Consider the following 115,343-nt stretch of genomic DNA (forward strand, 5'->3'; position numbering starts at 1 on the left):
GGAATGGCAGGGGTCTTGGCGAGAATTTCCGAGACCGGATAGCGCGACTCGCGGCGCACGGCCATGAAGATGCGCGGCATGACCGGGAAGTGGAACGCCATGTGGCACTCGTCGCCGCCGGAGGCGTAGTCGCCGAAGTAGTCGACGACGTCCTCGGGCCACTGGTTGGCCTCGGCCAGCAGCACTGTGTCCGGATAGTGCGCGTCGATCTCCTTGCGGACCCGCTTGAGGAGTTCGTGCGTGGCCGGCAGGTTCTCGCAGTTCGTCCCTTCCTCGGCGTAGAGGTAGGGCACCGCGTCGAGGCGGAAGCCGTCGATGCCGAGGTCCAGCCAGAAGCGCAGGGCCGAGACGATCTCCTCCTGGACGCGCGGGTTCTCGTAGTTGAGATCCGGCTGGTGGGAGAAGAAGCGGTGCCAGAAGTACTGCTTGCGCACCGGGTCGAAGGTCCAGTTCGACGCCTCGGTGTCGACGAAGATGATCCGCGCGTCCTCGTAACTCTTGTCGTCGTCCGCCCAGACGTAGTAGTCGCCGTACGGACCGTCCGGGTCCTTGCGGGACTCCTGGAACCACTCGTGCTGATCGCTCGTGTGGTTCATGACGAAGTCGATGATCACGCGCATCCCGCGCTGGTGCGCGGCGTCGACGAACTCCACGAAGTCGGCCAGGTCCCCGAACTCGGGCAGGACCGCCGTGTAGTCGGACACGTCGTAACCACCGTCCCGCAGTGGGGACTTGAAGAACGGTGGCAGCCACAGGCAGTCCACGCCGAGCCACTGGAGGTAGTCCAGTTTCGCGGTGATGCCCTTGAGGTCGCCGACTCCGTCGCCGTTGCTGTCCTGGAAGGAACGGACGAGGACCTCGTAGAAGACGGCACGTTTGAACCAGTCGGGATCCCTGTCCTTGGCGGGGGTGTCCTCGAAGGTGTCAGGGACGGGTTCATTGACGGTCATGGTGTGGGTGACCCTCCGATCAACGGTGAGGACGGTCGCAGGACGGTGAGGATGTGCGCGGGCGCACGGCCCGGCTCGAGGCGCACATAGTTGGCCCTGCCCCAGTGATAGGTCTCACCGGTGAGCTCGTCGCGCACCGGTGCGGACTCGTGCCAGCCGAGTCCCAGTTGCGGCATGTCCAACGACACCGTCGCCTCCTGGGTGTGGTGGGGGTCGAGGTTGGCGACCACCAGAACCGTGTTCGAGCCGTGCGGGCCCGCGACCGACTTGGAGTACGCGATCACCGTGTCCTGGTCGGTGTGGTGGAAGTGCACGTCACGCAGCCGGCGCAGGGCCGGATTGCGGCGCCTGATGTCGTTGAGCCGGGTGATGAGGGGTGCGATCGAACGCCCCTCGTGCTCGGCCGACTCCCAGTCGCGCGGCCGCAGTTCGTACTTCTCCGAATGCAGATACTCCTCGCTACCGGGGCGTAGCGGGGCGTTTTCGCACAGTTCGTAGCCGCTGTAGACGCCCCAGGTCGGGGAGAGCGTGGCGGCCAGGACCGCGCGCACCTCGAACGCGGGGCGCCCGCCGTTCTGGAGGTAGGCGTGCAGGATGTCCGGCGTGTTCACGAAGAAGTTGGGACGCATGTACGCGGCCGTGTCCCTGGCCAACTCCGTGGCGTACTCGGTGAGTTCCTGCTTCGAGTTGCGCCACGTGAAGTAGGTGTACGACTGCTGGAAGCCGGCCTGCGCGAGGGTGCGCATCATCGCGGGGCGCGTGAACGCCTCGGCCAGGAAGATCACGTCGGGGTCGGTGCGGTTGATCCCCTTGATGACCCGCTCCCAGAAGACGACGGGCTTGGTGTGCGGGTTGTCGACGCGGAAGATGCGCACGCCGTGGTCCATCCAGAAGCGCAGGACGCGGGTCGTCTCCGCGATCAGGCCCGGCATGTCCTGGTCGAAGGCGATCGGGTAGATGTCCTGGTACTTCTTCGGCGGGTTCTCGGCGTACGCGATCGTGCCGTCCGGCCGGTGGTGGAACCACTCGGGGTGCTTGTCCACCCATGGGTGGTCGGGCGAGCACTGGAGCGCGAAGTCCAGCGCGATCTCCAGGCCCAGGTCCGCGGCCCGGCTCACGAACGCGTCGAAGTCGTCGAGCGTGCCGAGATCCGGGTGGATCGCGTCGTGACCGCCCTCGGGCGAGCCGATCGCCCAGGGGACACCCACGTCGTGCGGCCCGGGGGAGAGCGAGTTGTCGGGGCCCTTGCGGTATGTGGTGCCGATGGGGTGGATCGGCGGCAGATAGAGGACGTCGAAGCCCATCGCGGCGATGGCCGGCAGGCGCTTCGCGGCGGTGTGGAACGTGCCGGAGACCGGCGGTTCCCCCTCGCGCACGATCGCACCCTCCGAGCGCGGGAAGAACTCGTACCACGCGCCGTACAGCGCGCGCTCGCGCTCCACGAGGAGCGGCAGCGGGTCGGTGCTGGTGACCAGCTCGCGCAGCGGGTGGCGGGTCAGGACCTCGTCGACCTGCGGGGTGAGCGCTGCGGCCAGGCGGGCCGCGGCCGGGCGCCCGGTGTCCCGGAGCGCGGCGGCGGCGCGCAGCACCGTCTCGCGCTGCCCTTTGCGCTGCGGCACGCCTGCGGCCGCGCGCTCGTACAGCAACGCCCCCTCCTCCAGGACGAGTTCGGTGTCGATGCCTGCCGGGACCTTGATCCGCGCGTGGCGGCGCCAAGTGGTGACCGGGTCGCCCCAGGCCTCGACGAAGTAGGTCCAGCGGCCCTCCGACGTGGGCGTGACCTGCGCGCCCCAGCGGTCGGTGCCGGGGGCCAGCTCGCGCATCGGGGTCCACGGGCCCTTGTGGCCGCGCGGCGAGCGCAGCACCACGTTCGCGGCGACCGCGTCGTGGCCCTCGCGGAAGACGGTGGCGCTGACCTGGAAGGACTCGCCCGCCACCGCCTTGGCGGGCCTGCGGCCGTGGTCCACGAGGGGCTGGACGTCCAGGACGGGGATCCGTCCGAGCGTGGTGGCGGAGGAGGTGACCGGTGGGCGCCGGCGGCCCGGTGGTTTCTGCGATTTCGTGCTTCTGGCCGACTGCTTCGCCGGGTCCGTGTGCGGCTTCGGCGAGGGACTCTGTGCGGGCATGACCGCTCCTGACCGCGGGGGTTCGGTTTGCGGAAACGGGGGTGACGACGCGGGTCGCGCAGTGTGTACCGGAGGAGCCTTCCACGGTCGCAGGGCGGGCAATCCGGCGCTTTGTTAACTACTCGCGCGTAAGCACACAGACAAGTCCGGCCCCGCCGCGCACGACAGGACCGGACCATGAACTCACCTTTCCCTTAAGGATTGTTGACCTGGAGAAGATTGTTCGGCGAACCGGGCTGGGTGCCCGTGATCCGGCCCGTCGCCGCGCGCACCGTCAGCGCCCGGCTCACCTCGGCCGGCCCGGCCGAGGTGAGGTCGGACAGGTACAGTGCGGCGGCGCCGGCCGCGTGCGGCGACGCCATCGACGTACCGGAGAAGGTCGCTTTCCCCGTATCGCTCGCGTACCCCGCCGAGGTGATGTCGACGCCGGGTGCGAACAGGTCGACCCGGGTGCCCCAGTTCGAGAAGTCGGCGCGCCGGTCCGTGCGGTCGGTCGCGCCGACCGTGATGGCCTCCTTCACGCGGGCCGGCGAGTACAGGCTGGCCGGCAGGCCGTCGTTGCCGGCGGCGACCGTGTACGTGACCCCGGAGGCGATGGAGTTCCGCACCGCCGCGTCCAGCTGGGCGTTGGCGTAGCCGCCGAGGCTCAGATTCGCGACGGCCGGTCTGCGCGCGTTCTTCGTCACCCAGTCGATGCCCGCGATGACCTGGGCGGTCGTCCCGGAGCCCGCGTCGTCGAGCACGCGGACCGCGACCACGTGCGCCTTCTTCGCGACGCCGTGGCCCGCCCCGGCGACGGTTCCGGCCACATGCGTGCCGTGGCCGTCGCCGTCCTGGGCGGTGGCGTCGCCGTCGACGAAGTCCGAGCCGTACCGCGCCCGGCCGCCGAAGTCCCGGTGCGAGATCCGGATGCCGGTGTCGATGACGTACGCCGTCACGCCCGAGCCCGCGGACTCGGGCCAGGTGCAGGACGTGTCGAGCGGCAGGTCGCCCCGGTCGATGCGGTCGAGCCCCCAGGACGGCGGGTTCTTCCGCGTGTGGTCGAGCGAGACCCGTGAGTCCTGGACGACCGCGGCGACCGACGGATCGGCCGCGAGCCTTCTGGCCTGCGTCTCGCCCGCCTGTACGCCGTACCCGTTCAGCGCCGTGCTGTACGTGTGGCGTATTTTCGCCCCGTACTTCTCGGCGAGGCCCTTGCCCGTGCCGGACGGTGCCGTTCCCCCCTTGAGCGTCACGATGTAACTGCCTGCGACGGCGCCGGGCTCACCGGCGCCGAGTATCCGCCCCGGCGGGGGCGCGGCATGCGCGGGCGGTGTGACCGCAGAGTGCGCCGCCGCCGCGGTCGCGGCGATGAGCCCGCCCGACCGGCGCAGACGCCTCTTGCGCGTCAGAGTCATGTCGTGAGTTCCCCTCCTCGACTCGGCGCGCGAGGACCGGAGTTGCACGGCCGCCGGTCCTGACGGCCGGGAAGTCACGCACACCGCTTGGCAGCCTCTCGTGCGGTGTCAGGCCCTACAAGACCGCATGCGGGGGCGGAATCGGCCATATCGCCCGTGGGGGAGCGGTGGCGGTTGCGGAGAAGGTCGCGGCGGAAACCGGACTTCCTCCGGCCGGTACGCGGGCGGCGGCGCGGCGCGACGGGGAGGGCCTCGACGTACCGGGTCATCCTCATGGCGTACGACCGGCGCACCGGCCCGCTCCCCGTCAAGGACCCCCACGACGCGGCGAGATGCCCGTGAACCGGGTGCCGACGCGACCCCGTGCGCCGTGGTAGCCGGAGCCCGGTGGCCGTACCGTCGGGAGTGACAGCCGGGGGCCGCTCGACGGAGCGCGTCCTCCTCGCACGTGTGCGCGTATGCCCGCCGCGTCCCCCTACAGAGGTGAGAACGTGAAGGCCATCCGTCGATTCACCGTCCGTCCCGTCCTGCCCGAGCCCCTCGCCCCCCTCCAAGAGCTGGCCCGCAACCTGCGCTGGTCCTGGCACACCGGGACGCGTGACCTCTTCCAGGCCGTGGACCCGGCGCGCTGGGCCGCGTCCGACGGGGACCCGGTGAGACTCCTCGGCGCCGTGCCGCACGCGCGTCTCGCCGAACTCGCGACCGACGAGGGATTCCTGCGCCAGCTCGGCGAGGCCGCGGAGGACCTCAGGTCCTATGTCGAGGGCGACCGCTGGTACCAGACACAGACCCAGATCGGCGGCCTGCCCGCCGCCATCGGATACTTCTCCCCCGAGTTCGGCATCACCGCCGCCCTGCCCCAGTACTCCGGCGGCCTCGGCATCCTCGCCGGCGACCACCTCAAGGCGGCCAGCGACCTCGGGGTGCCGCTGATCGGCGTAGGACTCCTCTACCGGCACGGCTACTTCCGGCAGTCCCTGTCCAGGGACGGCTGGCAGCAGGAGCACTATCCCGTCCTCGACCCGCACGAACTGCCGCTGACCCCGCTGCGCGAACCGGACGGCACCGACTGCCGCGTCGCGCTCGCCCTGCCCGGCGGCGGCCGGCTGCTCGCCCGTGTCTGGCAGGCGCAGGTCGGCCGCGTGCCCCTGCTGCTGCTCGACTCGGACGTCGAGGAGAACGGCCCCCGCGAACGCGACGTCACCGACCGGCTCTACGGCGGCGGCAGCGAGCACCGGCTCCTCCAGGAGATGCTGCTCGGCATCGGCGGGGTGCGGGCCGTGCGCGCGTACTGCCGGCTCACCGGCCATCCCGCGCCCGAGGTGTTCCACACGAACGAGGGGCACGCCGGTTTCCTCGGGGTCGAGCGGATCCATGAGCTGGCCGGACGCGGCGTGGACTTCGACGCCGCCATCGAAGCCGTACGCGCCGGGACCGTCTTCACCACGCACACCCCCGTCCCCGCCGGCATCGACCGCTTCGACCGGGAACTCGTCGCCCGCCAGTTCGGCCCCGGCGCCGAACTCCCCGGCATCGACGCCGCGCGCATCATCGGCCTCGGCATGGAGACGTACGCGGGCGGCGACCCGAACGTCTTCAACATGGCCGTCATGGGACTGCGCCTCGCCCAGCGCGCCAACGGCGTCTCCACCCTGCACGGCAGGGTCAGCCGCGAGATGTTCTCGGGCCTGTGGCCGGGCTTCGACCCGGAGGAGGTCCCCATCACCTCCGTCACGAACGGCGTGCACGCCCCGACCTGGGTGGCCCCCGAGGTCCTGCGGCTCGGCGCGCGCCACCTCGGCGAACAGCGCACCCTGGACGCGCTGGCTGCCGGAGGATCCGACCGCTGGGACGCCGTCGCCGACATCGCCGACCGGGACATCTGGGACCTGCGGCGCGAGCTGCGCGGCCGCCTCGTGGAGGAGGTCCGCGAGCGCCTCGCCGCGTCCTGGCGCCAGCGCGGCGCGGGCGCGGCGGAACTGGGCTGGATCGACGGGGTGCTCGACCCCGACGTCCTCACCATCGGCTTTGCCCGCCGCGTCCCCTCCTACAAGCGGCTCACCCTGATGCTGCGCGACCCGGACCGGCTCAGGCGCCTCCTCCTCGACAAGGACCGGCCCGTCCAGATCGTCGTCGCGGGCAAGGCGCACCCGGCCGACGACGGCGGCAAGCGCCTGGTGCAGGAGCTGGTGCGCTTCACCGACGACCCGCGCGTGCGCCACCGCATCGTGTTCCTGCCGGACTACGGCATGGCCATGGCGCAGAAGCTCTACCCCGGCTGCGACATCTGGCTCAACAACCCGCTGCGTCCCCTGGAGGCCTGCGGGACGTCCGGTATGAAGGCCGCCCTGAACGGCTGTCTCAACCTCTCCGTCCTCGACGGCTGGTGGGACGAATGGTTCACGCCCGACTTCGGCTGGGCGATCCCCACCGCGGACGGCACCGCGACCGACGAGCAGCGGCGCGACGACCTGGAGGCCGCGGCCCTCTACGACCTCGTCGAGCGCAGGGTCGCGCCCCGCTTCTACGAGCGCGGACCCGAAGGGCTGCCCGACCGCTGGATCGGGATGGTCCGCCGCACCCTCACCCATCTGGGCCCGAAGGTCCTCGCCGGGCGCATGGTCCGCGAGTACGTCGAGAAGCTGTACGCCCCCGCGGCCCGCTCGGGCCGTGCCCTCACTCCCGAGGTGGCGCGCGAGCTGGCCCAGTGGAAGTCCCGCGTCCGCGCGTCCTGGCCCCGGGTGGCGGTCGACCACGTGGAGGCGTCCACGGCCACGGCCGAGCTCGGCGCGACGCTGCTGCTGCGCGTGCGGGTGGCGCTCGACGAGCTCGGTCCCGAAGACGTCGAGGTGCAGGCGGTGGCCGGCCGCGTCGACTCCGGCGACCGGATCACCGACGCGACGGCGGTGGCCCTGAAGCCGGCCGGCGGCCCGGACCTGGACGGCCGCTGGGCGTACGAGGGCCCGCTCTCCCTCGACCGCACGGGCCCCTACGGCTACACGGTCCGCATCCTGCCCGCCCACCGGCTGCTCGCCTCACCGGCGGAGACGGGCCTGGTGACCGTCCCGGCGGAGACGGCGGCGGAAGCGGCGGGGGTGCTCTTGCGGTGAGGGCGCGCTGAGGTCGCGCCGAAGATGCGCCGAGGGGCGACCGGATGGTCGGCGGCGTCGCGGGTCTCGGCGAAGATGGACCCATGACCGAGATCCAGACGCCCCGCCTCCTGCTCCGCCGCTGGTCCGAAGACGACCTCGTGCCCCTCTCCGAGATCCAGGCGGACCCGGACGTCATGCGCCAGGTCGGCGACGGCGGCCCGCGCGACCTGGAGCGGACTGCCGAGGACATCGAGCGCTGGGAGGAGGAGTGGGACGAGGAGGGCTTCGGCCCCTTCGCCGTCGAACTCCTCGCCTCCGGCGAACTGGCCGGCGTCGTCGGCCTCTCGGTGTCCGAGCTCGCGCCCGGCATCGAGATCAACTGGTGGCTCGGCCGCCAGTTCTGGGGCCAGGGCTACGCCTCCGAGGCCGCCCAGGCCACCTTGGAGTTCGCCCTCCAGGACCGCGGCATCGACCGGGTCGTCGCCCTGATCCGCCCGGGCGACACGGGCTCGGAGAACGTCGCCCGCAAGCTCGGCATGACGGAGGAACACGAGTTCACGCACCCGAAGCACGGCTTCGCGCTCCAGGTGCACGCGATCGACCTCACGGAGTACGAAGGCTGAGGCCCGACGCGCGAGGGGGCGGCACCCGGCGGTGCCGCCCCCCAGCCTGCTTACGCCTTACGTCACTTGACGTTGACCGCGGCCCACGCCCGGTCGACCGCCTTGTACTCCGCCGAGTCGGCGCCGTACAGGTCGGACGCCGCGCTCAGTGTGCCCTTGCGCGCGTTCGCGTAGTCCGTGTTCGTCGTGAAGTACGACGTCAGGGCCTTGAACCAGATCTTCTCGGCCTTGTCGCGGCCGATGCCCGCGGCCGGCTGGCCGTCCGCGGTCGGGGAGTCGTACGAGACCCCGTTGATGACCTTGGCGCCGCTGCCCTCCGACAGGAGGTAGAAGAAGTGGTTGGCGATGCCCGACGAGTAGTGGACGTCGACGTTGCCCGCGCCGCTCTTCCAGTTGTCCAGAGACGCGCCGTCCTTGCTCGGCTTGTCCATGTAGCGCAGCGGGGAGCCGTCGCCGTTGATGTCGATCTTCTCGCCGATGAGGTAGTCGCCGACGTCCTTGGGGTTGTTCGCGTGGAACTCGACCGCGGTGCCGAAGATGTCGGACGTGGCCTCGTTCAGGCCGCCGGACTCACCGCTGTAGATGAGGCCCGCGGTCGCCGCGGTGACGCCGTGCGACATCTCGTGGCCCGCCACGTCGATCGACGTCAGCGGCTTCTTGTCGCCCTCGCCGTCGCCGTACGTCATGCAGAAGCAGCTGTCGTCCCAGAACGCGTTGACGTACGCGTTGCCGTAGTGGACCCGCGAGTACGCGCCCTTGCCGTCGCCGTTGATGCCGCTGCGGCCGTGGACGTCCTTGTAGTAGTCCCACGTGACCTGGGCGCCGTAGGCGGCGTCGACCGCGGCCGTGGCCGCGTCGTTGGTGGTGCCGTCGCCCCACTTGTCGTCGGCGTCGGTGAACAGCGTGCCCTTGCCGGACGACCCGTGCTTGAGGTCGTACGTGCTGTGGCCGCCGCGCTCCGCGTCCGTGAGGGCGTACGAGGAACCGGACTTGGTGGAGCCGACGGTCACGCTGCCGCTGTACTGGCTCTCGCCGGCACCGGTGTGGATCGCGTCCCACTCGAAGATCTTCTTGCCGGTCGCGGCGTCCGTGACGACGTGCAGCTTGCGCGGCGTGCCGTCCTTCTGCTTGCCGGTGACGACCTTCTCGTAGGCGAGGCGCGGGGTGCCCGACGCCGCCCAGACCACCTTGCGGGCGCCCTCGGGGGCGGCTTTGAGCGAGGCGGAGGCCGTCGACACGGCGATTCTCTTCGAGGTCGCGCGGGTGACGCCCTCGGACTTGCCGGCCTTGGACTCGTGGACGACCAGGTCGCCGCCGAGGACCGGGAGTCCGTCGTAGGTGCGCTCGTAGCGGGTGTGCGTCGCGCCGTCGCGGTCCTTGACCACGTCACGCACGACGAGCTTCTCCTTGGAGCCGAGGTTCAGCTCCTTCGCCGTCTCGGCCTTCTTCGCGTCGGCGTCCTGGAGGAGGCCGGCGCGGGCGGCGCCCGAGAGCTTCATGGGCGCGGCGCCGGGCGTCGCGTCGGCCACGGGCTGCGCGGACGCGCCGGTGGTCATTCCGGCGGTCAGCAACGCTCCGGCGGCAACAGCGGTGGCGATGGCCAGAGTCGAACGCTTCTTGGTGAAGCGCGATATGTGGGGGGACACGCAAGCTCCTTGTGTGTGGGGTAAGAGAGCTGTGTGGTGCTGAAAAGCCGTGTGGTACTGGAATTGCTGGTGTTGCGTGGGGAAGCGTGCCAGTTGAGGCTTGTACATGTCAGGAGGGCAATCGGAGGTTGGCTGGAAATCGTCCGTTGAGCGATGCTCCTTGTACGTATTGCGAACGGAACATGAACGGGCGCGCCGTCCCGGGGAGTTCACTCACCCGGGGCGACGCGCCCAGACCGTGCGGGCCGAACAGCTCTCGATCGGCCTTGGGTTACCTCTGTGTGCGGTTTACGGGAAGGTGAGCTTCCAGCTGTTGATGTAGCCGGTGTCCTGTGCGGCCACGTCCTGGACCTTCAGCTTCCAGGTGCCGTTGGCCACCTCGGAGGACGCGTTGACCGTGTAGGTCGCGTTGACGTTGTCCGCCGAGTCGCTGCCGCTGGAGTTCTTCAGGCGGTACGTGGACCCGTCCGGGGCCACCAGGTCGACGACCAGGTCGCCGCGCCAGGTGTGCACGATGTCCACGGCGACCGAGAGGTTGCTCGGCGCGTTGCCCGTACGGCCGGTCACGGCGATCGACGAGGTGACCGCGGCGCCGGCGTCCGGTATCGCGACGTCGGCCGTGTTCTCGAACGACGTACCACCGCCGCCGCCACCGGAGCGCGAGCCGACGGCTATGCCGGCCCAGGCGTCCTGCACGGCCTTGTACTCGGCGCTGGTGGTGCCGTAGAGCTCACCGGCGACCGCGAGCGTGCCGGTGCGCGCGGCCGCGTAGTTCGTGGTCGAGGTGAACTTCGTGGTGAGCGCCTTGAACCAGATCAGCTCGGCCTTGGCGCGGCCTATGCCGGTGACCGGAAGACCGTCCGCCGTCGGCGAGTTGTAGCTGACGCCGTTGATGACCTTGGCGCCGCTGCCCTCGCTGAGCAGGTAGAAGAAGTGGTTGGCGGGACCCGACGAGTAGTGCACGTCGAGGTTGCCGAGCCCGGAGTACCAGTTGTCCGGGGACGTGCCGTCCCTGCTGGGCTTGTCCTGGTAGCGCAGCGGGGTGCCGTCGCCGTTGATGTCGATCTTCTCGCCGATGAGGTAGTCGCCGACGTCCTTGGTGTTGTTGGCGTAGAACTCGACCGCGGTGCCGAAGATGTCGGACGTGGCCTCGTTCAGACCGCCGGACTCACCGCTGTAGTTGAGACCGGCCGTCGCGGCGGTGACGCCGTGGGTCATCTCGTGGCCCGCCACGTCGATCGCGGTGAGGGGCTTGAGGTTGCCCTCGCCGTCGCCGTACGTCATGCAGAAGCAGCTGTCGTCCCAGAACGCGTTGACGTACGCGTTGCCGTAGTGCACCCGCGAGTACGCGGCGACACCGTCGCCGTTGATGCCGGTGCGGCCCTGCACGTTCTTGTAGTAGTCCCAGGTCTCCGCCGCGCCGTAGTGCGCGTCCGCGGCCGCGGTCTCGGTGTTCGAGGCGCTGCCGTTGCCCCACACGTCGTCCGCGCCCGAGTAGAGCGTCCCGGTCCCGGACGAGCCGTGGTTCAGGTTGTACGTCTTGTGCCCGCCGCGCCCGGTGTCGTTGAGCGTGTACGACGATCCGGACAGGGCCGTGCCGAGCGTCACGCTGCCGCTGTACTGCGTGTTGCCCGTGCCGTTCTCGATGCCCTGCCACTCGTACAGCTTCTTGCCGGTCGCCGCGTCCGTGACGACGTGCAGCTGGTTCGGCGTGCCGTCGTCCTGGAGACCGCCGACCACGGTCTCGTAGGCGAGGGTCGGCTTGCCCTGCGCCATCCACACGACCTTGCGCGGCGCGCGGTCCGCCTCGGTCTTCTTCGATCCGTCCGCCGTGGCGGCCTTGACCGCCTGCCGCTCCGCCGTGGCCGGCTTGACCGCGGCGGTGGTGGCGATGCCCTTGAGCGCGGACTTCGCGGCGCGCGTGACGCCCTCGGTCTTCCCGGACTTGGCCGTGTCGACGACCAGGTCACCGCCGAGGACCGGCAGACCGTCGTAGGTGCGCTCGTAGCGGGTGTGCGTGGTGCCGTCACGGTCCTGGAGGACGTCCCGTACGACGAGCTTCTCCTTGGCGCCGAGGCCGAGGTCCTTGGCGGTGTCCGCCTTGGTGGAGTTGGCGTCGCGCAGCAGCTCCGCGCGCTTGGCGGGGGAGAGCTTCACGGGGAGTGCGCCGGGGTCGGCGCCCTTCGCGACGGCCTTGGCGACCGCCGCGGCCGGCTGGACGTCCGCCGAGGCCATGCCGCCCGCCTGGACGGCGGCGGCGAGCAGGGCGGTGACCGCGGCGAGGGCGCCGTAGGCGGTCGCCCTCTTGCGGGAGGCGGATCTGTGGGAGGTGTCGGACGTTCTCAAGGCTGACTCCTTCTGCGGGCCGCGGATCGCACGGCCGGGAGAGACCGGACGGCGAATGACCGTCCGGGCAGAACAAGGCAGAACAAGGCAGAACAGGGTGGAACGAGGTGGAACCAGGTGGAACTCAGCACAACTGGGCACAGCGGGCACAACAGGTCGTGCTGCAGCTCACCAACGGGCCGCGCCAGTTCGGCTGTGGGACAGCTGTGCGAGGCCGAGGGAAGAGTGGCAGCAGAGAGCGTTGTCTGTCAGGAGCGCGTCAGGAGGTTGGCCGGAAACGGTCCGTTGCCCGGAGGTTCACGTTCGATATACGGAGCCGTTGCCCGGGTGCGGAGGGGTCGCGTCCGGGCCGCCGCTCAGCCGACCACGCTCTCCCGCCAGGCACGATGCAGATCCGCGAACGCTCCTGTACCGCAGATCAGTTGGTCCGGTGTGCCGTCTTCGGCGATCTGCCCGTGTTCCATGACCAGAACACGGTCGGCGATCTCCACCGTCGACAGCCGGTGCGCGATGACGACCGCGGTACGGCCGCGCAGCACCGTGTGCATCGCGCGCTGCACCGCCCGCTCGCCGGGGATGTCAAGGGAGCTCGTCGCCTCGTCGAGGATCAGGACCGCCGGGTCGGCGAGCAGCGCGCGTGCGAACGCCACCAACTGCCGCTGCCCGGCCGAAATTCGACCCCCGCGTTTGCGCACATCCGTGTCGTAGCCGTCCGGGAGCGCCGTGATGAAGTCGTGCGCGCCGATCGCCTTGGCCGCGCGCTCGATCTCCTCGCGGCTCGCCTCGGGCCGCCCGATCGCGATGTTGTCGGCGACCGTGCCGGAGAACAGGAACGCCTCCTGCGTCACCATCACCACGCCTCGCCGCAGCTCGGCCGTTCCCAGGTCGCGCAGGTCGACGCCGTCGAGCAGGACCCGGCCCGCCGAGGGGTCGTAGAAGCGGGCCAGGAGCTTGGCGAGCGTCGACTTTCCCGCGCCCGTCGTGCCGACGACGGCGACCATCTGCCCCGCGGGCAGCGTGAGATCGAAGCGGGGGAGCACCTCGCCGCCGGTGCGGTAGCCGAAGGAGACCTGCTCGAAGACGACCTCGCGGCCCGGACGGTCACCGGCGAGCTCGGGCAGTGCGCCCGGCGACGACGGCTCCGGAACGGTCGGCGTCTGGTGCAGCAGACCGGCGATCTTGCGGAGTGAAGCGGCCGCGGACTCATAGGAGTTGAGGAACATCGCGAGGCGGTCGATGGGGTCGTACAGACGGCGGATGAACAGCACCGCGGCCGCCAGGACACCCAGTTCGAGCGTGCCGTCGGCGACGCGGTAGGCGCCCCACAGGACCATTCCGGCCACCGCGGTGTTCGCGAGGAGGCGGGAGCCGACGACGTAGCGCGCCATTTCGAGCAGCGCGTCACCGTTGACCCGCTCGTGGCGGTGGTTCAGCCCGGCGAAGTCCGCGTCGTTGGCGCGCTCGCGGCGGAAGGCACGCACCGGCCTGATCCCGTTCATCGTCTCGGCGAACTTCACGATGACGCGCGCGATCGCGGAGGACCGCTCCGCGTACACCCGGGCCGCGCGCCGACGGTACAGCTGGATCAGTACGGCGAGCGGCAGGAAGGACAGGGCGGCGACGGCACCGATGCCGACGTCGAGCCAGAGCAGCATGGCCGTGATGTACACAGACGCCAGGATGATGTTGATGAGCTCCTGGAGCCCCTCGGCGAGCAGCTCGCGCAGGGACTCGACGTCCGTCGTCGCCCGGGAGATGAGCCGCCCCGACGTGTAGCGGTCGTGGAAGTCGACGCTCAGGGCCTGCGCGTGCCGGAAGATCCGGCCGCGCAGGTCGAGCAGCACGTCCTGGTTCACCCGCGCCGACACCTGCACGAACGCGAACTGGAAGAGGCTGGAGCAGCACGCCGCCAGGAGATAGCCGACCGCCACCGCGATCAGCGGGCCGTGGTCGCTCGCGCGGAAGGCGGGCACTGCGCTGTCGATGGCGTACGCGACGAGGAGCGGCCCCGCCTGCACGGCGGCCTGCTGGACCAGCAGACACAGCACGGCCAGCCACACCGTGCGCCGGCTCGGCGCGAGCAGGGAGAGCAGGAGTGCGCCGGTCGCGCCCTTGGGGGTGGGCAGGTCGTCCTGGTCGAACGGGTCCCCGGGGGAGGGGAGGCGCAGTTCCTCGCCGCCGTCGCCGTCCTCGGCCGCCGGATCCCGCGGCGTGCGGTCCGGCTTGGTCGTCGTGGTCATCGCGTGCCCTTCCCCTCCGGCCCGTCCGGCCCGTCCTCTTCCGTTTCCGTCCCGGTCTCCGGGTCCGCACCGGACATGAGATGCCGGTACTCGGCGTTCGCGCGCAGCAGTTCCTGGTGCGTGCCCACGGCGGTGATCCGGCCGCCCGACAGCAGCGCGACACGGTCCGCGAGCAGCACCGTCGACGGCCGGTGCGCGACGACGAGCGCCGTGCTCGCGGCGAGCACCTCCCGCAGGGCCGCCTCCACCCGGGCCTCCGTGTGCACGTCGAGCGCGGACAGCGGATCGTCGAGCACGAGGAAACGCGGACTCCCCACGACCGCGCGGGCGAGTGCGAGCCGCTGCCGCTGCCCGCCGGAGAGGCTGAGCCCCTGCTCGCCGACCTGCGTACCGGCCCCCCCCGGCAGCGCCTTCACGAATCCCGCCTGCGCGACCCCGAGCGCCCGGTCGAGCTGCGCGGCGTCCGCGCCGGCCGCCCCCATCAGCACGTTCTCCGCGACGGACGCCGAGAACAGCGTCGGCTCCTCGAAGGCCACGGAGACGAGGGTGCGCAGCTCCTCGCGCTCCATCGAGACGATGTCCCGCCCGTCGAGCGTGATGCGCCCGCCGGTGAGCTCGTGCAGCCGGGGCACGAGCGCGGTCAGGGTCGTCTTGCCGCTGCCGGTCGCCCCGACGAGCGCCATGGTCTCCCCGGACCGCACCTGCAGATCGATGCGATCGAGGACGGGCTCGGACGCGTCGGGGGCGTCCGGATAGCGGAAGCGGACCCCTTCGAACCGCAGCCCGCCCGCGGTGTCCTGCCCGTCGGAGGCGCCCGCCGGGCAGGACACCGCCGAGACCTCCTCGCTCTCCTGCGGCGCGTCCATGACCTCGAAGATCCGCCGGGTCGCCGTCGCCGCCTCCTGGCTCATGGCGACCAGGAACCCGATCGAGTCGATCGGCCAGCGCAGGGCGAGCGCCGTCGACAGGAAGGCCACCAGCGTCCCGGCGGACAGCTTCCCGTCCGCGACCTGCACGGAGCCGAGCACCAGCGCGGCCCCGAGCGCCAGCTCCGGAAGCAGCGTGATCACCGCGAGGATCCCGGCGAGCAGCCGCGCCTTGGTGAGCTCGATCCCGCGCAGCGTGCGCGACAGCTCGCGAAAGGCCCGTGCCTGACTGCGGTGCCGCCCGAACCCCTTGATGATCCGGATCCCGAGAACGGACTCCTCGACGACGGTGGTCAGATCCCCGACCTGGTCCTGGGCGCTGCGCGATGCCGCCGCGTACGCCGACTCGAAGTGGTAGCAGAGCATCATCAGCGGCAGCGCGGGCGCCAGCAGGATGAGCCCGAGTCCCCAGTCCTGCGCGACGAGCAGCACGAACCCGGCGACGATCGTCACGCCGTTGACGATCAGGAACGTCAGCGGAAAGGCCAGGAACATCCGTACGACCATGAGGTCGGTCGTCCCGCGTGACAGCAGCTGCCCCGAGGCCCACCGGTCGTGGAACTCGACGGGCAGCCGCTGGAGATGGCGGTACAGATCCGCCCGCATGGCCGCCTCGACGCTCGCGAGCGGTCGCGCCACCAGCCACCGCCTCAGCCCGAACAGCAGCGCCTCGGCGACCCCGAGCGCCAGCAGGACGCCCGCGCCCAGCCACACCCCGCCCGGGTCGTGGTCCGTGACCGGCCCGTCCACGATCCACTTCAGGACGACGGGGAAGACGAGTGACAGACAGGAGGCGACCACGGCGACCCCCGCGGCCCCGGCCCAGCGCGCCCGCACCGGCCGTACGTAAGGCCACAGGCGCAGCAGCGTGCGCACGGCGGACTGCTCCGCCGCCGGGGAGAGTCGGTCGGGGTCCGTGGCCGGTGCACGTGTAGTGGGCATCAGGAGTGAGACTACGGATCGGCACTGACAACGCCACCGGGTTTTCCGGCGATCGGGCTCCCGCGCCTCGGCCGGCCCCACAGGAGTCGTAGCGCCGTATCAACCGATCGGCTGATGCCCCTTCGAGCGCGTTGGGCGATGCCCGGGAGGGTCCCGCGCGGGGATTCTCGGAGCATGACGACGACACACAGCGCAGTACGGGGCGAGCGGCCCCTGATCGAGGTCGCCGGGCTCCGCAAGGTCTACGCCGGGCGGGCCGTCGTGGACGACCTGTCGTTCACCGTCGGGGAGGGCGAGATCTTCGGCATCCTCGGCCCGAACGGCGCCGGCAAGACGACCGCGGTCGAGTGCGTCGAGGGGCTGCGCGTCCCCGACGCCGGACGCGTCCGCGTCGCGGGCCTCGACCCCGTCGCCGACCACGACCGCGTCACCGAGATCCTCGGCGCCCAGCTCCAGGAGAGCGAACTCCAGGCGAAACTCACCGTCCGCGAGGCGCTCGAACTGTACGCGGCGTTCTACCCGAACCCCGCCGACTGGCGCCCCCTGGCCGAGCGCCTGCGTCTCACCGACAAGCTCGGCACCCGGTTCGCGAAGCTCAGCGGCGGCCAGAAACAACGCCTGTTCATCGCGCTCGCGCTGATCGGGAACCCGCGCGTCGTCGTCCTCGACGAGCTGACGACCGGCCTCGACCCGCGCGCCCGCCGCGACACCTGGCAGCTCATCGAGGACGTCCGCGACAGCGGCGTCACCGTCCTGCTCGTCACCCACTTCATGGAGGAGGCACAGCGCCTCTGCGACCGGATCGCCGTGATCGACCAGGGCAGGATCGCCGCGCTCGACACCCCGGCCGGGCTGATCCGCCAGGCCGCGGGGGCGACCGTCATCTCCTTCACGCCGTCCGCGCCGCTCGACGAGCGCGAGCTGGCCGGCCTGCCGGGGCTCGCCTCCACCGACCACCGGGACGGCCGGGTCACCCTCACCGGCAGCGACGAGACGGTCAACGCCGTGATCACGCTGCTCGCCCGGCACCACGTCACCGCCCACCAACTCCGTGTCGCCGACGCCACGTTGGACGACGCGTTCCTCGATCTGACGGGAGCGGGCCAGTCATGACCACCGCCACTGCCACCACCCTTGTACGGGGGCGCGGGGCCAACTCCGCCGTCCTCAAGAGCGAGATCCGCCTGTTCCTGCGCGAACCCGGCAGCCTCTTCGGCGTCATGGTCTTCCCGCCCGTGCTGCTGGTGATCCTCGGCTCCATCCCCGCCTTCCGCGAGGCCGACTCGGGCCCGGCCGGGTTGCGCCTCATCGACGCGTACGTGCCCGTCACCGTGCTGCTCCCGATGATCGTCGCGGGCCTGCAGGCGATGGCGCCGGTCATCGCCGGCTACCGGGAGCGCGGCATCCTGCGCCGCATGTCGACCACGCCGGTGCAGCCGCCCGCGCTGCTCGGCGCGCAGATGACCATCCACGGTGTCGCGGCGCTCGCCTCGTCGCTGGTCTCGCTCGCCATCGGGCGGCTCGCGTTCGACGTGCGGCTGCCGCAGCAGGCCGTCGGGTACGCGCTCGCCCTCCTGCTCTCGATCGTGGTCGCCCTGTCGCTCGGCGCGCTGGTCGCCGCCCGCGCCCGCACCGCGAAGGTCGCGAGCGCCATCGGCTCCACCGTGTTCTTCCCGAGCATGTTCTGCGCAGGGGTGTGGCTCCCGGTGCAGTCGATGCCGCACACGCTGGCGAGCGTCGTCGAGCTCACGCCGTTCGGCGCCGCGTCCCAGGCCATGAGCGAGGCCGCCACCGGTGGCTGGCCCTGGTCGCACCTGGCCGTGCTGGTCGTCTGGGCGGTGCTGCTGTCGGGTGCCGCCGCCCGCTGGTTCCGCTGGGAGTGAGCCGATGACCACAGGCGCGGCCGTGCAGACTGGGTGCATGACGACGGGAACGGACCAGGGCGGCGCAGCCGCAGAGGCGGCCAGGACGGTCGCGGAGCGCTGGGCCAACTTCCACCGCTACGGCCCCTTCGGCCTGCTCGTCGTCGGTGTCGTCCTGTCCGTCGCGACGGCCGACGTCGTCGGCATGGACCGGACCGACTGGTACGTCTTCTGGCCCCTGTCCGCCGGCGCGCTCGCCCTCCAGCTGTGGTGGAGCCGGGCCATGCGCACCAGGCCGGGCCCGACCCGCGCCGGCGTCTTCTACTACTGGGTCCGCTGGGCCATCGCCTTCGTCGGCTCCCTGATCAACCCGTTCTACGTGTTCTACGCGGCCTGCGGCTACTTCGACGTCGAGCGGCTGCTGCCGCGCCGCCAGGTCAGGCCGGGCCTGTTCGCCGCGATCGTCGTCGTGGCGGGTTCCCAGTCCGGCGGCCTGCCGCCGGACAACTCGGCCGGCTGGGTCCTGTTCGGCGGGCTGCTGGCCGTCAACTCCGTCCTGGTCGGGTTCATGGGCCACATCAACAACAAGGAGAAGGAACAGGCCCGCATCCAGATCGAGACCATCGACGAACTGGAACGCACGAACACCGCGCTCCAGCAGGCCCTGGACGAGAACGCCCAGCTCCACACCCAACTCCTCGTCCAGGCAAGGGAAGCGGGCGTCGCCGACGAGCGCCGCCGCCTCGCCGCCGAGATCCACGACACCATCGCGCAGGGCCTGACGGGGATCATCGCCCAGCTCCAGGTCGTCGCGGGCACCGCCGACCCGGCACAGGCCCGCCGGCACCTGGACCGCGCCGCCGACCTCGCCCGGCACAGCCTCGGCGAGGCCCGCCGCTCCGTGCACAACCTCTCCCCGGCGGCCCTGGAGAACGCCTCCCTGCCCGAGGCGCTGAAGAAGACCGTCGCCGGGTGGTCCCGGCGCACCGGCGTACGTGCCGAGTTCACCGTCACCGGCACCACGGAGCAGCTGCACGACGAGATCGAGGCGACCCTCCTGCGCATCGTCGAGGAGGCCCTGTCGAACGCGGCACGGCACGCCCACGCCGGACGGCTCGGCGTCACGCTCTCCTACATGGCGGGCGAGGTCACCCTCGACGTACGCGACGACGGCCGCGGCTTCGACCCCCTGGAGCTGCCCGCCCGCACCGGCACCGGCGGCTTCGGCCTCGACGGGATGCGGGCGCGGGCCGAACGCATCGCGGGCGCGCTGACGGTCGAGTCGGAGCCGGGCGGGGGCACGGCCGTCTCGGCTCGCGTACCGTTGGTGCGCCATGACCAGTGACTCCGTCATCTCCCTGCTGATCGTCGACGACCACCCCGTCGTACGGGACGGCCTGCGCGGCATGTTCGAGTCGGCCGGTGACTTCACGGTCCTCGGCGAGGCGTCGAACGGCGTCGAGGCCGTCGAACTGACCGACCGCCTCGACCCGGACGTCGTCCTGATGGACCTGCGCATGCCCGGCGGGAACGGCGTGGACGCCATCAAGGAACTCACCCGCCGGGGCGCCCGCTCCCGCGTCCTCGTCCTCACCACGTACGACACGGACTCGGACACGCTGCCCGCGATCGAGGCGGGCGCCACCGGCTACCTCCTCAAGGACGCCCCGCGCGAGGAGCTGTTCACGGCCGTGCGCGCCGCCGCCGACGGCCGCACCGTGCTGTCCCCGGCGGTCGCCTCCCGTCTGGTCACCGCGGTCCGCACCCCGGCCGCCCCGGCCGACGAACCCCTCTCGGCCCGCGAGCGCGAGGTCCTCGCCCTGGTCGCCAAGGGCACGTCGAACAAGGAGATCGCCCGCGTCCTGTTCATCAGCGAGGCGACCGTGAAGACCCATCTCACCCACGTCTACGGCAAGTTGGGCGTGAAGGACCGCGCGGCGGCGGTCGCCGTCGCGTACGACCGGAAGATCCTCGGCTAGCGGTTACCGGCCAGGGCCCTCCCCGTTGTCGGAGGGCGATATCGGAAGCACCCGCAGCAGCAGGACCGTCCGGCCCGGCACGGTGATCACCGCCCCCGCCGCGTGCGTCACCGCCGGCGCGTCCTCCTGCCCCTCCAGCGACGTGTCCACCACGACCTCGTACGCGCGCGCCCACGGCCCGCCGGGCAGGACACAGCTCTCCGGGCGGTCCCCGGCGTGCAGGACCGCGAGGAAGCTGTCGTCCGTCACGGGCGCCCCCAGCGCGTCGCGGCCCGGGATGTCGCGCCCGGAGAGGTACATCCCGAGCGTCGCCGCCGGCGCGTACCAGTCCCGCTCCGTCATCTCCGTGCCGCGGGCCGTGAACCACGCGAGGTCCCGCAGCCCGTCCGCCGAGTGCGCGCGCCCGGAGAAGAACGCCCGCCGCCGCAGCACCGGATGCGCGTGCCGCAGCGCGATCAGCCGCGAGGTGAGGTCGAACAGGGCCCGCCATCTCGGCTCTTCGAGAAGCGACCAGTCCACCCAGCTCATCTCGTTGTCCTGGCAGTACGCGTTGTTGTTGCCGTTCTGCGTGCGCCCCAGCTCGTCACCGGCGACGAGCATCGGCACCCCGGTGGACAGCAGCAGCGTCGTCAGCAGATTCCTCAACTGCCGCCTGCGCAGGGCGAGTACGTCCTCGTCCGACGTCTCGCCCTCCGCGCCGCAGTTCCAGGCACGGTTGTCGTCGGTGCCGTCGCGATTGCCCTCGCCGTTGGCCTCGTTGTGCTTGCGGCCGTACGACACCAGGTCGCGCAGCGTGAACCCGTCGTGGGCGGTGACGAAGTTGACCGACGCGTACGGGCGCCGCCCGCCCCACGCGTACAGGTCGCTCGACCCGGACAGGCGATAGCCCAGGTCCCGCACGTCCGGCAGGGCGCCGCGCCAGAAGTCCCGTACGGCATTGCGGTAGCGGTCGTTCCACTCCGTCCACAGGGGCGGGAAGGCGCCGACCTGGTAGCCGCCCGAGCCGACGTCCCAGGGCTCCGCGATCAGCTTCACCCGCCGCAGGACCGGGTCCTGCGCGATCACCGCGAGGAACGGCGACAGCATGTCCACGTCGTGCATCGAGCGGGCGAGCGCCGCCGCCAGGTCGAAGCGGAACCCGTCCACACCCATCTCCGTCACCCAGTAGCGCAGGGAGTCGGTCAGCAGACGCAGCACGTGCGGCTGCACGACGTGCAGGGTGTTGCCGCAGCCCGTGTAGTCCGCGTACCGGCGCGCGTCGTCCTGGAGGCGGTAGTAGCCGCGGTTGTCGATGCCCTTCAGGGACAGCGTCGGGCCCAGCTCGCCCGCCTCCGCCGTGTGGTTGTAGACCACGTCGAGGATGACCTCGATCCCGGCCTCGTGCAGCGCCCGCACCATCCGCTTGAACTCACCGACCTGCTGCCCGCCGGTCCCGGACGCCGCGTACCCCGCGTGCGGGGCGAAGTAGCCGATCGAGTTGTAGCCCCAGTAGTTGCGCAGCCCCCGTCGCAGCAGGTGGTCCTCGTGGGCGAACTGGTGCACGGGAAGCAGCTCGACCGCCGTCACCCCCAGCTTCACCAGATGCTCCACGGCCGCGGGATGCGCGAGCCCCGCATACGTCCCCCGCAGCTCCCGCGGGATCCCCGGATGCAGCTTGGTGAAACCCTTCACATGCAGTTCGTAGATCACCGAGTCCGCCCACGGCGTCTTCGGACGGCGGTCGTCGGCCCACTCGTCGTCGGGCGCGTCGTCGTGGACGACCACCCCCTTGGGGACGTACGGCGCCGAGTCCCGGTCGTCGCGCACGGTGTCGGCCACGTGCTGCTCGGGCCAGTCACGCACATGGCCGTACACCTCGGGCGGCAGCGTGAAGTCGCCGTCCACGGCGCGCGCGTACGGGTCGAGGAGCAGCTTCGCCGGGTTCCAGCGGGCGCCGGTCCACGGGTCCCAGCGGCCGTGCACCCGGAACCCGTACCGCTGCCCCGGCAGCACGCCGGGTACGAAGCCGTGCCAGATCTCGTGCGTCAGCTCGGTCAGCGGGGCGCGCCGCTCGCGGCCCGCCTCGTCGAAGAGACAGAGGTCGACCGACTCAGCGCCGCCCGCCCAGAGCGCGAAGTTGGTGCCCGCCGTGCCGTCCGGTCCGACCCGGAAGCGCGCGCCCAGCGGGGTCGGGGCGCCCGGCCACACCGGCTCGACGGGCGGCGGCCGCTCCCTCGTGCGGCGGCCCTTCCTTCCGGTCGCGGAGCGCGCCTGCGGAACCCCCGCGGGCCGTTCCACCAGGGCATCCTGTGGTGCCTCCTGCTCGGGTGCGCTCGCCACCTGTCATGCCTCCCGCGGCTCGGTCGGGCCGGCGCCACCGGCAGGGGAAGGGCGTGCGGCGTCCCGGCCGCGGCTCCCCGTCGCGTCGTCCTCCCCAGTGTTCTGCCCAGAGCTTGGGTCGCACTCACGTTTCCCCGGCGGGGTGACGGTCGTTGAGCCTGGCGTGAGAACTGATGTGAGACGCGCAGGGGCCGCGCTGGCCGCCGTACTGACCTGGGCGGTGGTGCTGACCGGAGTCACCGGATGCAGCGCCGCCGACTCTCTGTTCGGCAAGCCGCGATCCCCCGAGGAAGCGATCAAGGTCGTCCCGGCCAACGAGGCCAAGAACGTACGGACCGATGGGCCGATGGAGGTGAAGTTGCCGGACGGCCACCTGGAATCGGTCAAGGTCATGAAGTTCCAGGACGGACAGCAGGCCCCGGTCCCCGGCCGGATCGACGAGGACGGCACGCGATGGCGGCCGACCGCGAAGCGGCTCGCGGGCGCCGCCAAGTACACCGTGGACGTGGTGGCGGTCGACGAGGACAACCACCGTTCGGCCCGCCACACCACCTTCACGACGTCCGTCCCGGACAAGCGGTTCGTCGGCTACATGACGCCGGAGAACCGTTCCACCGTAGGCACCGGCATGATTGTCTCGCTCGAGTTCAACAGGCCCATCGAGAACCGTGCCGCCGTCGAACGCGCCATCCGCGTCACGGCGAAGCCCGCCGTGGACATCGCCCCGCACTGGTTCGGCAAGTCCCGCCTCGACTTCCGGCCGCGCGCCTACTGGGAGCCGGGCACGAAGGTGACGGTCGATCTGGGGCTGCGCGACGTGGAGGGAGCCCCCGGCGTGTTCGGCATCCAGCACAAGAAGATCGGCTTCACCATCGGCCGTAGTCAGATCAGCACGGTGGACGCGGCCGACGACACCATGGAGGTACGCCGCGACGGTGAACTCCTCGACACCCTCCCCATCACCGCCGGGGCACCCAAGACTCCCACGTACAACGGGAAGATGGTCGTCAGCGAGATGCTCGAGGTGACCCGGATGGACAGCCGCACCGTCGGGTTCGGCGGCGAGTACAACGTCCCCGAGGTGCCGCACGCCATCCGGCTGACGACGTCGGGCACGTTCCTGCACGGCAACTTCTGGACGAAGTACGCCTTCGGCGAAAGCAACATCACCCACGGCTGCGTGGGGCTGCGCGATGTGAAAGCCGGCGACCCCGACGCATCGGACACGCCCGCCGCCTGGTTCTTCGACCGCACCCTCATCGGCGACGTGGTCGAAGTGGTCAACAGCGACGACAAGACGGTCGCTCCCGACAACGGGCTCGGCGGCTGGAACATGACCTGGAAGGACTGGACCGCGGGCTCGGCCGCCCACTGATCCCCGCGCGGCCGGCCACCCCGCCCCACGCCCCGCCCGGCGCCCTGCCCCATGCCCCCTCAAAGCCCCACCAGTTGGGACTGAACGGTGACATACGTGGGGATCCATAACCGCAGGTCGTGTGGTTATCTTTCGCAGTGCGCGCCAGGGCGCGCTGGGGTGGGGGCCTGACCGGCCCTGCGCGAGGGGAGATCAAGATCGTGAACGGGCGACGACCGATATCGGGGGCCCTGCTGGGGGCCGCGCTGCTGCTGGCCACGGCCTGCGGCGGAGGGGGCAGCGGTTCGGGCAGCGACGGCAAGGGCGACTCGGGCAAGGCGGACACCAACAAGCCGTCCCAGGCCGTCGTCGTCATCGCTCCCAAGGACGGCGCGGACGGCGTGGCCACCAGCGGTGACCTCCGGATCACCGCCGACAAGGGCAAGTTGACCGAGGTGAAGGTCGCCGACACCAAGGGCAACCCGGTCGAGGGCAAGATCGTGGACGGCGGGGCCGGCTGGACCCCCGCCCACCACCTGGCCGCCTCCACCAAGTACAAGGTGCACGCCGTCGCGAAGGACTCCGAGGGCCGCGCGTCCGCGAAGGACACCGCCTTCACGACGCTGGTCCCGAAGAACACGTTCGTCGGCCAGTTCACGCCGGAGGACGGCTCGAAGGTCGGCGTCGGCATGCCGTTCTCGGTCCACTTCACGCGGGGCATCACGCACCCGGAGGACGTGGAGAAGGCCATCGAGATCAAGACGGAGCCGTCCGTGCCGGTCGAGGGCCACTGGTTCGGCAACGACCGCCTGGACTTCCGCCCCGAGAAGTACTGGGCCGCGGGCACCGAGGTGACGGTCAAGCTCAACCTCGACGGCGTCGAGGGCCGGCCGGGCGTCTACGGCAAGCAGGCCAAGACCGTGAAGTTCACGGTCGGCCGCAGCCAGGTCTCCACGGTCGACGCCAAGACGCACATGATGACCGTGAAGCGCGACGGCAAGACCATCAAGAAGGTCCCGATCACCACGGGCAAGCCGGGCTACTCCACGTGGAACGGCCAGATGGTCATCAGCGAGAAGCTCACGGTGACCCGGATGAACGGCGAAACGGTCGGCTACGGCGGCGAGTACGACATCAAGGACGTGCCGCACGCGATGCGCCTGACGACGTCCGGGACGTTCATCCACGGCAACTACTGGGGCGGCGGCGCCTTCGGCAACTACAACGCCAGCCACGGCTGCGTGGGCCTGCGCGACGTGCGCGGCGGCTACGACAGCAAGGTGCCGGCGGCCTGGTTCTTCAACAGCTCGATGATCGGTGACGTCGTCGAGGTGAAGAACTCGCAGGACCGGACGGTGGCCCCGGACAACGGCTTCAACGGCTGGAACATGTCCTGGGAGAAGTGGAAGGCCTGATCCGCCTGTACGTGGAGAGGCCCGGCGCACTGTGACCAAGTGCACCGGGCCTCTCCCGTTAACGCGCACTAACCTGCTGTCCATGACTGCCCACCTCGAAGTCGCCGAAGGCGTCGGCACGATCCGGCTCGACCGGCCGCCGATGAACGCTCTGGACGTCGCCACCCAGGACCGCATCAAGGAACTCGCCGAGGAGGCCGCGCGCCGCGACGACGTACGCGCCGTGGTCGTCCGCGGCAGCGACAAGGCGTTCGCCGCCGGCGCGGACATCAAAGAGATGCAGGCCATGGACCACGCGGCCATGATCGTGCGCTCCCGCGCCCTGCAGGACTCCTTCACGGCCGTCGCGCGCATCCCCAAGCCGGTCGTCGCCGCGGTCACCGGCTACGCGCTCGGCGGCGGCTGCGAACTCGCGCTGTGCGCCGACTTCCGCATCGCCGCCGACGACGCGCGGCTCGGCCAGCCCGAGATCCTGCTCGGCCTGATCCCCGGCGCGGGCGGCACGCAGCGCCTCGCGCGCCTGGTCGGCCCCTCCAAGGCGAAGGACCTCATCTTCACCGGCCGCCATGTGAAGGCCGAAGAGGCCCTCGCCATCGGCCTGGTGGACCGTGTCGTGCCCGCCGCGGACGTCTACGAGCAGGCGCACGCCTGGGCCGCGAAGCTGGCGAAGGGGCCGGCGCTCGCGCTGCGCGCCGCGAAGGAGTCCATCGACGTGGGCCTGGAGACGGACATCGACACCGGTCTCGCGGTCGAGCGGAACTGGTTCGCGGGCCTGTTCGCCACCGAGGACCGCGAGCGCGGGATGCGGAGCTTCGTCGAGGAGGGCCCGGGCAAGGCCAAGTTCCTCTAGCCGGTACGCGGATACGTCGGCGCACCGGTACGCGGGTGCGCCGACCGCGCGGAGAGACCCGTATCAACTTCCCCTGATCCACTTGCAGTTGACGGGATGTCTGAACGCCGTCCCTCGTTGGAGCGGTTTATCGCAGCCTTAAGGGAACCTTAAGGCCGTTGGGGCCGCGGCGGTCGGTGATCGGGCCGAATCGGGCGATCGCCGCAGCTCAGCGGGTGTGCGGCAAGGGCTTAACTGCCAGCGTCATATGCCAAACCAGCCCCCCGGAACGGAAGGTTCCGGGGGGCTTATTCGGCAGGAACGGCCCCGGAACCCGCGCTGGGCAGCCATGATGGGGGGCATGGCGGGGCTGGAGGGTATCGAACAGCCGCGGAGGCACGGGAGTGCGACCGCGGCGCGCTGGTCGCCTGCGGTCGAGGACGAACGGGCTCTGAAAGCACTGGAGTTGTTCGGGAATCCGGCCGAGGCGGAGGTGCCGCTGCCGTCGCGGCCCGAGTCGGCGGCGACCGCGCGCAGGCTCGCCCAGGTCGTCGTCCTGCGGCACTGGGGACTCTCCCCGAAGGTGACCGAGGACGTCGTGCTGCTCGTCTCCGAACTCGTCGGAAACGCGGTGCGGCACACGGGGGCCAGGATCTTCGGGCTACGCATGGTCCGCAGGCGCGGCTGGATCAGGGTCGAGGTGCGGGACCCCTCGCGCGGCCTCCCCTGTCTGATGCCCGTCCATGAACTCGACATCAGCGGACGCGGGCTCTGCCTGGTCGACAAGCTCTCCGATCGCTGGGGTGTGGATCTGCTGCCGCGCGGCAAGACCACCTGGTTCGAGATGCGGGTCGCCGACCGCTGAGTGCGGTTTCCGGGGGTGCACGAAAGCCCCCGTTTTCGCCTTGTGGGGCGCCGCGGGGGCTTTCGTGGAGCGCCGTGGAAGGTGGGGGGTGTTATCCACGGCCGCTGTCGACGACCGAGCCCGGGTCAATGGGGGTCGTGTTCCCGACTATGGCAGATCTTGACCCGTCAGGCCAAATGAATCCTTGGTGATGTGAGCCACGGGCCTGGCAAATAAAGATTTATTTATCCCCCCGTCCAGTATTTGTTAAGACGCCCGGGTCGGTAAGTACCTTTTGTCCTTTATCGGCCTTAAATGGGGCGGGTGACCACGACCGACCGCCGCGGAGCCCTCCGCTTCGGCGCCGGACTCACCGCCGCCGCCCTCACCACCGGCTGCTCCACCACCGCCGGCGACCCGGTGGCCGCCGGGCACTCCGCTACCCCGGCCCACCCCGCGAGCCCGGCCCACCCCGCCCGAGCGGCCCCCGCCGCCCCGGCCCCCCGCCGCTTCCCCGGGCAGCCCGCCCAGATCGACCACGGGCCCCGCGACCACCCCCGCGTCGCCCTCACCTTTCACGGCCAGGGCGACCCGGCCATCGCGTACGCGCTCCTCAAGGAGGCCGAGCGGGCCCACGCCAGGGTGACCGTCCTGGCCGTGGGCACCTGGCTCGACGAGCACCCCGCCGTGGCCCGGCGCATCCTCGACGGCGGTCACGACCTGGGCAACCACACCCTGAACCACCGCGACATCAGCACGATGTCCGAGGCCGAGGCGCGCGCGGAGATCACCGGCTGCGCGGACCGCCTGCGCCGGCTCACCGGCTCCATCGGCACCTGGTTCCGGCCCTCGCGCACCCAGCGGGCGACCCCGCTCGTCGAGAGCCTGGCCCGCACGGCCGGCTACCCGCACGTCCTGTCGTACGACGTCGACTCCCTCGACTTCACCTCGCCGGGCGCCGCCGAGGTGACCCGGAAGGTCACCTCGGAGATCCGCGAAGGCTCGGTCGTGAGCCTGCACTTCGGCTACGCGGACACGGTCGCTGCGCTCCCCGCCCTCCTGGAAGACCTCGACCGCCGCGGACTTGCCGCGGTGACCACCACGGAGCTGCTGACATGACACCCCGCCGCACCCGCACCACCGCCGTACTGATCGCCGCCGCCACGGCCCTCGCGGCCCTCGCGGGCTGCGGCGCCGAGCCCAAGGCGCACCGGGCCACCGAAGCGGTCGGCACGCAGGGCGTCAAGGCCGTCAAGCCGAAGCCGAAGCCGAAGCCGGTCGTGCAGAGCCTGCCCGGCATGCCGCCCGTCCTCGACCCCAAGGACGTCTACGCCGCCGACCGCCCCAACAAGCTGTCGCCGGCCGTCAAGGGCTTCCCGTCCCGCGTCTACGTGCCCAACAGCGAGTCCGACACCGTCTCCGTCATCGACCCCAGGACGTACAAGGTCATCGAGACGATCCCGGTCGGTGTCCAGCCGCAGCACGTCGTGCCGTCCTGGGACATGAAGACGCTGTGGGTCAACAACGACAAGGGCAACTCGCTCACGCCGATCGACCCGAAGACCGGCAAGGTGGGCAAGAGGGTGGACGTGCACGACCCGTACAACCTCTACTTCACGCCCGACGGCAAGTACGCCATCGTGATGGCCTCGCTCGACCGTGAGCTGGTCTTCCGTGACGCGCACACCATGAAGCGGATCAAGACCGTGCCCGTCAGCTGCTACGGCGTCAACCACGCCGACTTCTCGGCCGACGGCCGGTACTTCATCGTCTCCTGCGAGTTCAGCGGCGACCTCCTCAAGGTCGACACGGCGACGATGAAGGTCGTCGCCCAGCACCGGCTGCCGTTCCAGGGCGCGATGCCGCAGGACGTCAAGATCTCCCCGGACGGCAAGACCTTCTACATCGCCGACATGAAGGCCAACGGCGTCTGGGTCCTGGACGGCAAGAAGTTCACCACCCCCAGGCTCATGCCCACCGGCAAGGGCGCCCACGGGCTCTACGTCAGCAGGGACTCCCGCGAGATGTACATCTCCAACCGCGACGAAGGCACCATCTCCATCTTCGACTTCACGAAGAACAAGCTGACGAAGAAGTGGACGCTGCCCGGCGGCGGCAGTCCCGACATGGGCGGCGTCTCCGCCGACGGCAAGATCCTCTGGCTGTCCGGCCGTTACAACGCCGAGGTGTACGCCATCGACACGCGTACGGGGAAGCAGATCGCCCGCATTCCCGTCGAGTCCGGCCCGCACGGCCTGGCCGTGTACCCGCAGCCCGGCCGCTACTCGCTCGGCCACACCGGCATCTTCCGCTAGGGCCGCTCGTTCGGATCATGCCGGGGTGCGATGAACAGCGCCTCCGCGCCGACGGGACGGTAACCCGCTGCCTGGAACGCCCGCACGCTGCGGGCGTTCCCGGGGGACTGCTGGGCCCACACCGGCCCGCCGCCCGGGACCAGATGCCGGGCGGACACCGCGAGGAGCCGGCCGAGGCCCCGGTGGCGCGCCTCCTCGTCGACCTCGACCGCCGTCTCCCAGCGGCCCGCGACGCCGCGCCCGAGGACCAGCACCCCGCCGTCCGCCGCCCACATCCGCACGTCGTCGCGGCGCGATCGCGCCCGCGCCACCCGCGGATGCTCCGGGTCCGCGATCTCCTTCAGGGCCAGCGGTGGCCCGCCCGGCAGCGCCGGGGCCACCGTGAGCAGGTCCGTCGTGTCATGACGGCGCCCCGTCCGCTCCAGGAGCGCGCCGAGGAACCGCGGATTCATCGTCGCCGCCAGCGGATCGCAGTCCAGGCCGCGCAGGGTCTCGTGCACCCACCCCGGGTCCTCGTCCGTGAACACCACGGAGTGGGCGGTGAAGGACAGCACCCCGGCATCGCGGTCATCCGCCTGCGGCACCACCGTCGTGCCCCCGTCCGGCGGAGGGAAGACTCCCCGCGCCGCGGCGTCCAGAATGTCCCGCACAGTGCCCGCCATGACGTTCCCCTCGGCTCGCTTGAGTCTCCACCCACTGGAAGGTCCAGACTCCTCCACATGACCGACGACCGCCCGCGGCTGCTCACCATCGGGCAGCTGTCCCGGCGCACCGGCCTGTCGGTGCGCACCATCCGCTACTGGTCCGACGTGGGCGCCCTGCCGCCCGTCGGACGCAGTTCGGGCGGCTACCGCCTGTACGACGCCCAGTCCCTCGCCCGGCTCGAACTCATCCGCACCCTCAGGGAGTTGGGCCTCGGCCTGGACGACGTACGGCGGGTGGTGGACGGGGAGTCGGACATCGCGACCGTGGCCGCCGCGCACGTGGCGGCACTCGACGCGCAGATCGGCTCGCTGCGGCTGAGCCGGGCCGTCCTGTCGACCGTCGCGAAGAGGAACTCGAGCGCAGAGGAGATGGCCCTGATGAACAAACTGGCACGGCTGAGCGCCGCCGAGCGCAAGCACATCGTCGACGACTTCATGGAGCAGACCTTCGGTGGCCTGGACACCGCCGACCCGGACATCCGCACCCGGATGCGGGTCATGGTCCCCGAACTGCCGGACGACCCGACGGCCGGGCAGGTCGACGCGTGGGTCGAGCTGGCCGAGCTGATGCAGGACCCGGACTTCCGGGCGCACATGCGCAGGATGATCGAGTTCAACGCCGCGGACCGGGGGCCCGACGTGCCGCCGGGCAGCTCGCTGTGGTTCATGAGCCGCCTGGTGCAGATCGCCGGGGAGGCGCGGGAGCGCGGCATCGCTCCCGAGTCGCCCGCGGCGGATGAGGCGCTGCGGGGCCTGCTCGGCGCCGACGCCGACCTGGCCGCCGTACTGGAGCGCATGGAGGCCGCGGCCAACGACGACGTGGCCCGGTTCCGTGACCTGGTGTCCCTGGTGCGGGGCCTGGAAACGCTGCCCCGGCACAACGAGGAGTTCGCTTGGGTGGTCGCCGCACTGCGCGCTCGGGTCGGCAGTTAATCTGACCCCGTCAGTGTTACAGCAAGAAGGGGTGGACCCGGTGGCGGACATCGAGGAAGCACGCAAGGCGTTCCAGCGGTTCGACGCGGACGGCGACGGCTTCATCACGGCGGTCGAGTACAAGAGCGCGATGGCCCAGATGGGCGACTTCCACGTCACCGAGTCGGTCGCCGAGGCGCTCATCGCCCGGCAGGACGCCAACGGGGACAAGGTCCTCTCGTTCGACGAGTTCTGGGCGAACCTGAACAAGGCCTGAGCGCCGAGACCTCAGCCATGTCCGCGCGTCCCGGCGCCCGAGGTGCCGGGACGCGCGGACGTTTCGCTGCTCACCCTGCTCGGACTCGCCCCCGAGGAGGACGCCGTCCACCCGCTTCTGGTGGACCGGCCGGACAGCGACCCGGCCGCCCTGTCCGTCCTACGGCGCCCGGCCGGGCGATGAGCGCCTCGGCTACCGACTCGGTGACGGCCGGCGGATCGCGTGGCTGGACACGAGCGCCGCGGCGACCGATGTCGTGCCCCGGAAGTCGTTCGCGGGCACCTGCGAGCAGCCCGTCCCGACCGCCCCCGCGGTGCTATTGCGCCGCCACCGCCCGGTTGACCGCCGCCAGGACCGCCTGGACCGACGCCGCCAGCGGTGCGGGGTCACGGCCCGCGCCCCACGCCGTCACCCCGTCGACCCGGCACTGTGCGTACGCCGTGGGCTCCTCGCCGTGCGCGTCCTCGGTGAAGTCGACGACGCCGATGTCGACGCCGACCCCGGCCGCCCCGAGCGCGTCCACGAACGCGGAGAGCGTCCCGCCACCCCGCCCCTCGAAGTCGCCCGCCCGGTCGCCCACTTGGAGGGTGCACACGAACCGGTGCGCCTGCCCCTCGCCGTCCGTGGACCACGCCGTGAGGGACACGTGCCCGGCGCCGCGCCCCGGCTCCAGATAGGTCGCGCGGAACAGCTCGTACAGGTCCTTCGGACTCGCCTCGTGCCCGCTGTCGTCCGTGGCCTCCTGGACCACGCGCGCGTACTCGGGCCGCATGCGCGCAGGCAGGTCGACGCCGTGGTGGGTGGCGAGCAGATACGCCATCCCGCCTTTGCCCGACTGCGAGTTGACGCGGATGACGGCCTCGTAGCTGCGGCCCACGTCGGCCGGGTCGATCGGCAGGTACGGCACGTCCCAGCGGGCCTCCCGCGCCGGGACCCCGGCCGCGGCGGCGGACGCCGCGTGATGCGCGAGGCCCTTGCTGATCGCGTCCTGGTGCGTCCCGGAGAAGGCCGTGTAGACGAGGTCGCCGCCGTAGGGGTGGCGGGGGTGGACGGGCAGCCGGTTGCAGTGCTCGACCACCTCCCGTACGGCGTCGATGTCGGAGAAGTCGAGCATCGGGTCGACGCCCTGCGCGTACAGGTTCATGGCCAGGGTGACCAGGTCGACGTTGCCGGTGCGCTCGCCGTTGCCGAAGAGGCAGCCCTCGACGCGCTGGGCGCCCGCGAGGACCGCGAGTTCGGCGCAGGCGACGCCCGTGCCGCGGTCGTTGTGCGGATGCACGGAAAGGATCACCGAGTCACGGCGGGACAGGTTCCTGTGCATGTACTCGATCTGGTCCGCGTACACGTTTGGTGTCGCGATCTCGACCGTCGCGGGCAGGTTGTGCGTGACCGGCCGGTCGGGGCTCGCGTCCCACAGCTCGGTCAGGCCGTCGCAGATCTCCAGGACGAAGTCCGGCTCGGTGACGTTGAAGGTCTCCGGGGCGAACTGGAAGCGGACGTGCGCGCCGGGCCCGGCGTCCGCGAGGCGCGCCATGTGCGCGGCGGCGTCCCGCACGGTCTCCCACACCTGCGCGCGGTCCCGGCCGAGCACGACGTCGCGCCAGACGCGGGAGGTCGGGATGTACAGATGGACGACCGCGCGCGGCAGGCCCTCGATCGACGCGAAGGTGCGCTCGATCAGATCGCGCCGCGCGGGCGTGAAGACGACGGGCGTGACGTCGTCGGGGACGGCGCCCGGCGTCACCAGGTGGCGTACGAAGTCGAAGTCGGTACGGCTCGCGGACGGGTAGCCGACCTCGATCTCCTTGAACCCCGTGCGGACGAGCAGGTCGAAGAAGCGGCGCTTGCGGCCGGTGTCCATCGGTTCGGCGAGCGCCTGGTTTCCGTCGCGCAGATCGACGGGGACCCACAGGGGCGCGCGCTCGATCCGGGCGCCCGGCCAGCTCCGCTCCCGCACCGGGACGTCGACGCGGTCGTGGTGCGGGCGGTAGCGGTGGTACGGCATGGGGCCCGGCCGCTGCGGGTTCCAGTCGTAGGCGGTGGTCATGAGGTGACGTGTCCTTCGGCTCGGTCGGACGACGACCGGCAGCACGGCATCCCGCGGCGGGGTGCCGGTCGCGTCAGGCCCCGCCGCGGCAGCCGAGAAGAAGGAGACCGCGGAAGATCATGAGCAGTAGGCTAGTCACAGCTCAGGTCCTCAGACAAGTGCTTTGGGGAAGTCCGGGGCGGCCGGGGGATAAAGTCTCCGCGTTCACGCGGTGCTCAAGACGAGCAGCGGTGTTCACATGCGGTATCCACACGCGGTGCCGCATGCGGTGTTCAAAGAAGAGCAGGTGATTCCCGTGGCGCTCGGTGCGCTCCGTCCAAGCCCCCTGGTCGAACAGGCCGCCGAGCGGCTGCGCGAGCAGATCGCGTCGGGGCACTGGCCGGTCGGCACCAAGCTGCCCGGCGAGACGACCCTCGCCAAGGAACTCGGCGTCGGCCGCTCCACGGTCCGCGAGGCCCTGCGCGCCCTCGCCGGCGCCGGACTCGTCCGGGCCCGCCAGGGCGCGGGCGTCTTCGTGACCGCCGACCGGCCCGTCGACGACTGGCCCGCCCGGCTGCGCGCCGCGGCCGTCGCCGACGTCTACGAGGTCCGCGCCCTGATGGAGGTCCAGGCCGCGCGCCTCGCCGCTCGCCGCCGCACCCCCGAGGACGTCGCGGCGATGCGCGCAGCGCTCGACGCGCGCAGGGCGACGGCGCGGGAGGGCGGTGCCGCGTTCGTGGACGCCGACATCGCGCTCCACGCGGCGGTCGTGGCCGCCGCGCACAACCCCGTACTCACCGACCTCTTCGCCGAGTTCGCGCCCGCCCTGCGCCAGGGCCTCATCGACCTGCTCGCCCTCGTCGACGTCCGCGCCGCCGAGGCCGGCCACGGCGAGGAGGCGCACGCCGCGCTCGTGGACGCCGTGGCGTCGGGCGACGAGGACACCGCGGAACGCGCGGCCCGGGAGGAACTCGCCATGATGCAGGGCAAGTTGGCGCGCCACGACTAGGGCCTGGCCGCCCATTCGTGGCCTGGTTGACCCGAATGGCTGCGGCCCGGAATACGCCCCCGGAGGCACCGGTTGACCGCCGTGTCACCCCGCACGCACATCCGGAAGGGCACGACATGAAGATCGGCATCATCGGCGCCGGCAACATCGGCGGCAACCTCACCCGCCGTTTCACCGCGGTCGGCCACGACGTGTCCGTGGCCAACTCGCGCGGCCCCGAGACCCTGCGCGACCTCGCCGAGGAGACCGGTGCCACGCCGGTGACCGTCGCCGAGGCGGCCCGCGGCGCCGACGTCGTCGTGGTCACCGTCCCCATGAAGGCGGTCCCCGGCCTGCCCGACGGACTCCTGGACGACGCGCCCGAAGGCGTCACCGTCATCGACACCGGCAACTACTACCCGCAGCAGCGCGACGGCCGCATCGCCGCCATCGAGGAGGGCCTGCCCGAGAGCCGCTGGACCGAGCTCCAGATCGGCCACCCGGTCGTCAAGGTCTTCAACGGCACCTACGCCCAGGACCTCCTCGACAGGCCGCGCCCCAAGGGCGACGCCGAGCGCATCGCCCTGCCCCTCGCCGGCGACGACGAGGCGGCCAAGACGGTCGTGCGCGGCCTTCTCGACGGGATCGGCTTCGACTCGGTCGACACGGGCGGCCTCGACGAGTCCTGGCGCCAGCAGCCCGGCACCCCCGTCTACGGACTCGCGGCGGACGCGGACACCGTCAGGAAGGCCCTCTCCGAGGCGTCCCCGGAGCGTACGGCGGAGTGGCGCGCCTGAGTCGCCGGGTGCGAGGGCGCGTCACGGGGTGGCCCAGTCCCGCAGCGCGCCCTTGCTCGTGAAATCGGCGACGTTCTTGTCGTGGGGGCTGTCGGTGTACTGGTGGAAACGCCACTTCGCCTTGATGCGGGGCTTGCCCGCCGTCGTGTAGTCGGCGATCCAGAGCCCGTCACCCGCGTAGGACGTCGTGTCCACGTTCAGCCAGAAATTCCTGTTTGTGTAGAGCAGGACCCGGTGATGGGGGCGCAGGCGCTTCACCTCGCGGATGAAGCGGTCCTTCTCCGCGTTGCTCGCGTGGGTGCCCTCCCCGGTCGTCTCCCAGTCCACGGCGAGCAGTTCCCCCGACTTCTCCGGGGCCTTGCTGACGAAGTATTCGGCCTGGGCCGTGAGGTTGCCCGGCCACAGGAAGTGATAGAACCCGACGACACAGCCACCGTCACGGGCCAGTTTCGTCTGCGAGGTCAGGCGTGGATTGACGTACGAACGCCCCTCCGTCGCCTTGATGAAGACGAACGACAGGCCGTCCGTGTCGAACGTGGACTGGTACGAGCTGACGTCGATACCGCGCAGCATGCTGGCCTCCTGGTCGGTGGGGCGACTGGTGGGTGGGGCGACGAGGTCGGAAAACCATCGTCCCCGATCCGGTCTCGTCGGGGGACCCCTTTTCGCACGTTGATCCGTCTGTGCGTGAGCCGCCGCCAGGACGTTTCGGTGGCCGCAGTCTTGGAACACGCTTTACATGGCGCCGCGGAACTGCCGGAGCCGTGTGAATGTCTGACAGGGAGTCGGGCCCGATGGGGGGCAAGGGGTGAATCGGAGAGTGGGGCAGGTCGTGGGACGGCGCAAGGGCGGAATAGGGATCGCGCTCGTGACGGTCGCGGTGCTGGTGGGCGCGAGCGCCTGCGGCGGCGGCAGTGGCGACAAGGCAGCGGGCGGCAACGACGGGAAGGAGGAGGGGAAGCCGGGCGCGAGCGCCAAGCCCGCACCGGCGAAGCCCAAGGGCCCGCCGATGCTCCTGGAGACGATCACTCCGCTGAGCGACGCCAAGGTCGGTGTGGCGATGCCGATCTCGGTGGTCTTCACCAACCCGGTGGCGGCCAAGGCGCGCGCCTCGGTCGAGAAGCACATGAAGGTCAGCACCTCGCAGCCGGTGGCCGGCGCCTGGCACTGGTTCGGCGACAAGCGCGCCGACTGGCGGCCGAAGACGTACTGGCCCTCCGGTACGAAGGTGAAGGTCGAAGCCGACATGAAGGGCGTCAGCAACGGCAACGGCCGATACGGCGTGCACGGTTACACGCACTCGTTCACGGTCGGCGACGACGTCCGGGCCGACGTCTCCGTCACCGGCCACACCATGAAGGTCACCAAGAACGGCCGGGCCGTGCGGACGCTGTCGATCAACGCGGGCAGCGCCGAGTTCCCGACGTGGAACGGCACGATGGCCGTCATCGACAAGCAGGAGAAGGTCCACATGACCTCCTGCAGCGTCGGCATCAGCTGCGACAAGGGCAGCGCCAACTACTACGACCTGACGCTGCCCTGGGACGTCCACCTGACGCAGTCCGGCACGTACGTCCACTACTCGACCGGTGACCCGAACCCGGGCAGCGGCTCCGCCCGCGGCTCCCACGGCTGCGTCCACCTGTCGCTGGCCGACGCCAAGTGGTTCTACGGCCAGGTCAAGCAGGGCGACCCCGTCACCATCACGGGTTCGCCGCGCGCCAAGGCCCCGGCCGACAACGGCTACGCGGCCTTCAACTTGAGCTGGGACCAGTGGCTCGCGGGGAGCGGGTCGGGGGAGGGCACGACGGCGACCCTGTGACCGTCGCCGCCCTCAGCCCCCCGCTGATCGTCAGCACTCGATGATGTTGACGGCGAGGCCGCCCCGCGCCGTCTCCTTGTACTTCACGGACATGTCGGCGCCGGTCTCCTTCATGGTCTTGATGACCTTGTCGAGGGAGACGTGGTGGCGGCCGTCGCCGCGCAGGGCCATGCGGGCCGCGGTGACGGCCTTCGCGGCGGCCATGCCGTTGCGCTCGATGCAGGGGATCTGCACGAGGCCGCCGACCGGGTCGCAGGTCAGGCCGAGGTTGTGTTCCATGCCGATCTCGGCGGCGTTCTCGACCTGCTCGGGGGTGCCGCCGAGGACCTCGGCGAGCGCGCCCGCGGCCATCGAGCAGGCGGAGCCGACCTCGCCCTGGCAGCCGACCTCGGCGCCGGAGATGGAGGCGTTCTCCTTGAAGAGCATGCCGATGGCACCCGCGGAGAGCATGAAGCGGACGACGCCCTCCTCGTCCGCGCCGGGCACGAAGTTGATGTAGTAGTGCAGGACCGCGGGGATGATGCCCGCGGCGCCGTTGGTGGGCGCGGTCACGACGCGGCCGCCCGCGGCGTTCTCCTCGTTGACGGCCATCGCGTAGAGGGTGATCCACTCCATGGCGCGGGCCGTCGGGTCGCCCTCGGCGCGCAGCTGGCGGGCCGAGTTCGCGGCGCGGCGGCGGACCTTGAGGCCGCCGGGCAGGATGCCCTCGCGGGACATGCCGCGCGAGACGCAGGCCTGCATGACGCGCCAGATGTCGAGGAGTCCGGAGCGGATCTCGTCCTCGGTGCGCCAGGCCTTCTCGTTCTCCAGCATCAGCGCGGAGATGGACAGGCCGGTCTCCTTGGTGAGGCGGAGCAGCTCGTCGCCCGTGCGGAAGGGGTACTTGAGGACCGTGTCCTCGGGCACGATCGGGTTCTCGCCGGCCACGGCATCCTCGTCGATGACGAAGCCGCCGCCCACCGAGTAGTACGTCTTCTCCAGGACGAGGGCGCCCTCGCGGTCGTAGGCGAAGATCGTCATGCCGTTGGCGTGGTACGGGAGCGCCTTGCGGCGGTGCAGGACCAGGTCCTCGTCGAAGCTGAACGGGATCTCGTGGACGCCGAGCAGGCTGATCTTCCCTGAGGTCTTGATCGCCTCGACGCGGTCGTCGGCCTTCTCCACGTCGACGGTGCGGGGCGAGTCGCCCTCCAGGCCCAGCAGGACCGCCTTGGGGGTGCCGTGGCCGTGTCCGGTGGCGCCGAGGGAGCCGTAGAGCTCGGCGCGTATCGAGGCGGTGTGGGCGAGCAGGCCCTCGTTCTTGAGGCGGCGCGCGAACATGCGGGCCGCCCGCATCGGGCCGACCGTGTGGGAGCTGGACGGGCCGATGCCGATCGAGAACAGGTCGAAGACCGAGATGGCCACGGGGAACTCCTTGGTGGGGTTTCGGCGGACGCCGTTGTCCGCCGGGCGGTGCGCAATGCGATACGGAGGGCGGTGCACGGGGCGGGGCACCGCTCTCACTGTCCAGTGTGCGCGGTGCCCCGAAATTTCATACGTACAAATGCGTACGAAACTACTTCAGGCCGGGGTACAGGGGGTACTTGTCGGCGAGGGCGGTGACCCGGGCCTTGAGGGACGCCGCGTCGTACTCCGGCTTCAGGGCCTCGGCGATGATGTCGGCGACCTCGGTGAAGTCCTCGGCCTGGAAGCCGCGGGTGGCCAGGGCCGGGGTGCCGATCCGCAGGCCCGAGGTGACCATCGGGGGACGCGGGTCGTTCGGGACCGCGTTGCGGTTGACCGTGATGCCGACCTCGTGGAGGCGGTCCTCGGCCTGCTGGCCGTCCAGCTCGGACTCGCGCAGGTCGACCAGGACCAGGTGCACGTCGGTGCCGCCGGACAGCACGTTCACGCCGGTGGCGCGGGCGTCGTCCGAGGTCAGGCGGGCGGCGAGGATCTGGGCGCCCTCGATGGTGCGCTGCTGGCGCTCCTTGAAGTCCTCGCTCGCGGCGATCTTGAAGGAGACGGCCTTGGCGGCGATCACGTGCTCCAGGGGGCCGCCCTGGAAGCCGGGGAAGACGGACGAGTTCAGCTTCTTCGCGAAGTCCTTCTTCGCGAGGATGATCCCGCCGCGCGGCCCGCCGAGCGTCTTGTGCGTGGTGGAGGTGACCACGTCCGCGTACTCGACCGGGTTGGGGTGCAGCCCGGCGGCGACGAGGCCGGCGAAGTGGGCCATGTCGACCCACAGGTAGGCGCCGGTCTCGTCCGCGATACGGCGGAAGGCGGCGAAGTCCAGCTGGCGCGGGTAGGCGGACCAGCCCGCGATGATCACCTTGGGGCGGTGCTCCTTGGCGAGGCGCTCGACCTCGGCCATGTCCACGAGACCGGCCTCGTCGACGTGGTACGCGACCACGTCGAACTGCTTGCCGGAGAAGTTCAGGCGCATGCCGTGGGTGAGGTGGCCGCCGTGGGCGAGATCCAGGCCCAGGATCGTGTCGCCGGGCTTGGCGAGCGCGAAGAGGGCGGCCTGGTTGGCGGAGGCGCCGGAGTGGGGCTGGACGTTGGCGTACTCGGCGCCGAAGAGGTCCTTGACCCGGTCGATGGCGATCTGCTCGGTGACGTCGACGTGCTCGCAGCCGCCGTAGTAACGGCGGCCGGGGTAGCCCTCGGCGTACTTGTTGGTCAGGACCGAACCCTGGGCCTCCATGACGGAGACCGGGGCGAAGTTCTCCGACGCGATCATTTCCAGCGTCGACTGCTGACGGAGCAGCTCGGCGTCGACCGCGGCGGCGACGTCCGGGTCGAGCTCGTGCAGGGGGGTGTTCATGAGCGACATGGTCGTGGTGTCCCTAGTTGCCGGAGCCGGAGAACGCGTCGTACTCGTCCGCGGAGAGCAGGTCCTTCGGCTCTTCCGAGGTGCGGACCTTGAACAGCCAGCCGCCCTCGAACGGGGCGGAGTTCACCAGCGACGGGTCGTCCACGACGTCCTGGTTCGCCTCGACGACCTCGCCGGTGACCGGGGAGTACAGGTCACTGACGGACTTGGTCGACTCGAGCTCGCCGCAGGTCTCGCCCGCGGTCACCGTGTCACCGACCTCGGGGAGCTGGGCGTAGACGACATCGCCGAGCGCGTTGGCCGCGAACTCGGTGATGCCGACCGTCGAGACGCCGTCCTCGGCGCCCGACAGCCACTCGTGCTCCTTGCTGTAGCGCAGCTGCTGGGGGTTGCTCATGATCTGAATTCTCCTGTACGCGGGTGGGTGCTGCGGAACGAGAGGGGTGTGCGCTGGGTTACTTCCGGCGGCCCCTGTGAGGACTGGTCGGGCTACTTCTGGCGCTTGTAGAACGGCAGCGCCACGACCTCGTACGGCTCGTGGGCGCCGCGGATGTCCACGCCGACGCCCTCGGTGCCGGGGGCGGCGTGCGCCGCGTCCACGTAGGCGATGGCGATCGGCTTGCCGAGCGTGGGGGAGGGGGCGCCGGAGGTGACCTCGCCGATCACCTGGCCGTCGGCGACCACGGACATCCCGGCGCGCGGCACCCGGCGGCCCTCGGCGATCAGGCCGACGAGCTTGCGCGGCGGAGCGGTCTCGGCGCGCAGGGCCGCGGCCTCGAGCGCCTCGCGGCCGACGAATCGGCCCTCGTTGCCCGTCTTCTCGAACTTCACGACGCGGCCGAGACCGGCGTCGAAGGGGGTCAGCGCCGTCGTCAGCTCGTGCCCGTACAGCGGCATGCCCGCCTCCAGGCGGAGCGTGTCACGGCAGGAGAGGCCGGCCGGGACGAGCCCGACCGGCGCGCCCGCGTCGGTCAGCGCCTGCCACAGCTTCTCGGCGTGCTCCGGGGCGACGAACAGCTCGAAGCCGTCCTCGCCGGTGTAGCCGGTGCGGGCGATGAGGGCGGGGACGCCGGCGACGGTGCCGGGCAGGCCCGCGTAGTACTTGAGGCCGTCCAGGTCGGCGTCCGTGAGGGACTTCAGGATGCCGGGGGACTCGGGGCCCTGGACGGCGATCAGCGCGTAGGCGTCGCGGTCGTCACGGACCTCGGCGTCGAAGCCCGCGGCGCGCTCGGTGATCGCGTCGAGGACGATCTGCGCGTTGCCCGCGTTGGCGACGACCATGTACTGCGGAAGACCGGCCTCGTCCTCGCCCAGGCGGTAGACGATCAGGTCGTCGACGATCCCGCCGTCCTCCTGGCAGATCATGGTGTAGCGGGCGCGGCCGGGGCCGATCGTGGACATGTTGCCGACGAGGGCGTAGTCCAGGAGGTCGACGGCCTGCGGCCCGGTGACGGTGATCTCGCCCATGTGCGACAGGTCGAAGAGGCCCGCCTTGGTGCGGACCGCGAGGTGCTCGTCGCGCTCGCTGCCGTACCGCAGCGGCATGTCCCAGCCCGCGAAGTCGGTCATCGTCGCGCCCAGCGAGCGGTGCAGGGCGTCGAGGGCGGTCTTACGGGGGACGTTGCTCATGAGTGGTGCTCCAGGATCCCAGGCATGACAGACGAGGGCGATGGTCTCCCTCCCCATCTGTCATCGGAACCTGAGAGGTTCGCCGGCGCCACACGTACTGGTGGTCGCGGCTTGCACCTTGGGTGGAGCGGCCGAGGGCCGCCCGCTTTTCAGATATGCCTCGCCCGCGCGGTACGGGGCCTGAGAGATTCAAGGGAGGAACTTGCTCCTTCGGCGCCCCCGGGGACGCGTAGGCGTCCGGGGAGCTCTCCCGCGCGGATTCAAGCGGCCGGTATGCAGTTGGTCGTGCTCTTGGCGCGCACATCATTGCATGCCGACCGGACGGGGGAACCACTTGTACGGCATTACCGTCTCTTTACACTTGGCGGGCAAGGGTGGCGTGACCGGAGCGGGGAGGACGATCACGGTGCACAAGGCAGTGGCTGGTGCGTACGCGGCGACAGGGGTCGCGCAGCGGGCGGTGTCCCGTCCCAGGCAGTTGTCAGGGCGCGGTCCCGTCGTCAGGGATCTGCGCGGCAGAGCCGGACGTACCCCGCGCCGTCTCGGCTTCGCGCGGGGCGACCTGATCGTGATCTCGGGTCTCCCGGGCAGCGGCAAGTCCACGCTGATGCGCCGCGTGGTCGGCGCCGGGGGAGCCGTGCGTATCGATTCGCAGGACACCCGTGACCGCTGGGCGGCCCGGCTGCCGCGGCTGCTCCCGTACGCCGTGTACCGCCCGCTCGTGCGGCTCGCGCACTTCGCCGGGCTGCGGCGGGCCCTGCGCTCGGGAGACAGCGTCGTCCTGCACGACTGCGGCACGCAGGCCTGGGTGCGGCGCTGGCTGGCCAGGGAGGCCGGGCGGCGCGGCGTGGATCTGCACCTGATGCTGCTCGACGTCGACGCGGAGACGGCGCTCGCCGGCCAGCGGGACCGCGGCCGCGGGGTCTCGCGCTACGCGTTCGCCCGGCACCGCCGCGCTGTCGGATTCCTGGTGGAGTCGGCCGAGCGCGGTGACCTGCCGTGGGGCTGCGCCTCCGCCGTGCTGCTCGACCGGGACGCGACGGATGTGCTGAACGGGATCGGGTTCGAGGGGAGTTGACCGGCGGCGACCCTCGGTGTGCGGGCGGATGCGGAGGGTGTCGTGTCATCGGTACGCGCTAGGGTTCGGCCGCAGACAGAGCGGTTCCAGAGCGGGTGGTAGGCACATGGACATTCCGGCGCAGGCTCACGCACACCCGTACGGTGGGTGGCCGGCCAACGAGCTGGAGGAGGTGCTCGCCGCTTCCCTCGGGGTCGACTCGGCGGGCGGACGGATCGTCGAGGTCCTCGGGCGCAGTCAGGTGTGGATACCGCTGCCCCAGGGCGGCGGGCCCGGCAGCCCGAACCTCGACCTGCCGACGCTGGAGATCCAGGGCCAGGCCTATGTGCCCGTCTTCAGCTCGGAGGAGCAGTTCCTCGCGGTCGTCGGCGACCGGATGGGCTGCACGGTCGCGCCGGCCGTCGAGTTCGCGCGCGGACTGCCCCCGCAGGTGGGCATCGCGGTGAACCCGGACGGCGCCGTCGGCGTCCCGCTGCCCCCGCCCGCCGTCGCCGAGTTGTGCAAGTCGGGGCGTACGCCGCTGGACGGGCCCGCCACGGGCGGCCGGGTCAGCCTCTACGAACCCGACTGGCAGGAGGACCCGGTCGACTTCCTGGCCGCCGTGCGCGAGGAGTTCGAGGCGGCCGGCGTCGTGCTCACCGCCCGCCGCTGCCTCGCCAGCGTCGAGGGCGGCGACCCGACCCTCTTCGTCGGCGTCGAGCTGTCGCAGTGGGAGGGCCCCGCGCGCAACCTGCCCATGGACGCCCTGGGCCGCGCGCTCGGCCGGGCCCCGGCGCCCTGGCCGGTGAACCTCGTCCTGCTCGACATCACCCAGGATCCGGTCGGCGACTGGATGCGCGGCACGCTGCGGCCGTTCTACACGCAGGGTCACTGAAACCCCGGCGCCGGTCCCCGTTCGAGGACGGCACGGGAAAGCGGTCGACCGCGCGTACGTCAAGTCGGTGTCAGGATCGCCGCTTAAGCTGGTTTCATGACCTGTCTGGGCGGTCCCGCCGCGGGGAGCGGGTCGAAATCGTCGAGTACGTCACGAAGGGGCGGTTACGGGTGAGTGCGTCGGGCACGGCCGCGGCCGGTCAGGTCGAGCACATGCTGCGCCAGGTGACGCCGGGGCGTTACGACGCCTACGAGGCGCTGCTCAACGCGCTCGCGGACCCGGGCGCCGGCCAGGTGTGGATGCTGCTCTGGCACGGCCAGGCCGGATCCCCCGACGCGCAGTACGGGAACATGGAGGTCGGCGGCTTCTCGTACGCCCCCTGTGTCACCTCCGCCCAGGAGCTGTCCGCCTCCGGCTGGAGCCGCGCCTACGAGGTCGTCGGCGGTGTCGACGCGGCCCGCACGCTCTACCCCGACCACTACGGCCTCTGGCTCAACCCGCACGCGCCCGGCGGCGGAGTCGGCATCCCGTGGCTCGACCTGCGCCGGATCGCGGGCGGCCTCGACCGCCAGCCCGCCGGACCCCTGCGCCTGAGCGACCCCGCCATCGAGATCCCGCAGTTCTACGCCCTGCTGACGCAGAACGCGCACCGCACCACGGCGATCCGCTCGCTGCGCCGCGCCTGGGTCCAGCCCACACTCGGCGCGCCCTATCTGGCGATCGGCCTCGACGTGTACGACACGTCGCCGGTGTCCGTGGACGCGGTGCGCGCCATGATGCAGCAGTCGGTCGTCGCCGTGCCCGACGGGCTGCCCGTCTCCACGGTCGCGATGTCCGACGAGCACGACCCCGTAGCCCTGTGGCTGCGTGCCAACGCCCGCCCGTTCTACGACCGCGAGGCCCACGCGGCCCCGGCCGCGCCCGCCCCCGCCGCGGGGTACGGGTACCCGCCGCCGCACGGGACGTACTGAACTGTTCGGTCCTCAAGCGACATTACGGATCGGTTGGTTGAACGTAAATGAACCGCCCTGCCTCAGTTCACGTGAGGACCAGGTGAGAGGGCTTAAGTAATGCCCTGACCAGGTGTCGAGCGCACTGGTGGAGACTCGCGACACACGATCATCGCTGTATAGTCACATCGATTCGGTGGCCGACGGGGGCGGATGGGACGCCCGCGTCCGGTCCACTCCTTAGGGGGGAGCCGTCGTGACAGCAGAAGCAACAGCGAGTTACCGAATTCTCGGGCCACTCGAAGTCATCGGCGGCGATCGGCGGGAATGCCGCATCGCGCGCGGCAGACAGCAAGTGATCCTGGGCATGCTGCTCCTGGAGGCCAACCGCGTGGTCAGCGCGGAGAGCCTGATCGCAGCCGTGTGGGGCGATTTTCCGCCATCCACGGCGCGCACCCAGATACAGGCCTGCATCTCCTCGCTGCGCAGCGCTCTCGGGGAAATCGATGAAGGCGACGCGATCGTGACCAGGGATCCCGGATATGTGATCCAGGTCGGCGATCAGCAGATCGACAGTCAAGTTTTCGCTAAGAAAGTCGCCGAGGCCAACTCCCTGATTGCCGAAGGGGCCGCGAACGCCGCGGAATTGCTCGACGAAGCGCTCGGTCTGTGGCGTGGACGCGCGCTGAGCGGAGTTGTCAGCAGCAAATTGCGGTCGAAGGCGTCGGAGCTCGACGAAAACCGGCTGGTCGCTCTGGAGACGTACACAGAACTCGAGTTGAAGGCGGGACGGCCCGGCCGGCTGGTCGGCTCGCTGCGCGCGCTCGTCGCCGAGCACCCGTTGCGGGAACGAATACGCGGCCAGCTGATGCTGGCCCTCTACCGCTCCGGCCGGCAGGCGGAGGCCCTGGAGACGTACCGCGCCGGACGGCTCCTCGCGATCGAGGAGCTCGGCCTGGAACCGAGCGACGAACTCAAGCGGCTGGAACTCGCCGTCCTGTCGGGCGAGGCGGCGCTGCCCCCCGAGCCCGGCATCGCGCCACGGGAGCCGGAGCCCGTGCGGGCCGCCCCCGTCCCGCCGGCGCCGGTCGCACCGGCGCCCGTCCCACCGCTCGTGCCGTTCCAACTGCCCTCCGACACCGCCGGGTTCACCGGCCGGGCCTGCCTGATCGAGGGCATCGACCAGGCCCTGCGCGACGACGGCAACCAGGCCACCCGCATCGTGACGCTGACCGGGCCGCCGGGCGCGGGCAAGAGCACCCTCGCCGTCCACGTCGCCCACCGCGTCGCCGCCCGCTTCCCGCACGGCCAGCTGTACTGCGACGTCGGCGGCACCCGCGCCCAGCCGCTGACCCCGGCCGCCGTGCTCGGCCGGTTCCTGCGCGCCCTCGGGGTACCCGGCGCCGCGCTGCCGGACGACGTGGACGAGCGTGCCGAGATGTTCCGGCATCTGCTCGCCGACCGCCGGGTCCTCGTCGTCCTTGACAACGTTCGCAGCGAACACCAGCTGCGCATGCTGCTGCCCGGCAGCGCCAGTTGTGCCGTACTGATCACGGGAGGCCCGCGGATCACCGGGCTCGCCGGGGCCCGCGCGTTCAACGTCGACGTGTTCGAGAACGCCGAGGTCCTCGAGATGCTCGAAGGCGTCATCGGGGCGCAGCGCGTACGTGATGAGGCGGCCGCGGCCGAGACCCTCGGGCACATGGTCGGGCGGCTGCCACTGGCGCTGCGGATCGTCGCCGCGCGCCTCGCCGCCCGCCCGCACTGGTCCCTCGCCTGGATGGTGGAGCGCCTCTCCGACCAGCACCGCACCCTTGACGAACTGGCGCACGGCGACCTGGCGATCAGGACCAGCCTCGCCCTGATGTACAACGGGCTCGACGAGGAGGCGCGCCGTCTGCTGCGGCTCCTCAGCCTCCTCGACGGCACGTCGATCCCGGCCTGGACGGCCGCCGCCCTGCTCGACACGGGCCTGCCCCACGCCGCCGACCTGCTGGAACTCCTCGTCGACGCACAGATCCTGCACGTCGAGGGGACCGACCCGACCGGATCGCCCCGCTACAAACTCAACGGGCTCATACGCCTGTTCGCCCGTGAGGAGCTGGACCGGACCGAGGGGCCCGAGGGGCAGCGCGCGGCGGTCGCCCGCGTCGTCGGCGGCTGGCTGGCCGCGGTGGAGGAGGCCCATCGCCGCATCTACGGCGGCCACTTCACGGTGCTGCACGGCACGGCGCCGCGCCTGCGGTTCCCCGCCGGGTACTTCGACCGCCTGCTCGCCGATCCGCTCGGCTGGCTGGAGTCCGAGCGCGCCAACGCGTGTGCGGCGATCCGGCTCGCGGCCGACGCCGGTGAGGCCGAGGCCTGCTGGGACCTGGCCGTCAGCCTCGTCTCGCTCTTCGAGGCCCGCTGCTACTTCGAGGACTGGGAGCAGACCCATCTGTGGGCCCTCGACAGCGTGCGCGAGGCCGGGGCGCGCCGCGGGTACGGCGCCCTCATGTGCTCGCTGGGCTCCCTGCACATCAGCCGCTCGCAGCTGACCGCGGCCGGGCAGCGGCTCGGCGTGGCCCGCGACGTCTTCGCCGAACTCGGCGACGTGCACGGGCAGGCCATGACCCGGCGCAACCTCGCCCTGCTCGACCAGCGGCGCGGCAACAATGAGGCGGCTCTCGCGCAGTACCGGCCCGCGCTGGAGGAGTTCCGCTCGGCCGGTGACTCGGTCGGCGCCGCGAGTGTCCTCGTCCACATGGCGAGCATGGAGATCGACCGCGACAACCGGGACGCCGCGGGCGCCCATCTCTCGGAGGCCCTGGCGATCTGCCGTGCCACCGGCAGCCAGCGGGTGGAGGTGCAGGTCCGCTACGTACTCAGCGTGCTGCGCCAGCGCCAGGGCCGCTACACGGAGGCCGAGGAGATCCTCACGGGCGTCCTGGGGCAGGTCCGTGAGCGCCGGGACATGGCGGGGGAGTCGCGCATCCTGCACGGTCTCGGACTGGTCAACGCCCGGCTCGGCCGCACCGGGGTCGCCCAGACCCGGCTGCGTGAGGCCATCGCGATCCGCGAGCGGATCATGGACCGGGTCGGCGCAGCCGAAGCGCGCCTCGAACTGGCCCAGTTGGAGGTCGCCATCGAGGACCGGATGCTCCTCGGTGACCACCACGGCGTCGTCTGCCGCACCGGTGGACCGGCGAACACCGCCGGCCCGGGCCGGACCCGGGGCGACGGTCTGCCGGACGAGCGCTAGGCCGCCTTCGGCCGGTACTAGGCGGCGCCTTCGGCCGAGTTGGTGCCAGGGCCGGGCCACGGGGTGTCGAACGGTGTGACGGTGCTCTGTGCGGCAGCGGTGGTGCCGGCCTGTGGGCCGGGCCACGGAGTGTCGTCGATGGCCGCCCCCAGGCCCAGGGTGAGGGGCAGGACGGCCGCTGCGACGAGTGCTGCCAGGGTGAACGTGGTGGTCCTACGCACGTGTTCCCGCTTTCCCTTGAATACGGGCCCGGACCTCTGCCCGGACCCAGCCCGTGGATCGTAGGTGACGCCGCTATCACTCAGCTATCGCTTCGCCACCGGCGACGGCCCCGGCGGCGACGGCGGACCGAGTCCGCGGCAGCAGCGGACCAGTAGGGCGCACGGTGATGATGCGACGGCGGCCGGAGCAGCGTCGGCCGCCAGATCCTCGAACTCCCCGGCGCCGACCCAGGCGCCGTTATCCGACGAGGTCCGGGCGACCCCCGGGCATGGAGGCTGGTCCGTGGACGCGCCGTACCCTTCGCACGCCCTGTCGATCGGGGCGACCTTCGCCCGGCAGGCCCGCCGCACGCCCGGCAAGGCCGCGGTCCGTGGTGACGACGGCGAACTGACCTACGGCGAACTGGACGAGCGCTCCGACCGTCTCGCCCGGCACCTCCAGGACCTCGGAGTGGCCGTCGGCGACGTGGTCGCCCTGGACGCCGCGCGCTCCGTCGCCACCGTCGTGGGCCTGCTCGGCATCCTCAAGGCGGGCGCCGCCTACCTCGCGCTCGAGCGCCGCTACCCGTCGGAGCGGAGGCGGCTGATCCTCGACGACGCGGACGCCCGGTTCGTCCTCACCGCGCCCGGCGCACACGGGGACCTGCCGGACGGGTGCACGGCCCTGCCGCTCGACGCGGACCTGCCCGCGCGGGCGCCCGCCGATCCCGGCGTGACCCCCGCCGACTCCGCGTACCTCGCCTACACATCCGGTTCGACAGGCGCGCCGAAGGGCGTCTGCGTTCCGCACCGCGCCGTGTCGCGCCTCGTGCTCGGCGCCGACTTCCTCGAAACCACCGCCGACGACGTGTTCCTGCAGTACGCGCCGATGGCGTTCGACGCGTCCACCCTGGAGATCTGGGCGCCGCTGCTCAACGGCGCGCGCCTCGACCTCGCCCCCGACCGCGACCTGTCCGTCAGCGAACTCACCAAGCTGGTGCGGCACTCGGGCACGACCGTGCTCTGGCTGACCGCCGGCCTCTTCCAGCAGGTCGTCGAGTCCGGCCTCGACGACCTGCGCGGGCTGCGCGTCCTGCTCGCCGGCGGGGACGTCCTGTCGCCGCCCCATGTGAACCGCGCCGTCGCCGCGCTGCCGGGCACTACGCTCGTCAACGGCTACGGCCCCACCGAGAACACCACCTTCACCTGCTGCCACACCATCACCGGGCCCGTGACCGGGGCCGTGCCGATCGGCCGGCCGATCCGCGGAACCGGCGTCCACGTCCTCGACGAGAACCTGCGTCCCGTCCCCGACGGGGAGAGCGGCGAACTCTTCGCGACGGGCGAGGGGCTGGCCCACGGCTACCTCGGCGCGCCGGCCCTGACCGCCGCACGCTTCCTGCCCGATCCGTACGCCACCCTGCCGGGCGCCCGGATGTACCGCACCGGCGACCTGGTGCGCAGGCGCCCCGACGGCGTCATCGAGTACCACGGGCGCGCCGACCAGCAGGTGAAGATCCGCGGCTTCCGCATCGAACCCGGCGAGGTGGAGTCCGCCCTCGCGGCCCTGCCCGGGGTCGCCGAGGCGGCCGTCGTCGCGCAGGAGCAGCCGGCCGGCGGCAAGAGCCTCGTCGCGTTCGTCACGGGCCGGCCCGGCGACGAGCCCTCCACCCTCGACCTGCGCAGGCGCCTCGCCGACGTGCTGCCGGAGTACACGATCCCGTCCCGGGTCAGGATCGTCGACGCGCTGCCCCTGACGGCGAACGGAAAGGTCGACCGCGCCGCGCTCATCGCCGAGCGCTCGCCCGGCAGGCCCGAACTCGCCGCGGCGTACCGGGAACCGGCGCCCGGCACCGAGACGGCCGTCGCCCGCCTGTGGAGCGACCGCCTCGGCATCGACGGCATCGGCGCCGACGACGACTTCTTCGAACTCGGCGGCCACTCCCTGATCGGCGTCCGCATCACCGCGGACCTCCAGCGCGAGTACGGCGTGGAGATATCCCCCGTCGCCTTCTACCTCGACCCGACGCCGGCGGGCCTCGCCGCGGCCGTCGACAAGGCGCGGGACGCCGCGTGAGGATCACCGCAGGATGCACTCCCGCGTCGGCCGCGGACCTCGCGGACGCCGACCTCTTCGACCCCGCGTTCCACGCCGCCGGCGACCCCCATGCCGTGTGGGCGCGCATGCGGGCCGACGCGCCGCTGCACCGCCAAGTGCTGCCTAACGGACGCGCGTTCACGTCGGTCACCCGTTACGCGGACGCCTGTCGCGTCCTCGGTGACCACCGCGCCTTCACCTCCGAACGCGGCAGCATCCTCACCCAGCTCGGCCACGACGACATCTCCGCCGGCCAGATGCTGGTCTCCACCGACCCGCCGCGCCACGGCGAACTGCGCCGGCCTCTCAACGGGAAGCTCACGGCCCGCGCGCTCGCCGACTGGGAGGGCCGGATCCGGCAGGCCGTCACGCACTTCCTCGCCCCCGCCAGGGACGGCGGCGTCTGGGACGTCGCACAGCGCGCCTACGACCTGCCGATGACCGTGGCCGGCGCATTGATGGGCGTACCGGAATCCGACTGGGACGACCTCGTGCGATGGACCGCGATGGCGGCGGCGCCGGACGACGAGACCTTCCGCGTCGGCACCAGCGGGGCCGCGACGCTGGCCATCGCCCACCACCAGCTCTTCGAGTTCTTCGCGCAGACCCTGCGCACGCGCCGCACCGAAGGGCCCGGCGAGAACCTCATCGGCCATCTGATGACCATGGACGCCGGCGGCGCGAAGCTGAGCGACGCGGAGGTCATCTACAACTGCTACAGCCTCCTCCTGGGAGCCAACGCGACGACACCGCACACCGTCTCGGGCACGCTCCTCGCGCTCTCCGAGAACGAGGACCAGCTGCGCAAGGCCGCCGAGGACCCCGCGCTGATCCCCGGCCTGGTGGAGGAGGGGCTGCGCTGGACGTCCCCCGCGAGCAGCTTCCTGCGCTACGCGGTCGAGGACACCGAACTCAGCGGCGGACGGGTGCCCGCGGGCGAGGCCGTCGCCGTGTGGATCGGCTCGGCCAACCGTGACGAGGACGTGTTCACCGACCCGTACCGGTTCGACCTGCTGCGCGCCGACAACCGGCACATCGCCTTCGGGCACGGCCCGCACTACTGCCTGGGCGCCACGCTCGCCCGCGTCACCTTCCGGATCCTCTTCGAGGAGTTCCTCGCCGGGTTCCGGTCCGTCGAACCGGCCGGGCCGCCGCAGCACTTGAAGTCGGTCTTCATCGCCGGGATGACCAGCCTTCCCGTCGTGACCGCGCCGCGCTGACGCCCGCGGGAACCAGCCGCCTCACCCCCCCCCGAAGCACACCGAGACAGGTGGAGTATGTCTGTGAATCCCGTGTCCGCCGGCGTCAGGGCCACCACGCCCTGGCTGCTGAGGAAACCGTCGCAGGACGCCGCGGCGCGCGTCTTCTGCTTCCCCTACTCCGGGGTCGGCGCGTCCATGTTCAACGCGTGGCCCGCCCGCTTCGGCCCCGCCGACGGCATCGAGGTGTGCGCCGTCCAGCTGCCCGGCCGCGAGAACCGGATGCGCGAGCCGCACTACGGCACGTACGAGGAGCTCGCCGGGCACCTCGTCGAGGCCCTGACCCCCTACCTCGACCGGCCCTTCGCGTTCTTCGGGCACTGCGCGGGATCACTGCCGGCTTTCGAGACGGCGCGGCTGCTCGCGAAGCGTCAACTGCCGCTGCCCGAGGCGGTGTTCGTCTCGGCGCAGGTCGCGCCGCACGACTGCCCGCACGACCGCTTCCTCGACATGACGGACGACGAACTCAAGGCCGAGCTGGAGTTCCTCGCCGTCTCCCGCGGCGGCACCGCCCACCCCGCGCTCATCGAGCTCGGCCTCGCCGTGCTGCGCGAGGACCTCGGCGCGAACCGGGTGTACGGCATGGAGCGGCCCGTACGGGTGCCGTTCGACATCACCGTCCTGCACTGGTCCGACGACCCCGAGGTCACCCACGACGAGCTCAAGGGCTGGGACGCGTACGCCGACGGCGTCGCCTTCCCCGTGCTCGACGGCGGGCACTACGACTTCCTGAAGGCCCCCGACGCTCTGATGGAACGGCTGGCCGATGCCTTCACAGCCTGACGTGAACGTGTTCCGCGTGCCCGGCTTCCGGCGACTCCTCGTCGGGCGCACCCTGTCCTTCCTGGCCACGGCGCTCGTGCCGACCGCGCTCACCCTTGCGGTGATCAGGGCGACGGGCAGCGCCGCAGACCTGGGGATCGTGCTGGCCGCCGAACTCGTGCCCCAGCTCGTACTGCTGCCCGTCGGCGGCGTGCTCGCCGACCGCTTCCCCGCCCAGCGGGTGGCGTTCGCCGCCGACCTGGTGCGCGGCGTCGCCCAACTCGCCATCGGCGCCGAGCTGTTGCTCGGTGCCGTCCGGATCGGCGACCTCGCGGTGCTCTCCGCCGTCACCGGCGCCGCCATCGCCTTCGGTACGCCGACCATGTCCCCGCTGGTCGCCGCCACGGTTCCGCAGGAGGCACGGCTGCGCGCCAACGCCCACCTCGGCGTGGCCCGCGGCTTCGCCCTCGTGGCGGGGCCCGGCATCGCGGGGGTCCTGGTCGTCGCCGTCGGCGCGGGCTGGGCCTTCGTGTTCACCGCGATGGTCTTCGGCGTCGGCGCCGTCACCCTGGGCGGCCTGCGGACCGAGCCCAGGGAGGCGAAGGAGCACACCCCGACGTTCTTCAGGGACCTCGCCGAAGGCTGGCAGGAGGTGCGCAGCCGCCCCTGGTTCTGGACCAACCTCGTCGGGCACGGGGTCTCCAACCTCGCGGCCGGGGTGCTCATGACGCTCGGACCGCTCATCGCCATCGAGCGGCTCGGCGGTGAGATCTCCTGGGTCGTCGTCTACCAGGCGGGCATGGCCGGCATGCTGGCGGGAGCCTTCGTCGCCCCGCGCCTGAAGGCCACGCGCCCCCTGATCGTCACCTCCGTGTGCGGCGCGCTGTTCGCCCTCCCGCTGATCACGTTCGCGGTGCCGCTGGCCGTCTGGGTGAACGCGGTCGCCTACGGGATCGCCATGCTCGGCATCGGCGTCCTCAACACGCTGTGGCAGACCACCATGCAGCGCCACTTCCCGCCGCACGCGCTGGCCAGGGCCGACTCGTACGACGCCCTGCTGTCCTTCGCGGCCAGACCGCTCGGGCTCGCCGTCGCCGCGCCGGTCGCCGCCCTCACCGGGTCCGCCGCGCCGCTCCTCGTCACCGCGGCACTCGTCGCCGTCGCCAACCTGGCGTGCCTCGCGCTGCCCGACGCCCGCGCCATCACGAACCGCGCCGAGCCCGACGTGCGCGTCGCCTGAATCCGTCCGGACCGCTCGACCTCTCACACTCACAGGGGGCAGGACCCATGGGCACGATCGAAGAGGGAGCCGCGCTCGCCGTCGTCGGCGCGGCTTTCGAATTCCCCCAGTGCGCCGACTGGGACACGCTGACCGCGCTGCTGCGCGAGGGCCGCGACGCGATGCGCGGGCTCCCGCAGAAGCGGGCCGAGGCCACCGGCGTCGTACGCACCGCCGGCGACCGCGAAGGCGGCTGGATCGACGACATCACCGGCTTCGACCACCGCTACTTCGGCATCTCCAAGGCCGACGCCGAACTGACCGACCCGCGCCAGCGCCGCATGCTCCAGCTCGCCGTGCGCGCCCTCGGCGAGGCCGGATACGCGCCCGAGGAGCTGGCGGGCACCGACACCGCCGTCCTCGTGGCCGGCTACGGCGCCCCGCATCCGAGCCTGTACAACCTCCTGCCCGCCGGGCAGCAGGGCGCCGGGCCCGCGATGACGGGCAGTCTGCACGCATACGCGGCGGGCCGGGTCGCCTACCACCTCGACCTGCGCGGTCCCGCCGAGGTCATCGACACGTCCTGCTCCTCCTTCCTGGTCGCCCTGCACGAGGCCCGCTGGAAGCTGGCGCGCGGCGAGTGCGACCTCGCCCTCGTCGGCGGCTTCGAACTCGTCCTCGGCCCGCTGCCGCGCCGCACCACCGGCACGGACGGCCTCGGCGTCCTGTCGGCGGACGACCGCTGCCGTCCCTTCGACACCGCGGCGGACGGCACGACCTACGGGGAGGGCGGCGGGTTCGTCCTGGTCAAGCGGTACGAGGACGCCGTGCGCGACGGCGACACGATCTCCGCGGTCGTGCGCGGCAGCGCCGTCAACCAGGACGCAGGACGCAGCACCGGCCTCACCGCGCCCAGCCCCGCCGCGCAGAGCGAGGTCATCACCGCCGCCTGGCAGGACGCGGGCGTCGACCCGGCGACCATCGGCTACGTCGAGGCACACGGCACGGCCACGAAGATCGGCGACCCCATAGAGATCCAGGGTCTCGCGGGCGCGTTCGCCGCGGGGCGGGACGGCGTCGGCGTACGGCCCGTGTCCTCGGTCAAGGGCAACTTCGGGCACCTCGGCTCCATGGCCTCGTTCGCCGGACTCATACGCGTCATCGCCCAGTTCAGGGCCGGCGAGATCTTCCCCACCGCGCACTTCCGCGAGGCGAACCCGCTGCTCGCCCTCCCTGAGGACATCCTGCGGATCGCGGCCGGCGACGCCGAGCCGTGGCCCACCGGCCGTGGCCCCCGCCGCGCGGGCATCAGCAGCTTCGGCCTCAGCGGCACCAACGCCCACATGGTCGTCGAGGAGGGACCGGCCGCCACGCCTGCGCCCCCGTACCCGGCCGTCGAGCGCCCCTTCGTGCTCTCCGCGCGCGACCTGTCGGGCCTCGACCGCCAGGTGCGGCGGCTGCGCGACCTGATCGCCGCCGACGTCACCGGCTTCGACCTGGCCGCGGCCGGCGAGGTCCTCACGGCGGCGCGCGAACACTTCCCGCTGCGGCACGCGTGGACCGTGCGCGACACCACCGAACTCCTCGGCCACCTGGACGCCGTACTGCACGGGCCCGCCCAGGCGCCCGTGCCCGGCACGACGCCGCCCCTCGTCGTGGCACTCGGCGACACGGTCGCCACCACTGCCGCGGAGCTGCGTGCCTGTGCCGCCGAACACCCCGCGTTCGCCGACGTCCACGCGGAGGCCGGGCGGGCGCTGTCCGCGGACGAGTGGAACGCGGCGCAGCGCACGCTGGTGCGGCTGGTCGGCGGGCACGCGATGCTCGCGCGGGCCGGTCTCGCGCCCGCCCTGGTCCTCGCCCACGGCGTCGGCGCCCACGCGGCCCGCGTGCTGCGGGCCGAGACGGACCTCGCGACGGCCATGGGCGCGCTCTGCGACCCGCTCGCCGAGCCCGCGCCGCCCAACCCCGAGGCCCTGCGCGGCGCCCTGTCCGGGCTCGCCGCACGCCCCCTGATCGTCGACCTGGCGCCCGGCGGAGCCCTGTCCGTGCTCCTCGCCGGACACCCCGCCACGGCCGTCGCCACCACCCCCGTACAGGCCCTGGCCCTGGCCTTCGCGCACGGGCACACCGTGGACTGGCGGGCCGCTCTCGGACGGACGCCCGTGCGCCGCGTCCCGCTGCCCGTCGCGGCCCTGGCGGAGGAGCACTGCTGGCCCGCCATGGCAGCGGTCCCGGATGCGCCGCAGGACGCCCCCGACGCTCCGGACGAGGCCGGCGCACAGACGGCCGGACCCGCGGCCGGGGGCAGTGTCACGGACATCGTGCTCGGCTTCGCCCGGGACGTCCTCAAGGAGCCGGGGCTCGGCGAGGACGACGACTTCTTCGACGCGGGCGGGAACTCGCTGAACGGCACCCAGCTGGTGGCCAGGATCAACGAGCACTTCGGCACCGACATCGAGGTCCTCGACCTCTTCGACCTGCCCGACCTGCGCTCCCTCGCGGACGCCGTGGCCGAGGCGGCCCCTCAGACGGCGACATCGGATACCGGGCACGGCCGGCAAGAACGGGGCGAGGCGCCGGGAGTCGCGGGCGAAGACGTGCGCGAAGGCCCGCTCTCCGGGCAGCAGACCGCCATCTGGGCCGCGCAGCAGCTCGATCCCGAGTCGGGCGCGTACAACGTGCCGGCCGCGCTGCTCCTCGACGGCGAGCCCGACCCCCGGTCTCTCGCGGCCCGGCTCACCACGCTGGTGCGCCGGCACCCGATGCTGCGGGCCTCTCTGCGGGACACCCCGGACGGCCCGGTGCAGTGCGTCGCGCCGGCCGACCGCTTCGAAGTCGTCCTGGAACAGGTCGAGTTCGACCTCTCCGGCCACACCCTGGGTGACGGCGAAGGCGTTCTGCTCGACCGGCTGCGCGCGCTCGTCGCGGCCCCCCTCTCGCCGTACGGCCGGCCCGCGGCCCGCCACCAGCTGATCCGCGCGCGCTTCGCCGACGGCGAGCGGCACGTCCTGCTGCTCACGTACCACCACCTGTTCGTGGACGGCTGGTCGTGGCGGCTCCTGTTCGAGGACCTGGCCGGTACGGCCCCAGCGGCCCCCGAGCCCGGCCGCCACTACCTCGACTTCGTGACCGGGCAGCGCGAACGCCTCGGACAGGAAACCGGGCGCACCCTGGAGGCGTTCTGGGCCGGCTATCTCAGCGGCTCCCGCCCCGCGCCGCTGCCCGAGGACCCGGCGGACGCGACCGCCCCCGGCGGCGCCGTCCGTGAACTGCCCGTGGCGCCCCGGCTCGCCGGGCGGCTGCGCGAACTCGCCCGGCACGAACGCTCCACGTCCAACATGGTGTTCCTCGCGGCCTGGGCGGCCCTGCTGTGGCAGATCACCGGAGAGACGGACGTGACGGTGGCCGTACCGGCGGCGGGGCGGGCGCCGGTGGACGAACCCGTGGTCGGGAACTACGCCAACACCCTGGTGCTGCGCGTACGGGTGCGGCCCGACGAGCCGTTCTCCGCGCTGCTCGGCGCGGTGCGCGACGCCTCGCTGGCCACGCTCGCCCACCAGGACCTGCCCACCGACCGCATCCGCCGGATCGCGCGGCCCGGCTCGGCCGAGCCGCTCGCCGCCACGATGTTCGGATTCAACAGCGGCGTCGCGCCACTGCGGCGCCTCGGCCCCGACGGGCCGGCCGTCGAACTCCTCGACGTGGGCCAGGGAGCGCCAACCTTCCCCGTGAGCGTCGCCGTCCTCGAATACGGCGAGGAGACGCGGGCCGGTGTCCAGTACGCGGCCGACCGCTTCCGCGCCACGACGATCGAGGCCTGGCTCGACGCCTACCGGTCGCTGCTGGAGGCCGTCGCCGAACAGGGCACGGGTGCGAGCACGGGGGACCTGCTGGGCGGCCCCGCGCCGGTGCGGGCGTCGGACGACGCCGGCACCCTCCCCGCAGAAGCAGCGGACGAAGCCGGGGCCGGTGGCCACGTGGTCCCGCGCACGGACGTCGAGCGCGAACTCGCCGCGCTCTGGGCCCAGTTCCTCAAGCGGGACCGGGTCGGCGTCACCGACGACTTCTTCGACCTCGGCGGCGACTCGATCACCGCCATCGCGATCGCCTCGGAGGCCGGCCGCCGCGGCCTCACCCTGCGGCCGAGGACCATCCTCGAGCTGCGTACGGTCGAAGCGGCCGCGGCCCGTACGACGCGCGCCGAGCCCGCCCCCGAGCTTCCTGACGCAGAGGCCGTCGACACCGCAGCCGGCACCCCCGACGAGACCGATCCCGCCGAACTCACCCCGCCCCAGCTGGAGTTCCTCGCGCGGGGCGCCGCCAGGCCCGACCACTGGAACCACGGTGTGCTCTACCGCGCCCGCCGCCCCCTGGACGCGGCCGAAGTGGGGCGTGCCCTGCGCACGCTCGCGCGGCGTCACCCGGTGCTGCGCGCCCGACTGCGCGAGGACGAGGGCCTGTGGCGCCAGTCGGCCGGGCCCGAGGCGCCGCCCGTGACCGAGTTCGACCTGCGTGGCACGGACGCCGGACGCATCGCCGAGACCGTCGACGCGCGCGCCACCGAACTGCACGAGTCCCTCGACCTGCGGGAGGGGCCCGTCTGCCGCGCGGGCCTGTTCCGCCTTCCGGCCGGGCTGCCCGACGAACTCGTCCTCGTCGTCCACCACGTCGTGGTCGATCTGTACTCGTGGAACATCCTCACGGAGGAACTGTCGGCGCTCCTGCGCGACGGCGACGACCGTGCGCTCGCCCCGGCGGGTCCCTCCTACTTCCACTGGGCGCGCCGCCTGGCCCGCCACGTCGCCGACCGCCCCGACGACTTCGACGGCTCGTACTGGCTGGACCGTACCTGGGGCGAGGGCGCGCAACGGGCGACCGTCCCCGAGGGCCCGCGCGGCGTCGAGGGCAACACCCAGGAGCTGGTCACCGACCTCGGCGTGCCGGACATCGCGGGACAGGGCATCACCCTGTACGAACGTCTGCTCGCGGCGCTCGGCGCCGCCTTCCAGGACTGGCTGGGCGTACGCGGCGGAGAGGTCGCCGTGCAGCTCGTCGGGCACGGGCGGGAGGACCTGCTCCCCGAGGGCGCCCCGCCCGGGTCGGGGGACGGGCTCGATCTCGGGCGCACCGTGGGCTACTTCAACACGACCTACCCCTTCGCGCTCGCCCTGCCCGGACGCCGCGCCGCCGCCGACCACACCGCGTACGTCGCGCGGGAGCTGCGGTCCGTGCCACGGGCCGGCTTCGGCTTCGAGGCGCTGCGCCACCACCACCCGGACCCGGGAACGCGGCGCGCGCTCGGCGCCATCGGGGTGCCCGGGGTGCTCTTCTCCTTCTGGGGCCGCCCGGCCTTCCTGGACGCCGGACAGGCCGGCGACGAGGAAGGTGTCCTCACTGACGTACGCACCGAACTCGTCGGCAGGGACCGGCCGTTCGACATGGAGCGGCCCTGCCCGGTCGAGGTCTACCCCAGCCTCACCGACGGCCGACTGAGCGTGCGCTGGCGTTTCAGCGGCGAGTTGTTCACCGCCGCGCGGATCCAGGACCTGGCGGACGCGTTCGGCGCGGCCCTCGGCACCTGACCGCCCTCATCCGTCCGGTACGGGATCAGGCCCGTGCAGGAACTTCCGTCCATTCAGCTAGGAGTAGCGATCCCATGACCGCGACACCCCGGAAGAGATTCTTCCGGCTCAGGCCCCTGGCCGCCCTCGCCCTCGGCGCGGCCCTGCTGCCCCTCGGGGTGAACGGCCCCGCGCACGCGGCGGACGCCTACGGCATGCCCGCGGACGTCCTCGCCCGGAAGATGGCCGACCAGGTCACCGGGCAGGGCGCCTGGCGTCACCTCGAAGCGATCGACAAGGCGACCCTCGACAACGGCGGCACCCGCGTCTCGGGGACCCCCGGCTACGATGCGAGCGCCGCCTACATCACGCGCGAGCTCACGAAGGCCGGATACAAGGTCAAGAAGCAGGAGTTCGAGTTCCTCGACTACGACATCCTGGCCGAGCAGGGCTCCGTCGTGGCGCCCGAGGCCAGGACCCTGCACCCGACCATCGCCCGGTTCTCCGTGTCCACGCCGGACGGCGGCCTGACGGCCGACCTCGCGCAGCCGTCAGGCAAGAGCACCGGCTGCAGCGCCGACGACTACGCGGGCACCGACGTCAAGGGCAAGATCGTCCTGGTCGACGTGGGCACCGACTGCTTCATCACGCAGAAGCAGCTGGTCCTCTCGGAGCTGGGCGCTTCGGCCATGCTCATGAACGTCAACTCGCCCAATCCGGACCTCAATCTGCGCTACCGGATGGTCCCGCCGACCGACGCCAGGATCCCCACCGGCACCCTGTCGCGCGCCGAGTCCGAGGCGCTGCGCGCCGACGCCGCCAAGGGCCCCGTCTCGCTCAGCCTCGACCTGCGCGGCAACAACAAGATGACCAAGACCTACAACCTGCTGGCCGACACCCCGACCGGGCGGGCCGACAACACCGTGGTCATGGGCGCGCACCTCGACACCGTGGACACCACGGCGGGCGCGAACGACAACGGGGCCGCCGCCGCGATGGTCCTGGAGACCGCGCTCAAGCTCGCCCCGCACCGGGGCCAGGTCAAGAACCGGGTGCGGTTCGCCTGGTGGTCCGCGGAGGAGAAGGGCCTGTCCGGCTCGCAGTTCTACGTCGACCAGCTGACGCCCGAGCAGCGTGAGCAGACCGCGCTGTACCTGAACCTGGAGATGATCGGCTCGCCGAACTTCGCCCGCCAGGTCTACAACGGCCAGACCGCGACCGGACCCGCCCCGGCCGGCTCGGAGCAGATCTCCAAGCTCGTCAACGGCTACTTCGCGGGCCGTCACCTGCCGACCGTGCCGCTCATCCTGGACGGCCGCTCCGACCACTCCCCGTTCATCGCGGCCGGTATCGCCGCGGGCGGCGTCAACGCCGGTTCGGACACCGTGAAGTCGCAGGAGTGGGCCGACCTGTTCGGCGGGACGGCCGGCGAGATGCTCGACCCCTGCTACCACCAGGCCTGCGACTCGCTCGCCAACGTCAACAAGACGATCTTCGACCAGAACGGCCGCTCGATGGCCTGGGCGATCGGCCGGTTCGCCGTCGACACGTCCGACGTCAACGGCGCGGCGGCGTCGCAGTAGGAGCCAGTAACACCCGCCGTACGTACGGCAGTTCACCGAGCACACCGGACCGGGGCCGCCCGAGCAGAGCCTTCGGGCAGGCCCCGGTCCGCCTCCCGGGAGGAACGACGGATGTCATTTGGGATCGTGGCCGCGGGCCACGCACTGGGCGCCCCGGTCACCGTGGACGACCTGGTGGCCCACGAGGGCGCGGACGCCCGCAAGCTCAGGACGTGGGGCTACCGCCGCTTCCACCGCGCCGACGACGGCGTGGGCCTCACCGACCTGGCGGCCCGCGCCGCGGCTGCCGCGCTGCGCCGGGCCGCCGTGGCCGCCGACGAGGTCGACCTGGTCGTCCTCGCCATCCCCGACATCGCCGAGTACCTGTACTGGGACGCCGCCGCGGCCCTCCAGGGGCGGCTCGGCGCGCACCGCGCGGAGGCCGTGCTCCTGAGCCAGGCGTGCGGCGGCGGGGTCACCGCGTTCGACACGGTGGCCGGCCGGTTCGCCACCCACCCCGACCACCGCACGGCCCTCGTCGTCGCCGCGAGCCGGGTGGCGGAGCCGTACTGGGACCGCACCGGCAGCGGGACGTCCCTGACCTCGGACGGCGCGGCGGCCGTCGTGCTGCGCCGCGGGCACGACGCCTGCTCCTGGCTGGCCACCGAGACCCTCACCGACGGCCGGTACGCCGACTTCATGCGCATGGAGACCGGGGGCGCGGCGCGTCCCTTCACGCCGGGGAGTTCCGAGAGCCCGGCCGTGGCGAGCGTCATGGACCGCATGGACACCTTCTTCGAGGGCGACGGCAGGGCCACGTACGCGTTCGCCACCCTCGTGAACACGCGCAACCGCGAGGTCCTCGAACGGGTCTGCGCGCGCACCGGGACGCCCGTCGGGTCCGTGGAACGCGTCCTCTACCTGCACGACAACCACAAGGCCTTCGAGGAACTCGCCAAGGAACTCGGCATCCCCCTCGACCGCACCAACGCCGATGTCGCCATGGAGTACGGCCACTTCGGCCCCGCCGACCAACTCCTCAGCCTGGACCGGCTGCTGGCCGCCGGAGAGCTCGTCACCGGTGACACGGTCGCCCTCCTGAGCATGGGCAGCGGCATGCACTGGACCTGCACCCTGCTGCGTGTCTGACCCCCGGAGCGCACCCCCGCCGACCTGATACCGACCCGATCCACCGACCCGGAAGGAAACGATGGCTGTGGACGACCTGCTCCAGCGGGTGCGGCGCCTAGCCGGACCCGAAGCGGCCCCCGACCCCGCCCTCCTCGCCGAGCTGGCCCGCTGCCAGGACGTCACCCTTGTCCGCGAGGCGGGACGGCACCTCGCCACGCTCGACCCCCGGCTCGTGCTGCCGCCGGGCCGCACCCCGCGCCCCCTGCGCGTCGCCGTCGTCCCCTCCTTCACGGCCGACAACGTGGTGCCGCTGCTGCGGGTCGGCCTGCTCGCCGCCGGCATCGCCCCCGAATTCCATCTCACCGCCCCCGACCAGCAGTTGATGGCCCTGGGCCGCCCCGGATCGGCGCTCGACGACTTCGCCCCCGACCTCACGCTGTGCCTCACCCACGAGGACGTCTTCCTGCCGCGGGACTGGGACCCCACGGACCTCGCGGGCCTCACGGCCGCCGTCGGCGAGCGGGCGGATCGGTACACCGCCGCCGTCACCGCCTTCGCCGGGCGGACCACCGGCAGTGTCCTCCTGCACACCGTCCCGCTCCCGTCCGCCTGGCCGCGCACGGTCACCTCCCACCGGTCCCGGGCCAGGATCGGCAGGCTGTGGCGCGAGCTGAACCTGCGCCTCCTCGCGTGCGCCGAGGGCACCGCGTCCGTCGACGCGCTCGACCTGGAGACCCTCCTCGCCGACTGCCCCTCGCCCCTGCGCGACGAACGGCTCTTCCGCTTCGCGAGCATGGCGTGGGCCCCGGCCGTGGAGCTGCTGTACGCCCGCGAGGCCGCCGGATACGGGTGCGCGCTGGCCGGACTCGGCAAGAAGTGCCTGGTCCTCGACCTCGACAACACGCTGTGGGGAGGGGTGCTCGGCGACGACGGTCCGGAGAACATCGAGATCGGACCGATGTACCCCGGCAACGCCTACGCGGCCCTGCAGCGCACCGCCCTCGCCCTGCGCCGCCAGGGCGTCCTGCTCGCGGTCGCCAGCAAGAACGACCCCGCCCTGGTGACGCGCGTCCTGGCCGAACACCCCGAACTCGTCCTGCGCCGCGAGGACTTCGTCTCCGTGCACGCGAACTGGGACGCCAAGGACGGCAGCATCAGGGCCATCGCCGACGAGCTCAACATCGGCCTCGACAGCATGGTCTTCCTCGACGACTCGCCCTTCGAATGCGACCTCGTGCGCAGCACGCTGCCCCAGGTCGAAGTCGTCCAGGCGGCCGGTGACCCCGCGCAGCACGTCAACACCCTGCTGTCCGCCGGCCACTTCGACGTCCTGGACACCACCGTCACCGACGCCCGGCGCACCGACCTCTACCGCGCCAGGGTGGAGCGCCAGGAGTGGACCGAGCGCCAGGGCCAGGCCTCGCCCGCCGACTATCTGGAGGGCCTCGGACTGGAGGTCACGGTCCGCGCGGCCGACGCCTATCTGCTGCCGCGAGTCATCCAACTGGGCGGCCGCACCAACCAGTTCAACCTCACGGGAAGCGCACACGCCGAAGCGGAGACGCGGCGCATGGCCCGGTCCGACGACCACGAGGTGCTCGGCTTCGCCGTCCGCGACCGGTTCGGCGACGAGGGGGTCGTCGGCGCCCTCTGGATCGCCCGGCACCCCGACCACTGGACCGTCCAGAACGCGGTGATGAGCTGCCGGGTCTTCTCCCGCGGCATCGAGTTCGCGGTCCTCGCCGTAGTCGCCGACGCGGCCCGCGCCGCCGGGGCCACCCGGATCGAGGCCGACTTCCGCGACAGCGGACGCAACGGCCCCGCCGCCCGCTTCCTCGCCGACGCCGGATTCACCCCGCGGGACGCGCCCGCGGCCGACGGCACCGTCCGCCACGTACTCCCGCTCGACCCCGCCCCGGCGCTCGCCCCCGCATGGATCTGCGTACGCGACGAACGCCCCGTCCCCGCCGGCCACGCCCCGGCCCGCACCGAAGGATGACGCACGCGATGACCGACCCGACCACGACCGACACCCACACTGCTGAACTGGTGCGCGTCATCTCGGACGTCACCGACGCCCCCGCCGGCACCCTCACCGGTGCCTCCCGGTTCGACGAGCTGGACAACTGGAGCAGCCTCGCCGCGCTGCGCCTGCTCACCGCCGTCGAGGACGCGTTCGGCGTACGGCTGAACCTGCGCGCCTACCTCGCCACCGAGACCGTGGACGGCCTCGCGCGGATGATCGAGGCCGGCATCTCGGGAGGCCGGTCATGACCGCCGACATACTCAGGGAGGAACTCACCATGGCGCCCGAGACCGCACCGCGGACACCGTCCGGCACGGCGGCCCACCGGTTCCGCGCCGTCGCGGCCCGCTCCGGGGCGCGCCCCGCGCTTCGCCAGGGCGAAGTGACCCACAGCTACGAGGAGTTGGCCAGGTCGGCGGGCGGCGTGGCCAACTGGCTGCGGGAACAGGGCATCGGACGGGGCGACGTCGTGGCCACGCTGATGGACCGCTCGCCCCGCTGCATGGCCGCCGTCCTCGGCGCCTGGGCCGTCGGCGCCGCCTACGTCCACCTGGAGGCCACCGACCCCGACCCGCGCGTCGCCACGCTCCTCGCGACGACCGGAGCCCGCGCCGTCCTCACCGACGAACGCAACGCGCCCCGCGTCCTGGGCCCGCACGGGCAGGGCGCCCGGCCCGCCCGCACCGTCCCCGAGGCGGCGCAGGGCGCCCCGTACGAGGTCGACCCGGACCTGGACCCCGCAGACGTCGCCTACCTGGTGTGCACCTCGGGCTCGACCGGCACGCCGAAGGCGGTCGTCGTCCAGCACAGCGCCCTCCTGAACTACAGCGACGCGTTCTGGGAGCGGGTCACCCCCGACGCCCTCGACAGCTTCGGCCTCGCCACGACGTTCGCCGCCGACCTCGGCAAGGTGTCCGTGTACGGGGCGCTCCTGTCGGGCGCCCGCCTCGACGTGTATCCGCGCGACACGACGCTCGACCCGGCCGCGCTCGCCGCCGACCTCAAGGCGCACCCCGCGGACTGCCTCACCTACACGCCGTCGCAGCTGGAGGCCCTCGCGGCCGAGGGGGACCTCGCGTCGCTGCTGCCCGAGCGGGTGCTCGTGGTCGCGGGGGAGGCGTTCCCGCCGCGGCTCGCGGAAGCGGTCCTGCGCGTACGGCCCGACCTGGAGGTCCACAACGGCTACGGGCCCTCCGAGGCCACCATCCTCGCCACCACGCACCGCGTGCAGCTCGCCGACGGCGGGCGCGCCCGCGTCCCCGTGGGTACCCCGCTCGCCGGGGTCCGCGCCCGGGTGGTCGGCGAGGACGGCCGCCCCGTGCCGGACGGCACCCCGGGGATCCTGTACCTCGGCGGTGCCTGCGCGGCGGCCGGGTACCTGGGCGAGCCCGAGCTCACCGCGGCCAAGTTCGTGGCGCTGGACGGGCCCGAGGAAGGCGTCTTCTACTGCACCGACGACCTCGTCGTCAGGGAGCCCGGCGGCGTCCTCGACTACCTGGGGCGCGCCGACCGGCAGCTCAAGGTCAGGGGCAACCGCGTCGAGCCCGGCGAGGTGGAGACCGCGCTGCTCGCCCTGCCCGGCGTCCGGCAGGCCGTCGTCACGGGCGAACGGCCCACGCCGGAAGCCCCGTTGGAACTCGTCGCCTATCTCGTGGGCGAGGCGGAGCCGCGCGAGCTGACCCGGGAGCTGCGCGCCACGCTGTCCGCCGCTCTCGTCCCCAGCCGGCTCCACGTGGTGCCCGCCATCCCCGTGAACCTCAACGGCAAGGCCGACTTCGCCGCGCTGCGCGCCGCGGTGGCGGCCGCCCCCGCCACGGAGGGCGCCGCCCCCGTGGAGCCGCCACGCCCCGGCACCGAGCAGCTGATAGCGGGCATCTGGGCACAGGCGCTGGGCCGCGACCCGATCGGCCGCCACGAGCGGTTCCTGGAGATCGGCGGCGACTCCTTCAAGGCGCTCACCGTCTTCGCGCGCCTGCGCAAGCACCACCCGAAGCTCGTCATCGCCCAGCTCTACGCGCACGCGACGATCGCGGCGCTCGCCGCGGAACTCGACGGCACCGGCGCGCCGGACACGACGCCGGCACCGGCCGCCCCGGCCGTCGTCGAGCTGTGACCGTCCGACAGGTGCTGCCAGGCACTGCCAGGTGCAGGCACGGCCAGGTACGACATGTGCGACAAGGAGAAGGAAGGGTGACCGCCCCATGACCCACGCCATCGTGGTCAACGACGAGGGATCCCACTCCCTCTGGCCGGCCGACCGGCCCGCGCCCGAGGGCTGGCACCCCACCGGCTTCCGCGGCTCCGAGGAAGCCTGCCTGGAACGCATCGCCCTCGACCGGACCGACATCAGGCCGCGCCGCACCCCGGGCGAGGCGACATGAAGCGCCGTCAACTCACCCCATCCCTCTGGCAGTTCGGGGAGGACGCGCCGTCCCCGGCGCGCACGTTCGTCCTCGCGCCCTTCGGCGGCGGCAGCGCCTACGCCCTCGCGGAATGGCTGCCCGAGCTCCTGGCCGAGGGCGAGAGCGCGCTCGCGCTCCAGTACCCCGGCCGCGGCCCCAGGGCCGGCGAGCCGCCCGCCGAACGTCTGACGGAACTCGCCGCCCAGGCCGCCCGCGAGATCGACGCCCACACCGAGGGGCCGCTGGTCCTGGCCGGCCACAGCCTGGGTGGCGTCCTCTCGTACGAGATCGCGCACCGCCTCGAAGCGGCGGGCCGCGACCTCGAACTCCTCGCCGTCTCGGCGGCCAGGCCCCCGGACCTCCAGCGCCTCGACCCGGCCGCCGTCCTCGCCATGACCCGGGACGACTGGCTGACGGAGCTGGCCACGGGCGGCAACGCCGACATCGGTGAGAGCGCCCTCGCCGACATCGTCGACCTGATGATCCCGGTCCTGCGCGCCGACTACCTCCTCCTGGCCCGCTACGACCCCGGCCCCCGCAGACCGGTGGCGTGCCCGCTGCTCGCCACCGGGGGAGCCGACGACCCCTGGGTGGCCCGCGACTACCTGGACGCCTGGCAGACCTGGACGACCGGCGCGTTCACCGGCCGGCTGCTGCCCGGCGGCCACTTCTACTACCGGGACCGCACCGCCGACTTCTGCCGGACGGTCAGGGACTGCCTGCGCCCCGCCGCCGACCGGGTACCGGCGGCCGGACCGCCCCACGGACAGGAGGCATGATGCGCAAGACCCTCATCGTGGTGTACGCGGACGGCGCGGCCCACCCCGGCGACATCGCCGTGGGCCTCGCCGACTGGGCCCGCTGCGTCTTCGTCACCGCCCCCGACGACCACACCCGGTCCATGGAGCCGCTGCTCGCCGGGTTCGGGCCCGTCGTGACGGCCGAGTCCCCGGCTCAGGCCGCCGCGAAGGTGCGGACGTACGAGCCCGAGGGCGTCGTCACCTACAGCGAGCGGGCCCTGGCGTACACGGGCGAGCTGGCCGAGGCGCTCGGGCTGCCGTTCCACGACCGGCGCACCGTCGGCCTGCTGACCGACAAGTGGCAGCAGCGGGATGCGCTGCGGGCGGCCGGGGTCGACGCGGTGCGGTGCCGCCGGATCGACGCCGTCGAGGACTGGGCGGACGCGGTCGCCGAGACGGGCCTGCCCGCCGTCCTCAAACCCGCGCACGGCGGCGGCAGCCGCAACACGTTCTTCGTGGAGGACGCCGCGGCGGGCCTCGCGCTCGCCCGCACCCTCCTCGCCGAGGACCGGCCCGGACTCGTCGCCGGCGGCACCCTGGTCCTCGAGGAGTACCTGCCGGGCAGGGACACGGGAGCGTTCGGCGACTACGTGTCGGTCGAGAGCGTCGTACGCGAGGGCACCGTCGTCGACATCGCCGTGACCGGCAAGTTCCCGATGGTGCCGCCCTTCCGGGAGACCGGCCGCTTCTGGCCCTCCCCGCTGGAGCCGGCCGAGGAGGAGCAGGCTCGGGACCTGGCGCGGCGCTCCGTCGAGGCGCTGGGGATCCGTACGGGTCTCACCCACACCGAGATCAAACTGACCCCCGACGGGCCCCGGCTCATCGAGGTCAACGGCCGGCTGGGAGGCGGGATCAACGAGCTGTCCGTCCGCTCCCAGGGCCTCGACCTCATCGAACTCGCCGGCCGTACCGCCCTCGGCGAGCACCCGCCGCTGCCGGATCTCTACGCCGGCCGTGCCTGCTTCCAGCTCTTCCACCCGGCACCCCGCCGCCCCGGCACCCTCCTCGGCATCGAGGGCACCGACGAGGTCAAACGGATCCCGGGCGTCACCCTGCACCGCCCCTACGCCAGGCCCGGCACCCGGTTCCCCGGCGGGGTGCAGACCCTGGAGCTCGACATCGTGATGGGGGAGGCCCGCGACCTGAGCGAACTCGCGGTGCTCGCCAAGGACATCGAGTCGACGCTGCGCTACCGCTTCGCGTTCGAAGGCGACGACGACAGCCCGGCCGCCGACCACACCCCGAACACCGACCACACCCCGGACGCCGACGGCACCCCGGACACCCGCCCCACGACCACCGAAGTCACCGGCGCGGAACTGGGCGCCCTGTGACCACGCCCCAGCACAGCGAATGGAGAAACCCGTGAACGACAGCACGACGGCCGTGGCGCCCGAGGCCCTGCTCGCGGACATCTGGAAGGAGATCCTCGGCGTCGGCGAGGTCGGTCCCGACGACGACTTCTTCTCCCTCGGCGGGGACTCGCTCCTGGCCCTGAAGGTCATCGGCGCCGCTCAGGAGCAGGGCCTTTCCCTGTCCCTCCTCGACCTGTTCAAGAACCCGACGCCGCGCGGCGCGTGCCGGTCCCTGACCCGGGCCACGGACCGCCCGGCCCACGGCGCCCTCGACCAGCTCTCCGTCCTGGACCGGGCCCGCGTGCCCGCCGACGCCGAGGACGCGTACCCGGCGGCCAGGCTCCAGCTCGGCCTGATCTACGAGAGCCTGGTGAGCGACGGCGCCTTCTACCTCGACGTCATCTCCCGCACGGTCCTGCGCCCGCTCGATCCGGCGGTCCTGCGCGCGGCCCTCGACCTGCTGTCCGCCCGGCACCCCCTCCTGCGTACCCGCTTCGACCTGGGCACCTTCAGCGAGCCGATGCAGCTCGTGCAGAAGGAGGCGCCGATCCCGCTGGTCACCGAGGACCGGCGGGAACTGACCGGGGCGGCGGCCACGGAGGCGTACGAGCGGGTGATGGCGGAGCTCGCCGAGCCCTACGACGCGGAGAGCGCCCCGCTGCTGCGCGTCCACGCGGCGGCGGTGTCGTCGGAGTCCGGCGCGTTCCGGCTCTCCTACTCCTTCCACCACGCGATCCTGGACGGCTGGAGCGAGTCGGTCTTCTTCAACGAGCTGGTCGTCGCCTACGCGGCCCTCCTCGACGGCACCCGGCCCGAGTTCGCCGACCCCGTCCCGTACGCGGAGTTCGTGCGCCTGGAGCGCGAGGCGCTGCGCGACGAGCAGTCCGTACGGCACTTCCGCGACCTTCAGGAGGAGCTGCCCCCGCAGCGGGAGGCGTCGTCGGCGGAGCCCGAGCACCGCAAGGCGAGCGCCGATGTGCCCGCCGAGGACGCCCGTCGCCTGGGCGAGCTGTCCGCGCGATGGGGGCTGCCGGTCAAGAGCCTGCTGCTCGCAGCCAACTGCGTGGCGGTGGGCGCCGCCTGGGAGACCGAGACCCCGGCCGTCGGCCTCCTCCTCAACGGGCGGCCGGAGCGCACGGGCGCGGACGTCACCCTCGGTCTCTTCCTCAACCAGCTGCCCATGCGCCTCGACCTGCGCGGCGCCGACTGGCGCACCGCGGCCCGCCGCGCCCTCGACGCCGAGAACGCCCTGCTGCCGCACCGCCGCTTCCCGCACTCGGAACTGCGCCGGCTGCTCGGCCGCAACCCGTTCGAAGTGACCTTCAACTACGTCCACTTCCACCCGCGCGACGAACTCCTCGCCGCCGGCCTCCTGGCCGCCGACGAGGACATGCGCGACCACACGAGCCTGCCCGTGCGGATCGAGGCGCTCGACGACCCCGAGGGCGGCGGGCTGAGCCTGCACGTCACCGCGGACGTGCACCGCTTCGGCGAGGAGCTGCCGGTCCGCCTCGTCGAGGGCCTGCTCGCCGCGATCCACGCCCTGGTCACCGATGACGCGGCGGCCGCGCGACTGCCCTGGTCATGACCTGGGACGACGGGCCCGTGCGGGGCACCGTGCCCCCTTTCGTCGCGGTGGCGGGCGCGTTCGGCCAGGCGGCGGGCGCCGTCCTGTTCCCCGAGGAGCGCGCGTACGTCGCGGGCGCGGCCGCGCCGCGGCGCCGGGAGTTCGGCGAGGTGCGCCACTGCGCCCGCCGGGCCCTCGGCGCCCTCGGGATCCGTGCGCTGCCGCTGGTGCCGGGCGCGGACCGGGCGCCGCGCTGGCCGGAGGGGGTGGTGGGGAGCATGACCCACTGCCCCGGCTACCGCGCGGCCGCCGTCGCGCCCCGTACGCGGCTGCTCTCCCTGGGTATCGACGCGGAACCGCACGAGTCGTTGCCGGCGGGCGTCCTGGACCTGGTCGCCGACCCGGTCGAGCGCGCGGCACTGGCCCGTCTCGCGCGCACGCATCCCGGGATCCACTGGGACACCCTCCTCTTCTCCGCCAAGGAGAGTGTCTTCAAGGCGTGGTTCCCCCTCATGGGGAGCTGGCTCGACTTCACGGACGCCCGGCTCCACTTCCGCCCCCGGGACGCGGCCTTCGACATCCGCGTCCTGCTGCCCGGCCCGCCCGCGCCGCCGCTTGCGGGACAAAGCGCCATTGCGCCCCGTTTTCTTGGCAGTTGGCGCATCGCGCGGGGCATTCTCGCCACATCGGTCACGGCGTTACATTCCGGACCGGCGGGAGCGGCGGGTGACGGGAGCGAATTGTCCGCTCAGCCGGTTCCCACGTCCGCATAATGCACGCCTGCCGCCTCATCACGGTTGCGCAACCTTTCGCTGGGAAGTCTGGCGGCTGGTCACGAGCGCATTGAAGACTCCCTGCAGACACGGGGTTTCGACTCTGTGTACGAGCTGAACGGTCAACTACGGGGCCATGCCCTCGGACTGTCCAGCGCGCGAACCAGGATCAAGCCGCTACCGCGGCGGGCGTGGGCCGGCCACAGTCGGCCGAGAGGGGTCAACCACACCGTGACCGCACCGATCGAGACCACTGGGGCCCAGGCCGAGGTGCAGCCGGAGGCTGTACTCGCCGGCACCAAGGGGCAGCAGATCGAGGGGCGTTCCCTCGGGCGTATCGCCTGGAACCGCTTCAAGAAGGACAAGGTCGCCGTCGCCGGCGGAGTCATCGTCGTCCTGCTCATCCTCATCGCCGCCTGCGCGCGCCCCCTCCAGCACCTCTTCGGCCTCGACCCGAACACGTTCCACCAGGACCTCATCGACCCCACCTCCTCGCTCCCCAAGGGCGGACTGGGCGGTATGAGCGGTGACCATCCCCTCGGTGTGGAACCGAAGTTCGGCCGCGACATCCTGGCGCGCATCCTCGAAGGCTCGTGGGTCTCCCTCGTCGTCGCCTTCGGCGCGACCGTCCTGTCGAACGTGATCGGAGCGGTCCTCGGCGTCGTCGCCGGGTACTACGGCGGCCGGGTCGACTCGATCATCAGCCGCTTGATGGACACGTTCCTGGCGTTCCCGCTGCTGCTGTTCGCGATCTCGATCTCCGCGACCCTGCAGGGCGGCGCGTTCGGCCTGAACGGGCTCCCGCTGCACATCTCCGTGCTGATCTTCGTGATCGGATTCTTCAACTGGCCGTATCTGGGCCGGATCGTGCGCGGCCAGACACTGGCGCTGCGCGAGCGGGAATTCGTGGACGCGTCCCGCGGTATGGGGGCACGCGGCCCGTACATCCTGTTCCGGGAACTGATGCCCAACCTGGTCGGCCCGATCATCGTCTACTCGACGCTGCTGATCCCGACGAACATCATCTTCGAGGCGTCGCTCAGCTTCCTCGGCGTCGGCATCCAGCCGCCGCAGGCCTCCTGGGGCGGCATGCTCAAGGACGCCGTCGACTACTTCCAGGTCGATCCGCAGTACATGATCGTTCCGGGTCTCGCCATCTTCGTCACCGTGCTCGCGTTCAACCTGCTCGGTGACGGTCTCCGCGACGCCCTCGACCCGCGCAGCCGCTGACTAGGCCGCACCGAGAGCTCCACAAGTTTCCGACAATGGAGGGGATTCCGACCATCATGCGAAGGTCATCTATCGCCGCGGTCGCGGCCATCGGCAGCGTGAGCCTGCTGCTCGCCGGCTGCAGCAAGGCCGACGACGGCTCGGGCGACAACAACAAGTCGGCCGGTGCGAACGCCGCCACGAAGGATTTCGTCAACGCCTCGACGAAGAAGGGCGGCACGGTCACCTACGCGATGTCGGACGTCCCCGACTCGTTCGACCCGGGCAACACGTACTACGCGTACATGTACAACTTCAGCCGGCTGTACGCCCGCCCGCTGATGACGTTCAAGCCCGACGCGGGGGAGAAGGGCAACACGCTCGTCCCCGACCTCGCCTCGGCCCCCGGCAAGCCGTCGGACGGCGGCAAGACCTGGACGTACACGATCCGCAAGGGTCTTGAGTACCAGGACGGCACGCCGATCACGTCCAAGGACGTCAAGTACGCCGTCGAGCGCTCGAACTTCGCGCGTGACGTGCTCTCCCTCGGCCCGAACTACTTCCAGCAGTTCCTCGCGGGCGGTAGCAAGTACAAGGGCCCCTACAAGGACAAGAGCGACGAGGGCCTGAAGTCCATCGAGACGCCGGACGACACCACGATCGTCTTCCATCTCGACCGGGCCTTCCAGGAGTTCGACTACCTGGTCGCCACCCCGCAGACCGCGCCGGTGCCGAAGGCCAAGGACGACGGCATCGACTACGTCAAGCACATCGTGTCCTCGGGCTCGTACCAGTTCCAGAGCTACCAGGAGGGCAAGCAGGCCGTCCTGGTCCGCAACAAGAACTTCGACCCGAAGTCCGACCCGCTGCGCAAGCAGTACCCAAACAAGATCGTCGTCAACCTGAAGGTCAACCAGCAGACGATCGACAAGGACCTGCAGTCCGGCGACACCCTGATCGACCTCCAGGGCAAGGGCGTCGACACCCAGACGCAGGCGCAGCTGGTCAACGACAAGTCGAAGATGGCGAACACGGACAACGCCTTCGGCGGCCGTCTCGTCTACGCGGCGATCAACACCAAGCTGAAGCCGTTCACGAACGTCGACTGCCGCAAGGCCGTCGAGTACGCGATCGACAAGGTCTCGGTGCAGACCGCGCAGGGCGGTCCCATCCGCGGTGACGTCGCCACGACCGTGCTGCCCCCGGACATCACGGGCTACGCCAAGGAAGACGTCTACGCCACCAGCGGCAACAAGGGTGACGTGGCCAAGGCCAAGGACGCCCTGAAGGCCTGCGGCGAGAAGAAGATCAACACGACGATCACGGCGCGCAGCGACCGTGACGAAGAGGTCTCCGGCGCGCAGGCGCTGATCGAGTCGCTGAAGAAGGTCGGCATCAACGCCAGCCTGAAGCAGTTCCCGTCGGGCAAGTACTTCACCGACTACGCCGGTGTCCCGAAGTTCAACCAGAAGAACAACGTCGGCATCATGATGATGCAGTGGGGTGCCGACTGGCCTTCCGGCTACGGCTTCCTGCAGCAGATCCTGAACAGCAAGGCGGTCGGCGCCTCCGGCAACACCGCCCTGTCGGAGCTCGACGACAAGAAGGTCGACTCGCTGCTCGCCGAGGCCATCGGGGCGCCCGACGAGGCCACCCGCAACAAGCTGTACGCGCAGATCGACAAGCAGGCCATGGAGGACGCGGCGCTCGTCCCGCTGACCTACTTCAAGGTCCTGCTGTACCGCTCGCCGTACGCCACCAACCTGGTGTCCACGGCCGCCTTCAGCGGGCAGTACGACTACCTCAACATCGGCACCACGAAGAAGTAGCAGCCCCGGAAGGCAGGTGAAGGCATTGGTGCCCGCGGGCCGCACGGTCCGCGGGCACCAGCGCCGGTCCCCGTGATCTCGTACATCATCCGCCGGCTGATCGCGGCAGTGATCCTGTTGCTGGTCGTCACCGCGGTCACGTTTGGCATCTTTTTCCTGCTGCCGAGAATGGCCGGCCAGACCGCCGACCAGCTCGCGCAGCAGTACATCGGCAAGAGTCCCTCGGCCGCGGACATCGCGGCGGTCAAGCACAACCTCGGCCTGGACGAGCCCGTTTATCTCCAGTACTGGCACTTCATCAAGGGGATCTTCGCGGGGTCCACCTACGACCTCGGCCCCACCACGGTCCACTGCAACGCGCCGTGCTTCGGCTACTCCTTCAAGAACCACGTCGCGGTGTGGCCCGAGCTGACCGACCGGCTGCCCATCACCCTGTCCCTGGCCGCCGGCGCCGCGGTCATCTGGCTGCTGTCCGGTGTCACGGTGGGTGTGATCTCGGCGCTCAAGCCCGGATCGTTCTTCGACCGCGCGTTCATGGGTGTCGCCCTCGCCGGTGTCTCGCTGCCGATCTTCTTCACGGGCCAGCTGGCGCTCCTGGTCTTCACCTACCAGATCCCGATCTTCGGCCGTACCTACGTACCACTCACCGAAAACCCGGCACAGTGGGCCAACACCCTCTTCCCAGCCTGGTGTTCACTCGCTCTGCTGTATTCAGCGATCTACGCCCGCCTGACCCGCGCGGGCATGCTGGAGACGATGAACGAGGACTACATCCGCACCGCGCGCGCCAAGGGTCTGCGCGAGCGCACCGTGGTGGGCCGGCACGGCCTGCGTGCCGCGCTGACCCCGATCATCACCGTGTTCGGTATGGACGTCGGTCTGCTGCTCGGCGGCGCCGTGATCACCGAGAACGTGTTCTCCCTGCACGGCATCGGTGAGTACGCCGTCCAGGGCATCACCGACAACGACCTGCCCAAGGTCCTCGGCGTGACGCTGCTCGCCGCGTTCTTCGTCGTCTTCTGCAATCTCCTGGTGGACCTTCTCTACGCCGCCGCCGACCCGCGGGTGAGGCTCTCGTGACCGAACTGTCCAAGACCGGTGCCGCCGTGGGCGAGCCGGTGGCCGCCGGCCCGGCACAGCCCCCGACGGCCTTCCTCGAAGTGCGCGACCTCAAGGTGCACTTCCCGACCGACGACGGTCTGGTCAAGTCCGTCGACGGGCTCAGCTTCAAGCTGGAGAAGGGCCAGACCCTGTCCATCGTGGGCGAGTCCGGGTCCGGCAAGTCCGTGACATCGTTGGCGATCATGGGCCTGCACCGGCTCGGCGCGCGCGGCAAGAACGTGCAGATGTCCGGTGAGATCTGGCTCGAGGGCAAGGAGCTGATCGGGGCCGCCCCGGACGACGTGCGCCGGCTCCGCGGCCGCGAGATGGCGATGATCTTCCAGGATCCGCTGTCCGCGATGCACCCGTACTACACGGTCGGCAACCAGATCGTGGAGGCGTACCGCGTCCACAACGACGTGACGAAGAAGGCCGCGCGTCAGCGGGCCGTCGAACTGCTCGACCGCGTGGGCATCCCCGAGCCGGCCAAGCGCGTCGACAGCTACCCGCACGAGTTCTCCGGCGGAATGCGCCAGCGCGCGATGATCGCGATGTCGCTGGCGAACAACCCGCAGCTGCTCATCGCGGACGAGCCCACCACCGCCCTCGACGTCACTGTCCAGGCGCAGATCCTCGACCTGATCAGGGATCTGCAGAAGGAGTTCGAGTCCGCGGTCGTCCTCATCACCCACGACCTGGGTGTCGTCGCCGAGATCGCCGACCAGGTCCTGGTCATGTACGGCGGACGCTGCGTCGAGCGCGGCCCCGTCGACAAGATCTTCGCCGAGCCGCAGCACCCGTACACCTGGGGTCTGCTCGGATCGATGCCGCGCATCGACCGTGAGCAGACCGAGCGGCTCATCCCCGTCAAGGGCCAGCCGCCGTCCCTCATCAACGTCCCCTCGGGCTGCGCCTTCCACCCGCGCTGCCCGTACGCGGACCTGCCCAAGGGCGGCATCACCCGCACCCAGCGGCCCGAGCTGCACGAGGTCGGCAGCGACCACTTCTCCGCCTGCCACCTCAGCCCGGAGGACCGCACGCGGATCTGGACCGAAGAGATTGCGCCGAAGCTGTGAGTGAGCCCGTGAGCGAGACGAAGAAGGCATCCGCAGGGGACACGGCGGCCACCGGGACGGCCACGGTCCCCGCGCAGGCGGCGTCCCCCGAGGACCGGGAGGTGCTGCTCAAGGTCGAGGGCCTGGTCAAGCACTTCCCGATCAAGAAGGGGATCCTCCAGCGGCAGGTCGCCGCGGTGAAGGCCGTCGACGGGATCGGCTTCGAGGTCCGCAAGGGCGAGACCCTGGGCGTCGTCGGCGAGTCCGGCTGCGGCAAGTCGACCATGGGCCGGGTCATCACGAAGCTGATCGAACCCACCGGCGGCAGGATCGAGTTCGAGGGCCAGGACATCACGCGCCTCGGCACGCGGGGCATGCGCCCGCTGCGCCGGGACATCCAGATGATCTTCCAGGACCCGTACGGCTCCCTGAACCCCCGGCACACCATCGGCTCGATCGTCTCGGCGCCGTTCCGGCTCCAGGGCGTGGAGCCCGAGGGCGGGGTGAAGAAGGAGGTCCAGCGCCTCCTGGAGCTGGTCGGCCTCAGCCCGGAGCACTTCAACCGCTACCCGCACGAGTTCTCCGGCGGCCAGCGCCAGCGCATCGGCATCGCCCGCGCGCTCGCGCTCAAGCCGAAGCTGGTCGTGGCGGACGAGCCGGTCTCCGCGCTCGACGTGTCGATCCAGGCGCAGGTCGTCAACCTCATGGACGACCTGCAGTCCGAGCTGGGCCTGACGTACGTGATCATCGCGCACGACCTCTCCGTCGTCCGCCATGTCTCGGACCGCATCGCGGTGATGTACCTCGGCAAGATCGTCGAACTCGCCGACCGCACCTCGCTGTACGAGGCGCCGATGCACCCGTACACCAAGGCCCTGATGTCGGCCGTGCCCGTCCCCGACCCCAAGCGCCGGGGCGCCAAGAGCGAGCGGATCCTGCTCAAGGGCGACGTGCCCTCGCCGATCTCGCCGCCGAGCGGCTGCCGCTTCCACACGCGGTGCTGGAAGGCGACGGAGATCTGCAAGACGGCCGAACCGCCGCTGCTCCAGCTCGCTCCCGGACGTCAAGTGGCCTGCCACCACCCGGAGAACGCCGAGGACCAGGCGCCGGACGACACGAAGCTGCTCGCGGTCGCCAAGGAGGCGATCGAGGTGGTGACGCTGGCGCCGGCCGAGGCGGATGAGGCTCCGAAGGAGCTGACGAAGGAGCCGGCCGAGGAGTCGGTTTCGGAGTCTGCCGATGCTCCTGAGCCGGCTGCTGAGGTGACTGCCGATGCTCCTGAGCCGGCTGCTGAGGTGACTGCCGATGCTCCTGAGGCGGCTGCCGAGGCTTCCGAGACGGCTCCTGAGGCGTCCGCCGACGCCGGTGACGACGGTGACGTACAGCCGTCGGACGATGCCGGTGAGGCGGACGGGACGGATGACGCACGGGAGTCGTCCGGCAGTTAACGGGGATTTGACCGAGCAGGTCATGTACACGCCCTGACGGGAGAGTGCAGAGTCTGCGTGTCCGTCACATCGGAACACGCGCGAAGGGACGACTCATGGCACTCTCCCGTTCGGCACGTCTGGCGTCAGTCGTGACAGCGGCCGCCTCGTTCTGCCTGATCGCCGCGGCCCCGGCCCCCACCCCCGGCTCGGACGGCATCGGTGACCCGTACTTCCCGCAGCTCGGCAACGGCGGCTTCGACGCCACCCACTACGACCTGAACGTGGCCTACGACCCCGCGACCGACCGCCTCGACGGCGTCACCACCGTCACCGCGCGCGCCACCCAGAACCTCTCCTCCTTCGACCTCGACCTCCAGAAGCTGACCGTCACATCCGTCGAAGTGAACGGCAGACGCGCCCAGTTCACGCGCTCCGGCGACGAGATACGCGTCACCCCACGCGACGCGATCCGCGACCACCGCACCTTCTCCGTCACGGTCACCTACGGCGGTGTCCCCGAGGCGCTCAACGGCCCCATCGTCTTCGGATCCGACTACGGCTGGATGAAGACCGACGACGGTGTCTTCGTCGCCTGCGAACCCAACGCCGCCTCCACCTGGTTCCCCTCCAGCGACCACCCCTCCGACAAGGCGACGTACGACATCCGCATCAAGGCGCCCAAGGGCCTGACCGGCGTCTCCAACGGCCGGCTCGTCGACACGTACGACGTCCGGGGCGGGCAGACCGTGCACCACTGGCGCGAGTCCCGGCCGATGGCGACCTACCTCGCGACCGCCTCCATCGGGAAGTTCGACGTCAAGACCGGCCGGACCCCCTCGGGCATCCCGATCTACGTCGCCATCGACCCGGTCCTGAAGAACAGCAACAACGTCGACGTGTACGGCGTCACCGCCGAGGTCACCGACTACTGGTCGCAGGTGTTCGGCCCCTACCCGTTCGAGGAGACCGGCGCGGTCGTCGACGACATGCCGCAGGCGGGCTTCTCCCTGGAGACGCAGTCCAAGCCGAGCTACTCCGCCGTCCGCTCCGAGGGCACGATCGTGCACGAGCTGGCCCACCAGTGGTTCGGCGACTCCGTCTCGGTGCGGCAGTGGAAGGACATCTGGCTCAACGAGGGCTTCGCGAGCTACGGGCCCTGGCTGTGGAACGAGCACAAGGGGCGTACCAGCGCCCACGACTCGTTCCTCGCCGCGTACAACTCCGTCCCCGCCACCTCGTCCTTCTGGCAGAGCGTCATCGCCGACCCGCAGCGCGACACCATGTTCAACAGCGCCGTCTACAACCGCGGCGCGATGACGCTCCAGGTCCTTCGCGAGCGGATCGGCGACAAGGACTTCTTCAAGCTCCTCCGCACCTGGACCTCCACACACCGCTACGGCAACGCGCAGACCGCCGACTTCATCCGTCTCGCCGAGAAGGTCTCCGGGCAGGACCTCGACGGGCTCTTCCAGACGTGGCTCTACACGAAGGGCAAGCCCGCGCTGTAGGCCACGCGTCACACCTGGCTCGGGGGGCACCCGGCAGTGCGTAACAATGTCGGGTGCTTCTGGAACTCTTCACCCCCTCCGTCCAGCATTGGCTGGACCTCATCGGGATCTTCGTCTTCGCGATCTCCGGTGCTCTCCTCGCGGTCCGCAAGAACTTCGATGTCTTCGGCATCGCCGTGCTCGCCGAGGTCACCGCGCTGGGCGGGGGGCTGTTCCGCGACGTGATCATCGGTGCCGTCCCGCCGGCCGCGTTCACCGACCTGGGCTACTTCCTGACCCCGCTGGTCGCCGCGGGCCTCGTGTTCTTCCTGCACCCCGAGGTGGAGCGCACCCAGGTCGCGGTGAACATCTTCGACGCGGCCGGCCTCGGCCTGTTCTGCGTCACCGGCACGGTCAAGGCGTACGACTACGGCCTCGGGCTCACGGCCTCCGCGGCACTCGGCCTCACGACCGCCGTGGGCGGCGGTGTGCTGCGCGACATCATCGCCAACGAGGTCCCGTCCCTGGTCCGCTGGGACCGCGACCTGTACGCGGTGCCGGCGATCGTCGGGTCGACGATCATCGTCCTGTGCATCCGCTTCGACGTGCTGTCCGCGTTCAGCAGCGGCGCCGCGGTCATCACGGCGTTCGTGCTGCGGCTGCTCGCGATGCGCTATCACTGGCGGGCGCCACGGGCCTGGCACCGCAGATCGTCGGCGACGGAGGTGCCGGAGGAGACGCCCTGACCTGGGCTGTTATGTGCTTCGAAACAAAAGCTACCGCTTAGTAGTTTCCTGTTGTACCGTACCTGCATGGCACAGGTATCGTCCGCCGCGCAGGCGGTCATCGGCGACAGCGAGTTCGACCGCGACACCGCGGTCACCCGGCGCGAGCCCGGCGTGTACGACATCGACCTCTCGGCCGGCTGGACGATCATCAGCGCCGTCAACGGCGGCTATCTGCTGGCCGTGCTCGGCCGCGCCCTCGGTGACGCGCTGCCGCACAGCGACCCGTTCACCATCTCCGCGCACTACCTGACCGCGTCCCGTCCCGGCCCCGCCGTGATCAGGACCGACGTCGTACGCACCGGCCGCACCCTCTCCACCGGCCAGGCCTCCCTCTTCCAGTACGACGACGAGGGCGCCGAGGTCGAGCGGATCCGCGTCCTCGCCTCCTACGGCGACCTCGACGCGCTCCCGGACGACGTCCGGACCACCGCGAAGCCCCCGCACTTCCCGCCGGTCGAGCAGTGCTTCGGCGCACAGGACGGCCCCACGCCGATCAAGGGCAGCTCCGCCATCACCGAGCGGCTCGCTCTCAAGCTCGACCCGGCCACGCTCGGCTGGGCGATCGGTTCGCCTTCCGGCAAGGGCGAGATGCGGGCCTGGTTCGGCCTCGCGGACGGGCGTGACGCGGACCCGCTCTCCCTGCTCCTCGCGGTGGACGCGCTGCCGCCGACCGCGTTCGAGATGGGCCTGACCGGCTGGGTCCCGACGGTCGAACTGACCGTCCACGTCCGCTGCCGCCCGGCCCCGGGTCCGCTGCGCGTCTCCATCACCACCCGCAACCTCGCGGGCGGTTTCCTGGAGGAGGACGCCGAGGTCTGGGACAGCGAGGACCGCCTGGTGGCCCAGTCCCGGCAGCTCGCACGCGCGAAGCTGAGCTGAACGGGGCGGGGCTGGGCGGCGGTTCCGGGTGGGCCGAGCCCGGCGCCGGCGGCCCGCCGGTTCAGCCGGGCAGCGAAAGCCCGTTGAGGATCACTTCGGCCACGCCTTCGGCGTAGAGCCGCACGCGGCGGAGTGCCGGTCTTCGTCCACCCGGAGGACTGCCCGTACAACGACGCGCTCGGGTTCGGCCGGCCGAGCTCGATCGTCGAGTTCCCCTTCGACACGGCGCGCACCATCACCAACGCGTGTACACCGGCGTCTTCCAGCGGCATCCCGGGCTACGGCTGGTCCAGGCGCACTGCGGAGGAGCGCTGCCCACCCTCGGGTGGCGGATCGGCGAACACACCGTCATGGGACGCAGCACCTCGGCGACGCGGACATCGATCCCGCTCACGTCGCCGAGGTGCCGCGCGGGCTCTGCTGCGAGACGGCACTCGCCGGAAGCCGCAACTCCCTGCTGCCGACGCTTGAGGTGACGTCGGCGGACCACATCCTCTTCGGAACCGACTGGCCCGCGGCCCCGGAACCCACGGTCGCACGCAACGTCGACAACCTCACCGGCTTCGACGGCTTCACCGAGGACGAGCTCCACGGTGTGGAACGCGACAACGCGCTCAGGCTGTTTCCCCGGTTCGTCTGACGGGGCCATGGGAGTACGCAGGAGTCAGGGGAGTACACGGGGGCTCGGAATCGGCCGTGTTCGCCCACTGCGCCGCCGCGATCACCGGCGCGTACGGTCCGCCCCCAGGAACTCCCCCAGCGCACCGGTCAGTTCGGCCGGGGCGTCCTCCTGCACGAGGTGCCCCGCGCCCTCGATCAGCCGCAGCTCGGCGCCGGGGATCAGCTTGGCCAGCTCGTGCCCGCGGGCGACCGGGATCCAGGTGTCCTGCGTGCCCCAGCAGATCAGTGCGGGCAGGTCCAACTCCCCGTACCGGCCCTGGATCTCGTCGGTGAAGCGCTGGTCGTTCTGCTCGATCTGGCGGTAGAACGCGGGCTGCCCCTCGGGTGTGCACCAGGGGGCGACCAGCCGGTCGAGGGTGTCCGGGTGCAGGCCCCGGTGGCTCGCCGACCCGATGTACTCGCGCACGAGCGCCTGGTGCAGGGCCGGCGGGAGCTGGGCGAACACGTCGGCGTGGGCGCCGAGATGGCGGTACGTGGGGGAGCCCCACGGGGCGAGGGCCACCGGGTCGACGAGCGCGAGCCGCTCGTAGCGCGCGCCGTGCAGCAGCCGGGCGCGCAGGGCGACGCAGCCGCCGAAGTCATGGGCGACGACGGCGGGTTCGGCGCCGGGCCGGTCCAGGCCCCAGTGGCCGAGCAGCTCGGTCAGGACGCGGGCTTGTGCGGCGAGGGTGACGTCCTGCCCGTCGTACTTGGCCGAGGCACCGTACCCGGGCAGGTCCCACACGTACACGCGGTGCCGGGCGGCGAGCGCGCGGGCGGGACCGCGCCAGACGTACGAGGAGAAGGGCGTGCCGTGGACGAGGACGACCGGCGGCGCGTCCGCCGGACCGAGCGCTGCCCAGGCGACGTCACCGGACGAACTGGCGTAGGAGCGGTCGGGATTCCAGTCGGCGGTCATGCCCTTCAGGCTAGGGCGTGTCCCGGCCGGGGGGCGCGGGGACCAGGTCGTGTCCACGAAGTCCCGTCTGCCCCGCGACGCCTGGCACGCACTCTCGCCGCACCGGGCGTAAGCCCAAGTACATCCAGTACGAGGGCTTGCACCCGGCGCGCCGAGAGCACGCACCAGGCGCCGCAGGGCCCGCCCTCCTGGCGGACGACGGGACTTTGCGGACACGACCTAGGGCGCCGTCGAGTGGGGGCCTGTGGCAGGCGGCGTTCAGTCCAGCCAGTGCGCCCGGCCGAGGTTGACGAGGCGCAACTGCCGTGTGGCGACGTCGATCGCCGCGTCCATGCGCTCCGGCGGGGTCTCCAGGAAGACGGACGCGGTCATCACCATGTGCTCGACGTAGTGCCATGCCAGCATCCGCAGGTCGTCGCGGCTCCAGCCTTCGGACACGGGGTCCGCGGCCAGCCCCTCGGCCACCTCCTCGGCGAACCGCGCGAGCTGCCCGCCGATGGCGTCCCGCACGCGCTGGACGCCGCCGTGCCGCTCACGGGCGATGAAACGCACGTGGGAGGGGTGCGTGCGGACCAGGCGGGCGATCAACTCGACTGTCTGGCCCAGGCGTTCCTCGTTGCTGCCCGTCGTGGTCAGCATCGTGGTGATCGTCTCGTGCAGGCTGCCGAGGGCCTCCTCGACGAGCGCGACGCCCAGCTCGGCCGTCGAGTCGAAGTGGCGGTAGAACGCGGTCGGCGCGACCCCGACGGCCCGGGTGACCTCGCGCAGCCCCAGGCTGGACAGGCTCTGGTCCTCGAGCAGCGCCAACGCCGCGTCGAGCAGCGCCTGTCGGGTCTTCTGCTTCTGGGCCTGCCGGATGCCGAGGGTGTGACTCATGCCATGCAGTTAACACTTGTTCTCTGTAATCCGGAAGCCGTGTGCGCGCTAGACTCAGGAGTCAGTGAACGGTTGTAATCCCAACTGTCACCGACCCGACATGAGAGGTACTCATGCTGTTCCTCGTAGCCGCCCTGCTTCTACTGGGCGTCGCGCTGGGCTCCGTGGCCCACGCACCTCTTCCCGTCACCCTCGTCGCCGCCGCCGTCATCGGTGTCTGGCTGGTCGCCTTCGCCGTGCGCGAGCGGACCGCCCGGCGACGCCACCAGCACTGATCCATCAGCCTGAGCACGCCTGAACCAAGAGGGGGTACCACCATGAACATCACCGCTGACACCACTAACGGCACCAGCACCCACACCGACGCCGTGGCCGCGACGGCCCCTGCGGAGCAGCCCCGCACGGGTGCGCGCGACGCCGACGGAATGGCCGTCGCCTCGTTCGTCCTCGGGCTGCTCGGACTACTCGTCCTCAACCTCTTCCTCGGCCCCATCGCCATCGTGCTCGCCGGCCTCGCCCTCATGCGCGGCACCGCCCGCCGTGGCCGTGCGCTGCTCGGACTCGGGCTCGGCGTCGCCGACCTGGCGGTCCTCGCGGCGTTCGTCGCGACCGACCACACGCTGTCCTGGAGCCTCACGGGCTGACCTCTTGGGCGCCCGCCGTGGGTCGGGACCCCACGCGGCGCGGAGCACCGGGACCGGGGCTCGTAGAATCGAGCCCATCATGGCTTACCTCGACCACGCCGCGACCACTCCGATGCTCCCGGAGGCCGTCGAGGTGATGACCGCCCAGCTCGCCGTCACCGGCAACGCGTCCTCGCTGCACGCAGCGGGCCGGCGCGCCCGACGCACCGTCGAGGAGTCCCGGGAGACCCTCGCCGAATCCCTCGGCGCCCGCCCCAGTGAGGTCGTCTTCACCTCGGGTGGCACCGAGGCCGACAACCTCGCGGTGAAGGGCCTGTACTGGTCCCGCCGCGACGCGGACCCCGCCCGCACCCGCGTCCTCGCGAGCCCCGTCGAACACCACGCGGTCCTCGACGCCGTGCACTGGCTCGGCGAACACGAGGGCGCCACCGTCGAGTACCTGCCCGTCGACGCGTACGGCCGCGTGCACCCGGACGCCCTGCGCGAGGCGATCTCCCGCAACCCCGACGACGTGGCCCTCGCCACCGTCATGTGGGCGAACAACGAGATCGGCACGATCCAGCCGGTCCGTGAACTCGCCGACGTGGCCGCCGAGTTCGGCGTCCCGCTGCACGCCGACGCCGTCCAGGCCTACGGCCAGATCCCCGTCGACTTCGCCGCCTCCGGCCTCGCCGCGATGACCGTCTCCGGCCACAAGGTCGGCGGCCCGTACGGCATCGGGGCGCTACTCCTGGGCCGCGAGTACACCCCCGTACCCGTGCTCCACGGCGGCGGACAGGAGCGGCATGTGCGCTCCGGGACGCTCGACGTGCCGGCCGTCGCCGCCTTCGCCGTCGCCGGGCGGCTCGCCGCCGAACGGCGCGAGCGGTTCGCCCGCGAGATCGGCGGCCTGCGGGACGACCTGGCCGACGCCGTGCGCGCGGCCGTCCCCGAGGCGATCCTCGGCGGCGACCCGGCCCCCGGAGGCAGGCTGCCCGCCAACGCCCACTTCACCTTCCCCGGCTGTGAGGGCGACTCCCTGCTGCTGCTCCTGGACGCGCAGGGCATCGAGTGCTCCACCGGCTCCGCGTGCACGGCCGGTGTGGCCCAGCCGAGCCACGTCCTGCTGGCCACCGGCACCGACCCGGACCTCGCCCGCGGCACCCTGCGCTTCTCCCTCGGCCACACGTCGACCGAGGCGGACATCGAGGCGGTCGCGGGCGCGATCGGACCGGCGGTGGAGCGCGCCAGGACGGCCGGGCTGAGCTAGGGCCACAGGGGGCTCTCGTTCGGATCATGCCGGGCGCCCAGGGCCTGCGTCCCGGGCCTACGCCTTGGCCGTGCGTCCCTCTTCATGGGCGCGCTTCACCAGGCGCATGTACCGGTCCCAGTCCCAGTGCGGGCCCGGATCGGTGTGGTCCGTGCCCGGCACCTCGACGTGGCCGATGATGTGCTTCCGGTCGACGGGTATCCCGTAGCGCCTGCATATCCCGGCCGTGAGCCGCGCGGAGGACGCGTACATGGCGTCCGTGAAGTCGGCCGGGCGGTCGACGAACCCCTCGTGCTCGATCCCCACACTGCGCTCGTTGAAGTCCTTGTTCCCCGCGTGGAACGCCACGTCCAGCTCGCGAATCATCTGCGCTATGTGCCCGTCCTTGCGCACCACGTAGTGCGCGGCCGCCCCGTGCCACGGGTCCTTGAAGACCTTCAGCGTCCCCTGATAGCTGCCCTGCGTGACATGGATGATCACGCGGTCGATCGTGTAGTCGGCCGGGCGGTCCGCCCGGCGCCAGTTCGCCGCCGCCGCGGCCACCCACTCCGCGCCCCTGAAGTCGACCTCGCCCGCCTTGCGCGGCTTGTCGACACCGGGCATCTGCCACCACATGTGCGCCAGGTCGCTGCGCGCGAGCAGCCCCACGCCGACGGCTGTCGCCGCGCCTCCGATCAGCAGTGTCCGCCGGCTGACCCCCCGGTCACCGTCGCGCTTCGCGCGGCCTTCGGCCTTCCGCCGAGACTTTCCCTGTGCTCCCACGACCCGCCCCCGTTCACGTCGTACGAGATCCACAACGGATACTCGCGGGATTCGGTTCCCGCGGCCCCGTACCCTGTTAGAGCTATGACTTCGCAGACCCCGCAGAGCACCCGTCCCCTCCGCGTCCTCGCCGCCATGTCGGGCGGCGTGGACTCCGCCGTCGCCGCCGCCCGCGCGGCGGAAGCCGGCCACGACGTGACGGGCGTCCACCTCGCCCTCTCCGCGAACCCGCAGTCGTTCCGCACGGGAGCCCGCGGCTGTTGCACCATCGAGGACTCCCGCGACGCCCGCAGGGCCGCCGACGTCATCGGCATCCCCTTCTACGTCTGGGACCTCGCCGAGCGGTTCCGCGAGGACGTCGTCGACGACTTCGTCGCCGAGTACGAGGCCGGGCGCACCCCGAACCCGTGCCTGCGCTGCAACGAGAAGATCAAGTTCGCCGCACTCCTCGACAAGGCGCTCGCCCTCGGCTTCGACGCGGTCGCCACCGGCCACTACGCGAAGGTGGTCGAGCTCACGGACGGCACCCGCGAGCTGCACCGCGCCTCCGACATGGCCAAGGACCAGTCGTACGTCCTCGGAGTGCTCGACGACCGCCAGCTCGCGCACGCCCTGTTCCCCCTCGGCGACACGGTCACGACGAAGGACGAGATCCGCGCGGAGGCCGAGCGGCGCGGCCTGGCCGTCGCCAAGAAGCCCGACTCGCACGACATCTGTTTCATCGCGGACGGCGACACCCAGGGCTTCCTGGCGTCGCGCCTGGGCAAGGCCGAGGGCGACATCGTCGACGAGACGGGCAGCAAGGTCGGCACGCACGAGGGCGCGTACGGCTTCACGATCGGCCAGCGCAAGGGCCTGCGCATCGGCACCCCGGCCCCCGACGGCAAGCCGCGCTACGTCCTGGACATCTCGCCGGTGAACAACACGGTGACGGTCGGCCCCGTCGACTCCCTCGACGTCACGGCCCTCACGGCCATCAAGCCCCGCTGGTGCGGCACGGCCCCCTCGGGACCGGGCACGTACACCGCGCAGCTGCGCGCCCACGGCGACGAGACGCCGGCGACGGCGGAGCTGGTGGACGGCACCCTGACCGTCACCTTCGACGAGCCCGTACGCGGCGTCGCCCCCGGCCAGGCCATCGTGCTCTACGACGGCACGCGCGTGGTCGGCTCGGCGACGATCGCGACGACCACGCGCGCGACGGCGGCGGCCTGACCGTCATGGTGTGCGCGGGCCCGCCCCGGAGGTCGGGGCTGGCCCCTGACCGGCCGCCGTCATAGGCTTCCCCTGCGGATCGTCCGCAGGGTTTTCGAGTACATGACGGGGCCGCCTCCCCGTCCTCCAGGAGGTCGAGGGTGCTCCTCCGCTTTCGGGTGGCCAATCACCGCTCGATTCGTGACGAGTGTGAGCTGTCGCTGATCGCTGCGGAGGCGGGCAACGGCGTGGCGCGTGCGACGGGCTTGCGCTACGGGGACCGCGAGGTGCCTGTCCTGCCCGTGGTGGGGGTCTTCGGCGCCAACGCCTCAGGTAAGTCAAACCTTCTGCGTGCGCTCTTCGACATGCGGGACGCCGTACGCACCTCGTTTGCCGACTGGGCGACCCATGCGGGCGTGCCGCGACTGCCCTTCAAACTTGATTCTGCCGCCGCGGATGAGACGACGCTCTATGAAGTCGACCTGATGCTGGGCGTGAACCCGGTCCGGTACACCTACGGTTTTGAGCTCTCGGACGAGCGGGTGGAGGCCGAATGGCTGCACGCCTACCCCGAGGGCAGGCGTGTCGTCTGGTTCGACAGAGAGGCCGACCGGCCCGAGAACGAGGGCGGGGAGTTCCATTTCCCCGAGTCCGAACCCGGGACCGGCTTCCAGGGACAGCGAGAAGTCCTGGTGCCGGTCACGCGCCCCAACGCCCTGTTCCTGTCTACCGGCGCCACCCTGAACGACCCCCAACTCTCCGCCTTGCACAGGTGGTTCATCGACAACCTGTGGCTGATGACGCCCGGCCACGACGTCAAAGCCAGAAGCGCCTGGACTCAGCGTCTGCTCGCTGACCCGAAGCGCGGCAAGGACTACCGGGACTGGCTGGTCCAACTGCTCTCCATCGCAGATCTGGGTATCAGCGGGATCGACGTCGACCGCAAGACGGGCGACATCGCCCTGCGGCACCGCACTGCGGACGGCGATGACATCGCCCTCGACTTCGTCGGCGAGGAATCGCTCGGCACCCACTCGTGGTTCGCCTTCCTCGGCCCCATGCTCGCTGTCCTCGACGCCGGCACAGTGCTGCTCGTGGACGAACTGGACTCCAGCCTCCACCCCACCCTGGCTGCCGAGGTCGTACGGCTCTTCCAGGACCCCAAGTCCAATCCGCGCGGTGCGCAACTGCTCTTCACCACGCACGACGCGACGCTTCTGGGCAGTGCGGTACTGGACCGTCCGCTCACCCGCGAGCAGGTGTGGATCACTTCGAAGAAGACGTCCGGCGAGACCGAGCTGTATCCGCTGGCGGCGGCCGGGCCTGGTGACGACGAGGACCTGGAGCGCGGATATCTGCGCGGCCGGTACGGCGGGGCCCCACGGGTCAGTGTGGGGGAGATCGCCCGCGCGCTGACGTGGCGGGAGAAGGAACGGGAACGCGAACGGGAGGCGAAGGCGTCAGCGTGAGCAGGCGGGGCGGGCACGAGCAGGCATCGGGTGGCCACGGGCCCGGGACGGTGCCGAAGAAGCGTAAGAGGCGCGGAGCGAGCGGTGGCGAGGAACGGCCGCTGGTGCCCGTTCAGCCCACGCAGTCCAAGCAGGAGCGAGTCCTGTACGTGGGCTGCGAGGGCGAGTCCACTGAGCCGGACTACCTCGACTACCTGGTCAAGCGGTTTGGATCCGGTGAGCGTACGGGGCAGCCGTTCCGGATTGTCCCGGTCTACAAGGCGAATGGCCTGCTGCCCGAGCAGGTGGTGGAGGCCGTACGGGAGCATGCCGAGACGGACGAGACGTGGGCCCTGTTCGACCGGGACGAGCACACGGGGATCGTGCAGGCTGTGGAGGACGCCGCGACGCAGGCTACGGAGATCTGTTTCTCCCATCCGTCCTTCGACCTGTGGCTGCTCCTGCATTTTCAGGCGTACGGCGGGCGGCAGAGTGGCAAGAGCACGGATGTCGTGAAAAAGCTCCGCAAGGCCGATCCGGCCTTCAAGAGGTTCGACCAGAGGAACGACAAGAGCATTCAGGGGCTCCGCCGGAAAGCACTCGAGGGCAAGGCCAAGGACGCCATCGCACACGCCAAGGGGCTTGTCTCCGGCTGCGAGTACGGGGGCTGTAAGGGAAGCCAGCACAAAGCCACCCCCGTCGACCGGGTCAGCCCCGAGAACCCCGACCACCTGCCCCAGGCCCCCCGCAAGTGGGCGGCCCGCTCCGGTCACGCCCTGGACTGCAAGGTCCTGGACCGGGACCCGTCCACTGATGTGTGGCGTCTCCTCGTCAGTCTCGGTATCGAGGACGACTGACGCGGTTCGTCGCGCAACACTTGCTTCAGGCGGTTTCTGCCGGAAGCTGCCAGGCGTCTACGCTCTACGCTGCCCCCTGGCACGACCCGCTCACTGTCCACCCACTCACACCCCACGAAGGACCGGCGCGTGGCCCGAATCACCCTGCCTCAACTGGAGCGGCACCTCTTCGCCGCCGCCGACATCCTGCGCGGACGCATGGAGCCCTCCGACTACCGCGACTACATCTTCGGGATGCTGTTCCTCAAGCGGGCATCGGATGAGTTCCAGCCCAAGTGGGAGCGTACGTACCAGGAGCGTCTGGCAGCGACAGGCAGTGAGATGAAGGCCTTGCAGCGGGCTGACGACCCCGAGTTCTACCGCGACGTCTTCTACGTTCCGCCGCGTGCCCGCTGGTGGACGGGCCCGCATGTGCTCGATCCGCAGGACCTGGAGACGACCGTCCCGGGTATCGAGGCGCTGACCGCGGAGACCCGGGGCCCCGACGGGCGGCCGATGCAGGTGGGCGAGTACCTGGACAAGGCGCTCGTAGCCCTCCAAGAGGGGAACCGTCGGCTCAGCGGCGTCGCCTCGCACATCGAGTTCAACGCGGTCGCGGGCACCAAGTCTCGCTTCACACCCAGTGAACTGCTCTCCCTCATCCGGCACTTCAGCCTCTATCGCCTGCGCAATGAGGACTTCGAGTTCCCCGACATGCTGGGCGCGGCGTACGAGTATCTGCTGGGCCGGTTCGCGGACAGCGCAGGGCAGAGCGGCGGCGAGTTCTACACGCCGCGCTCGGTGGTGCGGATGCTCGTACGGCTCCTCGACCCGCAGCCGACGGAGAGCGTCTACGACCCCTGCATGGGATCGGGCGGCATGCTCATCGCGGCCCGTGAGTACGTGGAGGAGCACGGCGGTAACCCCGACGAACTCGGCATCAATGGGCAGGACCGCAACCCTGCGTCCTGGTCGATGGCGAGCATGAACATGGTGCTCCACGGCATCCGCAAGTTCGACCTCCAGCACGGTGACACCCTCACCGAGCCGCTCCACCTCGACGGCAATAGCCGCCTGCGCAATTTCACCTAGGTCCTCTCCAACCCGCCCTTCTCCCAGCCGTACGACAAGGAGCAGGTGGAGGCCGCGGACACGCGCCACGGCAAGCGCATGGAGTGGGGGTGGGCGCCCGAGAAGGGCAAGAAGGCCGACCTGATGTTCGTCCAGCACATGGTGTCGGTGCTGGAGGAGAAGGGCGTGGTCGCCGTTGTCATGCCGCACGGTGTCCTGTTCAGGGGTGGCAAGGAGAAGGAGATCCGGGAGGAATTGCTCCAGGACGACTGCGTGGAAGCGGTGATCGGTCTCGGCCCGAACCTCTTCTATGGCGTCGGCATCCCGGCCTGCGTCCTGATCCTTCGCCGACCGCGCCAGAAGGTGTCGGACCGGCGCAAGAGGGTCCTCTTCATCAACGCCGACCGGGAGTTCACGGTCGGGCGCAACCAGAACGAGCTGGGTCCCGAGCACGTCGAGAAGATCGTCACGGTGTTCCAGGAGGGCCGGCAGCTCGCGGGCTACTCGCGGTGGGTGGAGCGGGACACCCTCCTGGCCGAGGGAGCCAACCTCAACATCCGCCGCTGGGTGGACAATTCGCCTCCCGCCGAACCGCAGGACGTACGGGCGCACCTCTACGGCGGTGTCCCGGTCACCGAAATTGCGGCACAGGAGGCCCTGTTCGGAGCGTACGGAGTCGACGCGTCGACGTTGTTCGCGCTGCGGGACGGTGACCCGGACTACTGCGACTTCCTCGCCGAGGACCCCGAGGTGACGGTCGGCCGCATCGCGCAGCAGGCGGCGGCGAAGGAGGCCTCGCTGCGGGTCGCGTACGAGAAGTGGTGGAAGGGCGGCTCGGAGCTCTTCGGCAAGCTGGCGCAGGACCGGAAGCTGATGGACCTGCGGTCCGGGCTGATCGTCGGCTTCATCGAGACGATCGGGGCCGAGGGCGTCCTCGACGAGTACCGCACGGCGGGCATCATCGCCGACTGGTGGACGCACGCGCGCTACGACATGAAGGCGCTGGCGGCGGGCGGTTTCGGTCGGGTGCTTGCGGGCTGGGTGGACTCGACGGAGGCGATCGTGAAGCCCGCGGAGGGCGCGGTGAGCAGCATCGGTTCCACGAAGCGGGCGAAGGTGACGGTTACGGCCGCCGACCGCCGCCGCGCGATGGACCAGCCGGTCGTACGCCACCTCATCCCCGAGTTCCTTGAGCGGTACGCGGTGGTGGAGGCGGAGGTCGCTGCGGCCGACGCGGCGTTCAAGGAGGCGGTGGACGCGTTGGCTGCGGCGCAGCCGTCGTCGGTGGAGGATGGCGAGGACGAGGGTTCTGTGGCGGATGCCGCCGAGCCGGTTTCACCCGAGGAACTGTCCCTCCTGGAGGCCGAGTTGGCGGTGTGCCGTAAGACGCGGACGGCGGCGACGAAGAGGCGCAAGGGGCTGGACGACCGTTTCCTGGCGGACCTGACGGCGGAGCGGGATCTGGTCCTCGCGGACGATCAGCGCACTCGCGAGGTCGTGCTGGCGGTGCTGGACGAGGACCTGTCCGGGCGGCTCGACGCGGCGGTCGCGGTGGGGCGGCGCGAGCTGGTGGCGGAGTTCCGGCGGTGGGTTGAGAAGTATGCGGTGTCATTGAGTGAGCTGGAGGGTGCCGGCGAGGCGGCTCAGGGGGAGCTGCGGCGTTGGTTGGAGGAGTTGGGTTATGGGCGGTGAGGTAACGCTGGGTTCGTTGCTGGCGCGGGTCGAAACCGGTTGGAGCCCGGCCTGCGATGCGTACCCACCCGCTGGTGATGAGTGGGGCGTCATCAAGGTGAGCGCCGTCACTTCGGGGAATTTCCAGCCTGGGGAGGCGAAGCGGCTGCCATCAGGTCTGCAGCCTCGCTGGCAACTTGAGATTCGCACCGGAGATGTTCTGATTGCGCGGGCCAACGGCGCTCGCTCGCTGGTTGGTGCCGTGTGCCAGGTGGGGCCTACTCGTCGAAGGCTCATGCTGTCGGACAAGATCCTTCGTCTTGTTCCGGACGGAGAGGTCGCCGAGGCTACCTTTCTTGCGATTCTGCTTCGTTCGGCTGGGGTGCGGCGGCAGATCGGCAACCTGCTGAACGGCGGCACAGGGCAGAACAACATCTCGCAAACCGATATCAGGGCGCTCGCCGTTCCTGACGTCCCGTTGGACGAACAGCGCCGCATCGTCGCCGCGCACGCCGCGTTTGAGCGGCGGATTGGGATGTTGGAAGCGGTTCGGGCCAAGACGGTGCGACTTGTCGATGTGTTGGTTGAGCAACTGCTGCATATCAGCGGTGAGGTCTCGCTCGGTTCGCTGCTGACGCGTATCGAGGCGGGGAAGAGCCCTTCTGCCGAGGACATGCCTGCGGCCGAGGGTGAGTGGGGTGTGCTCAAGGTCAGCGCGGTTCAGGCTGGCTGGTTCGCATCGCGGGAGAACAAGGTCATTCGTGATCCGGCGCTGATCCATCCGCGCTATGAGGTCAAGCATGGTGACTTGCTCATGACGCGAGCGAACACGGAGGAGCTGGTCGGGCTTGCCTGTGTCTCGGAGAATCCACCGCCACGTCTTCTGCTCAGCGACAAGACGCTCCGACTCCACGTGAATGAGTCGGTCGCGGATCCCCGTTTCCTGGAGCTCGCTCTGGCACGGGCGACTGTTCGGCAGAGTGTCAGGGCTCAGGCCACCGGCACGAGCGCAGGGATGAAGAACATTGGGCAGGAGCAGATCCGGCAGCTGTCCGTTCCTGACGTACCACTGGACGAACAGCGGCGCATCGTCGCCGTCCGCGCCGCATTCGACCAGCGGATTGAGCGTCAGGCAGCTGTAGTTGCCAAGCTGCGTGCCGTACAGCAAGCGGTGGTCGAAGACCTGCTCACCGGCCACGCGAAGGCGTACGCGGCCTGACCGACCTGGCCTTCCCGCCCCGCACCAACGCCCCCAGCGCGGCCCGGTCCGTCATCAGTACGTCGGCCGGGCTGTCGCGCGCACGGAGGGCGACGCACTCGTTGCGCGTTGCAGCGATTTTGTCGCAGTTGTTGCCGCCGTCCCCGGATGGACAACTTGAGCCAGTGCAGCTCGGAGATAACTTGCTCCCTCAGGTGCCCTGTTCTCTGGTCCCATGGCCGCTCCCGCCCCGATCCTCCTGCGCCGGTGGCTTGATTAAGTGCACGGCTGTGCACCCTGAGGAACGCGGCGAAGTTCGGTCGAGCACGGTTCTTATGCGAATGGCTCGGTGGGCAGATGTGGATCGTCATCGTCATCGTCGTCGGTGTCCGGAGCGATCAGATCGGGGTCGTTGTCCGCGTCCGGAAGGCGCGCTCCCCGACTGTCCGCGATGCGCCTTACGTCGCGCAGTGCCTCAGTCATGCGCGCGAGGCAGAAACGAAGCTGATCGCACGTTGCCGACCGGTCGTCGAGTAAGTCGGCTACGTGGTTGAGGAGTTCGCTCGCCATGCCCAGTTGCAGGCTCTCCACATTGTCCGCGACGCGGGACAGATACCCGCTGCCGTCGGTGGAGAGGAAGCACGGCCTGCCGTCCGGAGTCGGCCACGGCAGGAGCCGCAATCCGGGCCCGGAAGCTGAAGGGATTAGGTCTTGGGGGTGCTGGTGCTCGCTGGTTGCTGTCTGCTTGGCCATGCCTGGATCGTGGACCGCCCTCGTGGACGTATCTCTCCTCTGTCCAGGGACAGTTGGGACGTTGCCCGCTACGCTCGGAGAAGGCCCAAACGTCCATGGGAGAAGTCTTGAACAAGGCCCTACGATCAGCTATGGCCGAGGCTGGCGTGAGACCCCGGCAACTCGCCGCCCGGATCGGGGTGAGTGTGAAGCAGGTGGAACGCTGGCTGGCGGACGCCGAATTGACGCCACACGCTAGGAACCGTGCGGACGCCTGCCGCGCGCTGGGAGTGGATGAAGAGATGATCTGGCCGAGGGCTGTTCAGGAGCGCGTAAAGATGGGGCACGACCGCGAACTGGTCCACAGCTATCCCTACCGGTCGGCATGCCCCTCGACGGTGTGGACCGACCTTCTTGACGGTGCGACCGAGGAGCTGTTCCTCGCCGGGTACACGAACTATTTCTTCTGGACGCAGCAGCCGCACTTTGCCGACACGCTGCGCCGCAAGGCAGAGGCCGGGTGCCGGGTGCGGTTCCTGCTGGGCGACCCCGAAGGGGAAGTGACCCGGAACCGCGAGGTCATCGAGGATGTGGCCCTGAGTGTGTCCACGCGGATCAGAATCAGTCTGGAGAACCTGGAACGGCTCGGATCGGTCTCCGGCTTGGAGACGCGGTTCAGTGCCGCCGACGACGCCGTGAACCATGTCTCGCTGTCGGTCTTCCAGTTCGACCACGACGCCCTGGTGACACCTCATCTCGCGCGGCTGGTCGGGCACGATTCGCCGTTGCTGCACCTGCGTCAGCAGGGCGAGGGAGGCATGTTCTCCCGCTTTGCCGAGCATGCCGAGGAGCTGTGGGGGCGGGGGGTGCCAGTCGGCGGCTGATCGGCGGGCAGGCCGCAGACCTACTGTGAAGTCTCCCAAGTCGCTTGCGAGCTGGCCGCCAACTTCGAACGGCACACCAAGGGCCTGGCCTCCGTGCGCAGCAGTGGCTGTGCCCAGTGCTGAGGGTCAGCGTGTGGGATCCCAGTCCCGATCTGCCCGTCGTGGGCCCGCCGATCGTCGTGCCCGCGCAGGCCGACAGCGGTCGGGGCATGCTCATCCTCGACACCGTCGCCGACCGGTGGGGCGGATGTGCCATAGGCGAGGGGGCGTACGGGCCCGGCGGCAAGACCATGTGGTTCGAGCTGGCCCTGCCCAAGGGGTCGCCGCCCGCCCTCGCGGCTTGATCAAAGGCCGAAACGGCTCTGGCCGATTCCTTCCCCGGACGTAGGCTTTCCCGTACGCCTCAGGACAGCACTGAAGCGGACGGTGGAGACGGGGAGTTCAGCGGTGAGTGGGCGGCAGGACCTACCGGCGGACAACGAGCCGACGAACAGCCAACCAGAGCGCGACCGGGCGGAGGTTGGCGGTCCCGAGTACCGCAAGACCGAGAAGCCGCTGGTCGAGCAGCTCGTCCGGCTCGGGTGGGAGCACCTGGAAGGCGCCCCGCCAGGAAAGCCCGTCGGCAGTCCGGCGCCGTCCGGGCGGGCGACGTACGAGCAGGTCGTCTACGAGGACCGTTTCCGGGACGCCGTGGCGCGCATCAACCCAGCCCCCGGCGCCGGCGGCGGAACCTGGCTGACCTCCGCCCAGCTCGACCGGCTCCTCGCCCTCGTACTAGGTACCGCGCCGGGGCAGGGGCCGGCCGAGCGCGGCGTGGCCGCCAACCTCGCGGTGACCCGGCTGCTGCGTCGCGGTGTCAACGCCCGCACCCTGCCGGGGTGGAGGAAAGGCGACCCCGAGCATGTCCAACTCGTCGACTGGGACGGGGAGAACGGCGGGCGCAACGACCTGCTGGCCGTCAGCCAGTTCCGCGTGGACCGCAAGGGCCTGACCCACGTCACCCCGGACCTGGTGCTGTTCGTCAACGGGCTGCCCTGGGCCGTCATCGAATGCAAGGCCCCGCTCACGTCCGGCAGCGACAGCAGGGCGGCCCTTGACGGCGCTGTCGGACAGGTCTGCCGTTACGCCAGTCTTGAATCTGCCTCTCCTGTACCGGAGTTCACCCGCTACGCGCAGGTGCTGATCGGCACCGACCGGACCTACGCCGAGCTGGGCACCGTCACCGCGACCCCCGAGCACTTCACACCGTGGCGCACCACCGAGCCCGCGTCCGCCGACGGCTGCGACACGGACATGGCCGTCCTCGTCGCGGGAGTGCTCACACCGGACCATCTCCTCACCCTGGTACGGGACTTCACCACCGAGCGCGGGCAAGGCGGCCGTACGCTCAAGGTGATCGGCCGCTGGCAGCAGTTCCGGGCCGTGCGGCGGCTCGCCCACGCCCTGCGCCTGCGGAAGGCGGCCATCGCGGCCCGGCACGACGTCACCCAGCGGGGCGGCGTCGTCTGGCACACCCAGGGGTCCGGCAAGAGCCTCACCATGGCCTTCCTCGTACGCCACCTCAGAAGCAGTCACGAACTGAAGGCGCACAAGGTCGTCGTCGTTACCGATCGTATCGATCTGGAGAAACAGGTCCTCGGGTCGATGGCCGCAGCCGAGGAGACGGTCCACCGGGCCGACGGGGTCTTGGATGCGCGCGCCCACCTTGCCGCGCCCGTACCCGACGTCGTCCTCGTGATGCTGCAGAAGGCGCAGCGCGACGACACCGCGTACGACGGGCGCGAGGAGAGCCTGGGTGCGGAGGACAGGGACGAGGAGGCCCACCTCCAGGTCCGGGCCGCGAACCCCGGATCGGACATCGTGGTCCTCGTCGACGAGGCGCACCGTGGGCAGGACAGCTGGCTGCACGCCCGGCTGCGCGCCCTGCTGCCCAACGCCGTCCTCGTCGGCTTCACCGGTACTCCCATCATCAGCGACGCGCGCAAGAAGACCGAGGACGTCTTCGGATCGCTCGTCGACACGTACACCCTGCACGACGCCGAACGGGACAGGTCTGTCGTCCCGGTCCGCTACGAGGCGTACGACGTGCCACTGGAAGTGGTCGAACAGGCCTCCCTGGACGCCAAGTTCGACGCCCGGGTGCCCGCGGATCCCCAGCAGCGCGAGCGCGTGCTGCGGAAGTTCGCGCGGCAGAAGGAGATCCTCGAATCGCCCTCCGTGATCGCGGACAAGGCCGACTACATGCTGCGGCACTGGGCGGTCAACGCACTGCCCGACCGGTTCGGCGCCCAACTGGTGGCGGTGTCCCGGCGCGCGGCCGTGCGCTACCGGGACGCGCTGCTCGTCGCCCGCGACCGGCTGCTCGGCCGGCTCGACGCGCTCGACCCGGCCCTGCGCCACGACCCGCTGGCGGCCGTCGGTGCCGACGCACTGATCCGCGAACTCCTCGCCATGCTGCCGCACCGCGACGTGCTCGCCTCGATCGATGCCGCGGTGATCGTCCACGGCAACCCGCAGATCGATCCCAGGGAGTGGCGGGACTGGACGCTGAAGTCCCGGCAGGACGCGAACATCGCGCGTTTCAAGGCCGGACTTGGTGATCCGCTCGCCTCCGCCGTCGACCCCTCCTGGGACGTCGACCCGCACGGCGCGCCGGGGCAGGGGCTGGACGCGCCAGGGGCGCCCGTGAGTGACGTTTGGCAGGCGGAGGAAGACGTATCCCAGGAGGCCGAGGAGAGCGGCAGCGCCGAGGCCGACGACGACCGGGAGGACACTGCACCGCTCGCCTTCCTCGTCGTCCAGTCGATGCTGCTCACCGGCTTCGACGCCCCTGTCGAGCAGGTTCTCTACCTGGACTGCGCCCTGTCGGGAGTAGGCCTCCTCCAGGCCGTGGCACGCACCAACCGGCCTTATCCGCGCAAGAAATGGGGGACGGTCGTCGACTTCATCGGAATCGGCCCCGAGCTGGCTCGGTCCCTGCACGCGTACGAGCAGCATCACCTGCGTGAGGTGTACGGCTACCAGGACGTGACCGTCGATCACCTGAGCCGGGACTTCAGGGGCACGCAGCCCACGGGTGACGGGCTGCTCCGCCAGGCGGACGCCTCCGCTGACCGTCTCCTGAAGGACCTGCACGGCCGCGTCGCGAGCTTCCTCGAAGCGCGGAATCTCGCGGCGTACGACGCGCACGGCACGCTCTCGCTGGCCGACGAGCAGCGTCGTGAAGCACTGCTGGAGCTACTGGCCGACCCGCTGACGCGCGGCGAGTTCGACGAGTTGGCACGCGACTTCCTCACCGCCCTCGGGGCAGTCCTGCCCAGGCCGTACGCGCTCACGTACGAGCAGTTGGCGGGCCATCTCGGCGAGGTCCAGTACCTCGCACGCCAGAGCTACCTGGACGGACGCGACGAGTTCAGCCCGCGCCGGTACGGGGCGAAGGTGCGCAGGCTCATCGCCGATCACATCCGTGTCACGGGTGTCGAACTGCGGATCCCGCCAGTGGAGTTGACCGCGCCCGACTTCATGGAGAGGGTCGAGGCCAACCACGACACGCGCGCCAGGACCCGCTACATGGTCAGCCGCCTGCGGACGCACATCACAGCGAAGATCGGAACGGACCGGGCCCGCTACGAACGGTTCAGCAGCCGCCTGGAGGAGATCGTCCAGCGGATGCAGCAGGACTTCGACCAGGCCGCGGCCGACCTGACGCGGCTCATCGGCGAGGTCACCGAGGACGTCGATGAGGCGGGTCCGCGCCTCGACCCCTTGACCGAACGGCCGGTGTACCGCGCGCTGGTACGGGAGTTGGATCGATCTGCTGCGGGACCAACGCCCTTGGAAGTCGACGTGCACCGGGCGGCCTGCCGTATCACGGGGGACATCGCCAGACTGGTACGGCAGCCGCACTTCCCGGCGCAAGCCGAGGCACGTATGGACGTACGTAGGGAGCTCCGCTTCCTCGTGGCCGATCACCTCCACGTGGAGTGGGAGGAGACGGCGGACCTGGCGGCCGGACTTCTGGAACTTGCCGTGGAGAGGCACGGCGACTTCCTGCGCTATCGCCCCGGACCACATCAGCAGGACGGTCACTGAGGAGCGGCACCGACGGCGGTGACGGCCCCTGTCGGTGCCGGATGGTACGAATGCCTGGTGAGCCACTCCGTCCAGTCCGCCCTCGCGTCCCTCCCCATGCCGGGAGAGTGGACGTGGCAGGTCGTCGTGCGGCCACGGCGCCGGACGCTGGGGATCGAGATCCAGGAGGACGGCGACCTTCTTTTCGCGGTGCCACCGGACGCCGATCCCCACGACGTCGCCGAGGCCGTGCGGTCCCGGCTGCCCCGTCTCGCCGACGAGGTCGAGCGGCGCAGGCGCGGCGGAGGGGAGCCGGTCAAGGAATTGGTGGGCGGGGCGAGCTTCGCCTACCTGGGGCGCCGTCACCGGCTGAAGGTCGTACCCGCGCGGCAAGGCAGGGGAGTGCGGCTGCACCAGGGCTGGCTGGAGCTGCCGGACGGTGAAGCCCCTCGGCAGGGCGCCCACCTGATCGGGCAGTGGTACGCCGCACGAGGCACCCGATGGGCTGCGACCCGTGCGGCGCCCCTGGCCGAGCTCACCGGGGTCACCCCTCGCGCGGTGACCGTCCGGGATCTGGGGCGGCGCTGGGGTGCCTGCGAGCCGGACGGGTCCATCGCCCTGCACTGGGCGCTGATGCAGTTGCCCCCGGACCTGGTGGACCTGGTCCTCGTCCATGAGCTGACCCACCTGAAGGTCCCCGCGCACGGCGCGGCATTCCGGCACAGGATGGGCATGGTGCTCGGAGACCTTGAGGCTCTGGAACGCCGCTTTGCCGAGGTTGAGCCTGATCTGTGGCGGGGCGCCGTCTGACCTGACAGGTCACGGTTGGGCGGTGAGCTTCTAGGACGACTCCCTGGGCGACAGATAGTGGTGCAGCACGGTGTTTAGCTCGGCGCACCACTCCAGCAGCCGGGAGACGCGCCGGGCCTTCCCCCGGCATTCGAAGACCCTGCCGTCGAGCATCACCGCGACCACGGACAAGTACATGCCCATGGGCCAGAGCTGAACGGTCCGGATGCGTGGCCAGGGCAGCTCGACCGTGTGCGGCCCCTGCTCGAAATGCACGCCGGCCGAGTCGACGACGAGGTCGTTGCCGGCGTCCGCTGCGAGGGACTTGGGGCCAGCCGCGGGGGCGGGCAGGTATGTCGGAGGTGGTGGTCCGAATCCGCCCGGGGCGGCCTCACTGCCATATCCCTGATCCATCCCCGCCCCTTCACTTCCGACCGGCCGGTCGCCTCTGGTGTTCCTCCGGTTCTACCCCACCTCTGCCACTTCGTAGAAGCAGAGATGGTCCTTGATCTCGGCCACGTCCGGCTTCGGGTCCGGGTACGCCCACACCAGGTCGGGGGCGTCCGGCAGGGACCAGTAGGACGCCGTTCCCTTGAAGGGGCAGTACGTCTGCGTGTCGGAGCGGGTCAACAGGTCCGTGCGGACGTCCTCCGGCGGGATGTAGTAGCGCACGGGACAGCCCGTCTCGCGCAGCAGCAGCGGGCGGGTGCTCTGTGCCAGCACCACCCCGCCGTGGACGACGCGTACGGCTCCGGTGCCCTGCTCGATCGTGATCGTGTGTCCATCAGCCATACCTGGGACAGCACCGGGACGGGCGCCGTTCTTCCCCCCGTACGGTAGGACGTATGAACATCTGCGTCTTCCTCTCCGCCGCCGACCTCGCCGACCGCTACACCCGACCCGCCCGTGAGTTCGCCGAACTGCTCGGCAAGGGCGGGCACACGCTCGTGTGGGGCGGTTCGGAGAGCGGTCTGATGAAGGTCGTCGCTGACGGCGTGCAGGAGGCCGGAGGGCGCCTCGTGGGCGTTTCCGTGGACTTCATGGCCGCCTTGGCGCGCGAAGACGCCGACGAGATGGTGATCGCCCGTGACCTCGCCGAACGCAAGGCGCTGCTCCTGGAGAAGGCCGATGCCGTCGTGATCATGGTGGGCGGCGCGGGCACGCTCGACGAGGCCACCGAGATCCTGGAGCTGAAGAAGCACGGCAAGCACACCAAGCCGGTCGTCCTGCTGAACACGGCGGGTTTCTACGACGGCCTCAAGGAGCAGTTCCGCCGCATGGACGAAGAGGGGTTCCTGCCGCTGCCGCTCACCGACCTCGTCTTCTTCGCCGAGGAGCCGGTCGGCGCGCTGGCCTACCTGGAGACGCACCTGTCGGCGGCTGCCGCCGAGTAAGTCGGCACGCTCTAATGCGAGCATGGCCCGTATGGCAACACATGTGATCACCGGGGCCGGATCAGGTATCGGCGCGGCCGTGGCGCGCCGTCTGCACGCACGCGGGGACGAACTCGTCCTCCACGCGCGCGACGCGGCCCGCGCGAAGGAACTCGCGGCCCAGTTCCCCGGCGCGGGCACCCTCGTAGGAGACCTCGCCGACCCGGACAAGCTCTCCTGGGCGTTCTCGCACCAGTCGCTGCCCGACCGGGTGGACTCGCTGCTGCACATCGCGGGCGTCGTCGACCTCGGCCCCGTCGGCGAGCTCACCCCCAAGTCGTGGCGCCACCAGCTGAACGTGAACCTGGTCGCCCCCGCCGAGCTGACCCGCCACTTCCTGCCCCAGCTCCGCGTCGCCCACGGCCACGTGATCTTCGTCAACTCCGGTGCGGGCCTCAGCGCGCACGCCGACTGGTCCGCGTACGCCGCCTCCAAGCACGGCTTGAAGGCGCTCGCCGACTCCCTGCGCCAGGAGGAGCACGGCAACGGAGTGCGGGTCACCTCGGTCTACCCGGGCCGCACGGCCAGCGCCATGCAGGTCAAGGTGCACCAGCAGGAGGGCAAGCCGTACGACGCCGCCCGCTGGATCGACCCCGAGTCGGTCGCCACGACGATCGTCATGGCCCTCGACCTGCCGCGCGACGCCGAGGTCAACGACCTCACGGTGCGCCCGGGCCGCTGACGGACCGTCTCGGTCCACCTGCGCTTGAGCCGGTCCCGGTCCTGTTACGTACGCTTCGCGGGTGAGCGAAAACAGCAAGTTCAGGCCGGGGCCCGCCACCGGGGTCGGATCCATGCCCGGTGGCGACGCGCGCGAGGCGGCCAAGACGGTCACCGGCAGTGTCGAGGAGTTCCCGTATCTGGCGGAACTGCCCGCACGCGGACCCGGCGCCGACATGATCGGCCGGACCGCCGGACTGCTCGTCGAGCTGTACGCGCGCGTGGAGCCCAGCGGCTGGCGGCTCGGGGACCGGCCCGGCCGCGACACCCGGCGGGCCCGGTCCTGGATGGGCGAGGACCTGGACGCCCTGGAGGAGTTCACCCAGGGCTACCAGGGGCCGTTGAAGGTGCAGGCGGTCGGGCCCTGGACGCTCGCCGCCGCCCTGGAACTGCGCAACGGCGAGGCCGCCCTCTCCGACGAGGGCGCCTGCCGCGACCTCGCAGGCTCGCTCGCCGAGGGCCTGCGCCTCCACCTCGACGACCTGCGCCGCCGCGTCCCCGGCGCCGAGATCGTGCTCCAGCTCGACGAGCCGTCCCTCGTCTCCGTACTGCGCGGCCAGGTCAAGAGCGCCAGCGGCTACCGCACCCACCGCGCCGTCGACCGCCAGCTCGTGGAGAGCGCGCTCCGCGAGGTCGTCTCGGTCCACGACGGGCCCGTCGTCGTGCACTCCTGCGCTCCTGACGTCCCGTTCGCCCTGCTGCGCCGCGCGGGCGCCGACGCCATCTCCTTCGACTTCTCGCTCCTCACCGAACGTGACGACAACGCGATCGGTGAGGCCGTCGAGGCCGGCACGCGGCTCTTCGCCGGTGTCGTGCCCGGCACGGACAGCCCGTTGTCAGACCCTGCCGGTAGCGTCATGGGAGTCAGGACGCTGTGGCGCAGGCTCGGGCTGAATCCCGGCTCCCTCGCGGAGTCGGTCACGGTCACTCCGGCGTGCGGTCTCGCGGGGGCCTCTCCCGCGTACGCGCGCGCCGCGCTCGCCCACTGCGTCCGGGCGGCGAGATCACTCGCGGACAACCCAGAGTGACGGGTCGAGGTCCGCACAGGGACAAACGGGAGGACGAGACGGTGGCCGGCGAACAGCAGCACGCACAGCCCGCAGAGGTGCCCAAGACGGCACGGGAGCAGCACGCGCAGCTCGCCGAGCAGATCGAGGAGCACCGCTTCAGGTACTACGTGAAGGACCAGCCGGTCGTCAGCGACGGCGAGTTCGACAAACTCCTGCGCTCCCTGGAAGCGCTGGAGGAGCAGTACCCCGAGCTGCGCACCCCCGACTCGCCGACCCAGAAGGTCGCGGGCTCGTACGAGCCGGTGTCCACGTCGTTCACGGCCGTCGAGCACCGCGAGCGCATGCTCTCCCTCGACAACGCCTTCGACGACGCCGAGTTGGCCGCCTGGGCGGACCGCATCGCCCGGGACGTCGGCACGTCCGACTACCACTTCCTGTGCGAACTCAAGATCGACGGCCTCGCGGTCAACCTCACGTACGAGGACGGCAGGCTCACCCGCGCCGCCACCCGCGGGGACGGCCGCACCGGCGAGGACATCACGCCCAACGTGCGCACGATCGCGGAGATCCCCCACCGCCTCAAGGGCGACCGCGTCCCGGCACTCGTGGAGATCCGCGGCGAAGTCTTCTTCCCCATGGAGAAGTTCGAGGAGCTCAACGCGCGCCTGGTCGAGGCCGGCGACAAGCCCTTCGCCAACCCGCGCAACGCGGCGGCGGGTTCGCTGCGCCAGAAGGACCCCCGCGTCACCGCGACCCGCCCGCTCCACATGGTCGTGCACGGCATCGGCGCCCGCGAGGGCTTCGACATCGACCGCCTCTCCCAGGCCTACGAGCTGCTGCACGAATGGGGCCTGCCCACCGCCCGGCACAACAGGGTGGTCGACAGCATCGAGGACGTACGGGAGTTCATCGCCCACTACGGGGAGAACCGCCACTCCATCGTCGAGCACGAGATCGACGGCGCCGTCGTCAAGCTCGACGAGATCCCCCTCCAGGGCCGTCTCGGCTCCACCTCGCGCGCGCCGCGCTGGGCCATCGCCTGGAAGTACCCGCCGGAGGAGGTCAACACCAAGCTGGTCAACATCCGCGTGGGCGTCGGCCGCACCGGCCGCGTCACGCCGTACGCGCAGGTCGAGCCGGTCACCGTGGCCGGATCCGAGGTCGAGTTCGCGACCCTGCACAACCAGGACGTCGTCAAGAAGAAGGGCGTCCTCATCGGGGACACCGTCGTCCTGCGCAAGGCCGGCGACGTCATCCCCGAGATCCTCGGCCCGGTCACCGATCTGCGGGACGGCAGCGAGCGGGAGTTCGTCATGCCCGCCGAGTGCCCCGAGTGCGGCACTCCGCTGCGGCCGATGAAGGAGGGCGACATCGACCTCCGCTGCCCGAACGCCCGCTCCTGCCCGGCCCAGTTGCGCGAGCGCCTCTTCTACCTCGCGGGCCGCAAGTCCCTCGACATCGAGAACTTCGGTTACGTCGCGGCGGCTGCCCTGACCAAGCCCCTGGAACCGGCCGAGCCGGTGCTCGCCGACGAGGGCGACCTGTTCGACCTCACCATCGAGCAGCTCCTGCCCATCAGGGCGTACGTCCTCGACCAGGACAGCGGCCTGCCCAAGCGGGACCCGAAGACCGGCGAGGAGAAGATCGCCACGGTCTTCGCCAACCAGCAGGGCGAGCCCCGCAAGAACGCCCTGTCCATGCTGGAGAACATCGCGGCGGCCAAGGAACGGCCGCTCGCCCGCGTCATCACCGGCCTGTCCGTCCGCCATGTGGGCCCCGTCGCCGCCGAGGCGCTGGCCCGCGAGTTCCGCTCCATCGACCGCATCGAGCAGGCGACCGAGGAGGAGCTCGCCGCCACCGACGGCGTCGGGTCGATCATCGCCGCCTCGCTCAAGCAGTGGTTCGCGGAGGACTGGCACCGCGAGATCCTGCGCAAGTGGCGGGCCGCCGGGGTCCGGATGGAGGAGGAGGGCGCCGGCGAGGACGAGGGCCCGCGCCCGCTCGAAGGCCTCACGGTCGTCGTCACCGGAACCCTCGAGCACCACACCCGAGATGGCGCGAAAGAGGCCCTGCAGAGCAGAGGGGCCAAGGTGACGGGCTCCGTTTCCAAGAAGACCTCCTTCGTCGTAGTGGGGGACAACCCGGGCTCCAAGTACGACAAGGCGATGCAGTTGAAGGTTCCGGTTCTGAACGAGGACGGGTTCGCCGTGCTGCTCGAACAGGGGCCGGACGCGGCGGCGGACGCGGCGCTTCCGACCGAGGAGTAGCGGTTGAAGGCCACCCGTTCAGCGCATACCAGATGCATACGGGTGGCCGGGGCGCATTCGGGCAACCGTGGGCGACCGCTGCCCCTGGAAGCCTTCTGCGGCCTACTGTTGAGGGGTGCGCCTGCCGTGCCCGGCTGCGGATGGGGCATCCCGTGCCCATGACGGGCACGGGGCAGAGAACGAGGACGCGATACCGCTGACGGAAGTCGTCCGCATCGGATCGCGTGGCGTGGGCACCGCCGGCTGTGAGAGGGACGGGAATGGAACCGACCGAGAGCGCCGCTCCGGACTCACGGCTGCGCACGCGCTGGCGCGTGTGGCGAGGCTCCGCGAGCACGGCGCCCGCGCGCAGCATGCCGCGACCGGACGAGACGGACCAGTCCGCCGAGAGGGACGACGCCACCGGTGAGACGGGCCGGGGGGCCGGGCGTCCCGCGGACGACGGCCGTGGCGGTAGCGGGAGCGAGCGCGGTGGTCCGGTGAGCAGGAGCGGTGGGTGGCGCGCTGCGTTCGCGATCCGCGGCGCGGGGCGTACGCGCCGCGGCGCTGCGGCGGCCGAGAGCGGCTCGTCCGGCGCTCCGGACGGATCCGGGGCGCCCGCGCCCGGCTGGCCCGCGTCCGGTTCGAACGGCGGCGCGGGGATCGGCGCCTACGGCGTCACCGGATCCGGTGCGGCGGCGCCCGGTTGGTCCGCCCCGGGTTCGAACGGAGGGGCGGGCATCGGTGCCATCGGCGGTACCGCGTCCGGAGCGGCGGTGAGCGGCGGGACCGGCTGGACCGGGCCCGCCGCTGACGGTGGTTCCGGGTGGACGGGCGCCGACCCGGCAGACACGGGCGGCTGGCCGCGCGCGTACGGGACCTTCGGCGGGACCTACGGCGAGGAGGGGGACGGCCGGGAGCGCTCCTGGCTCGGCGCGCTGCCCATGCTGCCCCTCGCCATCGTGGCCCTCGCCGCCGCCGTGCTCGGCACCGGCTTCTACCGCGCCTTCACCGGCAGCCACGCGCTCTTCCCGTCCGGCGCCGCCGGCTGGTCCCTCGCCGTTCTGACCGGCATCATCGTCGGCCACCTCGTCGCGCTCGGCCGCGACCGCTGGTGGGGCGGCACCGGCTCCGGTGCGGCTTTAACGCTCGCGGTCCTGCTGCTCTACGGCTGGGTGCCCGCCGGCATGGTCAGCCTCACCGTCGTCGTCCTCGTCGGCATCGCCCGCCGGCACCGCTGGCGCCAGGGCATCCTGCACGGTGCGGTCGACATCATCGGGATCGGCACCGGGGCCCTCGTGCTCGCCGTGTTCGGCCAGGTCCCGTCCGTGGAGTCCCCCTGGAAGCCCGAGACCTGGACGGTCCTCAACGCCCCCGAGGTGGCGCTCGTCGCGGCCGCCTACCTCACGGTCACCCGCAGCCTGCTCTGGTCCGTCCACGCGCCGGGCACCTCAGGACTGCCGACCGTCGCCCGCACCGCCCTGCTCCGGCAGGGCCTCGTCGGCGTCGCGCTGCTCGGCATCGCCCCGCTGATCTGCGTGGTCGCGATCGCCCTGCCCGTGCTGCTGCCGCTGTTCGCCGTCCCGCTCATCGCCCTCGACTCGACGCTGTGGATCGCCCGCGCCCGGGCCGAGGAGCAGCTGCGGGACCCGCTCACCGGGCTGCCCAACCGGCAGTGGCTCCTGGAGCGGACCTGGACCGCGCTCGACGACGCCGAGCGGATCGGCGCGCGCAGCGCCCTCATGCTGATCGACCTCGACCGCTTCCGTTCGGTCAACGACACCCTCGGCCACCTCGCCGGGGACCGGCTCCTGCTCCAGATAGCCGACCGGCTCCGGATGGCCCTGCCCCGCGGGGCGGAGGTCGCACGCCTCGGCGGCGACGAGTTCGCCGTACTCCTGCCCGTGGCCGACTCCACGACGTCCGCCACCCGCGTGGCGCGCTCGCTGGTCGCCGCCCTCGGCTCCCCGCTCGACCTGGACGGACTCACCCTGGTCCTGGAGGCCAGCGCCGGGCTCGCCGTCTTCCCCGACCACGCGCTCGACGCCGAAGGCCTGCTGCGCCGCGCCGACGTCGCCATGTACCAGGCGAAGCGGGACCGCACGGGCGTAGAGGTCTACGAATCCAAGCGGGACTCCAACACCCCCGACCGCCTGGGCCTCCTCGGCGATCTGCGCCGGGCGCTCGACGCGGGCGACGTGGAGGTGCACTACCAGCCGAAGGTCCGCTTCGACGGACAGGTCGCCGGCCTTGAGGCGCTGGTGCGCTGGGTGCACCCCGAGCGCGGGAAGGTTCCGCCGGACGAGTTCATCGCCATCGCCGAGTCGTCCGGACTGATGCCCCATCTGACGGAGTACGTACTGGAGACGGCGCTCGCGCAGGTCGCGCGCTGGCGCGCCCAGGGCCTGCGCGTGCCGGTCGCGGTGAACGTGTCGCCGAGGGACGTGCACACGCCGGGATTCGCCGGCGCGGTCGCCGCGCGGCTCGCCCGGCACGGCGTCCCCCCGGGCGCCCTGCAGCTGGAGATAACCGAGCACGTCCTGCTGGAGGACCCCCAGCGCGCCGCCGACACCCTCGCCGGGCTCACCGGGCACGGCGTGAAGATGTCCCTCGACGACTTCGGCACCGGCTACTCCTCCCTCGTCCACCTGCGCCGCCTCCCCGTCAGCGAGCTGAAGATCGACCGCTCCTTCGTGGCCCGCCTCGCCGTGGACAACGAGGACGCGGAGATCGTCCGCTGCACCGTCGACCTGGCGCACTCGCTCGGCCTGCTCGTCGTCGCCGAGGGCGTCGAGGACGACGAGACCTGGGAGCGCCTGCGTGACCTCGGGTGCGACGCCGTGCAGGGCTGGCTGGTCGCCGCCGCGATGCCGCCGGACGAGACGACGGCGTGGCTGCGGGCGCGCGGGTCCCGCGGATGGCAGCGGCCCTCCGTCCTCGCCGCCGAGGCCGAGGACCAGTCGTCGGGACAGACCGTCAACTGAGCCGTGCAGGGGTGGAACGGGAAACCGTTTAACAGGCACGGCTCCCCGCCCCATAGGATTGGTGCCAGTCGTCCCATTCCCGTCTGTCGTGCGACGCCCGGCACGCACGCTCGCCGCGTTGCCGAATCGTCCACGTGGCTCCGCCACGAGGACGCTCCGGCGCCTTGCGATCGCACGCACCAGACGACGCACGACCCGCCCTTCGGGCGGACGACGGGAATGGGACGACTGGCCCCGGCCCAAACCACACTCACTCACCCCAGAGGATCGCTGCATGCCTGGCATCACGCGCGAGGAGGTCGCACACCTCGCACGGCTGGCGCGTCTGGAGCTGAAGGACGAAGAGCTCGACCACTTCGCCGGACAGCTCGACGACATCATCGGCGCGGTCGCCCGCGTCTCGGAGGTCGCCGACCAAGACGTACCGCCGACCTCCCACCCGCTCCCGCTGACGAACGTCATGCGGGCGGACGAGGTTCGTCCGTCGCTCACCCCCGAGCAGGCGCTCTCCGGCGCCCCGGCCCAGGAGCAGCAGCGTTTCAAGGTGCCGCAGATCCTGGGGGAGGACTAATCACCATGACGGACAGCAACATCATCAAGCTCACCGCCGCCGAGATCGCCTCGAAGATCGCCGCGGGCGAGCTCACGGCCGTCGAGGTCACCGAGGCCCACCTGGCCCGGATCGAGGCCGTCGACGAGAAGGTGCACGCCTTCCTGCACGTCGACCGTGAGGGTGCGCTCGCGCAGGCCCGCGCCGTCGACGCCAAGCGCGCCGCGGGCGAGAAGCTCGGCCCGCTGGCCGGCGTGCCGCTCGCGCTGAAGGACATCTTCACCACCGAGGGCATCCCGACCACGGTCGGTTCGAAGATCCTCGAAGGCTGGATCCCGCCGTACGACGCCACCCTGACGCGCAAGCTCAAGGAAGCCGACGTCGTCATCCTCGGCAAGACCAACATGGACGAGTTCGCCATGGGGTCCTCCACCGAGAACAGCGCGTACGGCCCGACGGGCAACCCGTGGGACCTCACCCGCATCCCCGGCGGCTCCGGCGGCGGTTCCTCCGCGGCCCTCGCCGCCTACGAGGCCCCGCTCGCCATCGGCACGGACACCGGCGGTTCGATCCGCCAGCCCGCGGCCGTCACCGGCACCGTCGGCGTCAAGCCGACCTACGGCGGCGTCTCGCGCTACGGCATGGTGGCGTTCTCCAGCTCCCTCGACCAGGGCGGCCCCTGCGCCCGCACGGTCCTGGACGCGGCGCTCCTGCACGAGGTCATCGCCGGCCACGACCCGCTCGACTCGACGTCCATCGACGCTCCGGTCCCGCCGGTCGTCGAGGCCGCCCGCAACGGCTCGGTCCGTGGCATGCGCGTCGGCGTCGTCAAGCAGTTCTCCGGCGAGGGCTACCAGGCCGGAGTCGTCCAGCGCTTCAACGAGTCGGTCGAGCTGCTCACGTCGCTCGGCGCCGAGATCGTCGAGCTGGACTGCCCGACCTTCGACCTGGCCCTGTCGGCGTACTACCTGATCGCGCCGTCCGAGTGCTCGTCCAACCTGGCCCGCTTCGACGCCATGCGCTACGGCCTGCGGGTCGGCGACGACGGCACGAAGTCGGCGGAGGACGTCACCGCCCTCACCCGTGAGGCCGGCTTCGGCGACGAGGTCAAGCGCCGCGTCATCCTCGGCACGTACGCGCTCAGCTCCGGCTACTACGACGCGTACTACGGCAGCGCCCAGAAGGTCCGCACCCTGATCACCCAGGAGTTCGAGCGGGCCTTCGAGCAGGTCGACGTGATCGTCTCGCCGACGACGCCGACCACCGCCTTCCCGATCGGCGAGCGCGCCGACGACCCGATGGCGATGTACCTGGCCGACGTGTGCACGATCCCGACCAACATGGCCGGCAACGCAGCCATGTCGCTGCCCTGCGGCCTCGCGCCGGAGGACGGCCTGCCGGTCGGGCTGCAGATCATCGCCCCCGCCATGAAGGACGACCGGCTGTACAAGGTCGGCGCCGCCGTCGAGGCAGCCTTCGTGGAAAAGTGGGGCCACCCGCTGCTCGAGGAGGCTCCGTCGCTGTGAGTGCCATGGCAAAGAAGGCCAAGAACTTCAAGAAGTCCAAGACCGGCGCATACGTGTCGATTGCGAGCACCGCTTTCGGCGCGATCAGTGTCGTGAAGCAGGCGAAGCTGGCCCGCAACGATCACGACACCCTGCGGCTCATCGACGCCGCGGTGTCCGCCGCCGCCATCGTTACAGGCCTGGCGATCCTCTACCGGGAGCTGAAGCGCCTGGGCGACGACGACGTCCTGCTGGGCTGAGAGGGAAAGTCTCACCGTGACCGTCACTGAACTGATGCCGTACGACGCGGCACTCGCGACGTACGACCCCGTCATGGGCCTCGAGGTCCATGTCGAGCTGGGTACGAAGACGAAGATGTTCTGCGGGTGCTCCACCGAGCTGGGCGCCGAGCCCAACTCGCAGACCTGCCCCACCTGTCTCGGCCTGCCCGGCTCGCTCCCGGTCGTCAACGCGATCGGCGTCGAGTCGGCCATCAAGATCGGCCTCGCGCTCAACTGCGAGATCGCCGACTGGTGCCGCTTCGCCCGGAAGAACTACTTCTATCCGGACATGCCGAAGAACTTTCAGACCTCCCAGTACGACGAGCCCATCGCCTTCGACGGCTACCTCGACGTACAGCTGGAGGACGGCGAGATCTTCCGCGTGGAGATCGAGCGCGCCCACATGGAGGAGGACACCGGCAAGTCGCTGCACGTCGGTGGCGCGACGGGCCGTATCCACGGCGCCTCGCACTCCCTGCTCGACTACAACCGCGCCGGCATCCCCCTCATCGAGATCGTCACCAAGCCGATCGAGGGCGCCGGGGAGCGTGCGCCGGAGGTCGCGAAGGCGTACGTCGCCGAACTGCGCGAGGTCATCAAGGCGCTCGACGTCTCCGAGGCCCGGATGGACAAGGGCCAGATGCGCTGCGACGTGAACCTGTCGCTGCGCACCAGCCCCGATGCGCCCTTCGGTACCCGCTCGGAGACGAAGAACGTCAACTCGCTGCGTTCCGTCGAGCGCGCCGCCCGTTACGAGATCCAGCGGCACGCCGCTGTCCTGTCGTCCGGCGGCACGATCGTGCAGGAGACCCGTCACTTCCACGAGGAGGACGGCTCCACCACGGCGGGCCGCATCAAGGACAACGCCGAGGACTACCGCTACTTCCCCGAGCCGGACCTGGTGCCGGTGGCGCCCGCCCGCGCCTGGGTGGAGGAGCTGCGCGCGGAGCTGCCCGAGATGCCGCGCGTGCGCCGCAACCGGCTGCGCGAGGAGTGGGGCGTCTCCGAGCACGACATGCAGTCCATCCTCAACGCCGGCGCGGTCGACCCGATCGTCGCCACGATCGAGGCGGGCGCGGACTCCGCCTCCGCCCGCAAGTGGTGGATGGGCGAGCTCGCCCGTAACGCCAACGAGTCGGGCACCGCGCTCGACGAGCTGCCCATCACCCCGGCCCAGGTGGCCCGGGTGGCGGCGCTCGTCTCCGCCGGTGACCTCAACGACAAGCTGGCGCGCCAGGTCATCGAGGGTGTCCTCGCGGGCGAGGGTGACCCGGACACGGTCGTCGAGAAGCGCGGCCTGAAGGTCGTCTCGGACGAGGGCGCGCTGTCCACTGCCGTGGATGACGCGATCGCGGGCAACGCGGGCATCGCGGACAAGATCCGCGGTGGCAAGGTCCAGGCGGTCGGTGCGCTGGTCGGCGCCGTCATGAAGGCCACCCGTGGCCAGGCGGACGCGGCGCGCGTCAAGGAGCTCATCCTGGAGAAGCTGGGCGTCTCCGACGGCTGAGGGTTCCTGCGGGGGCTGAGGGGTTCCTGCGGGGGCTCCGCCCCCGTACCGCCGCGTTCTTTGGCCTCAAACGCCGGCCGGGCTGAGATGCCCGGCCGGCGTTTGCCGTGGGGAGTACGAATCCTGGAGCAGCACCTTGAGCACCATCCCCGCCGAATTCCTCTCCGTCGCCCTCCTCCTGTGCATCCTCGGCTTCGCCGTGGTGCGTCCCCGGCAGCTGCCGGAGGCCGTCGTCGCCGTGCCCGCCGCGGCGGTCGTCGTGGCGGTCGGCGCGGTGTCGCCCGCGCACGCGTGGGCCGAGACGCGGGAGCTGCTGCCGGTCGTCGGATTCCTCGCGGCCGTCCTGGTGCTGGCTCAGCTCTGCGCCGACGAGGGCCTGTTCAAAGCCGCGGGTGACGCGATCGCGCGCGCCTGCAAGGGCAGTCCGCGCCGCATGCTCGGCGGGGTCTTCGCCGCGGCCGCCGTGATCACGGCCGTACTGAGCCTGGACGCCACCGTCGTGCTGCTCACGCCGGTCGTCCTCGCCACGGCCCGCCGGATCGGCGCGAGGCCGCGCCCGCACGTCTACGCGAGCGCCCACCTCGCCAACTCCGCCTCGCTGCTCCTGCCGGTCTCGAACCTCACCAACCTGCTCGCCTTCACCGCGAGCGGACTCACCTTCGCGCGGTTCGCGGGGCTCATGGCCCTGCCGTGGCTGGGCGCGATCGCCGTCGAGTACGCGGTGTTCCGGCGGTACTTCGCCGCCGACCTGGCGGCGCCCGCGCACGAGCCGGACGCCGAGGAACCGCCGGGCCTGCCGGTGTTCACCCTGACCGTCCTCGCCCTGACACTCGTGGGCTTCGTCGTCACCTCGTTCGCCGGGATCGACCCGCTGTGGGCGGCGATCGCCGGCACGGCCGTCCTCGCGGCGCGGGCGCTCGGGCAGCGGCGCACGACCCCGTTCGCGCTCGTGAAGTCGGCGCACCCGTACTTCTGCCTCTTCGTCCTCGCGCTCGGGATCGTGGTCAAGGCGGTCGTCGACAACGGGCTCGGGGACGGCATCGACCGGCTGCTTCCCGCGGGCTCGTCGCTGCCCGCGCTGCTCGCCGTCGCCGGGGTCGCGGCCCTGCTCGCCAACCTGATCAACAACCTTCCGGCCGTCCTCGCGCTGCTCCCCGTGGCGGCGGCCGCGGGTCCGGGACCGGTTCTCGCGGTGCTCATCGGCGTCAACCTCGGCCCCAACCTCACGTATGTGGGCTCGCTCGCCACGCTCCTGTGGCGCCGCATCGTCCATGCCCACGACGTGCATCCCGAGCTCGGTGACTTCACGCGGCTCGGCGTGCTCACGGTCCCGGCGACGCTGGTGGTGTCAACGGTCGCGCTCTGGGCGGGACTTCAGGTGCTCGGCTGACTCAGCTGACACTCGGCTTGTGAGTAAGGCCACGAAAGAGACAAAAGATCACTTCTTGCTGTAAGAGTGGTTTGCCATTGCTCATGTGTCTTTGCGGGCCGTTCCCGGTGAAGATCCACGAACCCTGGGAGCACGTCCGTGGCAGCACTCGCACGATGGTGCGCACGGCACCGCCTCGTAGTCGTCCTGCTGTGGCTCCTCGCCCTCGGCGGCACGAGCGCGGCAGCGGCCGTCGCGGGCTCTTCGTACTCGAACGACTACGAGGCGCCGGGCACCGAGTCGGGACGCGCCGCCCAGCTCCTGAACGACGGCTTCCCCGGCCTCGGCGGCGACAGCGACACCGTCGTGTGGCACACGGACGGCAGCATGGTCCGCGCCGCCGACGTGAAAGAGCGCATGACCCGCACGCTCGACAGGATCGAGCACCTGCCCGGCATCGCCGCCGTCACCGGCCCGTACGACCAGCAGGGCACCGGACAGATAAGCGCCGACGGACGCACCGCCTACGCCACGGTCACCTTCCACGAGCAGTCCGACGACGTCGCCAAGTCGGACGCGCAGCGCCTCGTCGACACCGCCAGGGCCGCCGAGAGGAACGCCCCCGACGGACTGCGGGTCGAACTCGGCGGCAGCGCCGTGGCCCTGACCGAGCCCGCCCAGGGCCATGTCGCCGAGATCGTCGGCGTCGTGGTCGCCGCCGCCGTGCTGCTCGTCGCCTTCGGCTCCCTCGCGGCCAGTGCCCTGCCGATCGCCACGGCGCTCGTCAGCGTGGGCACCGCTGCCTCCGCCATCGTGCTCCTCGGTCATGTGATGACCGTCGCCGACTTCGCCCCGATGCTCGGCATGCTCGTCGGCCTCGGCGTCGGGATCGACTACGCGCTGTTCATCGTGACCAGGCACCGGCGCGGCCTGAAACAGGGCCTGTCCGTGAACGAGGCCGCCGAGCGCGCCGTCGCCACCACCGGACGCGCCGTCGTCTTCGCCGGCGCAACCGTCTGCATCGCGCTCCTCGGCATGCTGATCCTGCGCCTCAGCTTCCTCAACGGCGTCGCGATCGCCGCGTCCCTGACCGTGCTCCTCACCGTCGCCGCGTCCGTCACCCTGCTGCCCGCGCTCCTGTCGTTCATCGGCATGCGCGCACTCAGCGGGCGCCAGCGACGCAGACTCTCCGAACACGGGCCCGAACCGGAGCTGCCGACCGGACTCGCCGCCCGCTGGGCCGTCTTCGTGGAGCGCCACCCCCGTCTCCTCGGCGGCCTCGCCCTCGGCGTGATCACTGTGCTCTCGGTGCCCACGTTCTTCCTGCACCTGGGCACGTCCGACCAGGGCAACAACGCGTCGTCGTCCACGACCAGACAGGCCTACGACCTCCTGGCCGACGGTTTCGGGCCGGGCGTGAACGGGCCGCTGACCCTCGTCACCCCCATAGACGGCGCCGGCGACCAGGTGGCCGTGAGCCGTCTCGAGTCCATGATCGGCTCGGCCGAGGGCGTCTCCTCCGTGACCCCGGCGACGTACAACGACAGCGGCACCGCCGCCTTCCTGACCGTCGTGCCGAAGTCCGCGCCGCAGTCCCAGAAGACCAGCGAGCTCGTCGACCGACTGCGCACCGACACCATCCCGGAGGCCGAGAAGGGCACGTCGCTCGACGTGCAGCTCGGCGGAGTCACCGCCAGCTACGACGACTTCGCCGACGTCATCATCGGCAAACTGCCGCTGTTCGTGGGCGTCGTCATCGGGCTCGGCTGCGTCCTGCTGCTCCTGGCCTTCCGCTCGATCGGCATCCCCCTCAAGGCCGCCGCGATGAACGTCGCGGCGGTCGCCTCGGCCTTCGGCGTGGTCGTCGCGATCTTCCAGTGGGGCTGGGGCGGCGAGATGCTCGGCCTCGGCAGAGCGGGCCCGATCGAGCCCTTCCTCCCCGTGATCATGGTGTCGGTGCTGTTCGGGCTCTCGATGGACTACCAGGTGTTCCTGGTCAGCCGCATGTACGAGGAGTGGCTGGAGAGCCGCGACAACCGGCGGGCCGTCCGCGTCGGGCTCGCCGAGACCAGCCGCGTCATCAACTCCGCGGCCGTCATCATGATTTCGGTCTTCCTGGCCTTCGTCCTCAGCGGTGACCGCGTCATCGCGATGTTCGGCATCGCGCTGGCCGCCGCCGTCGCCCTCGACGCGTTCGTCCTGCGCACGCTCCTGGTGCCCGCTCTCATGCACATGCTCGGCGGCGCCAACTGGTGGCTGCCGAAGTGGCTGGACCGCCGGCTGCCCCGCATCAGCATCGAGCTGCCCGAGCGCCGCGAGGCGCATGCGAGTATTTCCGGACAGCGCCCGGCCTCGGACGACGCGCTGCTGGACGTACTGGTGAAGGCCCGAGCCGAGGAGCACAAGCGCGATGTACACGATCTCCCTGGGTGACGACGGCGCGGAGCTGCGGCCCCTTGAGACGTGGCACGCCGAGCAGTTCCTCGCCCATCTGGAGCGCGGGCGCGAGTTCATCGGGCAGCACATCGCGTTCGGCTCGGACATCAAGGACGTCGCCTCCGCCCGGGACCTGCTCAAGTCCTATGCCGACAAGCGCGCCGCCGACAGCGGAAGCCTGCACGGGCTCTGGCTGGACGGGACGCTCGTCGGCGGCCTGCTCTTCCGGATCTTCGACGCGGAGGGCGGCAACTGCGAGATCGGCTGCTGGCTCGAGCCTGCCGCCTCCGGACGCGGCCTCGTCACGCGCGGCGCCCGTGTCCTCATCGACTGGGCGGTCCACGAACGCGGCATCCACCGCGTGGAATGGGTCGCCTCCTCCGAGAACGGGCCCAGCCTGAACGTGGCGCGCCGGCTCGGCATGCGGCGGGACGGGGTGCTGCGCGAGGCGGGCTCGCACAACGGCGTCAAGCAGGATCTTGAGGTG

At 71.2% G+C, this 115,343-nt stretch carries 91 protein-coding genes, 1 pseudogene and 1 riboswitch (1 of these 93 running past the window's edge); of the genes and pseudogenes, 70 read left to right on the forward strand and 22 right to left on the reverse strand.

The annotated features are described in order from the left end of the window. From ACIPWY_RS22865 to ACIPWY_RS22875, 3 genes are all read right to left on the reverse strand, one after another. Window positions 1-950: alpha-amylase family glycosyl hydrolase (locus ACIPWY_RS22865; RefSeq protein ID WP_401534668.1), on the reverse strand; the 950-nt coding region annotated here is incomplete at its 3' end. Next, window positions 947-3,076 (reverse strand): alpha-1,4-glucan--maltose-1-phosphate maltosyltransferase, encoded by a 2,130-nt coding sequence (locus ACIPWY_RS22870; RefSeq protein WP_362904490.1) that lies wholly within the window; start codon window positions 3,074-3,076, stop codon window positions 947-949. The genes ACIPWY_RS22865 and ACIPWY_RS22870, both read right to left, overlap by 4 nt. Before the next feature lie 194 nt (window positions 3,077-3,270). Further along, window positions 3,271-4,473 carry a S8 family peptidase gene (locus ACIPWY_RS22875; protein WP_401534672.1) on the reverse strand — a complete coding sequence of 401 codons (1,203 nt, stop codon included), beginning with the start codon at window positions 4,471-4,473 and terminating at the stop codon, window positions 3,271-3,273. Between the two features lie 491 nt (window positions 4,474-4,964). On the opposite strand from ACIPWY_RS22875, the gene glgP reads away from it, so the two are divergent. Together glgP and ACIPWY_RS22885 are read left to right on the forward strand one after the other, a co-directional pair. Continuing rightward, on the forward strand, window positions 4,965-7,583 hold the full coding sequence (gene glgP, locus ACIPWY_RS22880; RefSeq protein ID WP_401534675.1) for an alpha-glucan family phosphorylase: 2,619 nt from the start codon (window positions 4,965-4,967) through the stop codon (window positions 7,581-7,583). An 83-nt stretch (window positions 7,584-7,666) separates the two neighbouring features. Further along, window positions 7,667-8,188, forward strand: coding sequence for a GNAT family N-acetyltransferase (locus ACIPWY_RS22885; protein WP_362904497.1), 522 nt, complete (start codon window positions 7,667-7,669; stop codon window positions 8,186-8,188). 62 nt (window positions 8,189-8,250) lie between these two features. Here the strand turns inward: ACIPWY_RS22885 and ACIPWY_RS22890 are convergent, their stop codons facing one another. The 4 genes from ACIPWY_RS22890 to ACIPWY_RS22905 form a co-directional block, all read right to left on the reverse strand. Beyond that, complete coding sequence (locus tag ACIPWY_RS22890) at window positions 8,251-9,834, reverse strand: M4 family metallopeptidase (protein ID WP_401534679.1); 1,584 nt, start codon at window positions 9,832-9,834, stop codon at window positions 8,251-8,253. Window positions 9,835-10,122: 288 nt separating this feature from the next. Next, a complete protein-coding gene (locus tag ACIPWY_RS22895; protein ID WP_362904501.1) occupies window positions 10,123-12,180 on the reverse strand; it encodes a M4 family metallopeptidase in 2,058 nt (685 codons plus the stop codon). A 356-nt stretch (window positions 12,181-12,536) separates the two neighbouring features. After that, the gene (locus tag ACIPWY_RS22900; RefSeq protein ID WP_362904503.1) at window positions 12,537-14,420 is read right to left on the reverse strand and encodes an ABC transporter ATP-binding protein; all 1,884 of its coding nucleotides are present in this window, start codon (window positions 14,418-14,420) and stop codon (window positions 12,537-12,539) included. After that, on the reverse strand, window positions 14,417-16,288 hold the full coding sequence (locus ACIPWY_RS22905) for an ABC transporter ATP-binding protein (protein WP_401534684.1): 1,872 nt from the start codon (window positions 16,286-16,288) through the stop codon (window positions 14,417-14,419). Before ACIPWY_RS22905 ends, ACIPWY_RS22900 begins: the two co-directional genes overlap by 4 nt. Before the next feature lie 174 nt (window positions 16,289-16,462). Between ACIPWY_RS22905 and ACIPWY_RS22910 the strand changes: the two genes are divergently transcribed. The 4 genes from ACIPWY_RS22910 to ACIPWY_RS22925 are packed head-to-tail and all read left to right on the forward strand — an operon-like array spanning window position 16,463 to window position 20,129. Beyond that, on the forward strand, window positions 16,463-17,401 hold the full coding sequence (locus ACIPWY_RS22910) for an ABC transporter ATP-binding protein (RefSeq protein WP_362904506.1): 939 nt from the start codon (window positions 16,463-16,465) through the stop codon (window positions 17,399-17,401). Further along, window positions 17,398-18,171 (forward strand): ABC transporter permease, encoded by a 774-nt coding sequence (locus ACIPWY_RS22915; protein WP_362904508.1) that lies wholly within the window; start codon window positions 17,398-17,400, stop codon window positions 18,169-18,171. Before ACIPWY_RS22910 ends, ACIPWY_RS22915 begins: the two co-directional genes overlap by 4 nt. Window positions 18,172-18,208: 37 nt before the next feature. Beyond that, window positions 18,209-19,495: a sensor histidine kinase gene (locus ACIPWY_RS22920; protein ID WP_362904510.1), complete on the forward strand. Its 1,287-nt coding sequence runs from the start codon at window positions 18,209-18,211 to the stop codon at window positions 19,493-19,495. Continuing rightward, window positions 19,485-20,129, forward strand: coding sequence for a response regulator transcription factor (locus ACIPWY_RS22925; RefSeq protein WP_362904513.1), 645 nt, complete (start codon window positions 19,485-19,487; stop codon window positions 20,127-20,129). The genes ACIPWY_RS22920 and ACIPWY_RS22925 overlap by 11 nt, the downstream gene beginning before the upstream one ends. A gap of 3 nt (window positions 20,130-20,132) precedes the next feature. Here ACIPWY_RS22925 and glgX read toward each other — a convergent pair whose 3' ends face one another. Further along, the gene (gene glgX / locus ACIPWY_RS22930; protein ID WP_401534690.1) at window positions 20,133-22,448 is read right to left on the reverse strand and encodes a glycogen debranching protein GlgX; all 2,316 of its coding nucleotides are present in this window, start codon (window positions 22,446-22,448) and stop codon (window positions 20,133-20,135) included. A gap of 175 nt (window positions 22,449-22,623) precedes the next feature. On the opposite strand from glgX, the gene ACIPWY_RS22935 reads away from it, so the two are divergent. The 6 genes from ACIPWY_RS22935 to ACIPWY_RS22960 all read left to right on the forward strand — a co-directional run bounded on the left by ACIPWY_RS22935 (window position 22,624) and on the right by ACIPWY_RS22960 (window position 29,205). Further along, window positions 22,624-23,823, forward strand: a complete 1,200-nt coding sequence (locus ACIPWY_RS22935; RefSeq protein ID WP_393704117.1) for an Ig-like domain-containing protein — start codon at window positions 22,624-22,626, stop codon at window positions 23,821-23,823. Between the two features lie 200 nt (window positions 23,824-24,023). After that, window positions 24,024-25,217: an Ig-like domain-containing protein gene (locus ACIPWY_RS22940; RefSeq protein ID WP_362904519.1), complete on the forward strand. Its 1,194-nt coding sequence runs from the start codon at window positions 24,024-24,026 to the stop codon at window positions 25,215-25,217. A gap of 82 nt (window positions 25,218-25,299) precedes the next feature. Next, a complete protein-coding gene (locus tag ACIPWY_RS22945; protein WP_362904521.1) occupies window positions 25,300-26,067 on the forward strand; it encodes an enoyl-CoA hydratase-related protein in 768 nt (255 codons plus the stop codon). Between the two features lie 340 nt (window positions 26,068-26,407). After that, entirely contained in the window at window positions 26,408-26,911 is a 504-nt protein-coding gene (locus ACIPWY_RS22950) for an ATP-binding protein (RefSeq protein ID WP_362904523.1), read from the forward strand. A 294-nt stretch (window positions 26,912-27,205) separates the two neighbouring features. Continuing rightward, complete coding sequence (locus ACIPWY_RS22955; protein WP_362904525.1) at window positions 27,206-28,009, forward strand: polysaccharide deacetylase family protein; 804 nt, start codon at window positions 27,206-27,208, stop codon at window positions 28,007-28,009. Beyond that, window positions 28,006-29,205, forward strand: coding sequence for a hypothetical protein (locus tag ACIPWY_RS22960; RefSeq protein WP_362904527.1), 1,200 nt, complete (start codon window positions 28,006-28,008; stop codon window positions 29,203-29,205). Before ACIPWY_RS22955 ends, ACIPWY_RS22960 begins: the two co-directional genes overlap by 4 nt. On the opposite strand, the gene ACIPWY_RS22965 is transcribed toward ACIPWY_RS22960, so the two are convergent. Next, a complete protein-coding gene (locus tag ACIPWY_RS22965; protein WP_362904529.1) occupies window positions 29,202-29,867 on the reverse strand; it encodes a GNAT family N-acetyltransferase in 666 nt (221 codons plus the stop codon). The genes ACIPWY_RS22960 and ACIPWY_RS22965 overlap by 4 nt on opposite strands. 57 nt (window positions 29,868-29,924) lie before the next feature. Here ACIPWY_RS22965 and ACIPWY_RS22970 point away from each other — a divergent pair, with 57 nt between their 5' ends. The 3 genes from ACIPWY_RS22970 to ACIPWY_RS22980 are packed head-to-tail and all read left to right on the forward strand — an operon-like array spanning window position 29,925 to window position 31,281. After that, window positions 29,925-30,842: a MerR family transcriptional regulator gene (locus tag ACIPWY_RS22970; protein ID WP_362904531.1), complete on the forward strand. Its 918-nt coding sequence runs from the start codon at window positions 29,925-29,927 to the stop codon at window positions 30,840-30,842. A 40-nt stretch (window positions 30,843-30,882) separates the two neighbouring features. After that, entirely contained in the window at window positions 30,883-31,098 is a 216-nt protein-coding gene (locus ACIPWY_RS22975; RefSeq protein WP_362904533.1) for an EF-hand domain-containing protein, read from the forward strand. Between the two features lie 42 nt (window positions 31,099-31,140). After that, window positions 31,141-31,281, forward strand: coding sequence for a hypothetical protein (locus tag ACIPWY_RS22980; RefSeq protein ID WP_362904535.1), 141 nt, complete (start codon window positions 31,141-31,143; stop codon window positions 31,279-31,281). A gap of 133 nt (window positions 31,282-31,414) precedes the next feature. Here ACIPWY_RS22980 and ACIPWY_RS22985 read toward each other — a convergent pair whose 3' ends face one another. After that, window positions 31,415-33,145, reverse strand: a complete 1,731-nt coding sequence (locus ACIPWY_RS22985) for a 2-isopropylmalate synthase (RefSeq protein ID WP_401534700.1) — start codon at window positions 33,143-33,145, stop codon at window positions 31,415-31,417. A 295-nt stretch (window positions 33,146-33,440) separates the two neighbouring features. On the opposite strand from ACIPWY_RS22985, the gene ACIPWY_RS22990 reads away from it, so the two are divergent. Further along, the gene (locus tag ACIPWY_RS22990; RefSeq protein WP_393704270.1) at window positions 33,441-34,133 is read left to right on the forward strand and encodes a FadR/GntR family transcriptional regulator; all 693 of its coding nucleotides are present in this window, start codon (window positions 33,441-33,443) and stop codon (window positions 34,131-34,133) included. 35 nt (window positions 34,134-34,168) lie between these two features. Beyond that, complete coding sequence (locus tag ACIPWY_RS22995) at window positions 34,169-34,909, forward strand: NAD(P)-binding domain-containing protein (protein ID WP_362904894.1); 741 nt, start codon at window positions 34,169-34,171, stop codon at window positions 34,907-34,909. Window positions 34,910-34,930: 21 nt separating this feature from the next. Here ACIPWY_RS22995 and ACIPWY_RS23000 read toward each other — a convergent pair whose 3' ends face one another. Further along, window positions 34,931-35,482 carry a glycoside hydrolase family 25 protein gene (locus ACIPWY_RS23000; RefSeq protein ID WP_362904539.1) on the reverse strand — a complete coding sequence of 184 codons (552 nt, stop codon included), beginning with the start codon at window positions 35,480-35,482 and terminating at the stop codon, window positions 34,931-34,933. A 247-nt stretch (window positions 35,483-35,729) separates the two neighbouring features. Between ACIPWY_RS23000 and ACIPWY_RS23005 the strand changes: the two genes are divergently transcribed. Then, window positions 35,730-36,731: an Ig-like domain-containing protein gene (locus ACIPWY_RS23005; protein WP_393704128.1), complete on the forward strand. Its 1,002-nt coding sequence runs from the start codon at window positions 35,730-35,732 to the stop codon at window positions 36,729-36,731. Window positions 36,732-36,761: 30 nt separating this feature from the next. Here the strand turns inward: ACIPWY_RS23005 and ACIPWY_RS23010 are convergent, their stop codons facing one another. The 4 genes from ACIPWY_RS23010 to gcvT form a co-directional block, all read right to left on the reverse strand. Further along, window positions 36,762-38,132 carry an L-serine ammonia-lyase gene (locus ACIPWY_RS23010; protein WP_389538806.1) on the reverse strand — a complete coding sequence of 457 codons (1,371 nt, stop codon included), beginning with the start codon at window positions 38,130-38,132 and terminating at the stop codon, window positions 36,762-36,764. Between the two features lie 151 nt (window positions 38,133-38,283). Then, window positions 38,284-39,543 (reverse strand): serine hydroxymethyltransferase, encoded by a 1,260-nt coding sequence (gene glyA, locus ACIPWY_RS23015; RefSeq protein ID WP_362904545.1) that lies wholly within the window; start codon window positions 39,541-39,543, stop codon window positions 38,284-38,286. 13 nt (window positions 39,544-39,556) lie between these two features. Continuing rightward, window positions 39,557-39,940, reverse strand: coding sequence for a glycine cleavage system protein GcvH (gcvH, locus tag ACIPWY_RS23020; RefSeq protein ID WP_100598297.1), 384 nt, complete (start codon window positions 39,938-39,940; stop codon window positions 39,557-39,559). 92 nt (window positions 39,941-40,032) lie between these two features. Further along, the gene (gcvT, locus tag ACIPWY_RS23025) at window positions 40,033-41,172 is read right to left on the reverse strand and encodes a glycine cleavage system aminomethyltransferase GcvT (protein WP_362904547.1); all 1,140 of its coding nucleotides are present in this window, start codon (window positions 41,170-41,172) and stop codon (window positions 40,033-40,035) included. Between the two features lie 159 nt (window positions 41,173-41,331). Continuing rightward, window positions 41,332-41,435, reverse strand: a riboswitch (glycine riboswitch). A gap of 143 nt (window positions 41,436-41,578) precedes the next feature. Here gcvT and ACIPWY_RS23030 point away from each other — a divergent pair. The 4 genes from ACIPWY_RS23030 (at window position 41,579) to ACIPWY_RS23045 (ending at window position 47,315) form a co-directional block, all read left to right on the forward strand. Further along, window positions 41,579-42,250, forward strand: coding sequence for an AAA family ATPase (locus ACIPWY_RS23030; RefSeq protein WP_393704132.1), 672 nt, complete (start codon window positions 41,579-41,581; stop codon window positions 42,248-42,250). A 106-nt stretch (window positions 42,251-42,356) separates the two neighbouring features. Further along, window positions 42,357-43,124 (forward strand): enhanced serine sensitivity protein SseB, encoded by a 768-nt coding sequence (locus tag ACIPWY_RS23035; RefSeq protein ID WP_393704134.1) that lies wholly within the window; start codon window positions 42,357-42,359, stop codon window positions 43,122-43,124. A 170-nt stretch (window positions 43,125-43,294) separates the two neighbouring features. Continuing rightward, window positions 43,295-44,095 (forward strand): enhanced serine sensitivity protein SseB C-terminal domain-containing protein, encoded by an 801-nt coding sequence (locus tag ACIPWY_RS23040; protein WP_362904551.1) that lies wholly within the window; start codon window positions 43,295-43,297, stop codon window positions 44,093-44,095. 235 nt (window positions 44,096-44,330) lie between these two features. Further along, window positions 44,331-47,315: an AfsR/SARP family transcriptional regulator gene (locus tag ACIPWY_RS23045; protein WP_401534711.1), complete on the forward strand. Its 2,985-nt coding sequence runs from the start codon at window positions 44,331-44,333 to the stop codon at window positions 47,313-47,315. Window positions 47,316-47,332: 17 nt separating this feature from the next. On the opposite strand, the gene ACIPWY_RS23050 is transcribed toward ACIPWY_RS23045, so the two are convergent. Then, window positions 47,333-47,536, reverse strand: coding sequence for a hypothetical protein (locus ACIPWY_RS23050; RefSeq protein ID WP_362904555.1), 204 nt, complete (start codon window positions 47,534-47,536; stop codon window positions 47,333-47,335). Between the two features lie 283 nt (window positions 47,537-47,819). Between ACIPWY_RS23050 and ACIPWY_RS23055 the strand changes: the two genes are divergently transcribed. The 24 genes from ACIPWY_RS23055 (at window position 47,820) to ACIPWY_RS23170 (ending at window position 80,451) form a co-directional block, all read left to right on the forward strand. Then, a complete protein-coding gene (locus ACIPWY_RS23055) occupies window positions 47,820-49,592 on the forward strand; it encodes an amino acid adenylation domain-containing protein (protein ID WP_401534714.1) in 1,773 nt (590 codons plus the stop codon). After that, entirely contained in the window at window positions 49,589-50,833 is a 1,245-nt protein-coding gene (locus ACIPWY_RS23060) for a cytochrome P450 (RefSeq protein WP_401534717.1), read from the forward strand. The genes ACIPWY_RS23055 and ACIPWY_RS23060 overlap by 4 nt, the downstream gene beginning before the upstream one ends. 63 nt (window positions 50,834-50,896) lie before the next feature. Beyond that, complete coding sequence (locus tag ACIPWY_RS23065) at window positions 50,897-51,655, forward strand: thioesterase II family protein (protein WP_401534719.1); 759 nt, start codon at window positions 50,897-50,899, stop codon at window positions 51,653-51,655. Further along, window positions 51,639-52,874 carry an MFS transporter gene (locus ACIPWY_RS23070; protein WP_393704145.1) on the forward strand — a complete coding sequence of 412 codons (1,236 nt, stop codon included), beginning with the start codon at window positions 51,639-51,641 and terminating at the stop codon, window positions 52,872-52,874. Before ACIPWY_RS23065 ends, ACIPWY_RS23070 begins: the two co-directional genes overlap by 17 nt. 47 nt (window positions 52,875-52,921) lie before the next feature. Continuing rightward, window positions 52,922-58,438, forward strand: coding sequence for a condensation domain-containing protein (locus ACIPWY_RS23075; RefSeq protein WP_401534722.1), 5,517 nt, complete (start codon window positions 52,922-52,924; stop codon window positions 58,436-58,438). A gap of 74 nt (window positions 58,439-58,512) precedes the next feature. Beyond that, a complete protein-coding gene (locus tag ACIPWY_RS23080) occupies window positions 58,513-60,000 on the forward strand; it encodes a M28 family peptidase (RefSeq protein WP_393704149.1) in 1,488 nt (495 codons plus the stop codon). A 111-nt stretch (window positions 60,001-60,111) separates the two neighbouring features. Further along, entirely contained in the window at window positions 60,112-61,128 is a 1,017-nt protein-coding gene (locus tag ACIPWY_RS23085) for a 3-oxoacyl-ACP synthase III family protein (RefSeq protein WP_393704151.1), read from the forward strand. A 61-nt stretch (window positions 61,129-61,189) separates the two neighbouring features. After that, window positions 61,190-63,109 (forward strand): HAD-IIIC family phosphatase, encoded by a 1,920-nt coding sequence (locus tag ACIPWY_RS23090; protein ID WP_393704153.1) that lies wholly within the window; start codon window positions 61,190-61,192, stop codon window positions 63,107-63,109. 8 nt (window positions 63,110-63,117) lie between these two features. Further along, window positions 63,118-63,384, forward strand: coding sequence for an acyl carrier protein (locus ACIPWY_RS23095; RefSeq protein ID WP_362904573.1), 267 nt, complete (start codon window positions 63,118-63,120; stop codon window positions 63,382-63,384). Then, window positions 63,381-65,249, forward strand: coding sequence for a non-ribosomal peptide synthetase (locus tag ACIPWY_RS23100; protein ID WP_393704155.1), 1,869 nt, complete (start codon window positions 63,381-63,383; stop codon window positions 65,247-65,249). Before ACIPWY_RS23095 ends, ACIPWY_RS23100 begins: the two co-directional genes overlap by 4 nt. A gap of 88 nt (window positions 65,250-65,337) precedes the next feature. Beyond that, entirely contained in the window at window positions 65,338-65,517 is a 180-nt protein-coding gene (locus ACIPWY_RS23105; RefSeq protein WP_362904577.1) for an MbtH family NRPS accessory protein, read from the forward strand. After that, window positions 65,514-66,317 carry an alpha/beta fold hydrolase gene (locus tag ACIPWY_RS23110; protein WP_362904579.1) on the forward strand — a complete coding sequence of 268 codons (804 nt, stop codon included), beginning with the start codon at window positions 65,514-65,516 and terminating at the stop codon, window positions 66,315-66,317. The genes ACIPWY_RS23105 and ACIPWY_RS23110 overlap by 4 nt, the downstream gene beginning before the upstream one ends. Continuing rightward, on the forward strand, window positions 66,314-67,672 hold the full coding sequence (locus ACIPWY_RS23115; protein ID WP_401534728.1) for an ATP-grasp domain-containing protein: 1,359 nt from the start codon (window positions 66,314-66,316) through the stop codon (window positions 67,670-67,672). The genes ACIPWY_RS23110 and ACIPWY_RS23115 overlap by 4 nt, the downstream gene beginning before the upstream one ends. A gap of 31 nt (window positions 67,673-67,703) precedes the next feature. Continuing rightward, entirely contained in the window at window positions 67,704-69,281 is a 1,578-nt protein-coding gene (locus ACIPWY_RS23120) for a condensation domain-containing protein (protein ID WP_401534731.1), read from the forward strand. Then, window positions 69,278-70,033 carry a 4'-phosphopantetheinyl transferase gene (locus ACIPWY_RS23125; RefSeq protein ID WP_401534734.1) on the forward strand — a complete coding sequence of 252 codons (756 nt, stop codon included), beginning with the start codon at window positions 69,278-69,280 and terminating at the stop codon, window positions 70,031-70,033. Before ACIPWY_RS23120 ends, ACIPWY_RS23125 begins: the two co-directional genes overlap by 4 nt. Window positions 70,034-70,264: 231 nt before the next feature. Next, window positions 70,265-71,263 carry an ABC transporter permease gene (locus ACIPWY_RS23130; RefSeq protein WP_362904587.1) on the forward strand — a complete coding sequence of 333 codons (999 nt, stop codon included), beginning with the start codon at window positions 70,265-70,267 and terminating at the stop codon, window positions 71,261-71,263. Between the two features lie 35 nt (window positions 71,264-71,298). After that, window positions 71,299-73,071 carry an ABC transporter substrate-binding protein gene (locus tag ACIPWY_RS23135; RefSeq protein WP_393704161.1) on the forward strand — a complete coding sequence of 591 codons (1,773 nt, stop codon included), beginning with the start codon at window positions 71,299-71,301 and terminating at the stop codon, window positions 73,069-73,071. Window positions 73,072-73,143: 72 nt separating this feature from the next. Then, window positions 73,144-74,151, forward strand: coding sequence for an ABC transporter permease (locus tag ACIPWY_RS23140; protein ID WP_362904591.1), 1,008 nt, complete (start codon window positions 73,144-73,146; stop codon window positions 74,149-74,151). Beyond that, window positions 74,148-75,248 (forward strand): ABC transporter ATP-binding protein, encoded by a 1,101-nt coding sequence (locus ACIPWY_RS23145; RefSeq protein WP_362904593.1) that lies wholly within the window; start codon window positions 74,148-74,150, stop codon window positions 75,246-75,248. Before ACIPWY_RS23140 ends, ACIPWY_RS23145 begins: the two co-directional genes overlap by 4 nt. Window positions 75,249-75,256: 8 nt before the next feature. Further along, the gene (locus ACIPWY_RS23150; protein WP_401534740.1) at window positions 75,257-76,675 is read left to right on the forward strand and encodes an ABC transporter ATP-binding protein; all 1,419 of its coding nucleotides are present in this window, start codon (window positions 75,257-75,259) and stop codon (window positions 76,673-76,675) included. Window positions 76,676-76,770: 95 nt separating this feature from the next. Then, window positions 76,771-78,165, forward strand: coding sequence for a M1 family metallopeptidase (locus tag ACIPWY_RS23155; protein ID WP_362904595.1), 1,395 nt, complete (start codon window positions 76,771-76,773; stop codon window positions 78,163-78,165). Window positions 78,166-78,218: 53 nt separating this feature from the next. Then, entirely contained in the window at window positions 78,219-78,890 is a 672-nt protein-coding gene (locus ACIPWY_RS23160; RefSeq protein WP_100598287.1) for a trimeric intracellular cation channel family protein, read from the forward strand. A gap of 66 nt (window positions 78,891-78,956) precedes the next feature. Further along, window positions 78,957-79,811 carry a thioesterase family protein gene (locus ACIPWY_RS23165; protein WP_326773998.1) on the forward strand — a complete coding sequence of 285 codons (855 nt, stop codon included), beginning with the start codon at window positions 78,957-78,959 and terminating at the stop codon, window positions 79,809-79,811. A 325-nt stretch (window positions 79,812-80,136) separates the two neighbouring features. Then, on the forward strand, window positions 80,137-80,451 hold the full coding sequence (locus tag ACIPWY_RS23170; RefSeq protein ID WP_362904598.1) for an amidohydrolase family protein: 315 nt from the start codon (window positions 80,137-80,139) through the stop codon (window positions 80,449-80,451). 81 nt (window positions 80,452-80,532) lie between these two features. Here the strand turns inward: ACIPWY_RS23170 and ACIPWY_RS23175 are convergent, their stop codons facing one another. Beyond that, the gene (locus tag ACIPWY_RS23175) at window positions 80,533-81,390 is read right to left on the reverse strand and encodes an alpha/beta fold hydrolase (protein ID WP_362904600.1); all 858 of its coding nucleotides are present in this window, start codon (window positions 81,388-81,390) and stop codon (window positions 80,533-80,535) included. A 258-nt stretch (window positions 81,391-81,648) separates the two neighbouring features. Next, a complete protein-coding gene (locus ACIPWY_RS23180; RefSeq protein WP_362904602.1) occupies window positions 81,649-82,266 on the reverse strand; it encodes a TetR family transcriptional regulator in 618 nt (205 codons plus the stop codon). A gap of 113 nt (window positions 82,267-82,379) precedes the next feature. Between ACIPWY_RS23180 and ACIPWY_RS23185 the strand changes: the two genes are divergently transcribed. The 3 genes from ACIPWY_RS23185 to ACIPWY_RS23195 all read left to right on the forward strand — a co-directional run bounded on the left by ACIPWY_RS23185 (window position 82,380) and on the right by ACIPWY_RS23195 (window position 84,159). Then, complete coding sequence (locus ACIPWY_RS23185) at window positions 82,380-82,541, forward strand: hypothetical protein (RefSeq protein ID WP_401534748.1); 162 nt, start codon at window positions 82,380-82,382, stop codon at window positions 82,539-82,541. A 93-nt stretch (window positions 82,542-82,634) separates the two neighbouring features. After that, a complete protein-coding gene (locus ACIPWY_RS23190; RefSeq protein ID WP_362904900.1) occupies window positions 82,635-82,910 on the forward strand; it encodes a DUF4190 domain-containing protein in 276 nt (91 codons plus the stop codon). A gap of 79 nt (window positions 82,911-82,989) precedes the next feature. Next, a complete protein-coding gene (locus ACIPWY_RS23195; protein ID WP_362904604.1) occupies window positions 82,990-84,159 on the forward strand; it encodes a cysteine desulfurase family protein in 1,170 nt (389 codons plus the stop codon). A gap of 57 nt (window positions 84,160-84,216) precedes the next feature. Here ACIPWY_RS23195 and ACIPWY_RS23200 read toward each other — a convergent pair whose 3' ends face one another. After that, window positions 84,217-84,921, reverse strand: a complete 705-nt coding sequence (locus ACIPWY_RS23200; RefSeq protein WP_362904606.1) for an N-acetylmuramoyl-L-alanine amidase — start codon at window positions 84,919-84,921, stop codon at window positions 84,217-84,219. 84 nt (window positions 84,922-85,005) lie between these two features. Between ACIPWY_RS23200 and mnmA the strand changes: the two genes are divergently transcribed. The 5 genes and pseudogenes from mnmA to ACIPWY_RS23225 all read left to right on the forward strand — a co-directional run bounded on the left by mnmA (window position 85,006) and on the right by ACIPWY_RS23225 (window position 92,360). Continuing rightward, a complete protein-coding gene (gene mnmA / locus ACIPWY_RS23205; protein ID WP_383882876.1) occupies window positions 85,006-86,136 on the forward strand; it encodes a tRNA 2-thiouridine(34) synthase MnmA in 1,131 nt (376 codons plus the stop codon). A 140-nt stretch (window positions 86,137-86,276) separates the two neighbouring features. Beyond that, window positions 86,277-87,584 (forward strand): ATP-binding protein, encoded by a 1,308-nt coding sequence (locus tag ACIPWY_RS23210; RefSeq protein ID WP_362904610.1) that lies wholly within the window; start codon window positions 86,277-86,279, stop codon window positions 87,582-87,584. Between the two features lie 104 nt (window positions 87,585-87,688). After that, the gene (locus ACIPWY_RS23215; protein ID WP_362904612.1) at window positions 87,689-88,420 is read left to right on the forward strand and encodes an RloB family protein; all 732 of its coding nucleotides are present in this window, start codon (window positions 87,689-87,691) and stop codon (window positions 88,418-88,420) included. 129 nt (window positions 88,421-88,549) lie between these two features. After that, window positions 88,550-91,162 (forward strand): annotated as a pseudogene (locus ACIPWY_RS23220) (N-6 DNA methylase). Continuing rightward, entirely contained in the window at window positions 91,152-92,360 is a 1,209-nt protein-coding gene (locus ACIPWY_RS23225) for a hypothetical protein (RefSeq protein WP_362904616.1), read from the forward strand. Before ACIPWY_RS23220 ends, ACIPWY_RS23225 begins: the two are co-directional and overlap by 11 nt. 312 nt (window positions 92,361-92,672) lie before the next feature. Here ACIPWY_RS23225 and ACIPWY_RS23230 read toward each other — a convergent pair whose 3' ends face one another. Next, a complete protein-coding gene (locus ACIPWY_RS23230) occupies window positions 92,673-93,092 on the reverse strand; it encodes a hypothetical protein (protein WP_362904618.1) in 420 nt (139 codons plus the stop codon). A gap of 281 nt (window positions 93,093-93,373) precedes the next feature. On the opposite strand from ACIPWY_RS23230, the gene ACIPWY_RS23235 reads away from it, so the two are divergent. The 4 genes from ACIPWY_RS23235 (at window position 93,374) to ACIPWY_RS23250 (ending at window position 98,836) form a co-directional block, all read left to right on the forward strand. Beyond that, a complete protein-coding gene (locus ACIPWY_RS23235; protein WP_393704272.1) occupies window positions 93,374-93,955 on the forward strand; it encodes an XRE family transcriptional regulator in 582 nt (193 codons plus the stop codon). 131 nt (window positions 93,956-94,086) lie between these two features. After that, window positions 94,087-94,299: a hypothetical protein gene (locus ACIPWY_RS23240; protein WP_362904622.1), complete on the forward strand. Its 213-nt coding sequence runs from the start codon at window positions 94,087-94,089 to the stop codon at window positions 94,297-94,299. A 103-nt stretch (window positions 94,300-94,402) separates the two neighbouring features. Further along, window positions 94,403-98,047: a type I restriction endonuclease subunit R gene (locus tag ACIPWY_RS23245; RefSeq protein WP_393704175.1), complete on the forward strand. Its 3,645-nt coding sequence runs from the start codon at window positions 94,403-94,405 to the stop codon at window positions 98,045-98,047. Window positions 98,048-98,104: 57 nt separating this feature from the next. After that, on the forward strand, window positions 98,105-98,836 hold the full coding sequence (locus tag ACIPWY_RS23250; RefSeq protein ID WP_362904626.1) for a YgjP-like metallopeptidase domain-containing protein: 732 nt from the start codon (window positions 98,105-98,107) through the stop codon (window positions 98,834-98,836). Between the two features lie 30 nt (window positions 98,837-98,866). Here ACIPWY_RS23250 and ACIPWY_RS23255 read toward each other — a convergent pair whose 3' ends face one another. Further along, complete coding sequence (locus tag ACIPWY_RS23255; RefSeq protein WP_362904629.1) at window positions 98,867-99,229, reverse strand: hypothetical protein; 363 nt, start codon at window positions 99,227-99,229, stop codon at window positions 98,867-98,869. Between the two features lie 51 nt (window positions 99,230-99,280). After that, on the reverse strand, window positions 99,281-99,607 hold the full coding sequence (locus ACIPWY_RS23260) for a DUF427 domain-containing protein (RefSeq protein ID WP_393704178.1): 327 nt from the start codon (window positions 99,605-99,607) through the stop codon (window positions 99,281-99,283). Window positions 99,608-99,660: 53 nt separating this feature from the next. Here ACIPWY_RS23260 and ACIPWY_RS23265 point away from each other — a divergent pair, with 53 nt between their 5' ends. From ACIPWY_RS23265 to ACIPWY_RS23320, 12 genes are all read left to right on the forward strand, one after another. Then, entirely contained in the window at window positions 99,661-100,209 is a 549-nt protein-coding gene (locus ACIPWY_RS23265) for a TIGR00730 family Rossman fold protein (protein WP_362904634.1), read from the forward strand. Window positions 100,210-100,231: 22 nt separating this feature from the next. After that, on the forward strand, window positions 100,232-100,930 hold the full coding sequence (locus ACIPWY_RS23270) for an SDR family oxidoreductase (protein ID WP_116509604.1): 699 nt from the start codon (window positions 100,232-100,234) through the stop codon (window positions 100,928-100,930). Between the two features lie 61 nt (window positions 100,931-100,991). Next, window positions 100,992-101,996 carry a methionine synthase gene (locus tag ACIPWY_RS23275; RefSeq protein WP_393704181.1) on the forward strand — a complete coding sequence of 335 codons (1,005 nt, stop codon included), beginning with the start codon at window positions 100,992-100,994 and terminating at the stop codon, window positions 101,994-101,996. 41 nt (window positions 101,997-102,037) lie between these two features. Next, window positions 102,038-104,245, forward strand: a complete 2,208-nt coding sequence (gene ligA, locus ACIPWY_RS23280) for an NAD-dependent DNA ligase LigA (RefSeq protein ID WP_362904638.1) — start codon at window positions 102,038-102,040, stop codon at window positions 104,243-104,245. Window positions 104,246-104,964: 719 nt separating this feature from the next. After that, window positions 104,965-107,208 (forward strand): bifunctional diguanylate cyclase/phosphodiesterase, encoded by a 2,244-nt coding sequence (locus ACIPWY_RS23285; protein ID WP_362904902.1) that lies wholly within the window; start codon window positions 104,965-104,967, stop codon window positions 107,206-107,208. Between the two features lie 274 nt (window positions 107,209-107,482). Beyond that, window positions 107,483-107,779: an Asp-tRNA(Asn)/Glu-tRNA(Gln) amidotransferase subunit GatC gene (gene gatC, locus ACIPWY_RS23290; RefSeq protein ID WP_016642027.1), complete on the forward strand. Its 297-nt coding sequence runs from the start codon at window positions 107,483-107,485 to the stop codon at window positions 107,777-107,779. Next, window positions 107,779-109,284 (forward strand): Asp-tRNA(Asn)/Glu-tRNA(Gln) amidotransferase subunit GatA, encoded by a 1,506-nt coding sequence (gatA, locus tag ACIPWY_RS23295; RefSeq protein ID WP_199842072.1) that lies wholly within the window; start codon window positions 107,779-107,781, stop codon window positions 109,282-109,284. The genes gatC and gatA overlap by 1 nt, the downstream gene beginning before the upstream one ends. A 5-nt stretch (window positions 109,285-109,289) precedes the next feature. After that, a complete protein-coding gene (locus tag ACIPWY_RS23300) occupies window positions 109,290-109,523 on the forward strand; it encodes a hypothetical protein (RefSeq protein WP_356285907.1) in 234 nt (77 codons plus the stop codon). 16 nt (window positions 109,524-109,539) lie between these two features. Then, window positions 109,540-111,051 (forward strand): Asp-tRNA(Asn)/Glu-tRNA(Gln) amidotransferase subunit GatB, encoded by a 1,512-nt coding sequence (gatB, locus tag ACIPWY_RS23305; protein WP_362904640.1) that lies wholly within the window; start codon window positions 109,540-109,542, stop codon window positions 111,049-111,051. Between the two features lie 136 nt (window positions 111,052-111,187). Then, complete coding sequence (locus ACIPWY_RS23310) at window positions 111,188-112,441, forward strand: SLC13 family permease (protein WP_383882851.1); 1,254 nt, start codon at window positions 111,188-111,190, stop codon at window positions 112,439-112,441. 138 nt (window positions 112,442-112,579) lie between these two features. Continuing rightward, window positions 112,580-114,853 (forward strand): MMPL family transporter, encoded by a 2,274-nt coding sequence (locus ACIPWY_RS23315; protein ID WP_393704184.1) that lies wholly within the window; start codon window positions 112,580-112,582, stop codon window positions 114,851-114,853. Further along, window positions 114,831-115,343: the 5' portion of a GNAT family protein gene (locus ACIPWY_RS23320; RefSeq protein WP_362904646.1), read on the forward strand. The gene runs 51 nt beyond the window's last position; the window shows 513 of its 564 coding nt (coding positions 1-513); its start codon is at window positions 114,831-114,833; its stop codon lies off the right edge, out of view. Before ACIPWY_RS23315 ends, ACIPWY_RS23320 begins: the two co-directional genes overlap by 23 nt.

The sequence above is a fragment of the Streptomyces sp. NPDC090032 genome, from assembly GCF_044748025.1.
In the GTDB taxonomy this organism is placed as follows: domain Bacteria; phylum Actinomycetota; class Actinomycetes; order Streptomycetales; family Streptomycetaceae; genus Streptomyces.

What these genes read in the sequence shown, in the direction of transcription:
- ACIPWY_RS23100 (WP_393704155.1), top strand. Translation starts at nt 63,381, where the DNA reads ATGACCGCCGACATACTCAGGGAGGAACTCACCATGGCGCCCGAGACC.
- ACIPWY_RS22960 (WP_362904527.1), top strand. Translation starts at nt 28,006, where the DNA reads ATGACACCCCGCCGCACCCGCACCACCGCCGTACTGATCGCCGCCGCC.
- ACIPWY_RS23085 (WP_393704151.1), top strand. Translation starts at nt 60,112, where the DNA reads ATGTCATTTGGGATCGTGGCCGCGGGCCACGCACTGGGCGCCCCGGTC.
- ACIPWY_RS23075 (WP_401534722.1), top strand. Translation starts at nt 52,922, where the DNA reads ATGGGCACGATCGAAGAGGGAGCCGCGCTCGCCGTCGTCGGCGCGGCT.
- ACIPWY_RS23125 (WP_401534734.1), top strand. Translation starts at nt 69,278, where the DNA reads ATGACCTGGGACGACGGGCCCGTGCGGGGCACCGTGCCCCCTTTCGTC.
- ACIPWY_RS23000 (WP_362904539.1), bottom strand. Translation starts at nt 35,482, where the DNA reads ATGCTGCGCGGTATCGACGTCAGCTCGTACCAGTCCACGTTCGACACG.
- ACIPWY_RS22945 (WP_362904521.1), top strand. Translation starts at nt 25,300, where the DNA reads ATGACTGCCCACCTCGAAGTCGCCGAAGGCGTCGGCACGATCCGGCTC.
- ACIPWY_RS22920 (WP_362904510.1), top strand. Translation starts at nt 18,209, where the DNA reads ATGACGACGGGAACGGACCAGGGCGGCGCAGCCGCAGAGGCGGCCAGG.
- ACIPWY_RS22875 (WP_401534672.1), bottom strand. Translation starts at nt 4,473, where the DNA reads ATGACTCTGACGCGCAAGAGGCGTCTGCGCCGGTCGGGCGGGCTCATC.
- ACIPWY_RS23225 (WP_362904616.1), top strand. Translation starts at nt 91,152, where the DNA reads ATGGGCGGTGAGGTAACGCTGGGTTCGTTGCTGGCGCGGGTCGAAACC.
- ACIPWY_RS23070 (WP_393704145.1), top strand. Translation starts at nt 51,639, where the DNA reads ATGCCTTCACAGCCTGACGTGAACGTGTTCCGCGTGCCCGGCTTCCGG.
- ACIPWY_RS23260 (WP_393704178.1), bottom strand. Translation starts at nt 99,607, where the DNA reads ATGGCTGATGGACACACGATCACGATCGAGCAGGGCACCGGAGCCGTA.
- ACIPWY_RS22870 (WP_362904490.1), bottom strand. Translation starts at nt 3,076, where the DNA reads ATGCCCGCACAGAGTCCCTCGCCGAAGCCGCACACGGACCCGGCGAAG.
- ACIPWY_RS22970 (WP_362904531.1), top strand. Translation starts at nt 29,925, where the DNA reads ATGACCGACGACCGCCCGCGGCTGCTCACCATCGGGCAGCTGTCCCGG.
- ACIPWY_RS23175 (WP_362904600.1), bottom strand. Translation starts at nt 81,390, where the DNA reads ATGACCGCCGACTGGAATCCCGACCGCTCCTACGCCAGTTCGTCCGGT.
- ACIPWY_RS23155 (WP_362904595.1), top strand. Translation starts at nt 76,771, where the DNA reads ATGGCACTCTCCCGTTCGGCACGTCTGGCGTCAGTCGTGACAGCGGCC.
- ACIPWY_RS22925 (WP_362904513.1), top strand. Translation starts at nt 19,485, where the DNA reads ATGACCAGTGACTCCGTCATCTCCCTGCTGATCGTCGACGACCACCCC.
- ACIPWY_RS22910 (WP_362904506.1), top strand. Translation starts at nt 16,463, where the DNA reads ATGACGACGACACACAGCGCAGTACGGGGCGAGCGGCCCCTGATCGAG.
- ACIPWY_RS23090 (WP_393704153.1), top strand. Translation starts at nt 61,190, where the DNA reads ATGGCTGTGGACGACCTGCTCCAGCGGGTGCGGCGCCTAGCCGGACCC.
- ACIPWY_RS23180 (WP_362904602.1), bottom strand. Translation starts at nt 82,266, where the DNA reads ATGAGTCACACCCTCGGCATCCGGCAGGCCCAGAAGCAGAAGACCCGA.
- ACIPWY_RS22955 (WP_362904525.1), top strand. Translation starts at nt 27,206, where the DNA reads ATGGGGCGGGTGACCACGACCGACCGCCGCGGAGCCCTCCGCTTCGGC.
- ACIPWY_RS23185 (WP_401534748.1), top strand. Translation starts at nt 82,380, where the DNA reads ATGCTGTTCCTCGTAGCCGCCCTGCTTCTACTGGGCGTCGCGCTGGGC.
- ACIPWY_RS23255 (WP_362904629.1), bottom strand. Translation starts at nt 99,229, where the DNA reads ATGGATCAGGGATATGGCAGTGAGGCCGCCCCGGGCGGATTCGGACCA.
- ACIPWY_RS23235 (WP_393704272.1), top strand. Translation starts at nt 93,374, where the DNA reads ATGATCTGGCCGAGGGCTGTTCAGGAGCGCGTAAAGATGGGGCACGAC.
- ACIPWY_RS22995 (WP_362904894.1), top strand. Translation starts at nt 34,169, where the DNA reads ATGGCTGCGGCCCGGAATACGCCCCCGGAGGCACCGGTTGACCGCCGT.
- gatC (WP_016642027.1), top strand. Translation starts at nt 107,483, where the DNA reads ATGCCTGGCATCACGCGCGAGGAGGTCGCACACCTCGCACGGCTGGCG.
- ACIPWY_RS23300 (WP_356285907.1), top strand. Translation starts at nt 109,290, where the DNA reads ATGGCAAAGAAGGCCAAGAACTTCAAGAAGTCCAAGACCGGCGCATAC.
- glyA (WP_362904545.1), bottom strand. Translation starts at nt 39,543, where the DNA reads ATGTCGCTCATGAACACCCCCCTGCACGAGCTCGACCCGGACGTCGCC.
- ACIPWY_RS23110 (WP_362904579.1), top strand. Translation starts at nt 65,514, where the DNA reads ATGAAGCGCCGTCAACTCACCCCATCCCTCTGGCAGTTCGGGGAGGAC.
- ACIPWY_RS22885 (WP_362904497.1), top strand. Translation starts at nt 7,667, where the DNA reads ATGACCGAGATCCAGACGCCCCGCCTCCTGCTCCGCCGCTGGTCCGAA.
- ACIPWY_RS23105 (WP_362904577.1), top strand. Translation starts at nt 65,338, where the DNA reads ATGACCCACGCCATCGTGGTCAACGACGAGGGATCCCACTCCCTCTGG.
- gcvT (WP_362904547.1), bottom strand. Translation starts at nt 41,172, where the DNA reads ATGAGCAACGTCCCCCGTAAGACCGCCCTCGACGCCCTGCACCGCTCG.
- ACIPWY_RS23080 (WP_393704149.1), top strand. Translation starts at nt 58,513, where the DNA reads ATGACCGCGACACCCCGGAAGAGATTCTTCCGGCTCAGGCCCCTGGCC.
- ACIPWY_RS22905 (WP_401534684.1), bottom strand. Translation starts at nt 16,288, where the DNA reads ATGCCCACTACACGTGCACCGGCCACGGACCCCGACCGACTCTCCCCG.
- ACIPWY_RS23265 (WP_362904634.1), top strand. Translation starts at nt 99,661, where the DNA reads ATGAACATCTGCGTCTTCCTCTCCGCCGCCGACCTCGCCGACCGCTAC.
- ACIPWY_RS23165 (WP_326773998.1), top strand. Translation starts at nt 78,957, where the DNA reads ATGGCACAGGTATCGTCCGCCGCGCAGGCGGTCATCGGCGACAGCGAG.
- mnmA (WP_383882876.1), top strand. Translation starts at nt 85,006, where the DNA reads ATGACTTCGCAGACCCCGCAGAGCACCCGTCCCCTCCGCGTCCTCGCC.
- ACIPWY_RS22950 (WP_362904523.1), top strand. Translation starts at nt 26,408, where the DNA reads ATGGCGGGGCTGGAGGGTATCGAACAGCCGCGGAGGCACGGGAGTGCG.
- ACIPWY_RS22900 (WP_362904503.1), bottom strand. Translation starts at nt 14,420, where the DNA reads ATGACCACGACGACCAAGCCGGACCGCACGCCGCGGGATCCGGCGGCC.
- ACIPWY_RS23135 (WP_393704161.1), top strand. Translation starts at nt 71,299, where the DNA reads ATGGAGGGGATTCCGACCATCATGCGAAGGTCATCTATCGCCGCGGTC.
- ACIPWY_RS22985 (WP_401534700.1), bottom strand. Translation starts at nt 33,145, where the DNA reads ATGACCACCGCCTACGACTGGAACCCGCAGCGGCCGGGCCCCATGCCG.
- ACIPWY_RS23195 (WP_362904604.1), top strand. Translation starts at nt 82,990, where the DNA reads ATGGCTTACCTCGACCACGCCGCGACCACTCCGATGCTCCCGGAGGCC.
- ACIPWY_RS22915 (WP_362904508.1), top strand. Translation starts at nt 17,398, where the DNA reads ATGACCACCGCCACTGCCACCACCCTTGTACGGGGGCGCGGGGCCAAC.
- ACIPWY_RS23035 (WP_393704134.1), top strand. Translation starts at nt 42,357, where the DNA reads ATGGACATTCCGGCGCAGGCTCACGCACACCCGTACGGTGGGTGGCCG.
- ACIPWY_RS23230 (WP_362904618.1), bottom strand. Translation starts at nt 93,092, where the DNA reads ATGGCCAAGCAGACAGCAACCAGCGAGCACCAGCACCCCCAAGACCTA.
- ACIPWY_RS23115 (WP_401534728.1), top strand. Translation starts at nt 66,314, where the DNA reads ATGATGCGCAAGACCCTCATCGTGGTGTACGCGGACGGCGCGGCCCAC.
- ACIPWY_RS23270 (WP_116509604.1), top strand. Translation starts at nt 100,232, where the DNA reads ATGGCCCGTATGGCAACACATGTGATCACCGGGGCCGGATCAGGTATC.
- ACIPWY_RS23095 (WP_362904573.1), top strand. Translation starts at nt 63,118, where the DNA reads ATGACCGACCCGACCACGACCGACACCCACACTGCTGAACTGGTGCGC.
- ACIPWY_RS22965 (WP_362904529.1), bottom strand. Translation starts at nt 29,867, where the DNA reads ATGGCGGGCACTGTGCGGGACATTCTGGACGCCGCGGCGCGGGGAGTC.
- gcvH (WP_100598297.1), bottom strand. Translation starts at nt 39,940, where the DNA reads ATGAGCAACCCCCAGCAGCTGCGCTACAGCAAGGAGCACGAGTGGCTG.